This is a genomic window from Sphaerotilus sp. FB-3 (assembly GCF_023706025.1).
GTDB lineage: Bacteria > Pseudomonadota > Gammaproteobacteria > Burkholderiales > Burkholderiaceae_C > Sphaerotilus > Sphaerotilus sulfidivorans.
Genome location: NZ_BQWE01000007.1, coordinates 55,141 through 152,698, shown reverse-complemented (window position 1 = coordinate 152,698; position 97,558 = coordinate 55,141). Strand labels below are relative to the sequence as shown.

Sequence of the window (97,558 nt, the reverse complement as noted above, 5' to 3'; positions counted from 1 at the left end):
TACTGTATATAAAAACAGTCAACCATGCCACAGGAAACTCGACCACCAAGCCAATGGCTCGCTGCGCGAGCCTGCGCTCTGCCTCCCCGCCCTGAAGGACGGGGCTTCTCGCGCTTTCTGGTGATGAACCCGCAAGTTATCCACGATGAGGAATACCTTGTTTTGCGTGTCGTCGAGCAGGCCTTGCAGAAAATCGATGAAGCGCTCGGTATTGATGGCACCATCATGCAGACGAAACCGCACCAGACCTTGATTGGTCACGGCCGATATCAGCGTGATGCTGTCCCAACGCGCCGAGTGCAGCAACTGCGGTGTCTGCCCGCTCGGCGCGTAGCCTCGAATCCAAGCCGTGTCTTGGCGGATGGCCGTCTCGTCGGCCCAGTAGACCGTGCCACCCTGCGCCTTGGCTCGCCGAACGATCTCCGGATAGGTCTCGTTCGTCCACGTCTTCAGTGCGGTCTGGTCCTGCTCCCGAGCGCGCCGGGCCGGCCTTTGCGGCGTCATGCCCCAGCGCATCAGGTATTCACCAACGGTACGGATCGGCATGTCGGTATCAAACTTGGCACGGATGAGTTCCTGAACCGCACGCCGAGTCCACAGCGCATACGGCAAGCCATGGGTCGCCGGCCGATCTTGAATGATCCAGTGTCTCAGCAGCGCTTCGTCGTCACCGGACAGGGTGCGGTTTGCACCTTGCACGCGTCCTCGCCGAAGGGAAACCACATTCTCTTCACTGAACTCGTCACTGCCCAGGCGGTAACGCCTCGCCCAGACCATCATGGCACCAAGACTCACCCCCACGATCGAAGCAATTTCTGCCCAAGTTCGTCCATCCAGCCTCAAGCGGTGTGCTTGGGAACGGAGCAATTGCAGGCTTTCTTCGCCGAGGCGGCGGGCGTCAGGCTTTTTCATCAATAAATTATAATGTATTTTATTGCCTAGTTAATAAGCGGCCACATCAATCGCGAAGCGATTGATTGGTCCGCTTGAGCGAAATGTTAGGCCACTGATCGCCGATCCACAGCAGCCACATGTCTTGCGAGGTCGACTAGCAAGCCATCCCCCTGCTCGCATTGGGCGAGAAGATAGTTCCCTGACCAGTTGTCCCAGCCGGCAGCTAATGACACACCCTCCCAAACGAACGACGGCATTATGCCCTCGTCACAACCAATGACCGGCCGAGCCTCAGTGAACGGTGACCGCCGCGTAAAGCCTTGAGCAGTCAGCCACTCAACGGCGGCAAACCACTGTGGCGTGTCGTACGCCTCGAACGCGAGGAAGTTGCGGCCGTTGGCAGCTTTCAGAAGCAGCGGTGTTTCCATCAGTGGCCTAACGTTTGAATTCAGCCGACCAGCCAGCGAAGCTGGCGCGGGTCGGCTGCAATGAGAAGTTAGACATCGCCACGCCCTTTCGGTGGATTGAGTAGCCAATCCATAAGCACACGCTCCGGCGGCTTGTTATGGAAGCGAACGCACACCTCTCCACCGTCCGGATGGGGGCAAAACGAATATCCGTTCCGCATGAATTCCTCGACATCACGCTCGCTAACCCACACAGCATTCGGTTGCGGCGGGACAAAGCGTGAGTCGACGGTGGTCGCATTGATGGGAGGCCGCGAGATGTACTCAGGCTTCTCGACGTCTGAGTCCAGTCGATGCGAACGAAAAAACAGGGCTTTGATGCGTTGGTACATAGCGCTGTCTAACGTTGAAGTAACCGGCGCTGCGCGGTTTTATCGCGCAGCGTCCGAGTTGACTGCCGGGTTGGGCGGTAACGCTTCAATAGAGCGAAGGATTGCCCGCACGATTGCCTCCCTCTTGAAAAGATCATCCATTCTGTTTGGCGTATCAATATTCAGTGCGAAGAATACGGAGCCAGTCGGCCACTCAACCCATCCTACCCACCAACCCATACGGCCTTCCCAGCCCGTCTTTGCACGCAGTATCCAGTTGCGACCGGCTTCCACAATCATGAGATCCTTGACCAAGCGCTGATGTTCTACCCGAAAGGGCAGCTCGTTACGATAGAGCTTCCTGAGAAATGCAATTTGCTCCTGCGCCGAGATTGCAAGGCTGCCTTCTATCCAGTAATCGCCATTACTTGTCGAAGGATCGGCGTTGCCATAGTCGATTTTCTTCAAATAGCGCCGAGCTTTGTCATCACCAATTTCCTTTGCAAATAGCTCATACACCCAAACAGTAGAATTCCGCATTGCTGATCGCAAATCTTGGTCTTGATTGTGGCCTGCAAAGCCCCTGTTAACGCCGTCCCATCGAAAAATCTGGAACTCATCACGAACAGCGCCTGCATCAAGTGCAAAAAGTGTATGAGGTATCTTGAATGTCGATGCAGGCGAGTAGCGTTTCTTCGATCGCACAGGATCAAAAACCAACATGGCACGATCCGCTTGGCGTTCGTCTGCCACAACTATCGTGCCTTTGGCTTGAAATTCGCTGAAAAACTTCCTCCAGTCAGAACGTTCTAGCGTGCCTTCTTGCGCATGCGCGAAAGTGGCAAGAGAAAAAATGGAGAAAAGTATCGCGAAGATTCGGATTGCCATTAACTTTTCCTTAATGCCCAACGCTCGAGTTAAGCCGCGCCGCGAAGCGGCGTCGGCTTGAACGAATTGTTAGACATCATTTGCCGACTACCTTGGTGCTCTCGCCTTTCACGTAGTGAACAAATTCTTCCAACTGATCAGCGTGCAAGGCCAAGCGATCTTCTTCTTGTCCAAGATAAGCCTGTCTAGCTTCAAGCAAGACGGGCTGATACTGGGCCGGTAGGCGCTCCATTGCCCAGTCGGCAGCGACATCCTTCGGCGCGATTTTGCCGGTTACTGCGCTGTACCAAATACGAGACAACGTAAGCACTACATTTCGCTCATCGCCAGCCCAGTCGGGCTGCGAGTTCCATAGCTTCAAGGTTTCATTTAGTGCCTCGAATAGATCCTGTTCAGGGACCGGATCAAAGAGTTCCTCCGCCGCTGGACCTACCAAGGCAACGCTATGTTCTCTTGCTTTTGTCAGCAAGATAGCCAGATCAATGTCGATCGTGGCTGGCTCGAAGATACCCGCAAGAATGTCATTGCGCTGCCATTCTCCAAATTGCAGTTCTCGCTTAGCTGGATAACGCCACGGAATGATGTCGTCGTGCACGACAATGGTGACTTCTATAGCGCGGAGAGCCTCACTCTCGCCGGGGAAAGTCGAAACCTCCAGAAGGTCGTTGAGCAAAGCTCGCCGCGTTGTTTCATTAAGCCTTACAGTCACAGTAACCAGCAAATCAATATCGCTGTATGGCTTCAGGCCGCCATTCACTGCGGAGCCGTACAAATGCACGGCCAGCAACGTCGGCTCCAGATGGCGCTCAATGACACTAAGCACCTCTAACAGTTGTGTCGAAATTTCGGCGATCACTGCGTCCCTCATGATGTCTAACGCCCTAGTTAACCGGCGCCGGAGCACGAAGTGCGGAGGGTACCGCGGCAGGCCATGAGAATGCCGAAGGCATGGCCTGCCGTGGCGTCCGCGTTGAACGCCGAGTTAGGCTGGTGACAGGTGATTGTGCTGCTGATTTACTCATGGCTTTAGGGGACAGTTCGCCGAAGCGGGACCATGGTGGACTCGGAGAAGCCGTGCTTCGCATAAAAGCGCTGTGCTGATGTGTTCTCTCGATCTGTGAGAAGCGTGATTCGTCTGACCCCACTCAAGCGCGCAAAGTCAATTGCGTAATTGAGAAGCTCTGATCCGACGCCTGAGCCACGAGCGCTGGGTGATACCACCATGTCTTCGAGAAGAGCGACACGTTCACCTAGTGCCGTAGAAATGGTGAATAGTAGGTTGACCATTGCCAAAACGGTCCGGTCTTCCCTCGCAACCAGGATGGCGCCAAGATCTGGGTTGCCAATGATGGTTGATAGACCTTTGCATTGAGCTGCCGTGTCTGGCTTGAACTCAACTTCTTGAGTAAACAGCACATCTAGCAACTCACTAAGCGCTGGGACGTCTGATGCAGATGCGCGTTCGAAGATTGGCACGGTGTTTCTTCTTGTGGGCCTAACGCCTGAGTTAAGCCGCGGTGCGCAGTGGCAAGCGGCGTGCGAAGCTTAGCGTAGCACGCAAGCGCCGCCACGAAGCAACGTCGGCTTGAACGAATTGTTAGACGGGCGTCAACTATTTGTCCGTGCTCAGGATGAGTTGTGTAATAACTTGACCGACAGAGGCAACTAATTCGTCACGTTCTACGGCCGATAGTTTCGGGGCCGTTGTATACACCGCTACAGCGTAATCTCTCTCCTGGGCTTTAAAAAAACCAATGTCGTTCCGGCCCCCGTTGGCGCAAGTACCAGTTTTCTCTCCAACAACCCAATCTTTAGGAAAACCCGCTCGTAGTGTCGCGTCTCCCGTTTGGTTTCCGATCAGCCACCTCTCAATGGTGTGGGTCGAGGTGGACGTCAGTGCGCCGCCATAGAGGACTTTAGCCACAGTACGTGCCATAGCAATAGGCGTAGTTGTATCTCTGAGGTCGCCAGGTGTGTTGTCGCTCATCTCCGGCTCTTTCCGGTCTAGCCGACTCACAGAGTCGCCAATTTTACGAAAATACTGCGTCATTGCAGCAGGTCCGCCAATTTCTCTCAGTAAGAGGTTAGTAGCCCCATTGTCGCTAAGCTGCACCGCAGCTTGCGCTGCCTCGAGAACCGTCATGTGTCCCGATGCTAGAAACCGCTCCGTGGCAGGAGACCATTCGACGATCATGTCCGGCCCATATGAAAGTTTTCGATCCCCCCGCTCGGTGCCTGAGTCAATTCTTTCAAAGACCAGCGCGGCTAGCGGAAACTTGAACGTTGAGCACATTGCAAAACGCTGCGCCATTCGGTGGCCCGCGACGATCTCTCCTTGGGGATCGACGATCGCAACACCGATCTGAGCTGCTTTTTCGCGCTCTAGCTTCTCAAGATCGGTCTTGAAGGTTAATTTTTCCGACGCATATGCAGAGTGAGCGATCCCTGCCAGTAATAGTGCGTGAATGAAGCGCATGGTGATCCCTTGAGATGGAAATTATCTTTGTACGCCCGTCTAACGTAATTTAGACCTCACGGCCCTGCTGTCTAACGTGGTCGCCGCCATCTAACCTGGCGCCGGAACGGCACGCAATTTGTTGTCGGCATTGAAATTTTTCCGCAGCTTGACGCATAACCTCCCCCTAAATGGACCGTGAAACCCTGCACCGAGCACAGCCAGTCAGGCCGCCTGCACATGGCCGATCAGCATAGCCGCCAGCACGTTTTTCGTCTATCAAAGCACGCCGGCCCCCACCCGCATCCCGCTTCAGGGCGATTGGCCTCCGGCCGCCACCACGCCAGACTGCCCGCATGAACCACCCACCTCGCCGCAGCACGTCGACCGACCGCCCGCCGCTGCAGTCGAAGCGCCTGCTGGACCAGCTGCGCGAGCGCATCCGGTACCTGCACTACAGCCTGAAGACCGAGGAGGCCTACCTGTCCTGGAGCCGCGCCTACATCCGATTCCACGGCGTGCGCCACCCCAAGGACATGGGCGCCGCCGAGGTCGAGGCGTTCCTGACCCACCTGACCAACGTGCGGCGGGTCTCTGTCTCGACACACAAACAGGCGCTGTCGGCACTGCTGTTCCTCTATCGCGAGGTGATCGGCGTCGATTTGCCCTGGATGAACGAGATGGCGCGACCCACGGCCCCGCGCCGGATTCCTTCGGTGCTCACGATCGACGAGGTGGCCGCCGTGCTGCCGACCGGGCCGCGCAACAATCCGGCGTCGAAACACCGCTGGATGCGCTGCTGGGGCGGCCTGAGCCTGAATCACCGCCCCACCCCTTCCAGCGCCTCCCCCACATACCGCCGTACCTTCGGCGCCTCCGCCCCCAGGTGAAACGCCAGCCGCCGCCCGCGCAGCTGCACGTCGTCGGCCGTGAAGCGCTCCAGCCGGCGCAGGTGCTCGACCCAGGTCTCGTCGACGAAGTACTCGACATGGCGCCCGGGCTGCTCGGTATCGCGGAACAGGCCCCAGGACAGCGCGCCCTGGCGCAGCCGCGCCTGGCGGGTCAGGCGCATCACCTCGGCGAATTCGGCGGCGCGCGCCGGATCGATCAGGTACTCGACCGTGACCATGACCGGGCCCTCGTCCGGGCCGATGTCGGTGGCCGGATTGGGCGGCGAGGCGGGCAGCGCCGGGCGCAGGTCCGCCTCCTGGCCGGAGACGGTGAAGCGGCGCACCGCCAGCAGCACCAGCGGCCCGCAGAGCGCCGACACGATCAGCGCGGTCGGCACCGAGGTCCAGCCCGCCAGATGGCCCCAGGTCGCCGCCCCGGCGGCCGAGCCGCCCATCAGCGCCATCTGGTAGGTCGACATGCCGCGCGCGCGCACCCAGTTGGGCAGCGCGAGCTGCGCCGACATCGTCAGCGTGTTGGCGGTGGCGATCCAGGCCATGCCGGCCAGCGCCATGCCCAGCGCCGCCAGCCACAGCCAGGGCGCCAGCGCCACCACCAGCGTCATCACCGCCACGATCAGCGAGCCGATGCCGACGATGCGGTCGCGGCTGTGGCGCTCGCGAAGGCGCGGCAGCGCCAGCACCGCCGTCATCGCGCCGCTGCCCATGCAGGCCATCAGCAGCGTGAAGCCCCCGGCCCCGCCGCCGAGCCGGCGCGCCACCAGCGGCAGCATCGCGGTCAGCGCGGTGCTCAGGAAGAAGAACACGAACACCCGCAGCAGCACCGCGCGCATGCGCGGGTTCTGCGCCACATGCTGCACGCCCACCCGCATCGCGCCGACGAAGCGCTCGCCCGGCAGCGCGCTGATGCGCGGGCTGCTCTTCCAGCGCAGGATCTGCACGAAGGCCAGCAGCGACAGCACCGCATTGAGCACGAACACCGCCGCGCTGCCCGAGGCCGCCAGCACCGCACCGGCCACGATCGGACCGAGAATGCGCGAGAGATTCATCGCCATCGCCTGCAGCGCCAGCGCCCCCGACAGCGAGGCCGCCGGCACGATCTCCGGCACGATCGCCGCGAACACCGGCCAGCGCGCCGCCAGCCCGATGCCGTTGGCGAAGGTCAGCAGCAGCAGCAGATGCGGCGTGATGCCGTCGGCCAGCGCCAGCAGCGCCAGCAGCAGCGCCACCAGCGCCACCCACAGCTGGGTGGAGGCGAACCAGCGCCGCCGGTCGACGATGTCGGCCAGCGCCCCGCTGGGCAGGCCCAGCAGGAAGACCGGCAGCGTGGACGCCGCCGAGACCAGGGCCACCATCACCGCGCTGTCGGTGAGCTGCGTCATCAGCCAGGCGGCCGCGACATCGTTCATCCACATCGTCAGGTTGGCCGCCAGCCAGGCCAGCCAGAGCATCCGGAACACCGGCAGGCGCAGCGGCTGCAGCGCCTGCGGCAGGCGCTCGGGATCAAGCATCGTCTTCAAGGTCACAGGCATCGTCCGTCCATCCGACCCATCATCATGGAAATGAAAAAGGCCCCACCGGGGGGTGGGGCCTTGGCAGGAATGCGCTCAGGGCAGGACGCCGTGTCAGTCCGCGTCCTGGAAGGCTTCCTCGCGCTTGTTGCGGATCGAGGGCAGCATCACCACCACGATCATCAGCAGCGCCGCGATCAGCAGGCCGGCCGACAGCGGGCGGCTCATGAAGGTGGTCCAGTCGCCACGCGACAGCAGCAGCGCGCGGCGCAGGTTCTCTTCCATCATCGGGCCGAGGATGAAGCCCAGCAGCAGCGGCGCCGGCTCGCAGTTCAGCTTGTAGAAGATGTAGCCGATCAGGCCGAAGATCACCGCCATGTACACATCGAAGTTGTTGTTGTTCAGCGTGTACAGGCCGATGCAGCAGAAGGTCAGGATGGCCGGGAACAGGAAGCGGTAAGGCACGGTCAGCAGCTTGATCCAGATGCCGATCATCGGCAGGTTCAGGATCACCAGGATCAGGTTGCCGACCCACATCGAGGCGATCAGGCCCCAGAACAGCTCGGGGTTGCTGGTCATGACCTGCGGACCCGGCTGGATGCCCTTGATGGTCATCGCGCCCACCATCAGCGCCATCACCGCGTTGGGCGGAATGCCCAGCGTCAGCATCGGGATGAAGCTGGTCTGCGCGCCGGCGTTGTTGGCCGCCTCGGGGCCGGCCACGCCGCGGATGTTGCCCTGGCCGAAAGGCACTTCGCCCGGACGCATCTTCACCTTCTTCTCGATGGTGTAGGCCGCGAAGGACGACAGCAGCGCACCGCCACCCGGCAGCACACCCAGCAGCGAGCCCAGCGCGGTGCCGCGCAGCACCGCGGGGAAGGCGTCGCGCACGTCTTGCCGGGTCGGCATCAGGCCCTTGACCTCCTTGGTGAACACCTCGCGCTGCTCGGCCGGACGGCCCAGGTTGGAGATGATCTCGCCGAAGCCGAACACGCCCATCGCGATGGTCACGAAGCCGATGCCGTCGGTCAGCTCAGGAATGTCGAAGCTGAAGCGCGGCACGCCCGAGATCACGTCGGTGTTGATCTGGCCGATCAGCAGGCCCAGGATGATCATCGCGATCGCCTTGACCAGCGAGCCCGAGGCCAGCACCACCGCACCGATCAGGCCCAGCACCATCAGCGAGAAGTACTCGGCCGGGCCGAACTGGAAGGCCAGCTCGGTCAGCGGCGGCGCGAAGGCGGCGATCACCAGCGTGCCCACGCAGCCGGCGAAGAAGGAGCCCAGACCGGCCGCGGCCAGCGCCGGGCCGGCGCGACCCTTGCGCGCCATCTGGTAGCCATCGAGCGAGGTCACCACCGACGAGGCCTCGCCGGGCACGTTGATCAGGATCGCGGTGGTCGAGCCGCCGTACTGCGCACCGTAGTAGATGCCGGCGAGCATGATCAGCGCCGGCGTGGCGTCCAGCGCGTAGATCGACGGCAGCAGCATCGCGATCGTCGCCACCGGGCCGAGGCCGGGCAGCACGCCGATCAGCGTGCCCAGGATCGCGCCCATCAGCGCGTAGAACAGGTTCTGAAAGGTGACGGCCGTTTCCAGGCCGAGCGCCAGGTTGTTGATCAGGTCCATGCGAATCGCCTCCCGCGGGTCAGGCGCCGGCGCCGAAGATCGTCGGCAGCAGCGGGATGGTCAGGTTCAGGCCCTTCGAGAAGACGGCCCACGAAGCCACGGTCAGCACCGCGGCATTGATCAGCGCGCCCTTGATGGAGAACTCCTCGCTCGCAGTCGAGGAGATCAGCACCAGCAGCGGCAGCGTGATCAGCATGCCCAGGCGCGGCAGCAGGAAGCCGAAGAGCGCCACCGAGCCCAGAATGATGAACAGCGGCCGCCAGGCGAACGCGCCCACCGGATCGCCGTCGCCACCGGACTTGCCCAGCGCGCCGAACAGCACCATCGCGCCCAGGACGGCCATCAGCACCCCCAGTCCGAAGGGGAAATAGGCTGGCCCCGGACGGGCCGAACTGCCGAAGCTGTACTCGAGCGAACCGACCGCGAATGCGACCCCCACCCCGATGAACATCAGCCCCGACCAGAAATCCTTCTGGCTCTTGATTTGCACGTCATCTCCTCGAATGTCGGAAAACAGGATGCCGCGATTCTAGAAAGCGGCTGATGACGCGCAGCTGTGGGGACCACTTAGCAGGATGCTGGCAAATGATGCGGGAAAACCCTCGAATGGCAGAAACTGCGCCTGTTTCTGCCCGAATGCAGGTCGGGGCACGATCCGCCCCGACCCACTCGCTCACTGCACCACCAGATCGCGGATCCAGATGGCGCTGTTGAGCGAACGCAGACGCACCACGCTGAGACCCGCCGGCAGCGCGGCGCTCAGCACGCTGCTGGCCACCGGCTGCCCCGAGGTGCTCGCAGGCAGCGTCCAGGTGCCCGCGGTCTGGCCATTGATCAGCATCTCCACCTGCGCACCGGCCGACGCATCGTAGGTGCGCAGGGAAAACCGGTAGGTGCCGGCCGCAGCGGCGCGCACCGGAAGCAGGATCGACTCGGCAAAGGCGGCTCCCCGGGTGCCGGGCCCGAAGCGGATCGCCTGGCCGTCATAGCCCCAGGAGCCGCTCGCCCCGCCGTAGAGCTGACGGAAGAGCTGCGGATCCTGCAGCCACACCGTGCCCGGAACCGTCGCGCCCAGCGTCGCACCGTTCTTGCGTGTCAGCCGGATCGCGTCGATGGCCTGCAGCTTGACGGTATCGGTGTCCGACACCGTGCTGGTGGCCCCCGGCAGGCCGTTGACGAAGTCCCACGGGCCGGCACCGCTGTAGACGTAGTAGTTCAGCATCTGTCCCCCCTGCGCCTGGTAGACCTGATGGGCGGCATGCATGCGCTCCAGCATGCGCGGATCGGCGTTGTAGGCCGCAGACACCGATCCCGGCCAGCTCGCCGAGCCCAGCGGACTGCCGCCAGGAGCGGGCCCGCCCTCGTAGGCGACCGACTTCAGGCCATAGCCGCGCATCCAGGTCGCATCGATCGCCGTGCGCATGGCGAACTGCGGTCCGGGCAAGCCTTCGAAGAAGGCCGTCATCTGTGCCGGATCGGCGGGATCGGTCGGCTCGGCCGAGGACTCGTAGTAGGCCGCCCCGCCGCCGCCCCACCACAGCTCGCTGACCTTGCGAGGTGCCACCGAACTGACAATGCGCACCGTCTTGCCATTGACGGTGCGCATCATGCTGTAGTAGCCCTCGGCCCAGCGCAGCGCCTCGCTCATGTAGGCGTTGCCATCGGCCACCTGGGTGGCCAGGATCGGCCGGACCGTGCTCATCATCGCCGCATCGCCATAGATCTTGCGGAACGCCAGACTGACCTGCGAGGAGCGCCAGGCGATCCAGCGGCGGTGGGCCGTGTAGAGACCGTCCTGGGAGGTCGCGTCGACCGCACCATCATGGTTGATCGGGTGGGCGCGCGTCTTTCGTGCGGCATCGGCCAGCCCCAGCGACCAGCCGTAGCCGAAAAAGCCCGGGCTCCAGTTCCACAGCTCGTTGCCCAGCTCCACATAGACCTTCAGGCCTGTCCTGAGCGGCGGCCAGACCGGATTGGCGCGGGCCGAGGTGTACGGATTGACCCCGTCGGAGCCATAGCGCAGCAGCTGGGCCAGCCGGGTCAGGTAGGCATCGTCGGCGCGGGTCGGCACATTGATCCACAGATCGTTGCCGGTGGCATTGGCCAGCTGCACCAGCAGCTCCCAGGGCTGACCCTTGCCCGTGGCCACGGCGCCGATGTGCCGGGCGTTGGTCCGGCTGGCCCAGGTGATGTCGGCATTGCTGTTGGCCGCGACGAAGTCCATGCCACGAATGACATGGAACTTCTTCATCGCGGTCAGGAATTCGTTCGTGAACAGCACCGATCCATCGGTCGGATAGCCCGGACGCCAGAGCCGGACCTCGGTCACGCCGGTGTCGAGCGCCGAGCTGGCCGTGCGACGGGTGTTGTCGAAGGTGAGCCAGGCGTTGTCGCGGATCGCCACCGGGATCACCACATCGGCGGTGGTGGTGTTGGTCGACGCGGTGTAGACCGCGTTCTGGATGAAGGGACGCTGGTCCGAGCCGTCGGCCGGCACGCCGGCAACACTCAGCGAGGCCTGTCCCTTGAAGATCAGCTTGTAGACGCCCGGCCCCATGCGGGTCGAGGTGAAGATCATCAGCGCGTCGCGCGTCGGCGCGCCGTCGGCATCGACCGGTGCATCGCCCCACTGGGGCGTGCGGAACTGGCTCTCGCGCACCACGTCGGCGGTCGCGAAGGCGCCGCTGTAGTAGTTCAGGGCATTGATGCCGATGCCCAGATAGGGCCAGCTGCTGTCGACATCGACGCGGGAGGGAACCGCCACCGCAGCTCGCGCATCAGGCGTCGAGGCATCGATCGTGGCGACAGGCGGGCCGTCGCCGCCACCACAGGAAACAAGACCCAAGGCCAGCAGACAGGCCCCGGCACGGCGATGAAGTGAAGTTTGTGCACGCATGGTTTGCGTTTTTTCACTTTCGGCCTGCACCCGCCTGACTCAGCGCAAGACAAGGCCTTCCGACCCTGAAAATCTGCAAAGAACCGGGATTATTCGACGCCGGAGCAAGCGGCACTCACCTTGCGGCCGGGGCGGAGCGGACACCCTCCTCCCAGGCCGGCGTCGAGCGCAGCACCTCGTCCAGCGTGGTCTGGCCCTGCGCGACCAGGCGCAGGCCGGCGCGGCGCAGCGGCTGCAGGCCGCCGGCCAGCGCGGCCTGGCGCAGCCGTTTCAGGTCGGGTTCGGCCTGCAGATGCTCGCGCACCGCCGGATCGATCTCGAGCAGCTCGAACAGGCCGAGCCGGCCGCGGTAGCCGGTCTGTCGGCAGGCCGGGCAGCCGACCGGGCGCATCGGCTGCGGCACCTCGTCGGGCTCGAGCAGCGGCAGCCGGCCCAGCGCCTCCTGCAGGGTATGCAGCGTCAGCGTCTCGTCGGGTGCACGGCAGTCAGGACAGAGCCGGCGCACCAGGCGCTGCGCCAGCACGCCCGAGAGCGTCGCGCCGATCAGGTAGGCCGGCACGCCCAGGTCGAGCAGCCGGGTCACCGCGCTGGCGGCGTCATTGGTGTGCAGCGTCGAGAACACCAGGTGGCCGGTCAGCGCCGCCTGCACCGCCATCTCGGCGGTGGCCAGGTCGCGGATCTCGCCGACCATGATGATGTCCGGGTCCTGGCGCATCAGCGTGCGCAGGCCGCTGGCGAAGTCGAGCTCGACCGCCGAGTGCACCTGCGTCTGGTTGAAGGCCGGCTCGATCATCTCGATCGGGTCCTCGATGGTGCAGATGTTGACCTCGTCGGTGGCCAGCGCGCGCAGCGTGGCGTAGAGCGTGGTGGTCTTGCCCGAACCGGTCGGGCCGGTGACCAGCACGATGCCATGCGGCTGCGCGACCAGGCGCTGCCAGCGCGCGGCGTCAGCCTCGCCGAAGCCCAGCGCCTCGACCGGCTGCACCGCGGTCTCCGGGTCGAAGATGCGCATCACCAGCTTCTCGCCGAAGGCGGTGGGCAGCGTCGACAGGCGCATCTCGATCTCGTCGCCGCGCGGGCTGCGGGTCTTGATGCGGCCGTCCTGGGGCCGGCGGCGCTCGATCACGTCCATGCGCGCGAGCAGCTTGATGCGCGCGGTCACCGCGGCCATGACGGTCTGCGGCAGCTGGTAGGCGGTGTGCAGCACGCCGTCGATGCGCAGCCGGATCAGGCACTGCTCGCGCCGGGGCTCGAGGTGGATGTCGCTGGCGCGCTGCTCGAAGGCGTAGGTCCACAGCCAGTCGACCACCTGCACGACGCCCTGGTCGTTGGCGTCGAGCTGGCGGTGCTTGCCCAGCTCGACCAGCTGCTCGAAGTTGACGCCGCCCAGACTGGCCTCGCCGGTCTTGCGCGCCGCCTTGACCGAGCGGGCGAGCTGGTAGAACTCGGCCGTGTAGCGCGCCAGCTCCAGCGGGCTGCAGACCACCCGGCGCACGGTGCGCCGGGTGTGGCGCGCGATCTCGTCGACCCAGTCGGTGACGAAGGGCTCGGCGGTGGCGATCACCACCTCCTTGGCGCCGACCTGCACCGGCAGCACCCGACGCCGCTCGGCATAGCCGGCCGACATCACCTCGGTGACCCGTGCGACATCGACCTTCAGCGGATCGATGCGCAGATAAGGCAGCCCGGCGCGCTGCGCCAGCCAGCGCGTCAGCGCCTCCAGGTCGAGCGCACGGCCGTCGCGGGCATCGACCAGGCTGGCCCCGGCCAGGCGCACCAGCGGATGCTGGGCGCTGTCGCCCGCGCCCAGGCGCTGCGCGAGCTGCACCGCATCGTCCGGGCGCACCCGGCCGTCCTCGACCAGCCAGCCCAGCGTCTGGCGCCAGCTCAGCGGCCCGCCGGGCTCGGTGGCGGCGGGCACCGCTCGACGCGCCGTCGCCGCCGGTGGCGGCACCCGCGCCGGGCCGCTCATTCGGACGGCTCCGCCACCGGCGCCGCAGCCCGGGCCTTGCGGGGAGCGCGCACCGGCGGCAGCGGCTGGATCAGCCCCAGCCAGCGCACCGCCTTCAGGCCGCAGCGCGCGGTGACGGCCTCGGCGCGCTCGCGCAGCACCGCCTCGTCGGGAAAGGTGCCGGCACGCAGCGCCAGCACGATGGTGTTGCCCTCCGGCGTGGGCGCGAGCATGCGCACCGTGCCGCCCGACGCAGCGAAGGCCGCCTCGATGCGGCGCGCGCTGCGCGAGAAGCCGGCATTGCGGCCGAACAGGTTGACCGTCATCACGCCGCCATCCGTCAGCACCTCGTGGCAGCCGCGGTAGAACGCGTCGTCGTCGAGCACCGGCGCGGCCGCCTCGTGGTCGTAGAGGTCGACGCTCAGCACGTCGGCGCTGCCGTGGTGGGCCGCGTCCTGCACCCAGGCGCCGGCGTCGGCGATCTGCACCGACAGGCGCTCGTCGTCGGCCGGCAGCCGGAACCACTGCCGGCACGCCGCCACCACCTGCGCGTTGAGTTCGACCGCGGTGGTGCGCAGCCCCAGCTCGCCGTGGCAGAAGCGCGTCAGCGCCGCCGCGCCCAGGCCGAGCTGCACCACGCGGGTGTCGTCGAGCGCGGCCAGGTCGCGCAGCAGCAGCCAGGCCATCATGCGCTGCACATAGTCGAGCTCGAGCGAGCGCGGCTTGCGCAGCCGCATCGCGCCCTGCACCCACGGCGTGTCGCCCAGGTGCAGATAGCGCACGCCATCGAACTCGGAAATCGTCGCGGAAGGCAGCTCGCCGTCGCGGCGGCGGGAACGGGAAGCGGAAGTCATGCCAGATCGTAGCGCGCGAATGTTTCCCGCCAGGCCGCGAGCTTGCGCTCGAAGGACCAGCCGGCATTCGCCGGGCTGGTCGAGGGCAGGCGGTGCACCGACAGCCCCAGCGCCTGCAGCCGGCGCATCGTGCGTGCCGACTCCGCGCCGTTGTGCGCCACCGCCTCCAGCCCCGGCGCGATGCGGCGCAGGCCGGCCAGGTCGTTGAGTTCGGCCGCCTCGATCGCGCTGTCCAGGCTGCCCTCGCGGCGCACCCGCGCATAGACATCCCACAGCCCCAGCCCGCGCTCGCGCAGCACCTCCAGCCGCTCGGGATACGGCAGGGCCCGCAGGTCAAGCCTCCAGAGCGCCGACAGGATCGGCCAGAACTGGTTGCGCGGATGGGCGTAGTACTGCCGCTGCGCCAGCGAGGCCACGCCGGGAAAGCTGCCCAGCACCATCAGCCGGGTGCGCGGCCCCACGACCGGCCCGAAGCCGGCCAGCGGCAGGGCCTCGGGCGCACCGGTGCCGCTCATGTCGCCGCTCCGATCAGCGCCGCCAGCCCCGGCAGCGCGGCGCAGGCATTGGCACGGGTGATCTCGGCCGTCTCCTCCAGGCTCCAGCCGCGCAGCGCCGCCAGCGTCCCGGCGATGCGCGGCAGCTCGGCGGGCTCGTTGCGGCTGCTCTCGCCGGCCGCGCGCTCGGCGGCGGTGCGGTAGAGCCAGTGCGGCGGAATGTCGGGCGCGTCCGTCTCGAGCACGATCGCCTCGGCCGGCAGCGTCGCGGCCAGGCGGCGGATCTGCAGCGCGCGCTCGAAGGTCATCGCGCCGCCGAAGCCCAGCTTCAGGCCCAGGTCGACGAAGGCGCGCGCCTGCTGCTCGCTGCCGTTGAACGCATGTGCGATGCCGCCGCGCACCGGATGGCGCCGCAGCAGCGCCAGCACCGCATCGGCCGAGCGGCGCACATGCAGGATGACCGGCAGGTCGTGGCGGCGCGCCAGCTTCAGCTGCTCGGCCAGGAAATGGCGCTGGCGCGCTGCGTCCAGGCCGGGCTCGAAGCCGTCGATGCCGATCTCGCCCACCGCCACCCGGCGGGGATCGTCGCGCGTGGCCGACAGCATCGCGTCCAGCCGCACCAGCGAGTCCTCGGGCTCGGCCGCGCCGGTCCACAGCGGATGCAGGCCCAGCGCGTAGGGCTGGCCGGTGCGCTCGGCCAGATGGCGCAGCGGCTCGAAATGCTCGGCGGTGACCGCCGGCAGCACCAGGCAGGAGACGCCCCTTGCGTGCGCACGCGCCAGCACCGCATCGCGGTCGGCGTCGAACTCGGGGGCGTCGAGGTGGCAGTGGGTGTCGATCCAGAGTGGCATCAGCCCGGCAGGGTCAGCGCATGTGGCGCGAGAGCTTCTCGCGGGCACGACGCATCGCGCCGCGCACCTGGCCTTCGTCGAGGCCGAGCGTCGAATGGTAGCGCCCCACCAGCACGGCCAGTGCCACCGGCTGCTCCGGCTGCGGCAGATCGGTAATGCGCAGCACCCCGTTGGCGAAGCTGCCAGTCAGCCGCGACCAGGCCTCGAGGCTTTCGGGCATGCGCACCACCGCATCCTCGCTCAGCGGCCGTACCAGATGACGCAACGGCTCGGCCAGCCCCCACAGGCGCATGAAGGCGATCGCCATCGCCTGCAGATCGACCCCGAGTACCGACTGGGCCGCCAGTTCCGGCGTGATCGGCTTGTCGGTGCCCTTGCTCGAGATGACCAGCCGCTGGATCTGCGCCACCTCGTCGGGAAAATGGTAGAGGCCCAGGATCTGGCCGAAGTTCTGGAAGATGCCGGCCAGCGCCGCGCCCTCCGCGTCCGTGCCGCCGGGCGCGACCTCGGCCGCCAGATAGCCGGCCAGATGGGCACGGTCGATCGCCTGGGCCAGCTGGGCCGCATGATGCGGCTTGGCGGTGCCCGGCCAGGCCTGCTGGCCATTGCTGACCCGGCGCAGCCCGTCGGTGCCCAGCAGAGCCATGGCCCGCTTGACGCTGGTGACCGCAGCGCCCTCCTCGCCGGCGGCCGCCATCTCGCTGGCATTGGCGGCGCGCAGCATCGACAGCGTCAGCGCCAGGTCCTGGCGCAGCACCTCCACCATCTCGTCGAGCCGGCCCTTGTCCATGCCGGCGATATGGGCCACCCGCTCGCGCAGGCCTTCGGTGGCCGGCAGGTGGCCGTTGCGGCGCAGCTGGGCCTGCAGCATCGCATCGAAGCCGCCGTCCTCCGGGTATTCGGTGTAGTGCCAGCCACTGAGCGCACGGTGAAAGCTGCGCGCATGAATGAAGCGCCGCTGCGGATTGGTCTCGACCGCCCGGTCCAGCATCAGCCGCAGCGAATCGGCGATCGGCATCGGCAGCTCCTGAGGCAGGCTCAGCTTGCTGGTGGGCCAGCGATCCAGCAGCGCGGGCATGTCGGCCTCGCCATGCGGCGGTGTGCCCTGGATCCAGTGCTGGATCAGCAGGCATGCCCCCGCGATCTCGCGCCCGAGCAGCCCGCCGCCCAGACCACCGGCGCTCGGAATACCCTGCGACCGCGCCCCGGCAATCGCGACGCCCAGACCCAGGCCCCACAGCGAGACCTTGTCATGCGTGTCGAAGGCCAGGGTGTGCAGACCGAGATCGCCATGCGGAATGCTCGCCTCGTGCGCATAGGCCAGACCTTCAAGCAGCTCGCAGCCATTGCGGACCAGCGAGCGCAGCGCGGGCGGCGCAAAAGTGTCCTCGATGCGCGCAGGCAGATGCTCCGGATCGCACAGCGTGGCCACATAGGGAAACCGGTCGACGCAGCCGACCTCATGGGCTGGCAGCAGTCGCGGATGCTTGAGCTGCGAGGCCTTGCGGGCCTCCTCGACGCAGCGCTCGCGCACCACCTGCGAGTTGACCGGCTGACGCGCGGCCAGCAGCCGCACCGGCTGATCGGTGCGGGTGTCGCGAGCCAGCCACGCGATCGTCAGCGAGCTGCTGCCGATCAGGCGGATCAGGGTGTAGGGGCCGAAGCTGCGCACGGCGGTGGCAGGTGCGGCGGCAGGCACGGCGGCGGAGACGTCCTGGTTCATGTCGGTGTTCTTTTCCTGATTCCTGATCGATGCCTCGGCGGAACAGGCCGGATTCACGCCCCCGGGCATCGGGAATGGCGCGCGAACCACGGCGCCGGAGCGGACTCCGGCAGGCCTGCCACGGGTATCGGCTGGTTCATGCCAAAATCACAGCCGTCTTTTCCCCTGTCACCTCCTGTCATCTGCGACGGAATCTTCATGAGCAGCGATCTCATCAAACACATCTCTGACGCCACCTTCGAAGCCGAGGTGCTCCAGTCCGACAAGCCGGTGCTGGTGGACTACTGGGCCGAGTGGTGCGGCCCCTGCAAGGCGATCGCTCCGGTGCTCGACGCGGTGGCGGCCGAATTCAAAGGCCAGCTCGTCGTCGCCAAGATGAACGTCGACGAGAACCGCGACGTGCCGGCGCGTTTCGGCATCCGCGGCATCCCGACGCTGATGATCTTCAAGGGCGGCGACCTGGCCGCCACCAAGGTCGGCGCGCTGAACAAGGCGCAGTTGACCGATTTCATCAAGTCCAACCTATAATTCGTCTCACCTGCAGCGGCGCCCGCCGCTGCAGCCATGACGAATGCCACTGCGCGCCGGTTGTTCCAGCCGGATTTGCAGCTCCTGACGCAGATGCTGGAGCGCGCAGCGTCGGCTCCCTCCTCCCGCATTTTCCTGATTCCACCGGTGCAGAGCTGCCACGCGCAGCGCAGCAGCGAGAACCAGCAGGCTTGCGAGACAGGGAGTCCGACCCCTTCGGCCTGTCCGGCTGGCACCGGCAAGGCCTGATTTCAGGGCCCGACCCTATGCACCTTTCCGAACTCAAGGCTCAACACATCTCGGCGCTCGTCCGGATGGCGGAGACGCTCGAGATCGAGAACGCCAGCCGCCTGCGCAAGCAGGAGCTGATGTTCGCGATCATGAAGAAGCGCGCCAAGCAGGGCGAGCAGATCTTCGGCGACGGCGTGCTCGAAGTGCTGCCCGACGGCTTCGGCTTCCTGCGCTCGCCCGACACCAGCTTCCTGGCGTCGACCGACGACATCTACCTGTCGCCCAGCCAGATCCGCCGCTTCAACCTCCACACCGGCGACATGATCGAGGGCGAGGTGCGCGTGCCGAAGGACGGCGAGCGCTACTTCGCGCTGGTCAAGGTCGACCGCGTCAACAACCTGACGCCGGAGGAATCGAAGAACAAGATCATGTTCGAGAACCTGACTCCGCTGTTCCCCAAGGAACAGTTCAGGCTCGAGCGTGACATCCGCGGCGAGGAGAACATCACCAGCCGCATCATCGACCTGATCGCGCCGATCGGCAAAGGCCAGCGCGCGCTGCTGGTCGCGCCGCCGAAGAGCGGCAAGACGGTGATGATGCAGCACCTGGCCCACGCGCTGGTGGCCAACAACCCGGACGTGCACCTGATCGTGCTGCTGGTCGACGAGCGCCCCGAGGAAGTGACCGAGATGCAGCGCACCGTGCGCGGCGAGGTCATCAGCTCGACCTTCGACGAGCCGGCCGCCCGCCACGTCCAGGTCGCCGAGATGGTGATCGAGCGCGCCAAGCGCCTGGTCGAGCTGCGCAAGGACGTGATCATCCTGCTGGACTCGATCACCCGCCTGGCGCGCGCCTACAACAACGTGCTGCCCTCCTCGGGCAAGGTGCTGACCGGCGGCGTCGACGCGGGCGCGCTGCAGCGCCCGAAGCGCTTCTTCGGCGCAGCGCGCAATGTCGAGGAAGGCGGTTCGCTCACCATCATCGGCACCGCGCTGGTCGACACCGGCAGCCGCATGGACGAAGTGATCTACGAGGAATTCAAGGGCACCGGCAACTGCGAGATCCACCTGGACCGCCGCATGGCCGAGAAGCGCGTCTACCCGTCGATCCTGCTGAACAAGTCGGGCACGCGGCGCGAGGAGCTGCTGCTGAAGCCCGAGATCCTGCAGAAGACCTGGATCCTGCGCAAGCTGCTCTACCCGATGGACGAGATCGAGGCGATGGAATTCATCCTCAACAAGATGAAGGCCACGAAGAGCAACCTCGACTTCTTCGACATGATGCGCCGCGGCGGCTGAAGCCCCCGCACTGATGCGCACCCTTCCCGTGCAGGGCCTGCACGGGCTATAATCGAGGTTTTTCCGCTGTCGGAAAGTGCTGCTACGCATGGTGCGGGCGGTGGCTCCCGGCACCACAGCGAGCATCCCCATGAAAGACGGCATCCACCCGAACTACCGCGACGTCTGCTTCGTCGACCTGTCCAACGGCTTCCAGTTCGTGACGCGTTCCTGCGCTCCGACCAAGGAAAAGATCACGCTGGAAGACGGCCGCGAGCTGCCGCTGTTCAAGCTGGAAACCACCAGCGAGACGCACCCGTTCTACACCGGCCAGCAAAAGAGCGTCGACAACCTGGGCGGTCGCGTCGAGAAGTTCCGCAACAAGTTCAAGGTCGGCATCAAGCGCTGATCGATCGATCTCCGGGCCACCGGAATCGATGCGCACCCATCCACCGAGGGTGCGCGCCACGAAGGCAGCCCGACATGGCTGCCTTTTTTGTTGCCTGACGCGCCCGTCGCCGTGACCGATACCCGCCCCACCCCTGCCCTGGTCTCGCAGCGCGCCGTCGAGCGGCTGCCCCGGCTGGCGCTGCTGCTGTTCTGCGCAGCCTATCTGCTGCCGGGCATCTTCGGCCGCGACCCCTGGAAGAATGCCGACATCGCCGCCTACGGCTACATGACCAGCCTGCTGCGTGGCGAGTCGAGCTGGCTGCAGCCCTCGATCGCCGGGCTGGTGGCCGAAGGCGGCGTGCTGCCCTACTGGCTCGGTGCAGCCTCGATGGCGCTGCTGACCCCGCTGGGCCTGGACCCGGCGCTGGCCGCGCGCCTGCCCTTCGCGCTGCTGCTGGCCGCGACGATGGCGCTGGTCTGGTATGCCACGCTGCATCTGGCCCGGACCGAGGCCGCGCAGCCGCTGGCCTTCGCCTTCGGCGGCGAGGCGGACCCGGTCGACTATGCCCGCGCGATTGCCGATGGTGCGCTGCTGGCCCTGATCGCCTCGCTCGGCCTGCTGCAGCTCGGCCATGAGACCACGCCGGAGCTGGTGCAGCTGGCGGCCACCGCACTGCTGCTCTACGGCCTGGCGGTCAGCCCTTACAAGACCTGGCACGGCCGGATGGCGGTGCTGCTGGCCCCCACCCTGCTGGCGGCCAGCGGCGCGGCCACCACCGGTCTGCTGCTGGCCCTGGCCGGCATGCTGATCAGTCAACGCTCCAGCTATGCCGATGCCCGCCGCCAGGTGCCCTGGCTGCTGACTGGCGCCCTGCTGGCCGGCATTGTCGCGACGCTGCTGCAGGCCTGGGCCTGGCGGCTGGCGCCTCTGCGCGATCCGGCCAGCCTGGCTCGGCTGCTGATCTGGTTCACCTGGCCGGTCTGGCCGCTGGCGGGATGGACGCTGTGGCACTGGCGCCGCCATCTGCTCAAGCGCCATCTGTCGGTGCCGCTGGCGGTGCTGCTGATCGCGCTGGCAGCGAGCATCGGCATGGGCGGCTCGGACCGTGCGCTGATGCTGGCGCTGCCGGCGCTGGCGATCATGGCCGCCTTCGCACTGCCCACGCTCAGGCGCAGCGTCGGCGCGGCGATCGACTGGTTCTCGGTCTTCTTCTTCAGCGCCTGCGCGCTGACGGTGTGGGTGCTCTACCTGTCGATGCATGCCGGCATTCCGGCGCGGCCGGCGGGCAACATCATGAAGCTGGCTCCCGGCTTCGAGCCGGTGTTCCAGCCTCTCGCGCTGCTGGCGGCGGTGACGGGCACGCTGGCCTGGCTGGCCCTGGTGCGCTGGCGCACCGGGCGCCACCGCCAGGCGCTGTGGAAGACCCTGGTGCTGCCGGCCGGCGGCGTGGCGCTGAGCTGGCTGCTGACGATGACGCTGCTGCTGCCGGTGCTCGACTACGCACGCAGCTACCGGCCGATGGTGCGCCAGATCGCGCAGCAGGTGCCGGCGGGCGCCTGCCTGGTCGCGCCCGAGTTCAGTCGCGGCCAGCTGGCCGCGCTGGAGGTGCACGGCCGCTGGACGCTGACCCGCGACCCGCGCCGCACCGATTGCCGCTGGCTGGTGCTGGCCCAGGGCGAGCGCATCGGCACCGAGCCGCAGCGCCAGCGCAGCCCGGTGCTGGCCGGCTGGCAGCTGCAGACCCGGGTGCGCCGCCCGACCGACCGCGACGAAGTGATCCTGATCTACCGGCGCAGTTCCTGAGCCTGCGCGGCCTCGGCCACCGCCCGGTGCACCCGGACCCGGGAGGCCGGGAACAGGATGCGGAAGGTCGATCCCTGGCCGATCTGGCTGTCGATCGTCAGCTCGGCACCATGGCGCTGCACCACATGCTTGACGATCGACAGGCCCAGGCCGGTGCCGCCGGTCTCGCGCGAGCGGCTGCCGTCGATCCGGTAGAAGCGCTCGGTCAGTCGCGGCAGATGGTCGCGCGCGATGCCGATGCCGCTGTCCTTCACCTCGAACACCGCACCGCCGCCCGGACGAAGCTGCCAGCCGATCGAGATCCGGCCCTCGTCGGGCGTATAGCGCACCGCATTGCTGGCCAGATTGGTCATCGCCGACAGCAGCTCGCTGAGATTGCCGGCCAGCTCCACGCCGGCCAGATCGGCGTCGCCGGTCCCGGGCAGGCGGATCAGGTGCCGACCGCGCGACAGCCCCTGCGTCTCGACGCCGATCTGCTCGATCAGGTCGGCCACCGGATGCCAGTCGTCGGGCGCAGGCTGCGGGCTGCCCTCCAGGCGCGCCAGCGTCAGCAGATCGGTCACCAGGGTCTGCATGCGCCGGGTCTGCTGGGTCATCAGCTGCAGCATGCGCTCGCGGTCATCCGGTCCGAGCGGCAGCGTGGCCATCGTCTCGACGAAGCCGGCCAGCACCGTCAGCGGCGTGCGGATCTCGTGCGAGACATTGGCGACGAAGTCGCGCCGCATCGCCTCGTTGCGCTGGCGCTCGGTCACATCCTGCGTCAGCACCAGCCGCTGGCCGACGCTGCCGTAGCGGCGCACCAGCACCGAGAGCAGAAGCTGCGCCGGCTGGCTGCCCGCCATCAGCAGCGGCTCGGTGCTGCCCGACTGCAGCGCCGCGACAAAGGCCGGCGTGCGCACCAGGTTGGTGATGCGCTGGCCGATGTCGCGCTCGGGGTCCAGCCCGAGATGGACCGCCGCCACCTGGCTGAGCCAGACGATCTGCTCGTCGGCATCAAGCAGCAGCACGCCGTTGGGCGAGGCCTCGATCGCGCTGAGGAACTCCTCGCGCCGACGCCGCTCGAGCTGCATGCGCTGGTCGCGCTGCAGCAGCGCGCGCTCGGTCCGGTAGGCCAGCTCGCCCCAGAGTTCGCCGTCGCGCGGAGCCTCGGCCTCCATGTTGCCGCGCATCCAGCGCATCAGCCGCCCGGCACGGCGGGCATCGCGCCAGCCGGCCCAGGCCGCACCCAGCAGCGCGCCGGCCCAGGTGCCCAGCACCGGCGCACCCAGCTTCAGCCCGATCACGCCGCCGACCAGCGCCAGCAGGCTCAGGCTCAGCAGCAGCGACAGCAGGCGCTTGAGCGCCAGACTCATGATGTGGAACCTTCCTGTCCTGTCGTCTCGCGCGCGGTCCGGCTCAGCCGGCGGCGGGACGATCCTTCAGCAAGCGATAGCCAGCGCCCCGCACCGTCTCGATCATCCGCCCGGCATCGACCGGCATCAGCGACTCGCGCAGCCGCTTGATGTGGACATCGACGGTGCGCTCCTCGATGAAGACATGGTCGCCCCAGACCCGGTCGAGCAGCTGCGAGCGGCTGTGGACCCGCTCCGGATGGCTCATCAGGTGCTGGATCAGCCGGAACTCGGTCGGACCGAGCTTGACCGGCCGGCCATCGACCTCGAGCCGATGCGCCGCCTGGTCGAGCCGCAGCGGCCCCACCTGCAGCTGACCCTCGGCCAGTGCCGCCGGCGCGCGCCGGCGCAGCACCGCGCGGATGCGCGCCATCAGCTCACCCGGGGAGAAGGGCTTGACCAGATAGTCGTCCGCGCCGGCATCGAGCCCGGCGATCATGTCGGCCTCGTCGCCGCGTGCGGTGAGCATCAGGATCGGCAGCTCGCGGGTGCGTGCCGCCGCGCGCCAGTGGCGTGCCAGCTCCACGCCGGAGCCACCGGGCAGCATCCAGTCGAGCACCACCAGATCGGGCAGCACCGCATCGACCGCCGCACGTGCCTGCGCCACCGTGCCGGCCTGCATCACCTCATGGCCGGCATGGCGCAGATGGATCGCGATCAGCTCGGCGATCGCCGGCTCGTCCTCGACGATCAGCGTACGGGTCACGTCACTTGACCATGTCGGCGACCGCATCGGGCGGGTTGTGCCGCACGTCGGTGCCCTTGACGATGTAGATGATCTGCTCGGCCAGGTTCTTGGCGTGATCGCCGACCCGCTCGATCGCCTTGGCGACGAAGACCAGATCGATCGCCGCCGAGATGGTGCGCGGGTCTTCCATCATGTAGGTGATGAGCTTGCGCATCAGGCCGTCGAACTCGCGGTCGATCTCGTTGTCCTGGCGGATCACCTCGAGCGCCTGGTTGGTGTCCAGACGCGCGAAGGCATCCAGCGACTTGCGCAGCAGGTTGGTCGCCAGGCTGGCCTCGTGCGAGACATCGCCCACCGGGAAACGCAGCCGGCTCGACACCCCGGTGCTCACCAGCCCCTGCACGGTGCGGGCGATGCGCGCGGCCTCGTCGCCGACGCGCTCGAGATTGCCGATGGTCTTGGAGATCGCGATCAGCAGGCGCAGATCGCGTGCGGTCGGCTGGCGACGCGCGATGATCGACGACAGATCACGGTCGATCTCCATCTCCATCTGGTTGACCCGCTCCTCGATGCGGATCACCTGGGTGGCGATGTCGGTGCTGAACAGCGTCAGCGCCTGGACCGCCTGGGCCACCTGGGCCTCGACCAGGCCGCCCATCTCGAGCACGCGGGTGGAGATGCCGCTGAGCTCGGCGTCGAACTGGCTGGAGAGATGCTTGTCCATCAAGAGACTCCTGTGATCAGCCGAAGCGACCGGTGATGTAGTCCTCGGTCTCCTTCTTCTTCGGCTTCATGAAGATGTCGGAGGTGGGGCCGAACTCGATCAGGTCGCCCAGGTACATGTAGGCGGTGTAGTCCGAGCTGCGCGCGGCCTGCTGCATGTTGTGCGTCACGATCAGCACGGTGTAGTCGGACTTCAGCTCGTCGATCAGCTCCTCGATCTTGCCGGTCGAGATCGGATCGAGCGCCGAGCACGGCTCGTCGAGCAGCAGCACTTCCGGCTTGATCGCGATGCCGCGTGCGATGCACAGGCGCTGCTGCTGACCGCCCGACAGGCCCGAGCCGCTCTGGTCGAGCTTGTCCTTGACCTCGGTCCAGAGCGCGGCCTTCTTCAGCGCCCATTCCACGCGCTCGTCCATCTCGACGCGCGAGAGGTTCTCGAACAGGCGCACGCCGAAGGCGATGTTGTCGTAGATCGACATCGGGAAGGGCGTCGGCTTCTGGAACACCATGCCGACGCGGGCACGGATCAGCGAGACGTCTTCCTTGCTGGTCAGGATGTCCTGGCCGTCGAGCAGGATCTGGCCTTCGGCGCGCTGCTCGGGGTAGAGCTCGAACATGCGGTTGAAGGTGCGCAGCAGCGTCGACTTGCCGCAGCCCGAGGGCCCGATGAAGGCGGTCACCTTCTTCTCGGGCAGATCCATGTTGATGTTCTTCAGCGCGTGAAAGGCGCCGTAGTAGAAGTTCAGGTTGCGCACCGACAGCTTGACCTTCTCGGTCGTCGGCAGATTGACTTGGGTATCCATGATGGGTGACTCAGTGCTCAGTGCTTGTTGCGCAGGAAGGTGCGGGCGATGATGTTGAGCGCCAGGACACCGATGGTGATCAGGAAGACACCGGCCCAGGCCAGCTTCTGCCAGTTCTCGTACGGGCTCATCGCGAACTTGAAGATGGTCACCGGCAGGCTGGCCATCGGCTCGTTCAGGTTGGTGGTCCAGAACTGGTTCGACAGCGCGGTGAACAGCAGCGGCGCGGTCTCGCCGGAAATGCGCGCGATCGCCAGCAGCACGCCGGTGATGACGCCGGCGCGGGCCGACTTCAGCGTGATCGACAGGATCACCTTCCACTTCGGCGTGCCCAGCGCGTAGGCGGCCTCGCGCATCGCGTTCGGGATCAGGCTGAGCATGTTCTCGGTGGTGCGGATCACCACCGGAATGACGATCAGCGCCAGCGCCAGCACGCCAGCGAAGCCCGAGAAGGACTTGAAGCGGTCGACCCAGACGGCATAGATGAACAGGCCGATCACGATCGAGGGCGCCGACAGCAGGATGTCGTTGATGAAGCGGGTCACGCTGCCCAGCCAGCCGCTGCGGCCGTACTCGGCCAGGTAGACGCCGGCCATCACGCCGACCGGCGTGCCGATCAGCGTGGCCAGCGTCACCATCAGCAGCGAGCCCATGATCGCGTTGGCCAGGCCGCCGATCTCTTCCTGGGGCGGCGGCGTCATCTCGGTGAAGGTCATCAGCGACAGGCCGCCGAGACCGAGGCGGATGGTCTCGAACAGGATCCAGACCAGCCAGACCAGGCCGAAGGCCATCGCCGCCAGCGACAGCAGCAGCGCGACATTGTTGACCCACTTGCGGCGGCGATGCATCGCCGCGCGCGAGGCATGCAGCGCGGAGGTGGCTGCAGCGCTCGGGGAGGTGTTCATGGAGGAGGTGTTCATGTCAGCGGCCCTCGTTCTTCTTCAGCTGCGCCAGCAGCACCTTCGAGAACGACAGCACCACGAAGGTGATGAAGAACAGCACCAGGCCCAGATAGATCAGCGAGGCCTGATGCAGGCCCTCGTTGGCCTCGGCGAACTCGTTGGCCAGCGCCGAGGTGATGCTGTTGGCCGCCTCGAACAGCGACAGCGAGTTGAGCTGGTTCATGTTGCCGATCACGAAGGTGACCGCCATCGTCTCGCCCAGCGCACGGCCCAGGCCGAGCATGATGCCGCCGACCACGCCGGTCTTGGTGTAGGGCAGCACCACCTTCCAGACCACCTCCCAGGTGGTCGAGCCCAGGCCGTAGGCAGACTCCTTCAGCATCGGCGGGGTGACCTCGAAGACATCCCGCATCACCGAGGCGATGAAGGGAATGATCATGATCGCCAGGATGATGCCGGCCGACAGCAGGCCGATGCCCACCGGCGGGCCCGAGAACAGCTCGCCCAGCACCGGCACGCCCTGGAACAGCGACTGCAGCGGCATCTGCACATGTTCGGACAGCAGCGGGCCGAAGACCATCAGGCCCCACATGCCGTAGACGATCGACGGCACGGCCGCCAGCAGCTCGACGGCGATGCCCAGCGGGCGCTTCAGCCAGGCCGGCGACAGCTCGGTCAGGAACAGCGCGATGCCGAAGCTCACCGGCACCGCGATCAGCAGCGCGATGATCGAGGTCATCAGCGTGCCGTAGATCATCACCAGGCCGCCGTACTGGTCCTGGACCGGATCCCATTCGCTGCGCCACAGGAAGGACAGGCCGTATTCGCGGATCGCCGGCATCGCGCCATCGATCAGCGACACGATGATGCCGATCAGCAATGCCAGCGTCAGCAGCGCGCTGGCACGCGCCAGCAGCGCGAACAGGGTGTCAGCCCAGGGCTTGCGCGCACTGCGGGGCTGGCCGGATCCGGAAGTCTTGATCATGTTCTTGGCTGCAGTCGGTGAACTGTCAGCCGGCAGTGTAGCGGCCATGGCCACTCCTTCTGGGGGGTTCTTCATGGCAAAGGCGAGTCGGCAGCGCAGGGGGCGCACCGGCTCGCCTTCGGTTGGAACGGATCCGATCAGGTCAGATCCAGTCCGTTCGAGTCACGTCAGATCACTTGTAGGAGATCGCCTTGCCGGAGCCGTCCTTGACTTCGGCCCACTGCTTGCGCACCAGATCCTTGACCGCGGTCGGCAGCGCCACGTACTCGAGGTCGGCGGCCATCTTGTCGCCGTTGGCATAGGCCCAGTCGAAGAACTTCAGCGAACCGGTCGCCGAGGCCGGCTTGTCCTGGGTCTTGTGCATCAGGATGAAGGTGGCGCCCGTCAGCGGCCAGGCATCCTTGCCCGGCTGCTCGGTCAGCACCTGATAGAAGGACTTGCTCCACTCAGCACCAGCCGCGGCAGCCTTGAAGTTGGCGTCGTCAGGGGCCACGAAGTTGCCGTCCCTGTTCTTCATCAGGACATGCGACATCTTGTTCTGCTTGGCATAGGCGTACTCGACATAGCCGATCGAGTTGGGCAGGCGCATCACGAAGGCCGACACGCCTTCGTTGCCCTTGCCGCCAGCGCCGGTCGGCCAGTTGACCGCGGTGCCCTCGCCTGCCTTGGCCTTCCATTCGGCGTTCACCTTCGACAGGTAGTTGGTGAACAGGAAGGTGGTGCCCGAGCCGTCGGCACGGCGCACGACCGAGATGGCCGCATCAGGCAGCGGCACGCCCGAGTTCAGCGCCACCAGCGCCGGATCGTTCCACTTGGTGATCTTGCCCAGGTAGATGTCGCCCAGCAGCTGGCCGGTCAGCCTGATCTGGCCCGGCTGGATGCCCTTGATGTTGACCACCGGCACCACGCCACCGATCACGGTGGGGAACTGCATCAGGCCGTCGGCTGCCAGCTCTTCATCCTTCAGCGGCATGTCGGAGGCGCCGAAGTCGACCGTCTTCGACTTGATCTGCTTGAGACCCGCACCCGAGCCGACCGACTGGTAGTTCACCTTGGCGCCAGTGGCCTTGTTGTAGGCATCGGCCCACTTCGCGTAGACCGGAGCCGGAAAGGTCGCGCCTGCACCGGTCACATCCTGGGCCGAAGCCATGGAGGCGGCAGCCAGCAGGGTGAAGGAAAGGAGACCGCGACCGAAAGCGCTGGAATTCATGACGTGTCCTTGGTGACTTGTTGCAAAACCGGCGCCAGGGCCGTGACAGGCTGCATGCTAGGGTCGGTTTGTGACACTTCCGTGACCCCTCCAGCCGCTCGGCATTGTCATGAGATGGTCACTGGTCGTCGAGACACTTCTGCGGTTTGCAGCGATCCACAGCGATCAGATCTCGAGGAGCAACCCCATGCAACAACCCAAGCGCCTTTTCCTGGGCAGCGTCGGCGCCATCGCCTGCGCCCTGCTGATGTCGGGCTGCGCCAGCCTGAATCCGGCCCCGACGCTGGCCGACACCCTGGCCGCCCGGCCGGAGCTGTCGACGCTGAACCGCCTGGTGACTCAGGCCGGCCTGCAGGACACCCTGCGCGGCGAGGCGGCGCTGACGGTGCTGGCCCCGAACGACGAGGCCTTCAAGGCGGTGCCCAAGGCCACGCTGGACGCCCTGGCAGCCGACCCGGCCCGGCTCAAGGCCGTGCTCGGCCACCATGTGGTCGCCGGTCGGGTGACCGCACGCGAGATGCCGGCCAAGGTGCGCACCAGCACCGGCACCGAGATCGCCACCTCGCGCGCCGGCGACTTCGTGACGCTGGAAGAAGCGATGATCGTTCAGGCCGACCTGCCGGCCCGCAACGGCACCGTGCATGTCATCGACCGCGTGCTGATGCCGCCGGTCAAGAAGTAAGCCGGCGCAGAGCAAGGCAAAGCCAAGGGGGCGGATCCTTGCGGATCCGCCCCCTTGCTGCTTTTCCAGTCTTTCGGCTTTGCGGATCAGTCGCGCAGCGTCGCGGCCAGGCGCTCGGCGCTGGAGTGCGCGACCTGGGCATCGCGCGCCTCGACCATCACCCGCACCAGCGGCTCGGTGCCGGAGGCACGGATCAGGATGCGGCCGCTGTCACCCAGCTCGGCGGCGATCACCGTCTGCATCTCGGCCAGCGCGCGGTTGGCCTTCCAGTCCTGGCCGGGCTGCAGGCGCACATTGATCAGCGTCTGCGGGAACAGCTCGACGCCCTCGAGCATGTCGGCCAGCGACCTGCGGCTGCGCTGCAGCGCCTGCAGCACCTGCAGCGCGCTGACGATGCCGTCGCCGGTGGTGTGGCGGTCCAGCGCCAGCAGATGCCCCGAGCCCTCGCCGCCGAGCTGCCAGCCGCGGCGCGAAAGCTCCTCGAGAATGTAGCGGTCGCCGACCTTGGCACGGATGAACTCGAGGCCCTGGCCGCGGATCGCCAGCTCGACCGCCATGTTGGTCATCAGCGTGCCGACCACGCCCGGCACCGACTCGCCCTGCGCCAGCCGGTCAGCCACCATCACATACAGCAACTCGTCGCCGTTGTAGATGCGGCCGTCGCGATCGACCATCTGCAGCCGGTCGGCATCGCCGTCGAGCGCGATGCCGTAGTCGGCGCTGTGCGCGCGCACCGCCGCCAGCAGCGTGCGCGGATGGGTCGCGCCGACACCCTCGTTGATGTTGTAGCCGTCGGGCTCGCAGCCGATGCGCACCACCTCGGCACCGAGTTCATGGAACACGTCCGGCGCGATCTGGTAGGCCGCGCCATGCGCGCCGTCGACGACGATCTTCAGGCCCTTGAGCGACAGCTCGTTGGAGAAGGTCGACTTGCAGAACTCGATGTAGCGCCCGGAGGCATCCTGCAGCCGGCGCGCACGCCCCAGCGCCACCGAGTCGACCCAGACCGGCTCGCGCTCGAGCTCGGCCTCGACCTGGATCTCCCAGGCATCGGGCAGCTTCTCGCCCCTGGCGGAGAAGAACTTGATGCCGTTGTCGCCGAAGGGGTTGTGCGAGGCGCTGATCACCACGCCCAGATCCAGCCGCAGCGCGCGGGTCAGGTAGGCCACGCCCGGCGTGGGCAGCGGCCCGGTCAGCATCACGTCGACGCCGGCCGAGTTCAGCCCGGCCTCCAGCGAGGACTCCAGCATGTAGCCGGACACGCGGGTGTCCTTGCCGATCAGCACCACCGGGCGCTCGCCGTCGGGGCGGCCGGCGCGCAGCACGCGCCCCACCGCATTGCCCAGACGCAGCGCGAAGTCCGGCGTGATCGGATAGGTGCCGACGGTGCCGCGAATGCCGTCGGTGCCGAAATACTGTCTGCTCATCTCGTTTCAGTCCTGGGGTCGAGTGCCTCTCCTGCCGCTGGCAAGGAAATGCCCTCGAGAAACATTTCATTACACAAGCGGGTCACCGATTGTCGCCGCAGGCGGATGAAGCCCGCGCGACTCTTTCCTTAACTAACAGCCTTTGCATGCGGTGGGCATGGGATGGATCAGGTTTCGGCACGCGGCAGCAGATCTGCAGCCTGCCAGACCTTCAGCGCATCGGCCGTCTCGGCCACATCGTGCACACGCACGATGCGCGCGCCGCAGTGGGCGGCAGCCAATGCCGCCGCCACGCTGGCCGCCAGGCGCTCGCCCACCGGTCGTCCGCCGGTGACCGCACCGAGCGAGGACTTGCGCGACCAGCCCGCCAGCACCGGCAGGCCCAGCGCCAGCAGCGCCTGCTGGCCGCGGATCAGCGCGAAGTTGTCCTCGACCCGCTTGCCGAAGCCGATGCCCGGATCGAGCACGATGCGCTCGCGCGCCACGCCGCGTGCCTCCAGCTCGGCCACCCGGCCGGCCAGATGCGCGACCACCTCGGCGACGACATCGTCATGGTGCGGAGCCAGCTGCATCGTGCGCGGCTCGCCCGTCATGTGCATCAGGCACAGGCCGCAGGACGGATGGGCCGCAACCGCATCGACCGCACCAGGGGCGCGCAGCGCGGCGACATCGTTGACGATGTCCACGCCCAGATCGAGCGCACGGCGCATCACCTCCGGCTTGCAGGTGTCGACCGACACCGCCACGCCCAGGCCGAGTGCATGGCGCAGCACCGGCTCGATGCGCCGCCATTCCTCGTCGACCGGCACCGGCTCAGCCCCGGGCCGGGTCGACTCGCCGCCGATGTCGAGAATGTCCGCGCCCTGCCCGATCAGCGTCTCGCAATGCCGCAGCGAGGCCGCCGGATCGCGCCCGCCATCGGAGAAGGAATCCGGCGTGGCATTGACGATGCCCATGATGCGCACCCGATCGAGGGCAAGCACATGGCGGGTGGTGCGCCAGACCGGCGCGCCCTCAGGTCGGAACAGCGGCATGGACATGGTCGGAACAGATCAGATCAGGTCGGAACAGGTCGGCGGAAACGAAAAAAGGCCGGCGGATGCCGGCCTCTTGCAGATGACTCCGGCGCACCGGAATCAGGCTGGTCAGTCGGTCTCGCCGACGACAGCCACGGTCACGTCGACCACGACATCGTGGTGCAGCGCGATCGCGACGGTCTGCTCGCCGACGACCTTCAGCGGGCCGTTGGGCAGACGCACCTGCGCCTTGACGATCTCGACGCCTTGCGACTTCAGCGCTTCGGCGATGTCGGCGTTGGTCACCGAACCGAACAGACGGCCGTCGACGCCAGCCTTCTGGCTGATGGTGACGGTCTTGCCGGCCAGCTTCTCGCCCTGGGCCTGAGCGGCGGCCAGCTTTTCAGCCTGGGCCTTTTCCAGTTCGGCGCGGCGGACTTCGAATTCCTTGATGGCCTTCTCGGTGGCACGGCGTGCGGCACCGGTCGGGATCAGGAAATTGCGGGCATAGCCGTCCTTGACCTTGACGACATCACCCAGCACGCCCAGATTGGCGACCTTTTCGAGCAGGATCACTTGCATCGCGTTTCTCCTCTCAGACCTTGTGCTGGTCGCTGTACGGCAGCAGCGCCAGGAAACGGGCGCGCTTGATCGAGGTGGTCAGCTGACGCTGGTAGATCGCGCGGGTGCCGGTCAGGCGGGCCGGCGTGATCTTGCCGTTCTCGCCGACGAAGTCGCGCAGGATGTCGAGATCCTTGTAGTCGATCGACTCGACACCGGCGACGGTGAAACGGCAGAAACGCTTGCGCTTGAACAGCAGCGACTGCTGGTTGCGCTTGACCTTGCGGCCCTTGGAAAACTTGCTGCGCGGCGGGGGCATGAGGACCTCCTGATTACGGTGCGGATGTGTGAGGAACGGATTGGAACGAACTGATATGGAACATGACGCCACGACCACTGCGCTGCTTGCCGAGAAAGCCCTGGAACAGGGCCTCCTGGCCGACCTGCAGCTGCTGCAGTCGCCCGGCCGTCTCGCCGATGGCGGTCGCATGGATCTCCAGAGCGACCTGCCGAGGCATTCCGGCATGCTCGACCTGCGAGGCATGCGCCAGGCGGACATCGAGCGCCGGCAGACCGGCCGGGGTGTGGCGCAGCGCGGCGCGCTCGACGACGGTGGCCTGAAGAACAAGCTGGTTCATCGCGGTCGGTCGCGGGGTCGCGTGCGGCGTCAGGAACCGGATATCAGGCGCTCGCCTCCTGCTGGGACTTGCGCGCTTCTTCCTTCTCGACGCGCTTCATCATCGACGACGGGCCGGTCTCGGCCTTGTCGCGACGCACCGTCAGGTGACGCAGCACGGCATCGTTGAAGCGGAAGCCGGTCTCGATCTCAGCCAGGGTTTCCTTGCTGCACTCGATGTTCAGGCACAGGTAGTGCGCCTTGGCCAGCTTGTTGATCAGGTAGGCGAGCTGGAAGCGACCCCAGTCCTCGACACGGTGGACCTGGCCGCCCGAAGCGGTCACCAGGGCCTTGTAGCGTTCCAGCATGGCCGGAACCTGCTCGCTCTGGTCCGGGTGGACCAGCAGGACGATTTCGTAGTGACGCATTGCAACTCCTTGGGGATTCCTGTTGCGGAAGCCGCCCCGCAGCGTCTGTCACGGGTGCAGCAAGGGAAGAAAAGCCTGCGAGTATAGCGCGAATCAGCCCTTGCCGGAAAGAGGATCGCGCAGACGCGCCACCACCGCCAGCTGCTCCGGCCCGGGCCGGGCGGTCAGCAGGCTGACCAGCACCAGCACCAGCGCGCCCGCGGGCACGCCGAAGACGCCCGCAGCCACCGGATCGATGCCCCACCAGCGGCAGTCGGCCAGCGGCCAGGTGATGCCGAACATGCGGCGCAGCACCTCATGGTTGGTCACCATGTAGAAGACGCACACCAGCAGCCCGGTCAGCATGCCCAGCACCGCGCCGGTGCGGTTGGCTCGCTGCCAGAAGATGCCCAGCACCAGCGCCGGGAAGAAGGCCGCCGCCGCCAGCGAGAAGGCCGCCGAGACGAACTGCAGGATGTCGGCGAAGCGCATCGAGGCCAGGAAGGCCGCCATCAGCGCCACCACCAGCACCAGGAACTTCGACAGCATCACCCGGCGCATCGCCGGTGCGCGCGGGTTGACGAAGCGGAAGTAGAAGTCATGCGACAGCGCATTGGAAATGGTCAGCAGCAGGCCGTCGGCGGTCGACAGCGCCGCGGCCAGACCGCCGGCGGCCACCAGATAGGTCACCACCAGCGGCAGCCCGCCGATCTCGGGCGCCGCCAGCACGATCACGTCGCCGCCCAGGTGCAGCTCGGCGAGCTGCAGCAGGCCGTCGCCGTTGATGTCCTCGACCGAGACCAGCGAGGGGTCGAGCTTGGCCCAGCGCCGGATCCAGCCCGGCAGCTGGTCGAAAGGCAGGCCGACCAGATTGGTGAAGACCTCGTACTTGACCATCACCGCCAGGGCCGGCGCGGCCAGGTACAGCAGCGCGATGAAGAACAGCGACCAGCCGACCGAGCGGCGCGCCTCGCTGACCGAGGGCGTGGTGTAGTAGCGCGTGAGCACATGCGGCATCGCCGCGGTGCCCAGCATCAGGCACAGCACCAGGGCCAGGAAGTTGCGCCGGCCCTCCTCGTAGTCGCGCCGCTGCTGGGCATCGCCTCGCGGGTCTCCGGCCACCAGCGGCTGGGCCTGGGGCGGCAGCCCGCCCAGCGGCCGGGCGCGCTGCAGCGCCTCCTCGTACTCGCGCTGATAGACCTGGCGAGCCTCCTCCTCGGTCTGCGGCCGGGTCAGCAGGCGACGCTCGACCTGCTGGATGCGAGAGGGCGCGGCGTCGGCCGCCTGCAGCGCCCGGGCCTGCGCCGTCAGCGTCTCGACATCGTCGGCCATGGCCTGGCGCACATCGTCGAGCTTGTGGCGGGCATCGGCCGCACGCACCTCGAGCTGGCGGATCACCGCCAGCTCGGCCGGATCGTCCTTGAGCATCTGCTCGCGCAGCGAGACATGCTCGAGCTGCTGGCCATAGGAGAACAGCGGGAAGGGACTGCCGGTCTGGTTCAGCGACAGCCAGACCACCGGCGTCAGGTAGGCGATGATCAGCACGATGTACTGCGCCACCTGGGTCCAGGTGACCGCACGCATGCCGCCCAGGAAGGAGCACACCAGCACCCCGCCCAGCCCGACGAAGATGCCGATCTCGAAGCTGAAGCCGGTCAGGTGCGAGGTGATCAGCCCGACGCCGTAGATCTGCACCACCACATAGACGAAGGACACCAGCGTCACCGCGATCACCCCGACCAGCCGAGGCCAGGTGCCGCCATAGCGCGCCCCCAGGAACTCGGGAATGGTGAAGCAGCCGAGCCGACGCAGATAGGGCGCCAGCAGCAGCGCGACCAGGCAGTAGCCCCCGGTCCAGCCCAGGATGTAGGCCAGACCGGCAAAGCCCTGCAGATAGAGCACGCCGGCGGTGCCGATGAAGGAGGCGGCCGACATCCAGTCGGCCGCGGTGGCCATGCCGTTGTAGACCGCCGGCACCCGACGGCCGGCGACGTAGTACTCGGCCTCGTCGGTGGTGCGCGACATCAGGCCGATGGCCGCATAGACCGCGACGGTGGCGATCAGGAAGGTGCCGCCGATCCAGCTGCGCGGCCAGCCCGCATGCTCGAGCGCCGCCAGCAGGCCGACGAACACCAGCACGCACAGGGTGTAGAAGGCATAGCGCCGGTTGAGCGTGCGGGTGAAGACCCGCGTTTCCTCGGAGGTCGACAGATCCGGCCCCGTCATGACACGCGGGCGCCGGACTCGGCCTCCGCGCAGCGCCGCTCGAGGCGGTCCATCACCCAGCCATGGCCGACGATGATCAGCAGATAGACGGCGATCGCACCCTGGGTCGCCCACCAGTAGCCCGCCGGCATGCGCCCGACCCGCCAGGCGTCAAGCGCCGACGACCACCACGACACCGCCAGGGTGACACCGAACCACAGCACCAGCCCCAGCACGGTCCAGAGACGCACCCGTCGCCAGTACACCCTTGCTCTCATGGCCGATTCGCCCACCTTCTCGCCTTGCATGCTTGTCACCTCGGCGTGAATTGTGCGCGCATGCATCCCCCGGTACCACGGGACTGACACCAAGAGGCCGACAGGGCCCGCCCTGCCGGACGAGCCCTCGATGAGGTCGGATCAGTGCCGGATCAGCACCCGATCAGCGCTTGGCCAGACGCTGCCAGGTGTCGACCACCGTGTCGGGGTTCAGCGAGATCGACACGATGCCTTCCTGGGCCAGCCAGTCGGCGAAGTCGGGGTGGTCGCTGGGGCCCTGGCCGCAGATGCCGATGTACTTGCCGCGGGCGCGGCAGGCGGCGATGGCGCGCGCGATCAGCGCCTTGACCGCCGGATCGCGCTCGTCGAAGTCGGCCGCCAGCAGCTCCAGGCCGGAGTCGCGGTCCAGACCCAGCGTCAGCTGCGTCAGGTCGTTCGAGCCGATCGACATGCCGTCGAAGAACTCCAGGTAGTGCTCGGCCAGGATGGCGTTGCTCGGGATCTCGCACATCATGATCAGGCGCAGCTCGTTCTGGCCGCGCTTGAGGCCCTGCTCGGCCAGCATGTCGACGACGCGCTCAGCCTGCTTCAGGGTGCGCACGAAGGGCACCATGATCTCGACGTTGGTCAGGCCCATGTCGTTGCGCACGCGCTTGAGCGCCTCGCACTCCATCGCGAAGGCCTCGCCGAACTCCTTGCTGACATAGCGCGCCGCGCCGCGGAAGCCCAGCATCGGGTTCTCTTCCTCCGGCTCGTAGCGGCTGCCGCCGATCAGCTTGCGGTACTCGTTGGACTTGAAGTCCGACAGGCGCACGATCACCGGCTTGGGCCAGAAGGCCGCGGCGATGGTGGCGATGCCCTCGGTCAGCTTGTCGACATAGAAGGCACGCGGGCTGGCGTGGCCGCGCGCCACCGACTCGACCGCCTTCTTCAGGTCGGAATCGATGTTCGGATAGTCGAGGATCGCCTTCGGGTGCACGCCGATGTTGTTGTTGATGATGAACTCGAGTCGGGCCAGGCCGACGCCGGAGTTCGGCATCTGGCAGAAGTCGAAGGCCAGCTGCGGGTTGCCGACGTTCATCATGATCTTGACCGGCGAGTACGGCAGCTCGCCGCGCTGCACCTCGCTGACCTCCATCTCGAGCAGGCCGTCGTAGATGTAGCCGGTGTCGCCTTCCGAGCAGGCGACCGTGACCAGCTGGCCGTCCTTCAGCAGCTCGGTGGCGTCGCCGCAGCCGACCACCGCCGGGATGCCCAGCTCGCGGGCGATGATCGCCGCATGGCAGGTGCGCCCGCCGCGGTTGGTGACGATGGCGCTGGCGCGCTTCATCACCGGCTCCCAGTTCGGGTCGGTCATGTCGGTGACCAGCACGTCGCCGGGCTGCACCCGCTCCATCTCGGAGATCGAGTGGACCAGGCGGACCGGGCCGGTGCCGATCTTCTGGCCGATCGCGCGGCCTTCGGCCAGCACGATGCGGTCAGCGCCCTTGAGCTTGTAGCGGTGCTCCACCTTGCCGGCGGCCTGGCTCTTCACCGTCTCGGGACGGGCCTGCAGGATGTAGAGCTGGCCGTCGACGCCGTCCTTGCCCCACTCGATGTCCATCGGGCGGCCGTAGTGCTGCTCGATGATCAGTGCGTAGCGGCCCAGCTGCGTGACCTCCTCGTCGGTCAGCGAGTAGCGGTTGCGCAGCTCAGGCGGCGTGTCGGTGGTCTTGACCAGCTTCTTCGTGGCAGCCTTTTCCTCCGGCGTGGCGAACTCCATGCGGATCAGCTTGGAGCCGAGGTTGCGGCGGATGACCGCGGACTTGCCGCGCTGCAGCGCCGGCTTGTGGACATAGAACTCGTCCGGGTTGACCGCGCCCTGCACCACCGTCTCGCCCAGGCCATAGCTGGAGGTGATGAAGACCACGTCCTGGAAGCCCGACTCGGTGTCCATCGTGAACATCACGCCGGCCGCGCCCAGGTCCGAGCGCACCATGCGCTGGATGCCGGCCGACAGCGCCACATCCGCGTGCGCGAAGCCCTTGTGCACGCGGTAGGAGATCGCCCGGTCGTTGTAGAGCGACGCGAACACTTCCTTGATCTTGTGCAGCACGTCCTCGATGCCGACGACGTTCAGGAAGGATTCCTGCTGGCCGGCGAAGGAGGCATCGGGCAGATCCTCGGCGGTGGCCGACGAGCGCACCGCGAAGGACGCCTCCGGGCTGCCCTCGGTCAGGCGAGCGAACTCGGCACGGATCGCCGCCTCGAGGTCGGCCGGGAACGGCGCGCTCTCGACCCAGCCACGGATCTCGGCACCGGCCTCGGCCAGCGCGCGCACATCGTCGGTGTTCAGGTTGTCGAGGCGGGCATTGATCTTGCCGGTCAGGTCGCTGGCCTTCAGGAACTCGCGGAAGGCGTGAGCGGTCGTGGCGAAGCCGCCGGGCACGCGAACGCCCGAGGCCGCCAGCTGGCTGATCATTTCACCGAGGGAGGAATTCTTGCCGCCGACCGTGTCGACGTCGGTCATCCGCAGCTGCTCGAACGGGACGACCAGGGCGGTTTCCAGATGGGTTGAAGACATGACAAAGCTCCATGATGTAGAAAAACCGGAGCTTCCGGGCCGGACCGGTCCCCGCGGCGCAGAAGGCAGCCAGGGCAGACGGGAACGGTGGCGGCGCGGCCAGTCACCCGACGCGCTTGTCGTCGTTCTGGGTGGGCGTGGGCGGGGCGGCGCGGCATCGGCAGTGGAAGCGAATTGCCGGCCATTCTAGGGTCATCCCGGCCTATCATGTACCCGACATGTACCCTTAAGCATCAATACGCATCTGCTCATGCCCAACCGCACAGTCTTCTTCGTTTCCGACGGCACCGGCATCACCGCCGAGACCTTCGGCAAGTCGATCCTCGCCCAGTTCGCGACCAAGCCACGCCATGTCCGGCGCCCCTTCATCGACACCGAGGACAAGGCCGAGCAGGTGGTGCGGGAGATCAACATGACGGCTGCGCAGGAAGGCGTGCGCCCGATCGTGTTCATCACGCTGGCCAACGAGCTGGTGCGCGAGCGGCTGACCGCGGATGCCAACGCGCTGGTGCTCGACATGTTCCGCACCTTCGTCGAGCCGATCGAGGCCGAGCTGGGCATGAAGAGCAACCACCGCGTCGGGCGCTTCTCCGATGTCGCCAAGAGTCAGGAGTACCACGACCGCATCGAGGCGATCAACTTCTCGCTGGCGCATGACGACGGCCAGTCGGCGCGCAATCTGGCCGAGTCCGACGTGATCCTGGTGGGCGTGAGCCGCTGCGGCAAGACGCCGACCTCGCTCTATCTGGCGATGCAGCACGGCATCAAGGCCGCCAACTGCCCGCTGATTCCCGAGGACTTCGAGCGCGGCAAGCTGCCCACGATGCTGCTGCCGCACCGCCACAAGTGCTTCGGCCTGACGATCGACGCCGACCGGCTCAGCCAGATCCGCAACGAGCGCCGCCCGGGCAGCAAGTACGCCGCGCTGGAGAACTGCCGCTACGAGATCAACGAGGCCGAGGCGATGATGAAGCGCGAGGGCATCGCCTGGCTGTCGTCGACCCACAAGTCGATCGAGGAGATCGCCACCACCATCCTGCGCGATCTGCGCCCGGACCGGCTGATCTACTGAAGCTCAGCGGCGCGACTGGCGGGCCGACTCGTACAGGCAGATCGCGGTGGCTGCGGCCACGTTGAGCGACTCCTCGCCGCCAGGCTGCGGGATCGTCACCGTCAGCGCGCAGCGCGCCATCAGCTCCGGGCCCACGCCCTGCCCTTCGTGGCCGAAGACCCAGGCACAGGGGGCGGGCAATGCCAGCTGGTCGATCGCGGCCGCGGCATGCGAGCTGGTGGCCACCAGCGGCACCGCCAGCGCGTCCAGATCGTCAGGCGCCAGCGCCTCGACCAGATGCAGCGCGAAGTGCGCGCCCATGCCGGCGCGCAGCACCTTCGGCGACCACAGCGCCGCGCTGCCCTTCATCGCCAGCACCTGGCGCACGCCCAGCGCCGCAGCGCTGCGCAGGATGGTGCCGACATTGCCGGGATCCTGCAGCCGGTCGAGCACCACGGTGGCCACGCCGGGCAGCGGCTGCTGGCCGCTTGAGGGCAGGTCGATCAGGAAGCCGATCGGCGCGGGCGACTCCAGCGAGCTGATCTCGGGCAGCAGCGCGTCGTCGATCACGACGATCTCGGCGGCCTGCAGCGCCAGCTCGCGCGGCCCCGGCTGCAGCCAGGCCGAGGCGCCGACCACCGCCAGCGCCGCCCGTCCGCCCCGCGCCAGGAAGGCACGCGCCAGATGATCGCCCTCGAGCCAGACCTGGCCGAGGCGCCGGGAGGCGGCCGGCTCGGTGGCCAGCCGGTGCAGCGTCTTGACCAGCGCATGCGCGCGCGAGCTGATGTGGCGGGGTTCTCTCATCGGGGGCTTCGGCAGGCGTGTTCGAGCTCGGCGCGGCGCACCGGGGCATAGGAGCGGCGATGCTGCTCGCAGGGCCCGAGGCGCCTGAGCGCGTCGAGATGGGCGGCGGTCGGATAGCCCTTGTGGACATCGAAGCCGTAGCCCGGGTGGAGGGTGTGCAGCTCGGCGCAGAGCCGGTCGCGGTGGACCTTGGCCAGGATGGAGGCCGCCGAGATGGCGGCGACCTTGGCATCGCCCTTGACGATGGCCTCGGCCGGGATGCGCAGCGTCGGAATGCGGTTGCCGTCGACCAGCACCCTGGCCGGGCGCAGGCGCAGGCCCTCGACCGCGCGGCGCATCGCCAGCATCGTCGCGTGCAGGATGTTGAGCCGGTCGATCTCCTCGACGCTGGCCTCGGCGATGCAGCAGGCCAGCGCCTTGGCGCGGATCTCGTCGAAGAGCCGCTCGCGCCGGCGTGCGGTCAGCGCCTTGGAGTCGCCCAGGCCGTCGATCGGCTGCAGCTCGTCCAGGATGACCGCCGCGGCCACCACCGGCCCGGCCAGCGGGCCGCGCCCGGCCTCGTCCACGCCGGCCATCAGGCCGGGACGATCGAAGACGAAGGCGAACTGCGCAGGCTCGGGCACAGCCGCCTCGCCATCAGCGGCCGAGGACCTGCGCGACCGCATCGCTGGCCCGGCGCGCCGTGTCCTGGCGCAGCAGATGATGGAGTTCGGCGAAGCGCTGGCCGACGCCCTCGCAGCGCGAGGGGCGGTCCAGCCACTGCTGCGCCGCCTGCGCGACCGCCTCGGGCGTGCAGGAGTCCTGCAGCAGCTCCGGCACGACGAAGCCGCGCAGCAGGATGTTGGGCAGGCCGACCCAGGGCTGGTAGGCCATGCCCTGCATGCGGATCCACGACAGCCAGTGCATGCTGTAGGTGATGACCATCGGCCGCTTGAACAGCGCCGCCTCCAGCGTGGCGGTGCCGCTGGCGATCAGCGTCAGGTCGCAGGCGGCCAGCGCCTCGTGCGAGCGGCCGTCGAGCACCTGCAGGTCGAACTGGCCGGCGAACTTCGCCACCATCGGATCGAGCAGGTCGCGCACCCCGCGCATGGCCGGCAGCACGAAGCGCAGGTCGGGGTTCTGCTTGGCCAGCCGCGCCGCCGCACCCAGCAGGGCCGGGGCGATGTGGCGCACCTCGCCGCGCCGGCTGCCCGGCAGCAGCGCGATCACGCGCGCATCCAGCGGCAGGCCCAGCGCGGTGCGGGCCGCCTCGCGCGGCACCTCCAGCGGGATCGCGTCGGCCAGCGGATGGCCGACATAGCTCGCGGCGATGCCGGCGCGCTGGTAGATCTCCGGCTCGAAGGGGAACAGGCACAGCACATGGTCGACCGCCTCGCGGATCTTGTGGATCCGCCCGCCCCGCCAGGCCCAGATCGACGGGCTGACGAAGTGGATGGTCCTGGTGCCGGCCTTCTTCAGCCGGGCCTCCAGGCCGAGGTTGAAGTCGGGCGCGTCGACCCCGATGAAGGCGTCGGGGCGCTCCTTCAGCAGCCGGTCGCCCAGTTCGGCGCGCAGCGCGAACAGCCGGCGCAGCCGCAGCAGCAGCTCCAGGCTGTAGCCGTGCACCGCCAGCAGGTCGTAGTTCCACCAGGCGTCGAAGCCCTGGGTCTGCATCTGCGGGCCGCCCAGCCCGAAGGACTGCAGCGCCGGCCAGCGCTGCTTCAGCCCGCCCAGCAGCAGCTGGGCGAGCAGGTCGCCGGAGGGCTCGCCGGCCACCATGCCCAGGCGCGGATCGCTCATCGTCATCGTCAGCCTGTCGACCCGTCAGCGCACGATGCCCCGGCCGGCCGAGGCCAGGAAGTCGAGCATCATCGCGATGTCGGCCTCGGCCTCGGGATGCTCGGCGCGCAGCGTCTCGATCTCGGCGCGGGCGGCCTCCAGCGTCAGGCCCTTGCGGTAGAGCGCGCGGTACATCTGCTTGACGGCCAGGATGCGCTCCGGGCCGAAGCCGCGGCGCTTGAGGCCTTCCTGGTTGAAGCCGTGCGCCTCGCAGGGGTTGCCCGCCACCATCACGAAGGGCGGCACGTCCTGCGCGATGCGCGAGGCGAATCCCGCCATCGCGTGCGCGCCGACCCGGCTGAACTGGTGCACGCCGGTGAGTCCCCCGAGGATCGCCCAATCGCCCACCCGCACATGCCCGGCCAGCGTGGTGACATTGGCCATGATGGTGTGGCTGCCGATGCGGCAGTCGTGCGCCACATGCACATAGGCCATGATCCAGTTGTCGTCGCCGATGCAGGTGACGCCCTCGTCCTGGACGGTGCCGGTCGAGACGGTGCAGAACTCGCGGAAGGTGTTGCCGTCGCCGATCTCCAGCCGCGTGGGCTCGCCGGCGTACTTCTTGTCCTGCGGGTCCGAGCCCAGCGAGCAGAACTGCCAGATGCGGTTGTCGCGACCGATCGTGGTGTGGCCCTCGATCACGCAGTGCGGGCCGATGGTGGTGCCCGCGCCGATCTCGACATGCGGACCGACGATCGTGTAGGGGCCGACGACGACCGACTCATGCAGCCGGGCCGCCGGATCGACCACCGCGGTGGAATGGATCTGCGTCATGAACGAAGCGACCGGGGACTTCAGCCGACGCGGCGCATCGTGCACATCAGCTCGGCCTCGGCGGCGAGCATGCCGTCGACGGTGGCGCGGGCGCTGTACTTGTAGATGCCGGCACGCACCCGGTCGACCGTCGACTCGAGGATGAGCTGGTCGCCCGGCTCGACCGGACGCTTGAAGCGCGCACCGTCGATGCCGGCGAAGTAGACCACCATGTCGTCGGTCAGCTGCTCGCCCATCGAGGTGAAGGACAGCAGCGCCGAGGTCTGCGCCAGCGCCTCCAGGATCAGCACGCCCGGGAAGACCGGCCGGCGCGGGAAGTGGCCGGTGAAGATCGGCTCGTTGAAGGTGATGTTCTTGACCGCGCGGATGCTCTTGTGCAGCTCGATGTCGAGCACCCGGTCCACCAGCAGGATCGGGTAGCGGTGCGGCAGCTTCTTCATGATCTGATGGATGTCCATCGTGATCGGGGTGCGCTGCGGCGTGGCGGAGGTCTCGTCGGACGGGTTCGTCGTGCTCATGATGTCTTGCTTTGCTTCTCGAGGGCGCGGATGCGGTCGCGCAGGGTGTGCAGCTGCCTCAGCGTGGCGGCATTGCGCTCCCAGGAGGCGTTGTCGTCGATCGGGAAGATCCCGCTGTAGTGGCCGGGCTTGCGCAGGCTGTGCGTGACCACGCTGGTGGCCGAGACGGTCACGCCGTCGGCGATCTCCAGATGGCCCAGGATGTTGGCGCCGCCGCCGATCGCGCAGCCGCGCCCGATGCGGGTGCTGCCGGCGACACCGGTGCAGCCCGCCATCGCGGTGTGCTCGCCGATGCGCACGTTGTGGCCGATCTGGATCAGGTTGTCGAGCTTGACGCCCGCGCCGATGAGGGTGTCGTCGAGCGCACCGCGGTCGATGCAGGTGTTGGCGCCGATCTCGACATCGTCGCCGATGACGACGCCGCCGAGCTGCTCGATCTTCTCCCAGCGGCCCTGGTCCGGCGCGAAGCCGAAGCCGTCGGCGCCCAGCACCACGCCGCTGTGCAGCAGGCAGCGCGCACCGATGCGGGTGCCGGGCATCAGCGTGACCCGCGGCGCCAGCCGGGTGCGCTCGCCCACCCGCACGCCGGCGCCGACGAAGCCCAGCGGCCCGATCACCGCCCCATCGCCGATGACCGCACCGGACTCGATCACCGCCTGCGCGCCGACCGAGACGCCCTCGCCCAGCACCACATCCGGCGCGACCACCGCGCTCGGGTGAATGCCGGCCGGCGCGACCGGACGGGTGCGCGCGGCCCACCACTGGGTGAGCCGTGCGAAATGCAGGTAAGGGTCGGGCACGACCAGCGCGACGCAGCCCGGGCGCACCGCGTCGCGCGCCGCGGCGGACACGATGACGCAGCCGGCGTCGGTGTCCGCCAGCTGGGCGCGATAGCGCGGATTGGCGAGAAAGCTGATCGTGCCGGCGTCGGCGCCCTGCAGCGGACCGATGCGGCGGATCAGCCGCTCGCCCGGTTCGGGCACCGAGGCATCGGCGACGAGTTCTCCCCCGAGCCCGGCCTGCAGCTCGTGCAGGCGCACGGAGAAGTCGGGCGTCACTTGGCCGGCGCGGCGTTCAGGGCCTTGATCACCTTGTCGGTGATGTCCACGCGCGGACCGGCGAAGACCACCGGATCCTGCAGGATCAGGTCGTACTTCTCGCTGTCGAAGATCTGCTTGATGACCTTGTTGGCGCGGTCGACCACCGCGGCCAGCTCTTCGTTCTTGCGCTGGTTCAGGTCTTCCTGGAACTCGCGGCGCTTGCGCTGCAGGTCGCGCTCCTGCTCGACCAGATCGCGCTGGCGGCGTGCACGCTCGGCCTCGGCCAGCGTGACCTGATCCTTCTCGAACTTGTCGGCGGCGGCCTTCAGCCGCGCGGCGGCATCGTTGAGCTCCTTCTCGCGGCGGCCGAACTCGGTCTCCAGCTTGGCCTGCGCGGCCTTGGCCGGCGCGGCGTCGCGCAGCATGCGGTCGCTGTTGACATAGCCGATCTTGAGCTCCTGAGCGACCGCACCGGCCGGCGCCGCAAGCAGGGCCACCGCGGCAGCCGCAGCGGCTGCGGCGGCGGACAGGCGGGCGATCATCGGGCGGAAGTGTGAATTCATCATCAGAATGCGGTACCGATCTGGAACTGGAAGCGCTGGATTCTATCCTGCGGAAACTTCCGCACCGGCTGGCCCCAGCTGAGCTTGAGCGGGCCGACCGGCGAGATCCACGACAGGCCGAGGCCGGCCGACGCGCGGAACGAGGCCAGCGTCGGCGTCTCGTCCTCGCCCCAGACATTGCCGGCGTCGAAGTAGCCGAAGATCCGCAGCGTGCGATCGTTGCCGACGCCGGGGAAGGGAAAATACAGCTCGCCGTTGAGGTTGACGCGCTGGGTGCCGCCCAGATAGGCGCCGGTCACGTCGACCGGGCCGAGCGAGTTCTGGTCGAAGGCGCGCACCGTGCCCAGGCCGCCGCCGTAGAAGCTCTTGAACACCGGATAGTCGCGCCCGCCCAGGCCCTTGGCATAGCCAAGCTCGGCGTTCAGGCCCAGCGTCAGCTTCTTGCTCAGCGGGAAGTACTGCTGGATCTGGTAGTTGTTGCGCAGGTAGCGGGTGTCGCCGAAGGCGGCCCACTCGATGTTGACCCGCTGGTAGCGGCCCTCGTTGGGCACCAGCGCGCTGTCGCGGCCGTCGCGCTGCCAGCCCAGCGTCAGCGGATAGGAGGTGCTGGAGCGGCCGTAGGTGGCGCGATAGCGGTAGAAGGCCTCCGGCAGCGCGGTGGCCGAGCGCATCGTGGTGCGCTCCGCGCCGATGCCGAAGAACACCGTGTCGTAGTCGGAGAACGGCACGCCGAAGCGCACCGAGGCGCCCGGCGTCACCAGCTCGTAGGACTCGCCCTGGCTGTTGACCGGCTTGTTGGTGCGGTAGTAGACGTCGAGCGAGCGCGAGATGCCGTCGCGGGTGAAGTAGGGATCGACGCTGGACAGCACCAGGGTGCGCGAGGACTTGCTGGTGTTGAGCTCCACGCCCAGATAGTTGCCCGAGCCGAAGACATTGTCCTGCTTGATCGAGCCGCTCAGCGACAGCTTGTCGGCGCTGGAGAAGTTCGCGCCGACCATCAGGCTGCCAGTGGGCTTTTCCTTGACGTTGATCGTCAGGTCGACCTGGTCGGCGGTGCCGGGCACCTCCTGCGTCTCGATGTCGACCTCGCTGAAGTAGCCCAGGCGGTCGACCCGGTCGCGCGAGAGCTTGATGCGCTGGCCGTCATACCAGGCGGACTCGAACTGGCGGAACTCGCGCCGGATGACCTCGTCGCGGGTCTTGGTGTTGCCCGAGACGTTGATGCGGCGCACATAGACGCGCCGGCCCGGATCGGCATTGAGCTGGACCTCGACCCGACCGGTGTCGCGATCGATGCGCGGCACCAGCTCGACCCGCGCGAAGGCATGGCCGAACAGGCCGAAGCGGTCCGAGAAGGCCTTCTGGGTGGCGGCGACCTCCTCGGCCTTGTAGGGCTCGCCCGGCCGGATCGACACCAGCGAGCGGAACTCCTCGTCCTTGCCCAGATAGTCGCCCGAGAGCTTGACCCCGGTGACGATGTAGCGCCGGCCCTCGCGGATGTTGATGGTGATCGAGATGTCCTGCTTGTCCGGCGAGATCGCGACCTGGGTCGAGTCGACGTTGAACTCGAGGTAGCCGCGGTTCAGGTACCAGGCGCGCAGGGTCTCCAGGTCGGCATTGAGCTTGGCCCGCGAGTAGCGGTCGCTCTTGGTGTACCAGGTCATCATGCCGCCGGTGGTCAGGTCGAGCTGACCGAGCAGCGTGCTCTCGGAGAAGGCCTCGTTGCCGGTGATGCGGATCTCGCGGATGCGCGCCACGCCGCCCTCGGACACCGCGAAGGTCACGTTGACCCGGTTGCGGTCGACCGGGGTGATGGTGGTGACCACCTCGGCGCCGTAGAGGCTGCGGGTCAGGTACTGGCGCTTGAGCTCCTGCTCGGCGCGGTCGGCCAGCGCCTTGTCGAAGGGCTGGCCCTCGCCGACGCCGATGTCCTTGAGCGCCTTGATCAGCGTGTCGCGATCGAACTCGCTGGTGCCGGTGAAGTCGACCTTGCCGATGACCGAGCGCTCCTCGACGACGACGACCGCGACCTGGCCCTCGATCTCGATGCGCACGTCCTTGAACAGGCCGGTGGCGAACAGCGCACGCAGGGCGGCCGCGCCCTTCTCGTCGCTGTAGGTGTCGCCGACGCGGAAAGGCAGCGACGCGAACACCGTGCCCGCCTCGGTGCGCTGCAGGCCCTCGACGCGGATGTCCTTCAGCGTGAAGGGCGTCACCGCCAGGGCCGGCAGCGAGGCTGCGGCCACCATCAGCGCGACGGCGCAGGCTCGGGGAGAGGAAACGGGGAGGAAGGCGGGTACGCGCATGCGGTCAGTGCAGGCCCAGGTAGCGGGCCACGTCGTTGTACAGGGCGAGCGACATCATCAGCAGGATCACCATCAGGCCCCCGCGCTGCAGCCGCGCGATCCACACCTCGGGGATCGGGCGGCCGATGGCACCCTCGATCAGATAATACAGGAGGTGCCCGCCGTCGAGCATGGGCAGCGGCAGCAGGTTCAGGACCCCGAGACTGACGCTGACCACCGCCAGGAAGCCCAGGTAATAGGCCAGCCCCAGCTCGGCCGACTGGCCGGCATAGTCGGCGATCGTCAGCGGACCGCTCAGGTTCTTCAGCGAGGCGTCGCCGGTGATCATGCGACCGAACATGGTCAGCGACATCGTCGCCATGTCCCAGGTGCGCTCGACGCCGCGCAGCAGGCCGTCGACCAGGTCGAGCCGCACCAGGTCGGTCTGCGGCCGGGCACCGACCACCGCCTCGATGCGGCCGAAGGACTGGCCGCGCTCCTCGGCCCGGGCCGGCTGCACCGTCAGCTCGAGGCGTCGGCCATCGCGCTCGACCCACCACTGCTGGGGCGCGGGCTCGCCGCGGCTGCCGGATTCGCGGATCAGCGCACGCAGCGCGGCCGCATCGACGATCTCCTGCGCATCGACGCGCAGCACCCGGTCGCCCGGCCTCAGCCCGGCCCGCTCGGCCGGGCCGGCAGGCACCAGCTCGCCGATGACCGGCTCGGAATAGGCCGCACCGATGCCGATGCGCCGGGCCAGCGCGGCATCGGCCTCGCCGGCCTCCAGTCCGGCCAGCGGCAGCAGGCGCTCATGACGGCCGCTGCCGTCGGCGCGGGTCAGCTCCAGACGCAGGTCGCGGCCGTCGAGCGCGGCTCGGGTGGCCTGCCAGCGCAGGTCGATCAGCGAATCCACCTCCTGCCACTCGCCGCTGCCTTCGACGGACCAGCGCCGGGCCCAGTCGCCGGCCTGCAGTCCGGCCTGCGCGGCCACGCTGCCGGAGGGCGGCGTACCCAGCACCGCGCGCGGCTCCTGGGTGCCGATCCACGACGAGGCCGCATACAGCAGCACCGCCAGCACCAGATTGGCCAGCGGTCCGGCCGCGACGATGGCGGCGCGCTGGCGCAGCGACTTGCGGTTGAAGGCGCGGTCGAGCTCATGCGGCGCCACCGGCCCTTCCCGCTCGTCGAGCATGCGCACATAGCCGCCCAGCGGCAGCCAGCTCAGCGCCCACTCGGTCTCGCCGATGCGACGCGTCCAGATCGTCTTGCCGAAGCCGATCGAGAAGCGCAGGACCTTCACGCCGCACGCACGCGCCACCCGGTAGTGGCCCCATTCATGGACGACGATCAGCACGCCGAGCGTGACGAGAAAGGCGATCAGGGTGTTCATGCGAGTTCAGACGCCCAGACGGGCGACGAGTTCAGTCGCATGGCGGCGGGCCTGCGCATCCAGCGCGAGCAGACCTTCGAGCGAACCGGCCGCTCCGGCGGGAATCGACAGCGACTCCAGCGTGCCGGCATTGACCGCAGGGATGCGGTCGAAGCGCAGCCGCCCGGCCAGGAAGGCCTCGACCGCGATCTCGTTGGCGGCATTGAGCACCGCGGTGCTGCCGGGCGCGGCCTCCAGCGCCGCCCAGGCCAGCTGCAGGCCGGGGAATCGCGCCGCGTCAGCCTCCTCGAAGGTCAGCGCCTTCAGCGCCAGGAAGTCGAGCAGCTCGGCACCGGACTCGATGCGCTCCGGCCAGGACAGGCCGTAGGCGATCGGGACACGCATGTCGGGCGTGCCCAGCTGCGCCAGCACCGAGCGGTCGCGACAGACCACCATCGAGTGGATGATGCTCTGCGGGTGGATCACCACCCTCACCTGCCGCGGCTGGAGGTCGAAGAGCCAGCGCGCCTCGATCACCTCGAGCGCCTTGTTCATCATCGTGGCCGAGTCGACCGAGATCTTGCGGCCCATGACCCAGTTCGGATGCGCGCAGGCCTGCTCGGGCGTGACCTCGCGCAGGCTCGCCGGATCGCGCTGGCGGAACGGACCGCCCGAGGCGGTCAGCACGATGTGGTCGATGCGCTGGCCCCAGGTGCTGCGGTCCTCGGGCAGGCACTGGAAGATCGCCGAATGCTCGCTGTCGATCGGCAGCAGCGTGGCGCCGCCCGCGCGCACCGCGTCCATGAAGAGCTGGCCGCCGACGACCAGCGCCTCCTTGTTGGCCAGCAGCAGCCGCTTGCCCGCCTGCGCCGCCGCCAGACACGGCGGCAGGCCGGCCGCGCCGACGATGGCCGCCATCACGCTGTCGACCTCCGGGTGCGCCGCCACCTGCTCGAGCGCGGCCGCGCCGGTCAGCACCTCGGTGGACAGACCCTCGGCGCGCAGGCGCTCGGAGAGCGCGCGGCCCAGCTCGGCCGTGGGCATCACCGCGAAGCGCGGGCGCCAGCGCGCGCACTGCGCCGCCAGCTCGTCGACACGGCTGTGCGCGCTCAGCGCGAAGACCTCGTAGCGGTCGGGATGACGGGCCAGCACGTCGAGCGTGTTCGTGCCGATCGAGCCGGTCGAGCCGAGCACGGTGACGCGGTGGCGCGGTGCGCCCGCCGGAGCAGCCGGAGCGTTCAGGGATGCGGTCATGCGGAGATCAGGGCAAGCGCCAGCGGACACACCGGCAGCAGGGCATCGATGCGGTCGAGCACGCCGCCGTGGCCAGGCAGCAGCGCACTGCTGTCCTTGGCGCCGGCACTGCGCTTGACCAGGGATTCGAACAGGTCGCCGACCACGCTCAGCGCGGCCAGGAACAGGCAGGAGACGATCAGGCCCAGCGGGCCGCCACGCTGCAGCAGCAGCGTGTACAGGCTCGGCCCGTCGGCCAGACCCTGACGGTCGAAGGCGATCCAGGCCAGCGCCAGCGCCAGCACGCCGGCCATGCCGCCCCAGACGCCCTCCCAGCTCTTGCCGGGACTGATGGCGGGCGCAAGCTTGCGCCGGCCGAAGGCGCGGCCGCTGAAATAGGCGGCGATGTCGGCCATCCAGACCAGGCAGAAGACCGACAGCAGGAAGTTCAGGCCACGCGCGCGCCCCTCGGCGATCGCCAGCCAGGCCAGCCACAGCAGCAGCACGCCACCGGCCAGGCGCAGCAGCGACGGCGCCTGCGGCCAGGCGGCGACCCCCCGGCGCAGCACCCAGGCGCCGCCCAGCACCCAGAGCAGCAGCGCCAGCTGCCAGAGCACGCCGGGACTGTGGCCGATCCAGCCGATCTGCCACATCGCGGCCGAACCGGCCGCCACCACCACACCACCGGCCAGCGCCGGGACGCCGGGCGCGCCGTTGAGACGGAACCACTCCCAGCCGGCCGCGGCGATCATCACCAGGGTCAGCAGCGCGAAGGGCCATGGAGCCTGCGCAAACAGCGCCGGGAGAAGCACCAGCAGCATGAGGACTGCGGTGATGATGCGCTGCTTGAGCATGCGGAAAGCGACAGTGTCGGAGGGTCGGGACTGGCGCCAGGACTCAGGCGTCGGGGGCCAGCGTGATCTTCTCGCCGGAGGCGGAGATGTCGGTCTTCACCCCGCCGTAGCGGCGATCGCGCGAGGCGAAGGCCGCGATGGCGCGGTCGATCTCGCGCTCGTCGAAGTCCGGCCAGAGGCAGTCGGTGAAATGGAACTCCGAGTAGGCGATCTGCCAGAGCAGGAAGTTCGAGATGCGCACCTCGCCGCCGGTGCGGATGAACAGGTCCGGATCGGGCGCATAGGCCATCGCCATGTGGCGCGACAGCAGCGCCTCGTCGACCTGATCGGCCTGCACGCCGGAGGCCACCGCCTGGCGCACCGCCTGCACGATGTCCCAGCGGCCGCCGTAGTTGAAGGCCACCGACAGCGTGATGCGGGTGTTGGCCTCGGTGCTGCGCTCGGCATGCTCCCAGGCCGCGCGCACCTTCTCCGACACCGCGGCCCGGTCGCCGATGATGCGGATGCGCACCCCCAGGTCGGACAGCCGCGTCAGGTAGGTCGCCACCGCGGTCAACACCAGGTTCATCAGGCCGGAGACCTCCTCGTCGGGGCGCTTCCAGTTCTCCGACGAGAAGGCAAAGACCGTCAGGTACTCGACGCCGCGGTCGGCACAGGCGTTGATCGCGCGGATCAGCGAGTCGACCCCGTACTTGTGGCCGACGATGCGCGGCATGAAGCGCTTGTTGGCCCAGCGGCCGTTGCCATCCATGACGATGGCGATGTGCCGCGGCACGGCCGGCTTCGCGGACTTCGGGGCTGCAGCCATCGCGTCAGACCGCCATGACCTCGGCTTCCTTGGCCTGGACCAGCTTGTCGATCTCGGCGATCGTGCGGTCGGTCAGCTTCTGGATGTCGTCGTTGGAGCGGCGCTCGTCGTCTTCGGAGATCAGCTTGTCCTTCAGCAGCTTCTTGGCCTGGTCGTTGGCATCGCGGCGCAGATTGCGCACCGCCACGCGGGCGTCTTCGCCGGCGTTGCGCACCACCTTGGTCAGCTCCTTGCGGCGCTCCTCGGTCAGCGCGGGCAGCGGCACGCGGATCAGGTCGCCCAGCGAGGACGGGTTCAGGCCCAGATCGGACTCGCGGATCGCCTTCTCGATCTTGGCGCCCATGCCCTTTTCCCAGGGCTGCACGCTGATGGTGCGCGCGTCGATCAGCGAGACGTTGGCGACCTGGCTGATCGGCAGCATCGAGCCGTAGTACTCGACCTGCACCTGGTCCAGGATGCCCGGGTGGGCGCGGCCGGTGCGGATCTTCTGCAGTTCGTTCTTGAAGGCCTCGATGGACTTGGCCATCTTGGCATCGGCGTTCTTCTTGATGTCGGCAATGCTCATCGTTTTGCTCCTGAGACTCTGGACGGCGGACCCGGATGGCGGCCCAGGATCAGACGTGGACCAGGGTGCCCTCGTCCTCGCCCAGCACCACCCGCTTCAGGGCGCCCGGCTTGAAGATCGAGAAGACCTTGATCGGCAGCTTCTGGTCGCGGCACAGCGCGAACGCGGTCGCGTCCAGCACGGCCAGGTTGCGGCCGATCGCCTCGTCGAAGGTCAGGGTCGCGTAGCGGGTCGCCGTCGGATCCTTCTTCGGATCGGCGGTGTAGACGCCGTCGACCTTGGTCGCCTTCAGCATGATCTGCGCGCCGATCTCGGCGCCGCGCAGCGCGGCGGCCGTGTCGGTGGTGAAGAAGGGGTTGCCGGTGCCGCCGGCGAAGACGACCACCTTGCCTTCTTCGAGGTATTGCAGCGCCTTCGGGCGCACATAGGGCTCGACCACCTGGTCGATGCTCAGCGCCGACATGACGCGCGCGGTCATGCCTTCCTGGCGCATCGTGTCGGCCAGCGCGAGCGAGTTCATCACGGTGGCGAGCATGCCCATGTAGTCGGCGGTGGCGCGGTCCATGCCCACCGCACCGCCGGCCACGCCGCGGAAGATGTTTCCGCCGCCGATCACCACCGCCACCTCGCATCCGAGCGCCGTCACTTCCTGCACCTCGCGCACCATGCGCACGATGGTCGCGCGATTGATGCCATAGGCGTCATCGCCCATCAGGGCCTCGCCGGAGAGCTTCAGAAGGATGCGTTTGTATGCGGGCATGCAGTGACCTCGATATAAGCGGAAAAAACGATCTCGCGAGTTTAGGCCAGCCGAGACGCGGGACGCCATCGCACCACGCGCCTCGACCGGAGTCAGGCCGGAATCAGGCCGACTTGCTGGCAGCGGCGACCTGCGCGGCCACTTCGGCGGCGAAGTCGTCCTGCTTCTTCTCGATGCCTTCGCCGACGACGAACATTGTGAAGCCGGCCAGCGAGGTGCCGGCGCTCTTCAGGTAGGCACCCACGGTCTGCTTGCCGTCGGCAGCCTTCACGAAGACCTGGTCCAGCAGCGAGACTTCCTTCAGGAACTTCTGCACCGAGCCTTCGACCATCTTGGCGACGATCTCGGCCGGCTTGCCCGACTCGGCGGCCTTCTCGGCAGCGATCTTGCGCTCCTTCTCGACCAGCTCGGCCGAGACTTCGGCCGACGACAGCGCCGCCGGCTTCATCGCGGCGATGTGCATCGCGGCGTCCTTGGCGGCGACGGCGTCACCGGTGTACTCGACGATCACGCCGATGCGCACGCCGTGCAGGTAGTGGGCCAGCGCGCCGCCGCCCTCGTAGCGCTTGAAGCGGCGGATCGACATGTTCTCGCCGATCTTGCCGATCAGACCCTTGCGCACGTCCTCGACCGTCGGGCCGAAGTCTTCCATCGCCAGCGGCAGGGCCGACAGCGCGGCCACGTCGGCCGGGTTGTGCTCGGCCACCAGGTTGGCGCACGACTGCACGAAGGACAGGAAGATCTCGTTCTTCGAGACGAAGTCGGTCTCGCAGTTGACTTCCACCATCGCGCCGGTCGAGCCGTTGACGGCCGCGGCGATGACGCCTTCGGCGGTCACGCGCGAGGCGGCCTTGCCGGCCTTGTTGCCCAGCTTGACGCGCAGGATCTCTTCCGCGCGGACGATGTCGCCGTCGGCTTCGGTCAGGGCCTTCTTGCACTCCATCATCGGCGCGTCGGTCTTCGCGCGCAGATCGGCAACCATCTTGGCGGTAATCGCAGCCATTGAAACTCTCCTAAACCTGAAACTTGAACCTGAAAAAAAGGGGCTGAATCAGCCCCTTGCAAGCCGAGTCGCGGGGACTCAGGCGGCGTCGCTGACCTCGACGAATTCGTCGGCGCCGGCGACGGCCTCGACGACTTCGTTGACGGCGTTGTTCTTGCCTTCCAGGACGGCGTCAGCCATCACGCGGGCATACAGCGCCACGGCCTTGGCCGAGTCGTCGTTGCCGGGGATGACATAGTCGATGCCGTCCGGGTTGTGGTTGGTGTCGACCACGCCGATGACCGGGATGCCCAGCTTCTTGGCTTCGGCGATGGCGATCTTGTGGAAGCCCACGTCGATCACGAACAGCGCGTCAGGCAGAGCAGCCATGTCCTGGATGCCACCGATGTCCTTTTCCAGCTTGGCCAGCTCGCGCTGGAACAGCAGGCCTTCCTTCTTGTTCATCGACTCCAGGCCGGCCTCGACCTGGGCCTGCATGTCCTTGAGCTTCTTCAGCGAACCCTTGACGGTCTTGAAGTTGGTCAGCATGCCGCCCAGCCAGCGCTGGTCGACGAAGGGCATGCCGGCGCGGGCAGCTTCCTCGGCGACGATCTCGCGCGCCTGGCGCTTGGTGCCGACGAACAGGATGGTGCCGCGCTTGGCCGCCAGCTGGCGAGCGAACTTGGTGGCTTCCTCGAAGAGCGGAACCGTCTTCTCGAGGTTGATGATGTGGATCTTGTTGCGATGGCCGAAGATGTACGGAGCCATCTTCGGGTTCCAGAAACGGGTCTGGTGGCCGAAGTGGACGCCTGCTTCGAGCATGTCGCGCATCGTGAAGGACATGAGATCACTCCTGAAAGGTTGGATCTAGAATCCGACTCGGATCGCAGGCGAGAGACGCACCGCACGGGCGCAGCTCGCTGCAACACCTTCAGCCAGTCGGATCCGGGATTGATTCATCCGTCCCGAACACCGGGGTCGGCTCCCGGCGCACCACGCGTCGGGAAGACGCCGCGACTCGACGCGGCACCGGACAAACCCCGAGAGTATAGCAAGCCTTGCACACCCCCGACCTGCACACGCTGCGCAAGCAGCTCGACGAAGGCAGCACCGATGCCCTGACGCTGCTCGACCAGGCCCTGGCCGCGGCCCGCTCGCCGCGCTGCGCACACGCCTTCGTCTCGATCGACGAACAGGGCGCCCGCACCGCGGCCGCGGCGCCCGCAGGCGCACTCGCCGGGTTGCCGGTCAGCGTCAAGGACCTCTACGACATCGCCGGCCAGGTGACGAGCGCCGGATCGGTCGTGCTGGCGGACCAGCCTCCGGCCCCGGTGGACGCTCCGGCCGTCGCCCGGCTGCGCGCGGCCGGCGCCGCGCTGATCGGCCGCACGCAGATGACCGAGTTCGCCTTCTCCGGCGTCGGCATCAACCCGCACCACGGCACGCCGGCCAACGTGGCGATGGCCGTGCTCGATCCGGCCGCGCCGGCCGGCGTGCCCGGCGGCTCGAGCTCGGGCGGCGCGGTCTCGGTGGCCGCAGGCGCGGCGGTGGCGGCGCTGGGCAGCGACACCGGCGGCTCGATCCGCATCCCGGCGGCGCTGCACGGCCTGGTCGGCTTCAAGAACACCCAGGCACTGACACCCGCCGCGGGCAGCATCCCGCTGGCGCCCAGCCTCGACACCGTCTGCGCGATCACCCGCAGCGTGCGCGACGCGGTGCTGCTGCACGAGATCCTCGCCGCCCGCATCGTGCGCCTGGACGCGGTGCCGCTGGCCGCGCGACGGCTCGCGGTGGTGCGCACGCTGATGCTCGACGCGCTGGAGACGCCGGTCGCCGCGGCCTTCGAGCGTGCGCTGCAGACGATCGCGCAGGCCGGCGCGCAGATCGAGTTCATCGACCTGCCGCTGCTCGACGAGCTGCCGCGCCTGACCCAGGACGGCGGCCTGCCCGCCGCCGAGAGCTGGGCCTGGCACCGCGAGCTGCTGGCGCGCAACGGCGCGCGCTACGACCCGCGGGTGGCCGCGCGCATCCGCCGCGGCGCGGCGATCACGCCCGAGGCGCTGGCCGCGCTGCACGCCGCGCGCGCCGACTGGATCGGCCGCATGTCGGCCGCGCTGGCCGGCTTCGACGCGGTGCTGTCGCCGACGGTGCCGATGACCCCGCCGCCGCTGGCCCCGCTGCTGGCTGACGATGCCGCCTTCTTCGAGGTCAACGCGCGGCTGCTGCGCAACCCCTCGGTGGTCAACCTGCTCGACGGCTGCGCGATCAGCCTGCCCTGCCACGCGCCGGGCACCGCGCCCGTGGGCCTGATGGCCTGGAGCCTGGGCGGACGCGACGACCGGCTGCTGTCGCTGGCGCTGCAGCTCGAGGCCGCGCTGAAGCCTGCCCGGGAGAGCGCACGATGAGCGCCGCGACGCCCGAGGCAGCCGAAGCGACCGAAGCGGTCGACGTCATCCTCGACACCAATGTCGTGCTCGACTGGCTGGTCTTCCAGCACGCCAGCGGGCTGGCGATCGGCGAGGCGGTCGAGGCCGGGCGGCTGCGCTGGATCGTCAGCCCGGCGATGCAGGAGGAGCTGACCGACGTGCTCGGCCGGCTGCTGCACCTGCCCACGCTGATGCGCTGGGCCGAGCGGCACGCGCCGGCCAGCCGCGAGGTCGCTCGGCTGGCGCAGCCGGTCAGCGCGCCGGGCCCGCTGCCCCACCCGCAGCGCCTGCGCTGCACCGATCCCGACGACCAGTGCTTCATCGACCTGGCGGTGTCGCGGCGCACGCGCTGGCTGATCACCCGCGACCATGCGCTGCGACGGCTGGCCCGACGCGCGCGCGCCTTCGGCGTCGCGGTGGTCACGCCGGAAGGCTGGGCCGCCACGCAAGCCAGCAGCGCTCCTTGGCCCCATCCGCATCCCCTGCCATGACTGCATCGACCGCCCGCGCTCTGCCCGTCCTGCCTGCGGACCACCGGCCGGTGCGGCTGCGCGAATGGCTGGATCGCCAGCCCGGCCCTTGGCCGCTGCATGACGCGGCCGCCTCGCGCACGCTGGATGCGCTGGCGGCCGAGGCGCTGCCGGCGCACGCGCTGATGCAGCGCGCCGGCCGGGCGGTGGCGCGGCTGGCGATGGCGCTGGCGCCGCACGCGCACCGCATCCATGTGCTGGCCGGCCACGGCAACAACGGCGGCGACGGCTTCGAGGCAGCGCTGCATCTGCACCGCGCCGGCCGCGAGGTGCGGCTGCATGTGATCGGCCGCGACAGCGACGACGGACGCGCCCAGGCCTGGCCGCCGGATGCCGCCGCCTCGCGCCGGCAGGCCGAGCTCGGCGGCGTGGCCATCGTCGCCGGGCTGGCGCCGCAGGCGCTCGACGGCGCCGACCTGGTGATCGACGCGCTGCTCGGCCGCGGCCTGGCGCGCCCGGCCAGCGGTCCGGTGGCCGACGCGATCCGGCTGTGCAACGGCTCGGGCGTGCCGGTGCTGGCGGTCGACCTGCCCTCGGGCCTGCCTGGCGACACCGGTGCGCTCGAGGTCGGCGCTGCCTGCGTGCAGGCGCGCTGGACGCTGGCGCTGCTGTCGCTGGCACCGGGCCTGCTGACCGCACACGGCCGCGACCAGGCCGGCGAGATCTGGTGGGACGACCTCGGCGTGCAGCTCGCGCACCCGGACTTTCCTGCTCCGGCAGCCTGGCTGCAAGGCGCGACCGGGCTGCAGGCGCTGTGGCCGGCACGGCGTCATGCGCAGCACAAGGGCAGCTTCGGCGACGTGCGCATTCTCGGCGGCGCCGGCTCGATGGGCGGCGCCGCGCTGCTGGCCGGGCGCGCGGCGCTGGGGGCCGGCGCCGGTCGTGTCTGGGTCGACCTGCTCGACGAGCACGCGCCGCGCCTGGACCCGGTGCATCCGGAACTGATGTTCGCGCCGACCCCGGCGGACGAGCGCCTGGCCTCAAGCACCGTGGTGGCCGGCTGCGGCGGCGGCGAGGCGGTGGCCGCGCGACTGGCGCCGCTGCTGGCGCAGGCCGGGCGGCTGCTGCTCGATGCCGACGCGCTCAACGCGCTGGCGGCTGATCCGCGACTGATGCAGGCGCTGCGCCAGCGCGGCGCCCAGGGCCGACCGACGCTGCTGACGCCGCATCCGCTGGAGGCCGCGCGCCTGCTCGGCTGCAGCACCGCCGAGGTGCAGGCCGACCGGCTGCGCGCGGTGCACGAGCTGGCCGACCGCAGCGGCGCGGTGGTGGTACTGAAGGGCTCGGGCACGCTGATCGGCCGGCCTGAACCACATCACGCGCCCTGGATCAACGCCAGCGGCCATGCCGCGCTGGCCACGCCCGGCAGCGGCGATGTGCTGGCCGGCTGGATCGCCGGCCTGTGGAGCCAGATCGCCGGAGAGCGCGTGACAGGCGACTCATCCGCATGGGATGCAGCCGAGCTGGCAGCCCGCCGCGGCGTCTGGCTGCATGGCCGCCGCGCCGAGCGCCTGGCACCAGACGGCCAGGCGCTGGTGGCCAGCCGCATCGTGCCTGACGGGTGGGACGGCTGAAGCCGTCGTCGCCCGCCTCGGCCTGAATCAGCGCCGGCGCTTGGCCGCGCTGTTCTTGGTGGCGGTCTTGCCTGCGGACTTGGCCGTGCGCTTGGCGGCCTTGCGCGAAGGCCGCGCGCTGTTGGTGCGGTCACGCTCGCGTGATGCGGCGCGGCGCACCGCACGATCGGCCTCGGTCACCGACTGCAGCTCGTCCTGCGCCCGGGCCGGTGCGCGCTCGCGCCCGCCCTTGCCGGCCGGTGCGGCCGGCGGCAGCGCCGGCGCCAGCGGATCGCGCACCAGGCGGAAGTCGATGCGCCGCCCGTCCAGATCGACCCGGCTGACCTGCACCCGGATGCGCACGCCCACCGCATAGCGCACGCCGGTGCGCTCGCCGCGCAGTTCCTGGCGGACTTCGTCGTAGCGGAAATACTCGCCGCCCAGCTCGGTGATGTGCACCAGGCCCTCGACATAGAGCTCGTCGAGCTGCACGAACAGGCCGAAGCTGGTCGCCGCGCTGACGGTGCCGGAATACTCCTCGCCGAGGCGGTCGCGCATGAACTTGCACTTCAGCCAGGCCTCGACATCGCGCGAGGCCTCGTCGGCGCGGCGCTCGTTGGCGCTGCAGTGTGCGCCAGCCGCCTCCCAGACCTCCAGATCGCGCGGCGCGATGCCCTCCATCCGGGGCATCGGCTTGGCGGAGGCGCCACCGGGACGCCGGCGCAGCGGCTGCGCCGCCCCGGGAATCGAGGACTTCACCACCAGCGCGTACTTGCGCTTGCCCAGGATGGCCTTGATCACCCGGTGCACCAGCAGGTCCGGATAGCGCCGGATCGGGCTGGTGAAGTGGGTGTAGGCGTCATAGGCCAGACCGAAGTGGCCGCTGTTGATCGGCGTGTAGATCGCCTGCTGCATCGAGCGCAGCAGCATCGCGTGGATCTGCGCCGCATCCGGCCGGTCGCGGGTCTGCTGCGCCAGCGCCTGCAGCTCGGCCGGCTTGGGCTCGTCGCTGACCGACAGGTTGAGGCCCAGGCTGCGCAGATAGGCCTGCAGCGCCACCCGCTTCTCGGGCGTCGGCCCCTCGTGGACGCGGTACAGCGACGGATGCTTGCCCGCCTGGATGAAGTCGGCGGCGCAGACATTGGCCGCCAGCATCGCCTCCTCGATCAGCCGATGCGCCTCGGTGCGCACCCGCGGCACGATCTTCTCGATGCGGCCGTTGTCGTCGCAGACGATCTGCGTCTCGGTGGTCTCGAAGTCGATCGCGCCGCGCGTGCCGCGCTGCCTGAGCAGCACGCGGTAGACCTCGTGCAGGTGCAGCAGATGCGGCACCAGATCGGCGCGGCGCTGCGCCTCCGGACCACGGGTATTCGACAGCACCGCAGCCACCTCGGTGTAGGTCAGCCGCGCATGCGAGCAGATCACCGCCGGATAGAACTGGTAGGCAGCGACCTCGCCGGTGACATCGACCAGCATGTCGCAGACCATCGAGAGCCGGTTCTGCTCGGGATTGAGCGAGCACAGGCCGTTGGAGAGCTTCTCCGGCAGCATCGGAATGACGCGGCGCGGGAAGTAGACCGAGGTCGCGCGCTCATAGGCATCGTCATCGAGCGGGTCGCCCGGCTTGACATAGTGGCTGACGTCGGCGATGGCCACCACCAGCCGCCAGCCCTTGCGCCGCCCGACCTTGGCCGGCTCGCAGTAGACCGCATCGTCGAAGTCGCGCGCGTCCTCGCCGTCGATCGTCACCAGCGGCACGTCGGTCAGGTTGATGCGCTGCTTCATGTCGACCGCACGCACCCGGTCGGGCAGCTTGCCGGTCTGCGCCAGCGTCTCGGGCGAAAAACGGTGCGGTACCTCGTACTTGCGCACCGCGATCTCGATCTCCATGCCGGGATCGTCGATGTCGCCCAGCACCTCGGTGATGCGCCCGACCGGCTGGGAGTGCAGCGAGGGCGGCTCGGTCAGCTCGACCGCGACCACCTGGCCGGCCTCGGCCTTCGCGGTGGCGTTCTTCGGGATCAGGATGTCCTGACCATAGCGCTTGTCCTCCGGCGCGACGATCCAGACGCCGTTCTCCAGCAGCAGCCGGCCGATGATCGGCGCGCGCCGCCGCTCCAGGATCTCCAGCACCCGCCCTTCCGGGCGGCCCTTGCGGTCGTAGCGCACGATGCGCACCCGGACCCGATCGCGATGCAGCACCGCCCTCATTTCCTGCGGTGCCAGATAGATGTCGGCTTCGCCGCCCTCCACCACCACGAAGCCGTGACCGTCACGGTGACCCTGCACCGTGCCTTCCACTTCACTCATCAGCGTGCTGTTCAACGAAATTCCTTCTCAAACACTTGCGGATCGAATTTTTCTCATGCTACACTGGCGTTCTTCGCTGATCGAAACAAAATTTCGAAGCAGCGCAAAAGCCCAGGTGGCGGAATTGGTAGACGCACTAGTTTCAGGTACTAGCGGGTAACTCCGTGGAGGTTCGAGTCCTCTCCTGGGCACCACCAACGAATCCAGCATACGCCAGATTCGGCAACTTGCACAGACCTTTGAAATCCCGGTCTGTGTTCGTATTCAGGATTTCAAGGCCCAGGTGGCGGAATTGGTAGACGCACTAGTTTCAGGTACTAGCGGGTAACTCCGTGGAGGTTCGAGTCCTCTCCTGGGCACCATCTTGCGATGATCTTCGAGATCCGGATCATCGTTCGTAGTCAAGGATTTCAAGGCCCAGGTGGCGGAATTGGTAGACGCACTAGTTTCAGGTACTAGCGGGTAACTCCGTGGAGGTTCGAGTCCTCTCCTGGGCACCAGACAGACGAAAAAGCCGGCTTCACGCCGGCTTTTTCCATTGGCGCGCATGTCACAAGAATCGCTGCCGACACCATGAAAAAGGCCCGCTCACCTCTCGGTGAGCGGGCCTTTGCATTCGCATTCGGCCGGAGAATCAGGCCATCAGACGCTGGTCTTGCGCAGCAGGCCGTCCGGGCGCAGCGAATCGTATTCCTCGAAGGGCTGATGAATCCACGGACTGGTGGGCAGCATCTCGACGAAATAGTCCGGCGTGTAGCAGGACACGCCCTTGACCCACAGCACCGCCGAGCGCAGTTCACGGATCGAGGGCATGCCGCGCAGGCGCTCGACCACTGCCTGAAGCGTCACGCCGGAGTCGGCCAGATCATCGACCAGCAGGACACGCCCCGCCAGCTCGCCCTTGGGCATGGTGATGTACTTGGCCATGTCCAGACGACCCTGGATCGTGCCGGCCTCGGCGCGATAGGAACTGGTGGCCATGATGGCCAGCGGCTTGTCGAACACGCGCGACATCACGTCGCCCGGGCGCAGGCCGCCGCGGGCCAGACACAGGATCTGGTCGAACTCCCAGCCGGACTCGTGGACCTGGATGGCCAGTCGTTCGATCAGCTGGTGATACTCGTCCCAGGAAACATAGAGGTGCTTGCCGTCATCAGTCAGCATGGGAACTCCTTGATCAACCCTTGTACGGGTGGCGCAGCAGGATGGTGTGGTCACGGTCAGGCCCGGTCGAAACCATGTCGATCGGCGCACCGATGAATTCCTGAACCCGTTCGAGATAACGGCGAGCATTCAAGGGCAAGGCATCCCACGAAGTCACGCCGAACGTGGTTTCCGTCCAGCCGGGGAAGGTCTCGTAGACCGGAACGCAGTTGACGATCTCGTCGGCATCCAGCGGCAGGATGTCGACCTTCTCGCCGTGCAGCTCGTAGCCGGTGCACATGCGGATCTCCGACAGGCCGTCGAGCACGTCGAGCTTGGTCAGGCACAGGCCGGAGATGCCGTTGATCAGGATCGAGCGCTTCAGCGCGGCCGCATCCAGCCAGCCGCAGCGGCGAGCCCGGCCGGTGACGGTGCCACGCTCCTGACCGACGGTCGACAGGTGGTGGCCGACGGTGCCGGGCGTGTCCCAGTCCAGCTCGGTCGGGAACGGGCCCGAACCGACACGGGTGGTGTAGGCCTTGGTGATGCCCAGGATGTAGTTCAGCATGCCCGGACCGACGCCCGAGCCCGCGGCGGCGTTGCCGGCAACGCAGTTGCTCGAGGTGACATACGGATAGGTGCCGTGGTCGACGTCGAGCAGCGTGCCCTGCGCGCCCTCGAACAGGATCGAGCCGCCGGCGCGATTGGCCTGGTCGATCAGCACGCCCACATCGGCCATCATCGGCTTGAGCTGCTCGGCCAGCTTCATCGCGTGGTCGAAGATCGGCTGGAACTCGAGCGCCTCGCTCTTCAGGTAGCCGGTCAGCGCGAAGTTGTGCAGGTCGAGCAGGTCGCGCAGCTTCTTGGCGAAGCGGTGCGGGTGCTTCAGGTCCTGCACGCGCAGCGCGCGGCGGGCGACCTTGTCCTCGTAGGCCGGGCCGATGCCCTTGCCGGTGGTGCCGATCTTGCCGGCACCCGAGTTCTCGCGCAGCGCCTCGCGCGCCTTGTCGACCGCGACATGGAAAGGCAGGATCAGCGGGCAGGACTCGCTGATGAACAGGCGCGAGCGCACATCCAGGCCCGCGGCCTCCAGGCGCTCGATCTCGGACAGCAGATGGGTCGGATCGACCACGACGCCGTTGCCGATGAAGCACGGCACACCCTCGCGCATGATGCCCGACGGGATGATCTGCAGCGCGGTCTTCTTGCCGTTGATCACCAGCGTGTGGCCGGCGTTGTGGCCGCCCTGGAAGCGAACGACGCCGGCGGCATGGTCGGTCAGCCAGTCGACGACCTTGCCCTTGCCTTCGTCACCCCATTGCGTGCCGACGACGACGACATTGCGACCGCGCGTTCCGGCGGACGCAGCACTGCGTGTATCCATCTCAAGTATCCGTTCGAAAGGAAAGAGGGTCAGGCGGGAAGCACGGCGACGCTCAGCGCGCCCGGACCACCCATTGTCCGAGCACATCGACCAGCTCGCGGTCGCACTCGAATTCATCGGCCTCATGCTCGTGGCCGGGAAGAAGACAGACCACCGACTCGCCGCTGTCGCGCAGTCGGCGGATCGCGGCGCGCAGCGCAGGATCCTCGCCCCAGGGCGCCAGGATCGCCGCGCGGCGGCCGTCGACATGGCCGTGACCGACCACCGTCTTCAGATCCAGGCTGAAGCCGACGGCAGGACGGCTGCGACCGAAGATCGCGCCGACATCGTCATAGCGGCCGCCGCGCACCAGCGCGCCGGCGCTGCCGGCGGCGTAGACGGCGAAGCGGCTGCCGCTGTAGTAGTCGTAGCCGGCCAGATCGGCCAGATCGAAGCCGACGCTCAGTTCCGGATAGGCACGACGCAGATGGCTGGCCAGCCACTGCAGGTCGTCTAGCGCGGCCGTCACCTGCGGCAGCGCCGGCAGGCGCTCGCGCGCCAGCGCCAGCACCTCGTCACCACCGTAGAGCGCCGGCAGCAGCCGCAGCGCGTCGCGCACCTGCGGCGGCAGCGCCGCGGTCAGCGCGTCGACGGCGGCCTGATCCTTCGCGGCCAGCGCCGCCTCCAGCGCTTCCGCGTCGATCGCCTTGGGCGGCAGACCGTCGAGCAGGCCGGTGAGCAGGCGCGCATCGGCCAGGTCCATCACCAGCCCCGGCACGCCAGCGCGCTGCAGGCACTCGATCGCCAGCTCCTGCACCTCCAGGTCAGCCTCGAGACCGGCATGGCCGTAGATCTCGGCACCGAACTGCAGCGGCTCGCGGGTGCTGCCCGGCGCGGCCGGCAGCGTGTGCAGAACCGGACCGCAGTAGCACAGACGGGTCAGGCCGGCGCGGTTGAGCAGATGCGCGTCGATCCGGGCGACCTGCGGCGTGGTGTCGGCCCGCACGCCCAGCGTGCGGCCGCTGAGCTGGTCGACCAGCTTGAAGGTGCGCAGATCGAGCGCCCGGCCGGTGCCGCTGAGCAGCGACTCCAGATGCTCGAGCATCGGCGGCATGACCAGCTCGCAGCCATGCGCACGCGCCGCGTCCAGCAGGATGCGACGCAGTTCCTCGATGCGCCGCGCCTCGTGGGGCAGGACGTCGGCAATGTGCTCGGGCAGCAGCCAAGCAGAAGACATAGCGGTGGGGGAAGGACTAAAAACGTGATTCTACCGGCCTGCGCGCGGCAGCACGAGATCGCCGACCCGCCCGCGGGTCGGTGTCGGCATGATGACAACGGCTCAGCCGGCCAGGAAAGCCAGCATCAGCAGTCCGCAGACGATGCTGATCAGGCCCACGAAGCGGATCTGGCCGTCCTGCATCTTCAGCAGTTCCTCGAAGACGCGGCGCCATTGCACCGGGCTGGCGAAGGGCAGCAGCCCCTCGACGATCAGCACCAGCGCCAGCGCGGTCAGCAGCGACTCGCCCACGCGTGCGTCACTTCGCGCTGCCGGAGCCGCCGCGCATCACGCGGAAGAAGTCGCTCGAGGGATCGACCACCATCACGTCCGTCTTGTTGCGGAAGCTCGCGCGGTAGGCCTCGAGGCTGCGATAGAAGTTCGCGAACTGCGGATCACGGCCGAAGGACTCGGCATAGATCGACGAGGCCTCGGCATCGCCCAGGCCCTTGACCTTCTGCGCCTCGCGGTAGGCCTCGGCCAGGATGACCTCGCGCTGGCGGTCGGCATCGGCGCGGATCTTCTCGCCATCGGCCGCACCTTGCGAGCGCAGCTCGTTGGCCACCCGCTTGCGCTCGGACTCCATGCGGCGATAGACCGACTCGGTCACCGTGGAGGCGAAGTCGACCCGCTTGATGCGCACGTCGACCACCTCGATGCCGAAGTTCTTCGCGTCGTCCTGCAGCCGCTTCATCACGCCCTGCATCACCTTGTCGCGCTCGCTCGAGAGCATCGTGCCCACGGTGCGCTTGGTGACTTCCTCGTTGAGCGCCGCCTGCACGATCGGGCTCAGCCGCACCTCGGCATTGCGCAGATCGACGCCGGTGTTGCGGATGAACTGGCGTGCATCGGTGACGCGCCACTTGATCAGCCAGTCGATCACCAGGCTCTGCTTCTCGGCGGTGAAGATCGGGCGGGTCTCGGGGCTGTCGAGGGTCTGGGTACGACGGTCGATGAACTTGACGTTCTGCAGCGGCGGGGGCAGCTTGAACTTGAGCCCCGGCTCGGTGATCACTTCCTTGATCTCGCCGAGCGCATAGACGACCGCGTAGTTGCGCTGGTCGACCACGAACAGCGTCGACGATCCCACCATCAGCGCCAGCATCGCGCCGACACCCATCAGTCCGATTCGATTCATGTTCTTGCCTGTTCCTGGGGCCTGTGCCTGCGAATCGACTCAGCGACTGTCACGATCGCGACCGCGCTGGCCATCACGGGAACGGATGTCCCCTCCCGCCGCGCCTGCGGACGGCTCCGTCTGCGCCGCAGAAGCCGGCGCCTGAGGAGCCGGCACCGGCGCGTTGGCCGCCGACTGCTGCATCAGCCGATCGAGCGGCAGATAGAGCAGATTGCTGCCACTGCGCGAGTCGACCATGACCTTGCTGACATTGGAGTAGACCTGCGACATCGTGTCGATGTAGAGCCGGTCGCGGGTGACCGCGGGGGCCTTCTGGTATTCGGCCAGCACGCTGCGGAAGCGCTCGCTGTCACCGATGGCCTGGGCCACCACCCGTGCGCGGTAGGCCTCGGACTCCTCCATCAGGCGTGCGGCGGTGCCACGCGCCTTCGGAATGATGTCGTTGGCATAGGCCTGGCCTTCGTTCTTCAGACGCTCGCGATCGGCGCCGGCCTTGACCGCATCGTCGAAGGCGGCCTGGACCTGCTCGGGCGCCTGCACGCTCTGCACATTGACGTTCGTCACCAGGATGCCCGCCTTGAGCCGGTCGAGCTGGGACTGGATCGACTTGACCAGATCGACCGCGATCGCGTCGCGCTGCTCGTAGAGCACCGAGTTCATCGTGCTGCGGCCGACGATCTCGCGCACCGCGCTCTCGGCGGCATGCACCACCGCTTCCTCGACATTGCGGTTCTCGAACAGGAAATCCTTGGCCTGCTTCAGCCGCCACTGCACGGTGAAGCGGATGTCGACGATGTTCTCGTCCTGCGTCAGCATCGAGGAGTCGCGCAGGCCGGTGGTCTGCACCACCGCATTGCGGCCGATCTCGGTCGAGCGGGTCTGGGTGACGCTGACCGTCTCGTGCGACTGGAACGGTCCGGGCAGCCGATACTGGATGCCTGCCTCGACGGTCCGGCTGAACTTGCCGAAGGTCAGGATGACCGCCTGCTCGCCTTCCTGCACGATGAAGAAGCCACTGCCCAGCCAGAGCACCGCCGCCACGCCGGCGATCAGGCCGCCGCCGATGCCGACCGCCCGCCCCTCCGAGGGGTCAGGCTGACCGGAAGGCGTCGGCGAGCCCGGGCCGCCCTTGCCACCGAAAAGACCGCCGAGCTTCTGGTTGAAGTCGCGCCACAGCTCGTCGAGATCGGGCGGACCGTCATTGCGTCCGGAGTTGTTCAGGACGGTGACGCCTGCCGGGCCATGCCCCCGGCGTGTCAGCTGCCTGACGGCACCGGCCACCAGATGAAGGGCTGCACCAGCCACATCGGCCAGGCGGGACGAGACGATGCGCTCACCCATCGGTTTCGTGTTGTTCATGTCCGGAATTACAACATGGCTCACGCCGCATCCGGCGCGGGTTGAAAATGATCCTCCGGGTCGGAGCGCCAATCCGGGGCAATGGTTCCGTCGCGATCGAAACGGGGATCATGTTCGGCGGGCGGGCTCGGCTCGTCCGCCTCGAGAACGATCGCAGCCAGACGCTCGCGCAGCTGCGCGAGCCCCTCGCCGCTGCGGGCGCTGACATGCAGCCGCTCGATGCTGCGGCCCGGCTCGATCTCGAACCGGTCGACCATCACGCGCGGCCGCGCATCGTCCTCGAGCGCGTCGAGCTTGTTGAACACCAGCATCTGGCGGATGCCCGCGGCATCGATCTCCTGCAGCACCCGCATCACCTCCTCGATCTGCTCGAGGCGGTTCGGGCTGGCGGCATCGACCACATGCAGCAGCAGGTCGGCATCGGCCGCTTCCTGCAGCGTGGCCTGGAAGGCCTCGACCAGACCGTGCGGCAGATCGCGGATGAAGCCGACGGTGTCCGACAGCGAGACGCTGCAGCCGGCGTCCTCGAGGTAGAGCTGGCGCACGGTGGTATCGAGCGTGGCGAAGAGCTGATCGGCCGCATAGCTGCGCGCCTTGACCATCGCGTTGAACAGCGTGCTCTTGCCGGCATTGGTGTAGCCGACCAGCGAGATGCGGAAGGTGCCGCGGCGCTCGCGGGCACGGCGCTGGGTGCCGCGCTGGCGCTTGACCTTGGCCAGGCGCTCCTTGACCGACTTGATGCGGGTGTCGATCATGCGCCGGTCGAGTTCGATCTGCGTCTCGCCGGGGCCGCCGCGCAGGCCGTGGCCGCCCTTCTGCCGCTCCAGGTGCGACCAGCGGCGCACCAGCCGGGTGGCCAGATACTGCAGCTTGGCCAGTTCGACCTGCAGCTTGCCTTCATGGCTGCGCGCACGCGCGGCGAAGATGTCCAGGATCAGCCCGGTGCGGTCGAGAACCTCGACGCCGAGCACGCGTTCGAGATTGCGCTGCTGCGCGGGCCCCAGGGCCTGGTCGAAGATCACGCACTGCGCGCGGTGCTCGAGCACCGTCAGGCGGATCTCCTCGGCCTTGCCGGAGCCGACGAACAGGGCTGGATCCGGCGACTTGCGGCGGGCAATGATGCGGGCGACCGGGAGGTCGCCCGCGGATTCGGCCAGCAGGGCCAGCTCGTCCAGGGAAGGATCGAAGGAAGACCCGGGGCCGAGATCCACCCCGACCAGAACAGCGCGTGGAGGCGCGAGAGAAGCCGTTTCAGTCAAGATGGACGAGAAAGTGCCTTGAGGGCGATTGCTGGGGAATCAGGGGTCAGTGCGGCTCGGGAGACTCTGCCGCGTGGAAGTTCACCGGACGGCCCGGCACGACGGTGGAGATCGCGTGCTTGTAGACCATCTGGGTCACGGTATTGCGCAGCAGCACCACATACTGGTCGAAGGACTCGATGTGGCCCTGCAGCTTGATGCCGTTGACCAGATAGATCGAGACCGGAACATGCTCCTTGCGCAGGAGGTTCAGGAAGGGGTCTTGTAGCAGTTGCCCTTTGTTGCTCACGATATGCTCCGTGTTGGAAAAGTGGAGTCGAAGTGCCGCACGTTATCACACGCGCGGTATCGGGGTCCCGGGATTCAGGAATCCTTTTCCGTGAAGGGATTGCGCGAGGCGCGCAACTCGATGCGCAACGGAGTGCCGACGAGCTTGAAATGCTCGCGGAACCGGCTCTCCAGATAGCGCTTGTACACGTCGGTGACATGCTCCACGGCATTGCCGTGAATCACGATCACCGGCGGGTTCTGCCCACCCTGGTGGGCATAACGCAGTTTCGGGCGGAAGGATCCGGCCCGCTTGGGCTGCTGGAAGGCCACCGCCTCCTGCAGCAGCCGGGTCAGCACCGGCGTGGGCATCTTGCAGCGCGCCGAGGCCCAGGAGGCCTCGATCGCCTGCCACAGCGGGCCCAGGCCCTGGCGGCGCCGCGCCGAGATGTTGAGCAGCGGCGCGAACTTCAGGAAGGACAGCCGCGTCTCGATCGAGCGCTGCAGCATCTGGCGCTGATACTCGTCGACCGCATCCCACTTGTTGATCGCGATGACCACCGCACGGCCCGAATCGAGAATGTAGCCGGCGATGTGCGCATCCTGGTCGGACACACCCTCGGTGGCATCGATCAGCAGCAGCACGACATTGGCGTCGGCAATCGCCTGCAGCGTCTTGACCACCGAGAACTTCTCGATCGACTCGAACACCCGGCCCTTGCGGCGCAGGCCGGCGGTGTCGATCAGCTCGTAGCGCTGGCCATCGCGCTCGAAGGGCACATGGATCGCGTCGCGGGTGGTGCCGGCCTGGTCGAAGGCGACCAGCCGCTCCTCGCCCAGCCAGGTGTTGATCAGCGTCGACTTGCCGACATTGGGGCGGCCGCACACCGCCAGCCGCACCGGGCGGTCGGCGTCGTCGACCTCGGCCTCTTCCTCGTCCTCTTCGGGCACCAGGCCCTCGAGCGCCATGTCGATCAGGCTGCGCACGCCCTGGCCGTGGGCCGAGGAGACGGCAATCGGCTCGCCGATGCCCAGCTCGAAGAACTCGGCCAGCTGCGGGCCGTCCTTCATGCCCTCGGCCTTGTTGGCCGCCAGCAGCACGCGCTTGCCGGTCGAGCGCAGGTAGCGCGCGATGTCATGGTCCTGCGCCGACAGGCCCGCACGCACGTCGACGACGAAGATGACCGCATCCGCCTCGGCCACCGCCTGGCAGGTCTGCTTGGCCATCTCGTGGTAGATGCCCTCGGAGCTGTCGGGCTCGAAGCCGCCGGTGTCGATGACGATGAACTCGTAGGTGCCGACACGACCGTCGCCATAGTGGCGGTCGCGGGTCAGGCCGGCATAGTCCGCGACGATGGCGTCACGGCTGCGCGTCAGGCGGTTGAAGAGCGTGGACTTGCCGACGTTGGGACGTCCGACGAGGGCAATCACGGGTTTCATGGCTCAGATCCGATCTGCGACGCCGCCAGGAAACGGGGCCGTCGCGTTGTTGTTGCAGGAGAGACAGCGGCAGACCGCGACCCGCGAGGGGCCGCGGCGCCGCTCATTCGGGACGGAAGGCGAAGACGTTGCCGGCGCGGGTCACCGCCAGCACCGTCAGGCCGGAACGCACCAGCGGCGCGACGATCGCGCTGCCGTCGGTGGGCAGGCGCAGCAGGGTCTCGCCGCGGTCGCGCGACAGCAGATGCAGCCAGCCCTCGGCGTCGCCGAAGACGACGGTCGAGCCCAGGCTCAGCGGCGCGCTCAGGCCGCGGTGGCGCAGACGGTCGCTGCTCCAGGCGACATCGCCGCTGCTGCGCCGCCAGGCGGTGATGCGGTCGCTGGCATCCGAGCCGAAGACGAACTCGGCATCCATCGCCACACCCTGGTGCCCGCCCTGCTGGCGGGTCCACAGCACCGAGCCACGCTCCGCGTTGACGCAGCCGACCGCCGACTGGAAGGCACGCACGCACACTGTCTCGCCCAGGCGGGCGGGCGGCGCGACCAGATCGGCCAGGCGCTCGACCTCGTTGGTGCCGCGCGGCGCGGCGATCGTCATCTGGCCACGCAGCGCACCGCTGATCGGGTCGATCGCGGTCAGGCGCGGCCCGACGCCGGCCAGCAGCGTGTTGCGGTAGGCCAGCAGCACGCCGGGCTGCTGCAGCGACAGCGCCTCGCCGGAGCGCGGCGTCGACCACAGCAGGCGGCCGTCGAAGGCATCGAAGGCCCACAGGCTGCGGTCGATCGCCTGGACGAAGACCCGCTCGCCGGCCACCAGCGGCGCGGTGACGACCCGCGAGTTCAGCCGGGTGCGCCAGACGACACGCTCGCTGTCGGACACCACCAGCTCGTTGTCCTGGGTGACCACCGCCGCATGGCGGCCGTCGCTGCCCACGCCGGCCGACAGCGGCGCGCCGATCTCGAGCCGGCTGCGGACCTCGCCGGTGCCGATGTCGAGACTGGTCAGCTGACCGCGGGCGCTGGCCAGCAGGAAACGGTCGCCCAGCACCGCGACCGACAGGCCGGCCACCGGCGTGCCCAGGCTCTGACGCCAGACCTGACGGCCGGCAATCTTCGCCTGCAGCGGCTCCAGCGGCGTGGGCGTCGGCTTCGGGCTGGAGCTGCAGGCCGCCAGCAGCGCCGCCAGGGCACTCAGGCCGAGCGCGAGGGCACGGCGGGCGATCACTTGGACGCTCCGTCAGCCGGTGCGGCCGGTGCAGCGTCGGGCGCGGCACCGAGCGCGCCGAGCTTGGCCTCGACCAGGCGGCGGTAGTCTGCGCCCGCCTCCAGGCCCTTCCAGGCCTGCTGGTAGGCGGCCACCGCCTCGGCGCGCTGGCCCTTGGCCAGCAGGATGTCGCCGCGGCGATCGGCCGCCAGCGCGGCAAAGCTCTCGGGCAGGCCCTCGAGCAGGCGCAGCGCCTCGTCAGGCTGCCTGGCCTCGATCTTCAGCGCCGCCAGGCGCAGCTTCGCGATCGCGCGGTACTCGTCTTCTCCGGCGTCGGCCGCGACCCACTCCAGCGTGGCGCGGGCCGCATCGGCCTGGCCCTTGTCGGCCTGCACCCGGGCCGTCAGCAGGCCGCCCTGTCCGGCGAAGGCGGTCGAGCCATAGCGCGACTTCAGATCGGCGAAGACCTTGGCGGCGCGGTCGGCATCACCGGCCTGCACCGCGCGCTCGAGCTCGTCATAGACGCCGCCGGCCTTGGAGGCCTGATCGCGCTGCCACCACTGCCAGCCGTTCCAGCCGGCATAGGCGGTCAGCACCACCAGCAGGATGCTCAGGATCAGGTTGCCGAACCTGTTCCAGAACGCCTTGAGCTGGTCGAGCTGTTCCTGTTCTTCGAGATCGAGATGCGAGGCCATGCGCTGCAATCGTTGTTGGAATGAGGACGGAAGGAAGACGAAGGCAATTATGCGGCCAGCGTCGCGGCCCAGCCGGCGACATCGGCCAGCGGGCGCAGCACCTGCTCGCCGCCGCCGCGCAGCGGCTTGACCGCCACCATGCCCTCGGCCAGCTCGTTGCCGCCGAAGACCAGCGCGAAGCGCGCGCCGCTGGCGTCGGCCTTCTTGAACTGCGACTTCATGCTGCCGGGGCCGTCCTTGCCGCCGGCGTGCAGCACCACCTTCAGCCCTTGCGCGCGAAGCGCCTCGGCCGTCACGGTGGCCACCGCCAGCGCGGAGGCGTCCGGGATGACCGCATAGGCGTCGGGCACCTGCACCGGCACCTGCACGCCGCTGTCCTCCAGCAGCGCCAGCACCCGCTCGATGCCCAGACCCCAGCCGACCGCCGGCGCCGGCTTGCCGCCGATCTGCTCGATCAGGCCGTCGTAGCGCCCGCCGCCGCAGACCGTGCCCTGCGCGCCGAGCCGGTCGGTGACCCACTCGAACACGGTCAGGTTGTAGTAGTCCATGCCGCGCACCAGGCGCGGGTTGATGCGGTAGGGCTGCTTGACCGCATCCAGCACCGCACGCACCGCGTCGAAGTGCGCCAGCGACGCCTCGCCGAGGAAGTCCATCAGCTTCGGCGCGGCCTCGACCACCGCCTGCATCGCCGGGTTCTTGGTGTCGAGCAGGCGCAGCGGGTTGCTGTGCAGGCGGCGCTTCGCCTCCTCGTCGAGCACCTCGAGATTGGCCTCGAAGTGCGCGATCAGCGCGGCGCGGTGCGCCTTGCGCTCCTCGGGCTGGCCCAGGCTGTTGATCTCCAGGCGCACGTCGGTCAGCCCCAGGTCACGCCAGAGGCTGCGCGCCATCAGGATGACCTCGGCGTCCACGTCCGGCCCGGCGAAGCCCAGCGCCTCGACGCCGACCTGGTGGAACTGGCGGTAGCGGCCTTTCTGCGGCCGCTCGTGGCGGAACATCGGGCCGATGTAGAACAGGCGCTTCGGGCCGTCGTAGAGCAGGTTGTGCTGCACCACCGCGCGCACCACGCCGGCGGTGCCCTCCGGGCGCAGCGTCAGCGCGTCGCCATTGAGCTTGTCCTCGAAGGAATACATCTCCTTCTCGACGATGTCGGTGACCTCGCCCAGGCCGCGCACGAACAGCGGCGTGGGCTCGACGATCGGGGTGCGCACGCTGAAGTAGCCGTAGCGGCGCATCAGCGCGCGCACGCTGTCCTCGAACCATTCCCACCGCGCCGAGTCCGGCGGCAGCAGGTCGTTCATGCCTTTGACGGCCTGGAGTTTTTCGCTCATCAGAGAAGGAAGACGTGAAGGGAGAGCCGAGAGAGCCGCTCTCAGGCGGCCTTGTTCGCGCCGCCGAAGCGACGCTCGATGTACTGCTGCACCAGCGCCTGGAATTCGGTGGCGATGCCCTCGCCGCGCAGTGTCAGCGCCTTCTCGCCGTCGATGAAGACCGGCGCGGCCGGCGCCTCGCCGGTGCCGGGCAGGCTGATGCCGATGTCGGCATGCTTGCTCTCGCCAGGGCCGTTGACGATGCAGCCCATCACCGCGACCTTCAGGTTCTCGACGCCGGGGTACCGGGCGCGCCAGACCGGCATCGACGCACGCAGGTAGTCGTCGATCTGCTTGGCCAGCTCCTGGAAGGTGGTGCTGGTGGTGCGACCGCAGCCCGGGCAGGCGGTGACGCTCGGCACGAAGGTGCGCAGGCCCAGCGCCTGCAGGATTTCGGTGGCGACCACCACCTCCTGCGTGCGCGCCTCGCCCGGCTGCGGCGTGAGCGACACGCGGATGGTGTCGCCGATGCCCTGCTGCAGCAGCACGCTCAGAGCCGCGGCAGACGCCACCGTGCCCTTGGTACCCATGCCGGCCTCGGTCAGGCCCAGATGCAGCGGGTGATCGCAGCGCCTGGCCAGTTCCTGGTAGACCGCGATCAGGTCCTGCACGCCCGAGACCTTGCAGCTGATCAGCACCTGCGCCGGGTCCATGCCCAGCTCGACCGCGTGGCCGGCCGAGTCCAGCGCCGACTGGATCAGCGCCTCGTACATCACCTGGCGCGCTTCCCAGGGCCGGGCGCGCTGCTGGTTCTCGTCCATCAGGCGCGCGAGCAGCTCCTGGTCGAGGCTGCCCCAGTTGACGCCGATGCGCACCGGCTTGTCGTGCTTCAAGGCCGCCTCGATCATCATGCCGAACTGGCGATCGCGCTTGTCACCCTTGCCGACATTGCCCGGGTTGATGCGGTACTTGGACAGCGCCTCGGCGCAGGCCGGATGCTGGCTCAGCAGCGTGTGGCCGTTGTAGTGGAAGTCACCCACCAGCGGCACGTCGACCTGCATGCGGTCGAGCTGCTCGCGGATGTGCGGCACGGCCGCCGCGGCTTCGGGCGTGTTGACGGTGATGCGCACCATCTCGGAGCCGGCCAGCGCCAGCTCCTTGACCTGGATGGCGGTGCCGATCACGTCGACGGTGTCGGTGTTGGTCATCGACTGCACGCGCACCGGCGCGCTGCCGCCGACGGTGACCACACGCGAGCCCCAGACCACGCGGGCCTGGAGACTGCGGCGCGGCAGGGCCTCGCCGAGAGGAATCGGGGCGGAATCGGGACGGGTGTTCATCGTCATCGCTGCAATGGAGGGCGGAAGCTCACTTGAGCATCACTTGAGCACCACGGTGGCGGAGGTGTCGCGGGTATAGGGCTTGAGGTCGACCGGCTCGCCACGCAGCGAGAGCTCGAGCGCGCTGGCCACGCCGACGCGCACCCGCATCGGCATCGCGCCATCCAGGCCGACCGTCTCGCCCGGCTGCAGCGTACGCGACAGCAGCACCGCATTGCCGGCATCACGCACCTCGATCCAGGAGGCGGCGCGGGTCTTGAGCACCACCGTGCCAGCCGGCGCAGCAGCTGCGGGCACCGGGGCCGACGCGGACGGCGCAGCCGGCGGGGCCGAGGCGGCCACTGGCACGGGCATCACCGGCACGGCAGAGGCGGCCGGCGGCACGGGCGTCGTCACCTGCTCGGCAGGGACGCCATGAACGGTCTCGACGACCACCGTGCTCGAGGCCGCGGCCTCGCTGCCGGCGGCGACCTCGGCCGCCGGCTCGCTGCGGCTCGACAGGCCCAGCGAGGGCAGCAGCGTCGACAGCGGCGGCAGCAGCCACAGCAGCAGCGCCAGCGCCAGCAGCGCCAGCGCGACGCCGTGCACCGGCCGGAAGCCCTCGAAGCCACCTCGGCCGCCACTGCCGCCGAAATGCGCCCCGCTGCCCTCGCGGTAGGGGGTCTGCAAGCCGCGGCTGACATGCTCGAGCCGCTGCGGCGGCACGACGGCCTGCGGCAGCAGCGCCAGCACCTCCTGCACATCGACCCCGACCTGACGGGCATAGGACTGGGCCAGACTGCGGGTGAAGGCAGCGCCCGGCAGCTCCTCGAAGCGGTCCGCCTCCAGCGCCTGCAGCTTGCGCACCGGCACCTTCAGCAGCTGCGCCAGGGCATCAAGCTCGAGGCCACGCCGTTCACGGCCTGCCTGGAGAAGGCGGCCCGCCGATCCGGTCGGCTGCGCACCGGCCGCCGGCGTTGTCACATCACTCATCAAATCGTCCTTGATCGAATGCCGCCGCCTCGCGCGATGTCGGAAAGCGAGTGCGCAGCTGACCCCCCAATTCTTCCACGGACGCGGGCAGATTCCGGCGCTGCTGGATGCGGATGGCCAGCCACAGCGTTTCCGGACGCACCAGCTCAGGCGTCTGGTTCAGGCGCTGCACATGGTAGAAGGCGCGCTCGAGCTCGCCGCGACGCATCATCACTTCCGCCAGATTGAAGCTGGTGGCCGGATTGCCCGGCTCGAGATCGAAGCTGCGCTGCAGGATGATCTGGGCGGTCTGCAGCTCGCCGGCGCGGGCCTCGCACAGGCCGGCCACCAGCAGCGTGCGCGCCTGGCCGCGGTACTGCGGCACCGCCATCGCCGCCTCGAACTGGCGTCGGGCCTCGTCGAAGCGACGGCGCTGGCACAGGAACCAGCCGTGGTTGTGCAGGGTGTCGGCGTCGTCGGGCTTCAGGCGCAGCGCCTCGCGCAGGCTGGCCTCGGCCAGCTCGTATTCGCTCATCGCCGCGTAGATCATGCCGCGCAGGCTCAGCGCCGGCACATGCTGCGGGTCGACCGCCAGCGCCCGCTTGACCTCGTCGAGCGCGGTGGCGTGCTGGCCCTGGCCGAAATAGGCCGCCGCCAGCTCGGTGCGGATGCGCACCCGGCGCATCGGCTCGGTCTCGTCGGAGGCGGTGACCAGGTCCCGCCGCGCCGCCTGCGCGATCTGCGGCGCGTTGCCGGTCTCGGTGCCCATCGGCACCGGGGTGGCCGGGCCGGCGACGCAGCCGCCCAGCAGGCCGGACGCACCGACAGCCGCCAGCAGCAGCGTCAGGGCCAGCGGTCGCAGGCAGATCGGGGTCTTCGGCATCAGGACGCTCCCAGAAAGCATGGTGGGCGGAGGTGGCGAAGCGGCCGCGCCGGGGAAGACCCCTGGCCGGGCTTCAGGCCGGACGGACCGGGCGGATCACCTGCACCGGCGCGCGGGTCATGCGCTCGGCCGCGCGGGTGCGGTCCTGCACCTCGCCGGCGAGCTGGCCGCAGGCGGCGTCGATGTCGTCGCCGCGCGTCTTGCGCACCGTGGTGACGATGCCGCCCTCGATCAGGATCTTCGCGAAGGCCTGCACCCGCTCGCTGGACGAGCGCTTCAGGCCCGAGGCCGGGAACGGGTTGAACGGGATCAGGTTGAACTTGCAGGGCACGCGGCCAGCCGGGCCCTTCGGGCCGACCAACGCCAGCAGCGCCCGCGCCTGCTCGTCGCCGTCGTTGACGCCGTCGAGCATGCAGTATTCGAAGGTGATGAAGTCGCGCGGCGCGCGCTCCAGATAGCCCTTGCAGGCGGCGAGCAGCTCAGCGAGCGGGTACTTGCGGTTCAGCGGCACCAGCGGGTCGCGCAGGGCATCGTCGGGCGCATGCAGCGACACCGCCAGCGCCACCGGCAGGTCCTCGCGCAGGCGCTCCATGAAGGGCACGACACCGGAGGTCGACACCGTCACCCGCCGGCGCGACAGGCCGTAGCCGTGGTCGTCGAGCATCACGCGCAGCGCGGGAACGAGCGCGCCATAGTTCTGCAGCGGCTCGCCCATGCCCATCATCACGACATTGGTGATGACACGGTCGCCGGCGGGCGTCTTCAGTCGAGCGCGCAGGCTGTGCTCGGCATGCCAGAGCTGGGCGAGGATCTCGCCGGTGGAGAGGTTGCGGGAGAAGCCCTGGTGCCCCGTCGAGCAGAAGCGGCAACCCACCGCGCAGCCGGCCTGCGAGGACACGCACAGCGTGCCCCGGTCGTCCTCGGGAATGAAGACGCTCTCGACCGCATTGCCGGCGCCGACGTCGAACAGCCACTTGACCGTGCCGTCGGCGGAAACATGTTCGGAGATGACCGGCAGCGGACGGATCGTCGCGCAGCCGGCGAGCTTGGCGCGCAGCGACTTGGCCAGATCGCTCATCTGGTCGAAGTCGCGCGCGCCGCGCTGATGGATCCAGCGGAACAGCTGGACGGCGCGGAAACGCTTCTCGCCCAGACGCTCGCAGTACGCGGAAAGCGCCTCGAGATCGAAGTCGAGAAGATTGGTCGTCGCGTCCGTCATGGCTGATGCGTGCTGGAAAGGGCGGATCCGGAAGGGATCAGCCGCGGTTGTACACGTTCATGCCGGGGAAGAAGAACGCCACTTCGACGGCAGCGGTTTCCGGAGCGTCCGAGCCGTGCACGGCGTTGGCGTCGATCGAGTCGGCGAAGTCGGCGCGGATGGTGCCCGGAGCGGCCTTCTTCGGGTCGGTGGCGCCCATCAGCTCGCGGTTCTTCAGGATCGCGCCTTCGCCTTCCAGGACCTGGATCATGACCGGGCCGGAGATCATGAAGCTGACCAGATCGTTGAAGAACGGGCGGGCGGCGTGGACAGCGTAGAACTGCTCGGCTTCGGCGCGCGACAGGTGGACCAGCTTGGCCGCGGCGATCTTCAGGCCGGCGCCTTCGAAGCGCGAGTAGATCTGGCCGATGACGTTCTTGGCGACGGCGTCGGGCTTGATGATGGACAGGGTGCGTTCGATGGCCATGTTCTGACTCCTTGAATGGGATGGAGATGGACGGTTGAAGAGGACTGCGGACCCGGCGGCGGATCACGCCGCGCGAGGCCGGCATGCCGGGAAAAACCCGGCATTCTAGCCTCGCCGCGTGTCGCCGGCAGGTCAGCCGGGTCGGCGACCCGGGCGGGACTCAGCGGCGACGGCCGCCGCGACCCTTGTTGCCACCCGGACGGGCGAAATAGGCGTCGGCGCCGATGTAGCCCACCGAGGTCTGCATCGGATCGGGCTGACGCTGGCCGCCGCCCTGGCCCTGGCCCTTGCGGTTGCCGCCCTGGCCGCCGTTGCCCGGACCCGGCTCCTCGGTCGGACGACCGAAGCCGGCCGAGATGCGCTTGGAGCCGGAGGCGAAGCGGCGGTCGAAGGTCTGCTCGAGCGGGTTGGGAATGTGCATCGGCGGCTCGTCGTAGCCGTCGAGATCGCGGTCCTGCTCGGGCGCACGATCGCGCCCCGACGCGCCGCGCGGCGCGCCACCCTCGCCGCGCGGCGGGCGCTGCTTCTTGCCCTGCGGGCCCTGGGCCATGGCGCCCTGACCGCCCTGGCGACGGTCCTGACGATCAGGACGGTCCTGGCGTTCGGCACGTTCGCCGCGATCAGCGCGCTCGGCACGCGGCTCGGCCTGCGCACCGCGCGGACCCCGGTCGCCGCCATGCTGGCTGCCCTTGCCACGCGGGGGCTGATCGCCCCGGCCGCCGCGCTCTGCGCGATCGGCACGATCGGCACCACGCTCGCCATCGCGGCCGCGACCCCGCCGGCCATCGCCGCCCGCACGCAGGCCGTCCATGCCGGCCAGTGCACGAATGGTGCGCAGGTCGTATTCGCCGATCTCGACCCAGACGCCGCGCTTGAGGCCACGCGGCAGCACCACGGTGCCGTAGCGGATGCGGATCAGGCGGCTGACCGTCAGGCCGACCGCGTCGAAGAGCTTGCGCACCTCGCGGTTGCGGCCTTCCGTGATGACAACACGGTACCAGCGGTTGAGACCCTCGCCACCGCCGTCCTCGATCGAGCGGAACGCGGCCTTCTGGCCGTCGATGTCCACGCCCTCGAGCAGCCTGGCGCGCTGCTCGGTCTCGAGCGTGCCCAGCACGCGCACCGCGTACTCGCGCTCGACGCCGAAGCGCGGGTGCATCAGCTGGTTGGCCAGGTCGCCGGAGTTGGTGAACAGCAGCAGGCCTTCGGTGTTGATGTCGAGGCGGCCCACCGACAGCCACTTGCCGCTCTGCAGGCGCGGCAGGTGACGGAAGACGGTCGGGCGACCCTCCGGATCATGGTGGGTCACCACCTCGCCGACCTGCTTGTGATAGGCCAGCACGCGCGCCGGCGCCGGCGCGATGCGCACCTTGATCGGGCGGCCGGCGATGCGGATCTGGTCGCCCTGCTCGATGCGCATGCCGATGTGGGCCGGCTCGCCGTTGACCGAGACCTGGCCGTCCTGGATCAGCTGCTCCATCTCGCGGCGCGAGCCGATGCCGGCCTGGGCCAGCACCTTGTGCAGCTTCGGCGCCATCGGATCCGGGCTCAGCACGCGCTTGCCCAGATCGGCCTGCTCGTCGGCGGCCGGCTCGGCGCTGGCGTCGTAGTCGCCGGAAATGACCTCGGCGAACAGGTCGTCGGTGTCGAGTTCGCCGGTGTCAGGGGCCACGACGATCTCCTCGATGGCTTCGCCATCCTCGTTGGTGCTCACGGCGTCGGCGCCGCTCGTCTCGCTGTCACGCTCGCCGCGACGGCCGCGGCGGCGATTGCGGCCGCGGCGGCCACCGCCCTCGCCTGCCTCGCCCGCTTCATCCTCGGCGGCCGGCTCGGCGCTGGCGAGCACCGGCTCCGGGCTGGCGACCGGCGCGGCAGCTTCCACGACGGCAGGCGCCGGTGCAGGCGCAGCCGGTGCGACCTGCGCAAGCTGCGCGATCGGCTCGGCGGACGGCGCGGCCGAAGCCTCGGGCAGCGCCTCGGCGGCCACCGCGGTCTTGCGCGGGGCGCGGCGCTTCTTCGGCGCCTCCTCGGCCACAGCGGCCTCCTGCTGCGGCTCGACCGCCTCGGCGGCGGCCTTGCGCGAGGTGCGGCGCTTCTTCGGCGCCTCCTCGACGGCGGGCGCGGGGGTGTCGGCCGCCGCCACGTCGGCGACCTGCGCCTCGGCGGCAGCCTTGCGCGGAGCGCGGCGCTTCTTCGGAGCCTCGGCGGCGGCCGACGGCTCGACCGGCTCGGCGGCAGTGTTTTCCTGGTTCTCGTTCATGGTGGCCTCAGGCCTCGGAAGAAAGGGTGGCGACCGGCGCCCCGCTGTCGGGATTCGCGGTCAGGGTGTCGACGAGCCTGTCCGGCAGGTTCGCCTCCAGCGAGGGCAGCTGATCGAGGGACTTCAGCCCCAGATCATCAAGGAACGACTTCGTCGTCGCGTACAGCGCCGGGCGTCCCGGGCCCTCGCGATGACCGATCACATCGATCCAGCCGCGTTCCTCGAGCTGGCGGATGATCTGCGTGCCCACGGTCACGCCGCGGATCTCCTCGATGTCGCCCCGGGTGACCGGCTGCCGGTAGGCAATGATCGCCAGCGTCTCCAGCACCGCACGCGAGTAGCGCGGCGGCCGCTCGGGCTGCATGCGCTCCAGGTACCGATGCATCTCGGGCCGGCTCTGGTAGCGCCAGCCGCCGGCCACGCAGACCAGCTCGATGCCGCGGCCATCGCAGTCGCGCGCCAGCTCGTCGAGCAGCATGCGCACCGTGTCGGCGCCGAGCTGTCCGTCGAACAGGCTGCGCAGCTCCCGCACCGGCAGGGGCTGCTGCGCGCAGATGAGCGCGGTCTCGAGGACGCGTCGGGCATCCCGGGTATTCATCGATCGGTGGTGTCGAAAACCTTGGCGGCCGTACCTGAAACACCGGCACGGCGGGCAGTTCACTTCGGGTCGGGGGAGCCGGGCCCGGAGGCGGGCGGCGGCATCATCGGGAGATCGCTGGGGAGGTGCGAGCCCGTGCTGGAACGCATTCTAGCGCGAGCGGCACGAGATCGTCACATGCATCACTGCATCAGCGCGGCACGACCCGACTCCAGGCCGGCTGCAGATCCGGCGCCAGCGTGGAATCGAACACCATCTCGGCCCCGCTGACCGGGTGGACCAGACCGAGCTGCACCGCATGCAGCGCCTGGCGCGTCAGGCCCAGCTCGGGCCGGCCGCCATAGACCGTGTCGCCGACCAGCGGCAGGCCGCGGCTGGCCAGATGCACCCGGATCTGGTGGGTGCGGCCGGTGTGAAGCCGACAGCGCACCGCACCGTAGCGGCGGCCGTCGACCACCGTGCCGGCCAGCGGCATGACATCGGTGCGCGCCGGCTTGCCGCCGGCCACCACCGCCATCTTCACCCGCGAGACCGGATCCCGGCCGATCGGCGCCTCGACGCTGAAGGGCGCCTCGGGCGGCAGGCCGTGCACCAGCGCGACATACTCGCGGTGCACCTCGCGCGCGGCGATCGCGCGCACCAGCTCGGTCTGCGCCCGCAGCGTGCGCGCCACCACCATCAGCCCGGAGGTGTCCTTGTCCAGCCGGTGCACGATGCCCGCACGCGCCAGCTGCGCCGAGGCCGGATGGCGCGCCAGCAGCGCATTGAGCAAGGTGCCCGACCAGTTGCCGGCGGCCGGGTGCACCACCATGCCGGCCGGCTTGTCGACCACCAGGATGTGCTCGTCCTCGTGCAGCACCGACAGCGCGATCGGCTCGGGTCGGAAGGCGCTGCTCTGCGCGGTCGGCCGCAGCTCGACCTCGATGCGCTGGCCGGCGGCGACCTTGCGCGAGGCGCTCTCCAGCACCCGGCCGGCGCTGCGCACCAGCCCCTGCGCGATCAGGCCCTGCAGATGGCTGCGCGAGAACTCCGACGCGACCCCCGCCAGCCACCTGTCGAGCCGCAGCCCGTGCGCCTCCTGCGCGACCTCCAGCACGCGGGTCTCGAAGCTGTCGATCTCGCCGGCATCCTCGCCGGCGACGCCGGCCATCACGGCCTCGTCCGGGCCATCGGCCCCGTTCATATAATTCACGTCCTGAATCCATTGTCCGGCCGGCCCGAGAGGAAACGGCCACGCCATCATGCCCCTGCATCGCCCGACCCCGGCCCTGCGCCCCGCCCTGGCCGCCTTCGCGACCGTGACGGCCCTGCTGCTCGGCGGCTGCGCCTCGGGTCCGAAGGACCTCGACGACGGCAAGAGCATCTCCAAATTGTACGAAGAGGCCAGAGAGGAAGCCGCCGCCGGCTCCTTCGACCGTGCGGTCCAGCTCTACGAGCGCCTCGAAGGCCGTGCCGCCGGCACGCTGCTGTCGCAGCAGGCCCAGCTCGAGCAGGCCCATCTGCTGTACAAGCAGCAGGAAAAGGCCCGCGCGCTGGCGGTGGTCGAGCGCTTCATGAAGCTGCACCCGACCAGCCCGGCGGTCGACTATGCCTACTACCTGCAGGGCCTGATCAACTTCAACGACGACCTCGGCCTGTTCGGCGGCGTCGCCAAGCAGGACCTGTCCGAGCGCGACCAGCAGGCCTCGCGCGACGCCTACCAGAGCTTCAAGACCCTGGTCGACCGCTTCCCGGAGTCGAAGTACGCGCCCGACGCCCGCACGCGGATGAAGTACATCATCAACTCGCTGGCCTCGCACGAGGTCCATGTGGCGCGCTACTACTACATGCGCGGCGCCTACCTGGCCGCCGCCAACCGCGCGCAGCAGGCGCTTCAGGACTTCCGCGGCGTGCCGGCCGCCGAGGAGGCGCTGTTCCTGATGGCCGCCAGCTACGACAAGCTCGGCATGAACGACCTGCGCGACGACGCCCGGCGCGTGCTGAAGACCAACTTCCCGCGCAGCGCCTGGCTCGAGCGCAGCTACGAGGACAAGCCGCGCGGTCTGCTGCGGTTCTGGTGAGCCGCCACCGCCCTCCCCGGGCTCAGACCGGCTCCGGGGGCGGCGAGGCCGGCACCGAAGGCGCGCCCAGCTGCGCCAGCCAGGCAAGCGCCTCGGCCTCGTCGGCCACCGGCCGCATCGGCGGCAGCGCCGCCAGCAGCCGCCGGCCGTAGCCCATCTGCACCAGCCGGGTGTCGCAGATCACCAGCAGGCCACGATCGCTCTCGCTGCGGATCAGCCGCCCGGCGCCCTGCTTCAGCGCGATCGCGGTTTCCGGCACGAAAAGATCGTTGAAGGCGCTGCCGCCCTCGGCCTCGATCGCGCGGCTGCGCGCCTCGGCCAGCGGGTCGCCCGGCGGCGGGAACGGCAGCTTGTCGATGACGACGCACTGCAGCGCGTCGCCCGGCACGTCGATGCCCTCCCAGAAGCTGTGCGAGCCCACCAGCACCGCACGCGGCCGCTCGAGAAAGCGCGCCAGCAGCGCACGCTTCGGACCCTCGCCCTGGATCAGCACCTCGATGCCGCAAGGCTGCAGCAGCGCCCGCAGGCGCTCGCCGATGCGCTGCAGCGCCCGCAGCGTCGTCGTCAGCACGAAGGTGCGCCCGCCCAGCGCACGCGCGCAGCGTCCGGCCAGCGCCGCCACCTCGTCAGGATGCGCCGGTTCGGCCGGCCGCGGAAACGGCCGCGGCACCAGCAGCCGTGCCCGCCCGGCATAGTCGAAGGGGCTGACCACCTGCAGCGTGCGTGCCTCGTCCAGCCCGGCGCGGCGGGTGAACCAGGCCAGGCTCGGCTCGTCGCCCAGCGTGGCCGAGGTGAAGATCCAGGCCCTGCGGCCGGATTCGACCTGCGCGCGCAGCGTCTCGCGCACATCCAGCGGCGACTCGGTCAGACGGGCCTGGTGCGCTCCGGCATCGATCCAGCGCACCCGCCCCGGCTCGGCCTCTGCGCCGAAGGCCTCGGCCCGCGACAGCAGCGAACGGGCGCGCTCGAGCAGGCGCTGCAGGTCGGGCCCGGCCGCCTCGACCGCCTCCAGGTGTTCGGCCGCCTCGGTCGCAACCCGCGCGACCCGCTCCAGCGCCTCGTCGAAGGGTGCCTGGCCGGCGCGCTCCTCCCAGCGCAGCCGCACGCTGGCGCGGCCCGGCCCGGCGCAGGCCAGCCGCAGCTCGCGCGCGGCCAGCTCGCAGCGCGCCGCCAGCTCCTGCCACGGTCCGAAGCCGCGCGCCTGCGTCAGCCCGGCCGCCAGCAGGTCGCGCCCGAAGTCCATCAGCTGCGCGCTCGCCAGCGTGCGCCCGAGGAACTGCACGCCCGCCTCGTTGAGCTGATGCGCCTCGTCGAACACCACCGCATCGACGCTGGGCAGCAGCTCGGCCATGCCGGTGTCGCGCAGCGTCAGGTCGGCGAAGAACAGATGATGGTTGACGACGACGATGTCGGCCTGCATCGCCTCGCGCCGCGCCTGAACCACATGGCACTGCCGCCAGGACGGACAGTCGGCGCCCAGGCAGTTGTCGCGCGTCGAGCTGACCAGCGGGATGACCGCCGAGCGCTCGTCCAGCCCCTCGACCTCGGCCAGATCGCCGCTGCGCGTGCCCTGCGCCCAGGTCTCGATGCGGGCGAGCTGGCGCAGCGCGAACACATCGAGCGGCTCGGGCGCCTGGCGCGCCAGCGTCAGGCGGTGCAGGCAGAGGTAGGACGCACGCCCCTTGAGCAGCGCCACCTGCACCGGCAGGCCGAACAGGCGCGCCAGCCGCGGCAGATCGCGCAGGAAGAGCTGGTCCTGCAGACCCTTGGTCGCGGTGCTGACCATCGCGCGCAGGCCCGACAGCAGCAGTGGCACCAGGTAGGCGTAGGTCTTGCCGACGCCGGTGCCGGCCTCGGCCACCAGCACATCGCGCGAGTCCAGCGCCTGCGCCACCGCATCGGCCAGACGGGTCTGGCCCGGACGCGGCCGAAAGCGTGGATCCAGCCGGGCCAGATCGCCGTCCTCGGCAAAGGCTCGCGCGACCTCGGCGCGCAGCGCGAAGGCATCGTCGGGAAAGGATTCGTTCATGCCGTCGCTCAGGCGGGCTCGGGGGGATCGAGCATGCGCTCGAGGCGCGCGATCATGTCGCGCAGGGCCAGCCGGCGCTTCTTCAGCCGGCGCAGCATCAGCTCGTCGATCGGCACCCGATGCACGATCCCGTCGATCAGGCTGTCGAGATCGGCATGTTCGATGCGCAATTCGATCAGCCGGCGCTGCGGAGAGTGCAGGTTATCGTCCATCCGCGTGCATCATCAACAGGGAAAATTGCGAGAAACGATTATAGTTTTCGGCATGACTCCCGACTCCCCTGGCTATCGGCTCGCAGCGGCGACAGGCATCGACCGCGGCGACCGGCTCTATCAACAGGATCAGGTGGAGATATTCTCCCACCCCCGCGTGGCAGGCTGCCTGCTGGCGGTGCTGGCCGACGGCATGGGCGGCAAGAGCGGCGGCCGCAAGGCGGCCGACCAGGTGCTGCTGATCGCGCGCCAGCTCTTCGAGCGCTTCGTGCCCAGCCGCGAGCCGGCCGCCGATCTGCTGCGGCGCATCGTGCTCGAATCGCACCAGATGATCCGCCTGACCGCGATCACCTCCGAGCAGGAGCCGCACAGCACGATCGCCGCCGCGCTGATCCTGCCCGACCGGCAGTGCCACATCATTCATGCCGGCGACTCGCGGGTCTATGTGTTCCGGGCCTCGAACATGATGTCGCGCACCTTCGACCACTCGCTGGTGCAGCGCCTGGTCGAGGAAGGCGAGATCACCGAGGACGAGGCCAACGACCATCCGCACTCGCACCTGCTGACCGGCTGCCTCGGCGCCGACGAGGATCCGCCGATCACGCTGGCCCGCCATGACCAGCTCGAGATCGGCGACTCGATCCTGGTCTGCAGCGACGGGCTGTGGCACTACTTCACCTCGCGCGAGCTGGGCACCATCGTGCACGCGCTCAAGCCCCGCGATGCCAGCAAGATGCTGATCAGCAAGGCGCGCCAGCGCGCGCGCGGCGGCGGCGACAACCTGTCGCTGGCACTTCTGCGCCTCGACCCGATCGATTGAGACTCAGGTCAGCGACGTGTCGACGTCGCGCCGCTCCAGCGCCAGGAATTCCTGCGACTGCATCTCGTTCAGACGCGAGACGGTGCGCGGGAACTCGTGCGACAGCGGCCCCTCGGTGTAGAGCTGCTCGGCGGGCACCTCGGCCGACATGATCAGCTTGACGCGCCGGTCGTAGAGCACGTCCACCAGCCAGGTGAAGCGCCGCGCCTCCGAGGCCAGCTTCGGCGGCATCATCGGCACGTCCGACAGCAGCAGCGTGTGGAACTGGCTGGCCAGCTCCAGATAGTCGTTCTGCGAGCGCGGACCGCCGCAGAGCTGCCTGAAATCGAACCAGACCACGCCGCCGGCCTTGCGCCGCGCACGGATCTCGCGGTTCTCGATGCGCAGCACCGGATCCTCGTCCTTCACCTCGGCCAGCCCGTCGAAGGCCTTCGTCATCTCGGCATCGGCCTGCGCGCCCAGCGGCGTGTGGTAGAGCTGCACATGCTGCAGCGTGCGGCGGCGGTAGTCGGTGCCGTTGTCGACGTTGATGACCTCGAGCTTGGCCTTCAGCAGCTCGATGGCGGGCAGGATGCGGTCGCGGTGCAGGCCGTTCGGGTACAGCTCGTCGGGGTGGAAGTTCGATGTGGTGATGATCGAGACCCGGTTGGCATACATCGCGTCGAGCAGCCGGTGCAGGATCATCGCGTCGGTGACGTCGGCGACATGGAACTCGTCGAAGCAGATCAGCCGGAAGCGCCGCGCGATGCGCCGGCCCAGCTCGTCGAGCGGGTTCGGGATGCCCTTGAGCTCCTGCAGCTCGCGGTGCACCTCGCGCATGAACTCGTGGAAGTGCAGCCGGGTCTTGCGCTGCAGCGGCACCGCCTGGAAGAAGCTGTCCATCAGGAAGCTCTTGCCCCGCCCCACCCCGCCGTACATGTAGACGCCACGCGGCAGCGCCGGGCGCACCAGCATCTTCGTGATCGCGTTGCTGCGCCGGGCCTTGTAGGCGATCCACTCGTCCTGGCAGCGCTGCAGCGCCGCCACGGCGCGCAGCTGGGCCGGATCGGCCTGGTAGCCGCGCTCGGCGAGGGTCTGGTGATAGATCTCGGTGACGGTGCTCATGGGTTCGGGGGCGTCGACAAGGACAAAGGGGCGGCCTGCGCCGCCCCTCAGGGTCTCACGGCCTGCCGAGGCCGCGAGCGGATGCTCAGAAGTTCAGCGTGCGCTTGTCCACGGCCAGCGCGGCTTCCTTGGTGGCTTCCGACAGCGACGGGTGCGCGTGGCAGATGCGCGCGATGTCCTCGGCCGAGGCCTTGAACTCCATCGCGACCACGGCTTCGGAGATCAGCTCCGAGGCAAACGGGCCGACGATGTGCACGCCCAGGATCTCGTCGGTCTTGGCGTCGGCCAGGAACTTGACGAAGCCGGTGGTGTCGCCCAGCGCGCGCGCACGGCCGTTGGCCATGAACGGGAACTGGCCGGCCTTGTAGGCCACGCCGTCGGCCTTGAGCTGCTGCTCGGTGCGGCCGACCCAGGCGATTTCCGGGCTGGTGTAGATCACCCACGGAATGGTCGCGAAGTTGACATGGCCGTGCTGGCCGGCGATGCGCTCGGCCACCGCCACGCCTTCTTCCTCGGCCTTGTGCGCCAGCATGGGTCCGCGCACCACATCGCCGACCGCCCAGACGCCGGGCAGGTTGGTCCTGCACTCGTCGTCGACGACGATCGCGCCGCGCTCGTCGAGCTTCAGGCCGACGGCTTCCGGGTTCAGGCCGATGGTGTTGGCGACGCGGCCGATCGAGACGATCAGCTTGTCGACCGCCAGCGTCTGCTCTTCGCCCTTGGCGTTGGCATAGCTGATGACCACGCCTTCGCCCGAGGCGTCGACCTTGGAGATCTTGGCGCTGAACTCGAACTTCAGGCCCTGCTTCTGGAAGGCCTTCAGCGCTTCCTTGGCCACGCCTTCGTCAGCGGCGGCCAGGAAGGACGGCATGGCTTCGAGAATGGTGACCTCGGAGCCCAGGCGGCGCCAGACCGAGCCCATCTCCAGGCCGATCACGCCCGAGCCGATCACGCCCAGCCTGGCGGGAACGGCACCGATGCGCAGCGCGCCGTCGTTGGAGAGGATCTTCTCCTCGTCGAACGGGGCACCCGGCAGCGCACGCGCGTTCGAGCCGGTGGCGACGATGACGTTCTTGGCCACCAGCGTCTCGCTGGCGGCGCCGGCGACGTTCACCTCGTAGCCGCCCTCGACCGCCTTGGCGAACGAGCCGCGGCCGTGGAAGAAGCTGACCTTGTTCTTCTTGAACAGGTAGAGGATGCCGTCGTTGTTCTGCTTCACGACGGTGTTCTTGCGGCCCACCATCTTCGCGACATCCATCTTCAGGTTGTCGAGGGTGATGCCGTGGTCGCCGAAGTGGTGCGCGGCCTGCTCGAAGTGCTCGCTGGACTGCAGCAGCGCCTTCGACGGGATGCAGCCGACGTTGGTGCAGGTGCCGCCCGGGGCCGGGCCGCCCTTGTCGTTCTTCCACTCGTCGATGCAGGCGACCTGGAAGCCGAGTTGCGCCGCACGGATGGCAGCGATGTAGCCACCGGGGCCGCCGCCGATCACGACGACATCAAATTGCTTGGACATGGGAAATTCCTGAGGATCTTGGCAAAACGCCCCCGAAGGGGCGCTCGTGACTCACACGGGGTCGATCAGATGTCGAACAGCAGGCGGGCCGGATCTTCCAGCGCTTCCTTCATCGTCACCAGACCCAGCACGGCTTCGCGGCCGTCGATGATGCGGTGGTCATACGACATCGCCAGATAGTTGATCGGACGCACCACGACCTGGCCGTTCTCGACCACCGCGCGGTCCTTGGTGGCGTGCACGCCCAGGATGGCCGACTGCGGCGGGTTGATGATCGGGGTCGACAGCATCGAGCCGAAGGTGCCGCCGTTGGAGATCGAGAAGGTGCCGCCCGACAGGTCTTCCAGACCCAGCTTGCCGTCCTTGGCCTTCTTGCCGAACTCGGCGATCTTCTTCTCGATGTCGGCGAAGGACATCTGGTCGGCGTTGCGGATGATCGGCACCACCAGGCCGCGCGGCGAGCCCACCGCGATGCCGATGTCGAAGTAGCCGTGGTAGACGATGTCGTTGCCGTCGACCGAGGCGTTCAGGACCGGGTACTTCTTCAGCGCCGCGACCGCCGCCTTGACGAAGAAGGACATGAAGCCCAGCTTGATGCCGTGCTCCTTCTCGAACTTGTCCTGGAACTTCTTGCGCATGTCCATGACCGGCGCCATGTTGACCTCGTTGAAGGTCGTCAGGATGGCGTTGGTCGACTGCGACTGGATCAGGCGCTCGGCGATGCGGGCGCGCAGGCGGCTCATCGGCACGCGCTGTTCCGGGCGGTCGCCCAGGTTCTGCGCGGTCGGTGCAGCCACGGCCGGCAGCGGCCTGGCCACCGCAGCGGGCACCGGTGCGGCGACCGGGGCCGGCACGGCCGCCGGCTTGGCGCCACCGGCGACGGCGGCCAGCACATCGCCCTTGGTGACGCGGCCGTCCTTGCCGGAGCCGGCGACATCGCCGACGGCCAGGCCGTTGTCGGCCAGCAGCTTGGCGGCGGCCGGCATCGCGACATCGCCCTTCGAGCCGCCGGTGGCGGTCGGCACGGCGGCGGCCACCGGGGCGGCCGACGGCACAGCAGCCACCTGCAGGGGGCTCACACCGGCCTGGCCTTCGGTGTCGACCTTGGCGATGAGCTGGTCGCTGACGACCGTGCCGCCGTCAGGCACGACGATTTGGGCCAGCACGCCGGCGGCCGGCGCCGGCACTTCCAGCACGACCTTGTCGGTCTCGATCTCGATCAGGATCTCGTCGATGGCGACAGCCTCGCCGGGCTTCTTCTTCCACGTCAGCAGGGTTGCCTCGGCAACCGATTCGGAGAGCTGGGGAACCTTGACTTCTACGATGGCCATGATGGGTGGGGAATTCTGTTGAAGATCGTTTCAACGCCCGCGACCTGTCCCGGGCGCCTGCCCTGCAGGCAGGCGCCGGACACGCGAAGCGTCCGGGACAGGGATCACTTGGTCAGCACAAAGCCCTTGAGCTTGGCGAAGGCCTGGTCGAGCAGCGCCTTCTGCTGATCTTGGTGCAGGTGCGCATAGCCGACCGCCGGCGAGGCCGAGGCGGGACGGCCGGCGTAGCCGAGCTTCTGGCCTTCCTGCATGTTCTCGTGGATGTAGTGCTGCACGAAGAACCAGGCACCCTGGTTCTGCGGCTCGTCCTGACACCACACGATGTCGGTGGCGTTCGGATACTTCTTCAGCTCGTTGCCGAAGGCGCGGTGCGGGAAGGGATAGAGCTGCTCGACGCGGACGATCGCCACATCGTTGGCCTTCTTCTCGTCGCGCTTCTTGACCAGGTCGTAGTAGACCTTGCCCGAGCAGACGATGACGCGCTTGACCTTCTCGGCCACCAGGTCGGCCTTCTGCTCGCCCAGCACGGTGCGGAAGTCGCCCTTGGTGAAGTCGGCGAGCGGCGAGGTCGCATCCTTGTTGCGCAGCAGCGACTTCGGCGTGAAGATGATCAGCGGCTTGCGCAGGTTGCGCACCATCTGGCGGCGCAGCACATGGAAGATCTGGCTGGCCGAGGTCGGCTGCACGATCTGCATGTTGGTGTCGGCGGCCAGCTGCATGAAGCGCTCCAGGCGGGCCGAGCTGTGCTCGGGGCCCTGGCCTTCGTAGCCATGCGGCAGCATCAGCACCAGACCGTTGACACGGCCCCACTTCACTTCGCCCGAGGCGATGAACTGGTCGATCACCACCTGCGCGCCGTTGGCGAAGTCGCCGAACTGGGCTTCCCAGATGGTCAGCGTGTTCGGCTCGGCCGAGGCGTAGCCGTACTCGAAGCCCAGCACCGCCTCTTCGGACAGGATCGAGTCGATCACGGTGAAGGTGGCCTGGCCGTCGGCGACATGCTGCAGCGGAATGTAGGTGCCTTCGTCCCACTTCTCGCGCTTCTGGTCATGGACCACGGCGTGACGGTGGGTGAAGGTGCCGCGACCGCAGTCCTCGCCCGACAGGCGCACCGGGTAGCCGGCGGCGACCAGCGAGGCAAACGCCATGTGCTCGCCCATGCCCCAGTCGACGTTGATCTCGCCACGGCCCATCGCGGCGCGGTCGTCGTAGACCTTCTTGACCAGCGGGTGCATGTTGACCGAGGCCGGAATGCTGGTCAGGCGCTCGGCCAGGCGCTTCCACTCGGTCAGCGGCAGCGCGGTGTCGGCCGCGTCGGTCCACTTCTTGCCCAGGAAGGGCGACCAGTCGACCGCGTACTTGCTCTTGTAGTTCGACAGCACCGGGTCGACGGTGTGACGGCCGGCATCCATCGCGGCGCGATAGGCCTTGACCATGTCATCACCCAGCGTCGCGCCCAGGCCTTGCGCAGCCAGCTTGTCGGCGTAGAGCTTGCGGGTGCCGGGGTGCGCGCCGATCTTCTTGTACATCAGCGGCTGGGTCAGCGACGGCGTGTCCTGCTCGTTGTGGCCCAGCTTGCGGAAGCAGACGATGTCGATGACGATGTCCTTGCGGAAGGTCATCCGGTATTCCAGCGCCAGCTGGGTGGCCAGCACCACCGCCTCCGGATCGTCGCCGTTCACATGCAGCACCGGCGCCTCGATCATCTTGACGATGTCGGTGCAGTACAGCGTCGAGCGCAGGTCGCGCGGGTCGCTGGTGGTGAAGCCGATCTGGTTGTTGATGATCAGGTGGACCGTGCCGCCGGTGGAATAGCCGCGGGTGGCGGCCAGCATCAGCGTTTCCTGGTTGACGCCCTGGCCACCGAAGGCCGAGTCGCCGTGCACCAGCACCGGCAGCACCTGCGCACCGGCGGTGTCGCCGCGGCGGTCCTGGCGGGCACGCACCGAGCCCTCGACCACCGGGTTGACGATTTCCAGGTGAGACGGGTTGAAGGCCAGCGACAGGTGGACCGGACCGCCAGCGGTCGAGATGTCCGAGCTGAAGCCCTGGTGATACTTGACGTCACCGGCCGGCAGGTCTTCCGGCGCGGTGTGGTCGAATTCGGCGAACAGGTCCTTGGGCATCTTGCCCAGGGTGTTGACCAGCACGTTCAGACGGCCACGGTGGGCCATGCCGATGACGATTTCCTGGACGCCCTTCTCGCCGGCCTTCTGCACCAGCTCGTCCATCGCCGCGATGAAGCTCTCGCCGCCTTCGAGCGAGAAGCGCTTCTGGCCGACGTACTTGGTGTGCAGGAAGCGCTCCAGGCCCTCGGCCGCGGTCAGACGCTCCAAGATGGCCTTCTTCTTCTCTGCGGAGAACGACGGCTTGCTGCGGATCGACTCCAGACGCTCCTGCCACCACCGCTTCTCGGTCGGCTCGGTGATGTGCATGATCTCCGCGCCGATCGTGCTGCAGTAGGTCTCGCGCAGCGCCTGCACGATCTCGCGCAGCGTCATGCTGTCGGCCTTCGTGAAGTACGTGTTCGTGGCCGAGAAGGTGATGTCCATGTCGGACTCGGTCAGGTCGTAGAACGCCGTCTCGAGTTCGGGAATCTTCGGGCGCTCGGTGCGCTTGAGCGGATCGAGGTCGGCCCAGCGCGAGCCCAGCGAGCGGTAGGCGGCGATCAGGGACTGGACATGGACCTGCTTGCGGGCGACCGCCAGATCGGCCTCGCTGGCCTTGTGCGCAAAGGCGTTGGCCTTGGCGCGCTGCGCGAAGGACTCGATCACCGGCGCATGAGCGACGTCGCGGCTGTCGGAGCCGTCGACCGCAGGCACGTGCTGCAGCGCGTCGAAATAGTCGCGCCAGTTGTCAGGCACGGAGCCCGGATTGTCGAGGTACGCCTCGTACATTTCTTCGACGTAGGGGGCATTGCCGCCGAAGAGGTACGAGTTCGACCTGTATTGCTGCATCATATTTTCGCTCACCTTGCGCCCCGGTACCCGGAGCTCCGATGGGTTGGACAACCTTCCGCGACACGGCTAGACCGGTTGGCGGATCGCGACCCGCCTTAGCTGTTGCCAGAGAAGGGGACGGGAAGGACCTACAGAGTCAGGGCGCCAATGTAGCACCGGGCACGCATCGCGAACCCAGGGTTTTCTTTGTTGCGGCGCCATGACTGTGGTCAAAAAGATGCACTCCTGTCACGGGGATGGACAGGCCTGCACCCGGCTGGAGCAAGGCGGCATGGCTGCACGACATGCGGGTTGTCATGTTCTTGTCTCCTGCGATCTTCTTTTTTGGGGTGACGGGACGGCGATCAGGGGCGCATCCGGGCATAGGGCGCCGCCAGCGGATCGCCGACGAACACGCCCTGGCGTGGCCAGGCCACGCTTTTCCAGTACGCCTCGATCGCGGAGCTGCCCTGCAGGTAGTGCAGCAGCAGCATCTGCGGATGCGGGAACTTCTGCGGATGATTGCAGGGTTCGCTGACAGTTCCATAACTGGCGGTGGCTCCGGCATCGATCCAGTCGAGCACGGTGCTCTGCCCGGCGCTGCGATCGAGCACGCCGCCGAAGGAGGTCAGATGATCGGCCAGCGCGCCGGGCAGCCATTCGAGGCTCTCGGCGCCCTGGAAGCGCGCGATGCCGGTCTGCACCAGCAGCACGTCCGGGCTGCCGGGCGCAGGCAGCACGCCCTCCTCCACCTTCACTTCGATGCCGAGCGAGCGCAGCGGTCCGGCAGGCGGAAACAGCGATGCACGCACATTGCGCGCCGCATCGGTGGTGACCATGTAATGCACGTTCGGCACCACGCCGCCGCGCAGGGCCAGCCGCCCGACAGAAGCATGGCCGCGGTCGATCAGGCGCCGCGCCTGCGCCACCGACGAGGCTGCCAGCAGCATCGACGGCCTCAGCCCGTGGTCACGCCAGGGCAGGCTGCTGCGCGAGTTGAAATAGGGCGAGAGCGACTGCTTCGCACAGGTCGCCGTACAGAGCCGGGCATCGCGCCCGAGGGTCAGGGCGGCGGTGATGGACTGGCACTCGAGCGCAAAGGGCCGCACCCAGGCCAGGGCCAGAGCCTGGATGCGATCGCCGAAGAAGTCGCCGATGCTGGCGCGCAGCCGCTCGAAGTCCGCGACCGACAGCTGCGAGGCGACCGGCAGCTCGACCCGCAGCACCTGATCGTCACCCAGCCGGTGAACCTGGCGGTAATGCTCCCCGACCTCGACCGAATAAGGATCGGCGACATTGATCACCAGGCCGATCTGGGAAGGCATGATGCGGCCGTTCACCCGAGGCGCCGGCAGCCAGCGCCGCTGAGGCGCAGCGGTCGCGGAAGACGCCGCATCCGACGCGCTGCGTGACTGTGGTGCGGTGCTTGCTTGTTCTGCCGCAGCCTCGCTGGCGACCGCACCGGCAAGGCATGACATCAGCAGGACCGCCGCGGCGCCAGCCCGGGCCAGCGACAGACCGATTTCCCGAACCTGCCGGTGAACGCGCGTTTGCATCGCCAGATGTCTTTTCGCCATGTAAAAATACGCAGGAAAACCGGGAATACCGAATCGACGCGACATGACAAAAAAGGATAGTGCACTTCAGACCCCAGCCATCCAGGTGATGGAGCGCATGTTCATGCTGCTCGACGTTCTCGCCGAGCACCAGGATCCGGTGCCGCTGAAGCAGATCAGCGAGCAGACCGGGCTTCACCCTTCGACCGCACACCGCATCCTGAACGATCTGGCCATCGGACGCTTCGTCGACCGGCCGGAGGCGGGCAGCTATCGGCTCGGAATGCGACTTCTTGAACTCGGAAATCTGGTCAAGGCCCGCCTCGATGTGCGTGACGCGGCGCTGGTGCCGATGCGCGAGCTGCACAAGCTGACCCATCAGCCGGTGAACCTGTCGGTGCGCCAGGGCGACGAGATCGTCTACATCGAGCGCGCCTACTCGGAGCGCTCGGGCATGCAGGTGGTGCGAGCCATCGGCGGACGCGCGCCCCTGCATCTGACCTCGGTCGGCAAGCTGTTCCTGGCGCATGACGATCCGCAGCGGGTACGCAGCTATGCCTCGCGCACCGGGCTGGCGGGACACACCCGCAACAGCATCACCGACCTGTCGACCCTCGAGCGCGAACTGGCGCGAGTGCGCCAGACCGAAATGGCCCGCGACAACGAGGAACTGGAGCTGGGCGTGCGCTGCATGGCCGCCGCGATCCATGACGACCAGGGTCGGCTGATAGCCGGCCTGTCGATCTCGGCGCCGGCCGACCGGCTCGAGGAGACCTGGGCGGAGCGCCTGCGCGAGACGGCGGGATCCATCTCGGCCGCGCTCGGCCATCGCAGCGATCGCTGAAGATCAGGACAGGGAAGCCTTGTCGCGGGTGCCGGACAGGGGCTGCCCAGGCGAACGCACCGATGCACCCGACTCGAGCCAGCGACGCACCCGTTCGGCATCACCCAGCCGCGACTGCTTGCCGGCGGAATCCAGGAAGACCATGATCAGCTTGCGCCCGGCCATCTGCGCCTGCATCACCAGGCAGCGCCCGGCCTCGACGATGTAGCCGGTCTTCTGAAGGCCGATGTCCCAGCCCGGATTGCGGACCAAGCCGTTGGTGTTGCTGTAGTGCAGCGTCCGGGGGCCGATGTCGACCTCGTGCGCCGGCGAAGTCGAGAACTCGCGCAGCAGCGGATGCTGATAGGCCGCCTTGACCAGCCGGGCCAGATCGGCGGCGCTGGACTGATTGCTGCTGGACAGGCCGGTCGGCTCGACGAAGCGGGTGCTGTTCATGCCCAGGACCGCCGCCTTGCGGTTCATCGCGGCCGCGAAGGCCGGCAGCCCGCCCGGATAGTTGCGCCCCAGCGCATTGGCCGCCCGGTTCTCGGACGACATCAGGGCCAGATGCAGCAGTTCGCCGCGGGTCAGCACCGTGCCGGGCGACAGCCGCGAGCGGCTGCCCTTCTCGGTGTCGATGTCCTCATGGGTGATGACCAGCGCCTCGTCGAGCGGCTGGCGCGCCTCGGTCACGATCAGCGCGGTCATCAGCTTGGTCAGCGAGGCGATCGGCAGGACCGCCTGGTGATTCTTGCTGAACAGCACCTCGGAAGTGTCCTGGTCGACCACCAGCGCAACGCTGGACTTCAGATCGAGCGGATCGGCGGTCTCATGCAGGCCGCTGGCCTGCCCGTAGGACAGGCGCGGCGCCACGGCCACCGCGGTGGCGGCGGCACCAGCCACCGCGCCGCGGCGCAAGGCCGCGCGAGACACGCCCTTGCGGGTCTGACGCTTCTGATCAAGCCCTCTGGCCGGCGCAACGGCCTTCTTCGCACTCTTGACACGCTGCGAAGCCTCGACCGGCTTGCCGTCCTTGCGGCGAGCGGCCTGGGCGGGGTCAGCCGCCAGGCCCGACAGCAGCATGGCCACCCCCACCAGCAGCGCCGAGCACTGCGACGAAACGATTCTTTTCTTCAATGCAAAACAAGTCACGACGGGCCTCTGGAATACAGCAGACAGGGAACCTGAAATCAGTCTAGGCGAAGCATGTACCGCGCCACAAGGGCGCGATGCGCCGATGATTTTCAGTTGAAGCCCCCTGTTTGCACGATCCCTGCGTCAGCCCTGGGCGGCCACCCGCTCGGCCTTGCTGTGGAGCTTGTTCAGCGCCGACAGGTAAGCCTTGGCAGAGGCCACGACGATGTCGGGATCGGCGCCGACACCATTGACGACGCGGCCGCCATGTTGAAGCCGAATCGTGACCTCGCCCTGCGATTCGGTGCTGCCAGACGTGATAGCGTTCACGGAATACAGCAGCATTTCAGCGCCCGTCTCCAGCTTCGACTCGATCGCCTTCAGCGTCGCGTCGACCGGGCCGTTGCCCTGCGCCACCGCACGGTGCTCGACCTGGCCGGCGGCGAAGGTCACCCGCGCGCCCGGACGCTCGCCGGTCTCGGAGTGCTGCGACAGCGACAGCAGGCGGTAGTGCTCGATCTCGGCGCTGACGCTCTCGTCGCCGACCAGCGCGATGATGTCCTCGTCGAAGATCTCGCTCTTGCGGTCGGCCAGATCCTTGAACTTGACGAAGGCGGCGTTGAGCTCGGACTCGGACTCGAGCTCGACGCCGAGATCCTGCAGGCGCTGCTTGAAGGCGTTGCGGCCCGAGAGCTTGCCCAGCACGATCTTGTTGGCGCTCCAGCCCACGTCCTCGGCGCGCATGATCTCGTAGGTGTCGCGCGCCTTGAGCACGCCGTCCTGGTGAATGCCCGAGGCGTGCGCGAAGGCGTTGGCGCCCACCACCGCCTTGTTCGGCTGCACCACGAAGCCGGTGGTCTGCGCCACCATGCGCGAGGCCGGCACGATCTGCGAGGTGTCGATGCCCAGGTCGAGGTTGAAGTAGTCGCGGCGGGTCTTGACCGCCATCACCACCTCCTCGAGCGAGCAGTTGCCCGCGCGCTCGCCCAGGCCGTTGATGGTGCATTCCACCTGGCGCGCACCGCCGATCTTCACGCCGGCCAGCGAGTTGGCCACCGCCATGCCCAGGTCGTTGTGGCAGTGCACCGACCAGATCGCCTTGTCGGA

The 97,558-nt window shown here is 68.3% G+C and carries 90 protein-coding genes, 3 tRNA genes and 1 pseudogene (1 of these 94 cut by a window edge); 18 read left to right on the top strand and 76 right to left on the bottom strand.

Features of this window, described 5'->3' with window-relative positions:
• Positions 1-18: 18 nt before the first annotated feature.
• The 5 genes from NFT33_RS03655 to NFT33_RS03635 all read right to left on the bottom strand — a co-directional run bounded on the left by NFT33_RS03655 (position 19) and on the right by NFT33_RS03635 (position 5,036).
• The gene (locus NFT33_RS03655; RefSeq protein ID WP_251673211.1) at positions 19-912 is read right to left on the bottom strand and encodes an IS630 family transposase; all 894 of its coding nucleotides are present in this window, start codon (positions 910-912) and stop codon (positions 19-21) included.
• Between the two features lie 820 nt (positions 913-1,732).
• Complete coding sequence (locus tag NFT33_RS03650) at positions 1,733-2,560, bottom strand: oxacillin-hydrolyzing class D beta-lactamase OXA-2 (RefSeq protein ID WP_001007673.1); 828 nt, start codon at positions 2,558-2,560, stop codon at positions 1,733-1,735.
• A gap of 76 nt (positions 2,561-2,636) precedes the next feature.
• Complete coding sequence (locus tag NFT33_RS03645; RefSeq protein ID WP_018716282.1) at positions 2,637-3,428, bottom strand: AadA family aminoglycoside 3''-O-nucleotidyltransferase; 792 nt, start codon at positions 3,426-3,428, stop codon at positions 2,637-2,639.
• A gap of 158 nt (positions 3,429-3,586) precedes the next feature.
• Entirely contained in the window at positions 3,587-4,036 is a 450-nt protein-coding gene (locus tag NFT33_RS03640; RefSeq protein WP_251673209.1) for a GNAT family N-acetyltransferase, read from the bottom strand.
• Between the two features lie 136 nt (positions 4,037-4,172).
• Entirely contained in the window at positions 4,173-5,036 is an 864-nt protein-coding gene (locus NFT33_RS03635; RefSeq protein ID WP_012658785.1) for a carbapenem-hydrolyzing class A beta-lactamase GES-5, read from the bottom strand.
• A gap of 335 nt (positions 5,037-5,371) precedes the next feature.
• On the opposite strand from NFT33_RS03635, the gene NFT33_RS03630 reads away from it, so the two are divergent.
• A complete protein-coding gene (locus tag NFT33_RS03630) occupies positions 5,372-5,905 on the top strand; it encodes a phage integrase N-terminal SAM-like domain-containing protein (RefSeq protein ID WP_446829114.1) in 534 nt (177 codons plus the stop codon).
• Here the strand turns inward: NFT33_RS03630 and NFT33_RS03625 are convergent.
• The 9 genes from NFT33_RS03625 to NFT33_RS03585 form a co-directional block, all read right to left on the bottom strand.
• Entirely contained in the window at positions 5,836-7,434 is a 1,599-nt protein-coding gene (locus tag NFT33_RS03625) for an MFS transporter (RefSeq protein WP_251673221.1), read from the bottom strand. The two genes, NFT33_RS03630 and NFT33_RS03625, sit on opposite strands and share 70 nt — an antisense overlap.
• 114 nt (positions 7,435-7,548) lie before the next feature.
• Positions 7,549-9,063, bottom strand: a complete 1,515-nt coding sequence (locus NFT33_RS03620; protein WP_251673207.1) for a tripartite tricarboxylate transporter permease — start codon at positions 9,061-9,063, stop codon at positions 7,549-7,551.
• A 19-nt stretch (positions 9,064-9,082) separates the two neighbouring features.
• A complete protein-coding gene (locus tag NFT33_RS03615; RefSeq protein ID WP_220785369.1) occupies positions 9,083-9,553 on the bottom strand; it encodes a tripartite tricarboxylate transporter TctB family protein in 471 nt (156 codons plus the stop codon).
• Positions 9,554-9,736: 183 nt separating this feature from the next.
• The gene (locus NFT33_RS03610; RefSeq protein WP_251673205.1) at positions 9,737-11,827 is read right to left on the bottom strand and encodes a carbohydrate-binding protein; all 2,091 of its coding nucleotides are present in this window, start codon (positions 11,825-11,827) and stop codon (positions 9,737-9,739) included.
• A 247-nt stretch (positions 11,828-12,074) separates the two neighbouring features.
• The gene (locus tag NFT33_RS03605) at positions 12,075-13,931 is read right to left on the bottom strand and encodes a GspE/PulE family protein (protein ID WP_251673203.1); all 1,857 of its coding nucleotides are present in this window, start codon (positions 13,929-13,931) and stop codon (positions 12,075-12,077) included.
• Positions 13,928-14,764 carry a spermine/spermidine synthase domain-containing protein gene (locus NFT33_RS03600; protein ID WP_251673201.1) on the bottom strand — a complete coding sequence of 279 codons (837 nt, stop codon included), beginning with the start codon at positions 14,762-14,764 and terminating at the stop codon, positions 13,928-13,930. Before NFT33_RS03600 ends, NFT33_RS03605 begins: the two co-directional genes overlap by 4 nt.
• Entirely contained in the window at positions 14,761-15,279 is a 519-nt protein-coding gene (locus tag NFT33_RS03595; protein ID WP_251673199.1) for a DNA-deoxyinosine glycosylase, read from the bottom strand. The genes NFT33_RS03600 and NFT33_RS03595 overlap by 4 nt, the downstream gene beginning before the upstream one ends.
• Positions 15,276-16,109 carry a TatD family hydrolase gene (locus NFT33_RS03590; RefSeq protein WP_251673197.1) on the bottom strand — a complete coding sequence of 278 codons (834 nt, stop codon included), beginning with the start codon at positions 16,107-16,109 and terminating at the stop codon, positions 15,276-15,278. Before NFT33_RS03590 ends, NFT33_RS03595 begins: the two co-directional genes overlap by 4 nt.
• Before the next feature lie 13 nt (positions 16,110-16,122).
• Positions 16,123-17,832, bottom strand: a complete 1,710-nt coding sequence (locus tag NFT33_RS03585; protein ID WP_251673196.1) for an HDOD domain-containing protein — start codon at positions 17,830-17,832, stop codon at positions 16,123-16,125.
• Between the two features lie 198 nt (positions 17,833-18,030).
• On the opposite strand from NFT33_RS03585, the gene trxA reads away from it, so the two are divergent.
• The 5 genes from trxA to NFT33_RS03560 all read left to right on the top strand — a co-directional run bounded on the left by trxA (position 18,031) and on the right by NFT33_RS03560 (position 22,062).
• Positions 18,031-18,360, top strand: a complete 330-nt coding sequence (gene trxA / locus NFT33_RS03580) for a thioredoxin TrxA (protein WP_251673194.1) — start codon at positions 18,031-18,033, stop codon at positions 18,358-18,360.
• A 36-nt stretch (positions 18,361-18,396) separates the two neighbouring features.
• Positions 18,397-18,609: a hypothetical protein gene (locus NFT33_RS03575; RefSeq protein WP_220785360.1), complete on the top strand. Its 213-nt coding sequence runs from the start codon at positions 18,397-18,399 to the stop codon at positions 18,607-18,609.
• A 17-nt stretch (positions 18,610-18,626) separates the two neighbouring features.
• Complete coding sequence (rho, locus tag NFT33_RS03570; protein WP_037477702.1) at positions 18,627-19,889, top strand: transcription termination factor Rho; 1,263 nt, start codon at positions 18,627-18,629, stop codon at positions 19,887-19,889.
• Between the two features lie 130 nt (positions 19,890-20,019).
• Complete coding sequence (locus tag NFT33_RS03565) at positions 20,020-20,277, top strand: type B 50S ribosomal protein L31 (protein WP_149503281.1); 258 nt, start codon at positions 20,020-20,022, stop codon at positions 20,275-20,277.
• 111 nt (positions 20,278-20,388) lie between these two features.
• On the top strand, positions 20,389-22,062 hold the full coding sequence (locus NFT33_RS03560; protein ID WP_251673192.1) for a hypothetical protein: 1,674 nt from the start codon (positions 20,389-20,391) through the stop codon (positions 22,060-22,062).
• Here NFT33_RS03560 and phoR read toward each other — a convergent pair.
• From phoR to pstS, 7 genes are all read right to left on the bottom strand, one after another.
• Positions 22,044-23,414 carry a phosphate regulon sensor histidine kinase PhoR gene (gene phoR, locus NFT33_RS03555; protein ID WP_251673189.1) on the bottom strand — a complete coding sequence of 457 codons (1,371 nt, stop codon included), beginning with the start codon at positions 23,412-23,414 and terminating at the stop codon, positions 22,044-22,046. The two genes, NFT33_RS03560 and phoR, sit on opposite strands and share 19 nt — an antisense overlap.
• 43 nt (positions 23,415-23,457) lie before the next feature.
• Entirely contained in the window at positions 23,458-24,159 is a 702-nt protein-coding gene (gene phoB / locus NFT33_RS03550; protein ID WP_220785355.1) for a phosphate regulon transcriptional regulator PhoB, read from the bottom strand.
• A 1-nt stretch (position 24,160) separates the two neighbouring features.
• Positions 24,161-24,868 (bottom strand): phosphate signaling complex protein PhoU, encoded by a 708-nt coding sequence (gene phoU, locus NFT33_RS03545; protein ID WP_149503277.1) that lies wholly within the window; start codon positions 24,866-24,868, stop codon positions 24,161-24,163.
• Between the two features lie 13 nt (positions 24,869-24,881).
• Positions 24,882-25,667, bottom strand: coding sequence for a phosphate ABC transporter ATP-binding protein PstB (pstB, locus tag NFT33_RS03540; protein WP_037477710.1), 786 nt, complete (start codon positions 25,665-25,667; stop codon positions 24,882-24,884).
• A gap of 17 nt (positions 25,668-25,684) precedes the next feature.
• Positions 25,685-26,587: a phosphate ABC transporter permease PstA gene (gene pstA, locus NFT33_RS03535; protein WP_376744120.1), complete on the bottom strand. Its 903-nt coding sequence runs from the start codon at positions 26,585-26,587 to the stop codon at positions 25,685-25,687.
• A gap of 1 nt (position 26,588) precedes the next feature.
• Positions 26,589-27,554 carry a phosphate ABC transporter permease PstC gene (gene pstC, locus NFT33_RS03530; RefSeq protein ID WP_149503276.1) on the bottom strand — a complete coding sequence of 322 codons (966 nt, stop codon included), beginning with the start codon at positions 27,552-27,554 and terminating at the stop codon, positions 26,589-26,591.
• Between the two features lie 172 nt (positions 27,555-27,726).
• Positions 27,727-28,764 carry a phosphate ABC transporter substrate-binding protein PstS gene (gene pstS / locus NFT33_RS03525; protein WP_376744119.1) on the bottom strand — a complete coding sequence of 346 codons (1,038 nt, stop codon included), beginning with the start codon at positions 28,762-28,764 and terminating at the stop codon, positions 27,727-27,729.
• A 187-nt stretch (positions 28,765-28,951) separates the two neighbouring features.
• Here pstS and NFT33_RS03520 point away from each other — a divergent pair, with 187 nt between their 5' ends.
• The gene (locus NFT33_RS03520) at positions 28,952-29,446 is read left to right on the top strand and encodes a fasciclin domain-containing protein (protein WP_149503274.1); all 495 of its coding nucleotides are present in this window, start codon (positions 28,952-28,954) and stop codon (positions 29,444-29,446) included.
• Positions 29,447-29,532: 86 nt separating this feature from the next.
• Here the strand turns inward: NFT33_RS03520 and glmM are convergent, their stop codons facing one another.
• From glmM to ppsA, 9 genes are all read right to left on the bottom strand, one after another.
• Positions 29,533-30,873, bottom strand: coding sequence for a phosphoglucosamine mutase (gene glmM, locus NFT33_RS03515; protein WP_251673185.1), 1,341 nt, complete (start codon positions 30,871-30,873; stop codon positions 29,533-29,535).
• A 167-nt stretch (positions 30,874-31,040) separates the two neighbouring features.
• Complete coding sequence (gene folP, locus NFT33_RS03510; protein ID WP_244954461.1) at positions 31,041-31,913, bottom strand: dihydropteroate synthase; 873 nt, start codon at positions 31,911-31,913, stop codon at positions 31,041-31,043.
• A 105-nt stretch (positions 31,914-32,018) separates the two neighbouring features.
• Entirely contained in the window at positions 32,019-32,471 is a 453-nt protein-coding gene (gene rplI / locus NFT33_RS03505; RefSeq protein WP_220785345.1) for a 50S ribosomal protein L9, read from the bottom strand.
• A 13-nt stretch (positions 32,472-32,484) separates the two neighbouring features.
• Positions 32,485-32,769: a 30S ribosomal protein S18 gene (rpsR, locus tag NFT33_RS03500; protein WP_037477724.1), complete on the bottom strand. Its 285-nt coding sequence runs from the start codon at positions 32,767-32,769 to the stop codon at positions 32,485-32,487.
• Positions 32,770-32,782: 13 nt separating this feature from the next.
• A complete protein-coding gene (gene priB / locus NFT33_RS03495; protein WP_037477726.1) occupies positions 32,783-33,088 on the bottom strand; it encodes a primosomal replication protein N in 306 nt (101 codons plus the stop codon).
• Positions 33,089-33,131: 43 nt separating this feature from the next.
• On the bottom strand, positions 33,132-33,494 hold the full coding sequence (rpsF, locus tag NFT33_RS03490) for a 30S ribosomal protein S6 (protein ID WP_037477728.1): 363 nt from the start codon (positions 33,492-33,494) through the stop codon (positions 33,132-33,134).
• 93 nt (positions 33,495-33,587) lie between these two features.
• A complete protein-coding gene (locus NFT33_RS03485) occupies positions 33,588-35,699 on the bottom strand; it encodes a sodium:solute symporter family protein (RefSeq protein WP_251673182.1) in 2,112 nt (703 codons plus the stop codon).
• Entirely contained in the window at positions 35,696-35,956 is a 261-nt protein-coding gene (locus NFT33_RS03480; protein ID WP_251673180.1) for a DUF4212 domain-containing protein, read from the bottom strand. Before NFT33_RS03480 ends, NFT33_RS03485 begins: the two co-directional genes overlap by 4 nt.
• A 163-nt stretch (positions 35,957-36,119) precedes the next feature.
• Complete coding sequence (gene ppsA, locus NFT33_RS03475) at positions 36,120-38,519, bottom strand: phosphoenolpyruvate synthase (RefSeq protein ID WP_220785339.1); 2,400 nt, start codon at positions 38,517-38,519, stop codon at positions 36,120-36,122.
• Between the two features lie 250 nt (positions 38,520-38,769).
• On the opposite strand from ppsA, the gene ppsR reads away from it, so the two are divergent.
• On the top strand, positions 38,770-39,591 hold the full coding sequence (gene ppsR / locus NFT33_RS03470; protein ID WP_149503268.1) for a posphoenolpyruvate synthetase regulatory kinase/phosphorylase PpsR: 822 nt from the start codon (positions 38,770-38,772) through the stop codon (positions 39,589-39,591).
• 3 nt (positions 39,592-39,594) lie between these two features.
• Here the strand turns inward: ppsR and NFT33_RS03465 are convergent, their stop codons facing one another.
• From NFT33_RS03465 to rpsB, 16 genes are all read right to left on the bottom strand, one after another.
• Positions 39,595-40,374 (bottom strand): TrmH family RNA methyltransferase, encoded by a 780-nt coding sequence (locus tag NFT33_RS03465; protein WP_149503267.1) that lies wholly within the window; start codon positions 40,372-40,374, stop codon positions 39,595-39,597.
• Positions 40,371-41,039 (bottom strand): ribonuclease HII, encoded by a 669-nt coding sequence (gene rnhB, locus NFT33_RS03460; protein WP_376744118.1) that lies wholly within the window; start codon positions 41,037-41,039, stop codon positions 40,371-40,373. Before rnhB ends, NFT33_RS03465 begins: the two co-directional genes overlap by 4 nt.
• On the bottom strand, positions 41,011-42,159 hold the full coding sequence (gene lpxB / locus NFT33_RS03455; RefSeq protein WP_251673178.1) for a lipid-A-disaccharide synthase: 1,149 nt from the start codon (positions 42,157-42,159) through the stop codon (positions 41,011-41,013). Before lpxB ends, rnhB begins: the two co-directional genes overlap by 29 nt.
• Before the next feature lie 18 nt (positions 42,160-42,177).
• Positions 42,178-42,966, bottom strand: coding sequence for an acyl-ACP--UDP-N-acetylglucosamine O-acyltransferase (lpxA, locus tag NFT33_RS03450; RefSeq protein ID WP_251673176.1), 789 nt, complete (start codon positions 42,964-42,966; stop codon positions 42,178-42,180).
• Positions 42,967-42,986: 20 nt separating this feature from the next.
• Complete coding sequence (gene fabZ, locus NFT33_RS03445) at positions 42,987-43,424, bottom strand: 3-hydroxyacyl-ACP dehydratase FabZ (protein ID WP_149505196.1); 438 nt, start codon at positions 43,422-43,424, stop codon at positions 42,987-42,989.
• 56 nt (positions 43,425-43,480) lie between these two features.
• Positions 43,481-44,542, bottom strand: a complete 1,062-nt coding sequence (gene lpxD, locus NFT33_RS03440; protein ID WP_251673174.1) for a UDP-3-O-(3-hydroxymyristoyl)glucosamine N-acyltransferase — start codon at positions 44,540-44,542, stop codon at positions 43,481-43,483.
• Positions 44,539-45,066 (bottom strand): OmpH/Skp family outer membrane protein, encoded by a 528-nt coding sequence (locus NFT33_RS03435; RefSeq protein WP_251673172.1) that lies wholly within the window; start codon positions 45,064-45,066, stop codon positions 44,539-44,541. Before NFT33_RS03435 ends, lpxD begins: the two co-directional genes overlap by 4 nt.
• Positions 45,067-45,089: 23 nt before the next feature.
• On the bottom strand, positions 45,090-47,393 hold the full coding sequence (bamA, locus tag NFT33_RS03430; RefSeq protein ID WP_251673169.1) for an outer membrane protein assembly factor BamA: 2,304 nt from the start codon (positions 47,391-47,393) through the stop codon (positions 45,090-45,092).
• Positions 47,394-47,397: 4 nt separating this feature from the next.
• Positions 47,398-48,762 (bottom strand): RIP metalloprotease RseP, encoded by a 1,365-nt coding sequence (gene rseP / locus NFT33_RS03425; protein ID WP_251673167.1) that lies wholly within the window; start codon positions 48,760-48,762, stop codon positions 47,398-47,400.
• Positions 48,763-48,768: 6 nt separating this feature from the next.
• Complete coding sequence (gene ispC, locus NFT33_RS03420; protein ID WP_251673165.1) at positions 48,769-49,995, bottom strand: 1-deoxy-D-xylulose-5-phosphate reductoisomerase; 1,227 nt, start codon at positions 49,993-49,995, stop codon at positions 48,769-48,771.
• Positions 49,992-50,828, bottom strand: a complete 837-nt coding sequence (locus NFT33_RS03415) for a phosphatidate cytidylyltransferase (protein ID WP_251673163.1) — start codon at positions 50,826-50,828, stop codon at positions 49,992-49,994. Before NFT33_RS03415 ends, ispC begins: the two co-directional genes overlap by 4 nt.
• 43 nt (positions 50,829-50,871) lie before the next feature.
• Positions 50,872-51,636, bottom strand: coding sequence for a polyprenyl diphosphate synthase (uppS, locus tag NFT33_RS03410; RefSeq protein WP_220785321.1), 765 nt, complete (start codon positions 51,634-51,636; stop codon positions 50,872-50,874).
• A 4-nt stretch (positions 51,637-51,640) separates the two neighbouring features.
• Positions 51,641-52,201, bottom strand: coding sequence for a ribosome recycling factor (gene frr, locus NFT33_RS03405; protein ID WP_037477755.1), 561 nt, complete (start codon positions 52,199-52,201; stop codon positions 51,641-51,643).
• A gap of 49 nt (positions 52,202-52,250) precedes the next feature.
• A complete protein-coding gene (gene pyrH / locus NFT33_RS03400; protein WP_037477757.1) occupies positions 52,251-52,961 on the bottom strand; it encodes a UMP kinase in 711 nt (236 codons plus the stop codon).
• Positions 52,962-53,064: 103 nt separating this feature from the next.
• Positions 53,065-53,964: a translation elongation factor Ts gene (tsf, locus tag NFT33_RS03395; protein ID WP_149503256.1), complete on the bottom strand. Its 900-nt coding sequence runs from the start codon at positions 53,962-53,964 to the stop codon at positions 53,065-53,067.
• 78 nt (positions 53,965-54,042) lie between these two features.
• Positions 54,043-54,786: a 30S ribosomal protein S2 gene (gene rpsB, locus NFT33_RS03390; RefSeq protein WP_149503255.1), complete on the bottom strand. Its 744-nt coding sequence runs from the start codon at positions 54,784-54,786 to the stop codon at positions 54,043-54,045.
• 215 nt (positions 54,787-55,001) lie between these two features.
• Between rpsB and NFT33_RS03385 the strand changes: the two genes are divergently transcribed.
• From NFT33_RS03385 to NFT33_RS03375, 3 genes are read left to right on the top strand one after another with little or no spacing between them, the layout of a single operon-like run.
• Positions 55,002-56,348: an amidase gene (locus tag NFT33_RS03385; RefSeq protein WP_251673161.1), complete on the top strand. Its 1,347-nt coding sequence runs from the start codon at positions 55,002-55,004 to the stop codon at positions 56,346-56,348.
• Entirely contained in the window at positions 56,345-56,860 is a 516-nt protein-coding gene (locus NFT33_RS03380; RefSeq protein ID WP_251673159.1) for a PIN domain-containing protein, read from the top strand. Before NFT33_RS03385 ends, NFT33_RS03380 begins: the two co-directional genes overlap by 4 nt.
• Positions 56,857-58,473, top strand: coding sequence for an NAD(P)H-hydrate dehydratase (locus NFT33_RS03375; protein ID WP_251673157.1), 1,617 nt, complete (start codon positions 56,857-56,859; stop codon positions 58,471-58,473). Before NFT33_RS03380 ends, NFT33_RS03375 begins: the two co-directional genes overlap by 4 nt.
• Positions 58,474-58,500: 27 nt before the next feature.
• Here the strand turns inward: NFT33_RS03375 and rnr are convergent, their stop codons facing one another.
• On the bottom strand, positions 58,501-60,762 hold the full coding sequence (gene rnr, locus NFT33_RS03370; RefSeq protein ID WP_251673155.1) for a ribonuclease R: 2,262 nt from the start codon (positions 60,760-60,762) through the stop codon (positions 58,501-58,503).
• A 109-nt stretch (positions 60,763-60,871) separates the two neighbouring features.
• On the opposite strand from rnr, the gene NFT33_RS03365 reads away from it, so the two are divergent.
• The 3 genes from NFT33_RS03365 (at position 60,872) to NFT33_RS03355 (ending at position 61,262) form a co-directional block, all read left to right on the top strand.
• Positions 60,872-60,956 (top strand) — tRNA-Leu (locus NFT33_RS03365).
• 83 nt (positions 60,957-61,039) lie between these two features.
• Positions 61,040-61,124: transfer RNA gene (locus tag NFT33_RS03360), tRNA-Leu, on the top strand.
• 53 nt (positions 61,125-61,177) lie between these two features.
• A tRNA-Leu gene (locus NFT33_RS03355) sits at positions 61,178-61,262 on the top strand.
• Between the two features lie 142 nt (positions 61,263-61,404).
• Here NFT33_RS03355 and NFT33_RS03350 read toward each other — a convergent pair.
• From NFT33_RS03350 to NFT33_RS03255, 20 genes and pseudogenes are all read right to left on the bottom strand, one after another.
• Positions 61,405-61,926 (bottom strand): phosphoribosyltransferase, encoded by a 522-nt coding sequence (locus tag NFT33_RS03350; RefSeq protein WP_149503250.1) that lies wholly within the window; start codon positions 61,924-61,926, stop codon positions 61,405-61,407.
• Positions 61,927-61,939: 13 nt separating this feature from the next.
• Positions 61,940-63,289: an adenylosuccinate synthase gene (locus NFT33_RS03345; protein WP_251673153.1), complete on the bottom strand. Its 1,350-nt coding sequence runs from the start codon at positions 63,287-63,289 to the stop codon at positions 61,940-61,942.
• 52 nt (positions 63,290-63,341) lie between these two features.
• Positions 63,342-64,505: an ATP phosphoribosyltransferase regulatory subunit gene (locus NFT33_RS03340; RefSeq protein ID WP_220785310.1), complete on the bottom strand. Its 1,164-nt coding sequence runs from the start codon at positions 64,503-64,505 to the stop codon at positions 63,342-63,344.
• Positions 64,506-64,607: 102 nt separating this feature from the next.
• The gene (locus tag NFT33_RS03335) at positions 64,608-64,796 is read right to left on the bottom strand and encodes a DUF2065 domain-containing protein (RefSeq protein WP_037481384.1); all 189 of its coding nucleotides are present in this window, start codon (positions 64,794-64,796) and stop codon (positions 64,608-64,610) included.
• Between the two features lie 7 nt (positions 64,797-64,803).
• Positions 64,804-65,682 (bottom strand): protease modulator HflC, encoded by an 879-nt coding sequence (gene hflC, locus NFT33_RS03330; protein ID WP_220785308.1) that lies wholly within the window; start codon positions 65,680-65,682, stop codon positions 64,804-64,806.
• A 39-nt stretch (positions 65,683-65,721) separates the two neighbouring features.
• A complete protein-coding gene (hflK, locus tag NFT33_RS03325; protein ID WP_246607023.1) occupies positions 65,722-67,041 on the bottom strand; it encodes an FtsH protease activity modulator HflK in 1,320 nt (439 codons plus the stop codon).
• 20 nt (positions 67,042-67,061) lie between these two features.
• Complete coding sequence (gene hflX, locus NFT33_RS03320; RefSeq protein WP_251673151.1) at positions 67,062-68,300, bottom strand: GTPase HflX; 1,239 nt, start codon at positions 68,298-68,300, stop codon at positions 67,062-67,064.
• Positions 68,301-68,346: 46 nt separating this feature from the next.
• Positions 68,347-68,589 carry an RNA chaperone Hfq gene (gene hfq, locus NFT33_RS03315; protein WP_037481379.1) on the bottom strand — a complete coding sequence of 81 codons (243 nt, stop codon included), beginning with the start codon at positions 68,587-68,589 and terminating at the stop codon, positions 68,347-68,349.
• Between the two features lie 74 nt (positions 68,590-68,663).
• Entirely contained in the window at positions 68,664-70,007 is a 1,344-nt protein-coding gene (gene der, locus NFT33_RS03310; RefSeq protein WP_251673149.1) for a ribosome biogenesis GTPase Der, read from the bottom strand.
• A 103-nt stretch (positions 70,008-70,110) separates the two neighbouring features.
• Positions 70,111-71,232: an outer membrane protein assembly factor BamB gene (gene bamB / locus NFT33_RS03305; protein WP_244954458.1), complete on the bottom strand. Its 1,122-nt coding sequence runs from the start codon at positions 71,230-71,232 to the stop codon at positions 70,111-70,113.
• Positions 71,229-71,906, bottom strand: coding sequence for a YfgM family protein (locus NFT33_RS03300; RefSeq protein ID WP_149503244.1), 678 nt, complete (start codon positions 71,904-71,906; stop codon positions 71,229-71,231). Before NFT33_RS03300 ends, bamB begins: the two co-directional genes overlap by 4 nt.
• A gap of 47 nt (positions 71,907-71,953) precedes the next feature.
• Positions 71,954-73,234, bottom strand: a complete 1,281-nt coding sequence (gene hisS / locus NFT33_RS03295; RefSeq protein ID WP_251673147.1) for a histidine--tRNA ligase — start codon at positions 73,232-73,234, stop codon at positions 71,954-71,956.
• A gap of 41 nt (positions 73,235-73,275) precedes the next feature.
• Positions 73,276-74,559, bottom strand: a complete 1,284-nt coding sequence (ispG, locus tag NFT33_RS03290; protein ID WP_251673145.1) for a flavodoxin-dependent (E)-4-hydroxy-3-methylbut-2-enyl-diphosphate synthase — start codon at positions 74,557-74,559, stop codon at positions 73,276-73,278.
• 33 nt (positions 74,560-74,592) lie between these two features.
• Positions 74,593-75,525 carry a helix-turn-helix domain-containing protein gene (locus NFT33_RS03285; protein ID WP_251673143.1) on the bottom strand — a complete coding sequence of 311 codons (933 nt, stop codon included), beginning with the start codon at positions 75,523-75,525 and terminating at the stop codon, positions 74,593-74,595.
• On the bottom strand, positions 75,518-76,387 hold the full coding sequence (pilW, locus tag NFT33_RS03280; protein ID WP_244954457.1) for a type IV pilus biogenesis/stability protein PilW: 870 nt from the start codon (positions 76,385-76,387) through the stop codon (positions 75,518-75,520). Before pilW ends, NFT33_RS03285 begins: the two co-directional genes overlap by 8 nt.
• Before the next feature lie 73 nt (positions 76,388-76,460).
• Complete coding sequence (gene rlmN, locus NFT33_RS03275) at positions 76,461-77,606, bottom strand: dual-specificity RNA methyltransferase RlmN (protein WP_251673141.1); 1,146 nt, start codon at positions 77,604-77,606, stop codon at positions 76,461-76,463.
• Between the two features lie 37 nt (positions 77,607-77,643).
• Positions 77,644-78,072, bottom strand: coding sequence for a nucleoside-diphosphate kinase (gene ndk, locus NFT33_RS03270; protein ID WP_251673139.1), 429 nt, complete (start codon positions 78,070-78,072; stop codon positions 77,644-77,646).
• A 160-nt stretch (positions 78,073-78,232) separates the two neighbouring features.
• Positions 78,233-80,332, bottom strand: a complete 2,100-nt coding sequence (locus NFT33_RS03265) for a pseudouridine synthase (protein WP_251673137.1) — start codon at positions 80,330-80,332, stop codon at positions 78,233-78,235.
• A gap of 10 nt (positions 80,333-80,342) precedes the next feature.
• Positions 80,343-80,930 (bottom strand): annotated as a pseudogene (gene scpB, locus NFT33_RS03260) (SMC-Scp complex subunit ScpB); the annotation flags it as partial.
• 190 nt (positions 80,931-81,120) lie between these two features.
• On the bottom strand, positions 81,121-82,113 hold the full coding sequence (locus NFT33_RS03255) for an RluA family pseudouridine synthase (RefSeq protein ID WP_251673135.1): 993 nt from the start codon (positions 82,111-82,113) through the stop codon (positions 81,121-81,123).
• A gap of 58 nt (positions 82,114-82,171) precedes the next feature.
• Between NFT33_RS03255 and NFT33_RS03250 the strand changes: the two genes are divergently transcribed.
• Positions 82,172-82,990: an outer membrane protein assembly factor BamD gene (locus NFT33_RS03250; protein ID WP_149503235.1), complete on the top strand. Its 819-nt coding sequence runs from the start codon at positions 82,172-82,174 to the stop codon at positions 82,988-82,990.
• A gap of 22 nt (positions 82,991-83,012) precedes the next feature.
• Here the strand turns inward: NFT33_RS03250 and NFT33_RS03245 are convergent, their stop codons facing one another.
• Both NFT33_RS03245 and NFT33_RS03240 read right to left on the bottom strand, forming a co-directional pair.
• Entirely contained in the window at positions 83,013-85,019 is a 2,007-nt protein-coding gene (locus NFT33_RS03245) for a DNA repair helicase YoaA (RefSeq protein WP_251673133.1), read from the bottom strand.
• Between the two features lie 8 nt (positions 85,020-85,027).
• Positions 85,028-85,231: a YdcH family protein gene (locus NFT33_RS03240; RefSeq protein WP_149503233.1), complete on the bottom strand. Its 204-nt coding sequence runs from the start codon at positions 85,229-85,231 to the stop codon at positions 85,028-85,030.
• Positions 85,232-85,283: 52 nt separating this feature from the next.
• Between NFT33_RS03240 and NFT33_RS03235 the strand changes: the two genes are divergently transcribed.
• Entirely contained in the window at positions 85,284-86,051 is a 768-nt protein-coding gene (locus NFT33_RS03235) for a PP2C family protein-serine/threonine phosphatase (RefSeq protein WP_251673132.1), read from the top strand.
• Positions 86,052-86,054: 3 nt separating this feature from the next.
• Here the strand turns inward: NFT33_RS03235 and zapE are convergent, their stop codons facing one another.
• From zapE to NFT33_RS03210, 5 genes are all read right to left on the bottom strand, one after another.
• On the bottom strand, positions 86,055-87,155 hold the full coding sequence (gene zapE / locus NFT33_RS03230) for a cell division protein ZapE (protein WP_251673130.1): 1,101 nt from the start codon (positions 87,153-87,155) through the stop codon (positions 86,055-86,057).
• An 85-nt stretch (positions 87,156-87,240) separates the two neighbouring features.
• Positions 87,241-88,668, bottom strand: a complete 1,428-nt coding sequence (gene lpdA, locus NFT33_RS03225; protein WP_251673128.1) for a dihydrolipoyl dehydrogenase — start codon at positions 88,666-88,668, stop codon at positions 87,241-87,243.
• A gap of 65 nt (positions 88,669-88,733) precedes the next feature.
• Positions 88,734-89,999: a 2-oxoglutarate dehydrogenase complex dihydrolipoyllysine-residue succinyltransferase gene (gene odhB, locus NFT33_RS03220; protein ID WP_251673126.1), complete on the bottom strand. Its 1,266-nt coding sequence runs from the start codon at positions 89,997-89,999 to the stop codon at positions 88,734-88,736.
• A gap of 104 nt (positions 90,000-90,103) precedes the next feature.
• Positions 90,104-92,959 (bottom strand): 2-oxoglutarate dehydrogenase E1 component, encoded by a 2,856-nt coding sequence (locus NFT33_RS03215; protein WP_220785289.1) that lies wholly within the window; start codon positions 92,957-92,959, stop codon positions 90,104-90,106.
• Positions 92,960-93,303: 344 nt separating this feature from the next.
• Entirely contained in the window at positions 93,304-94,263 is a 960-nt protein-coding gene (locus tag NFT33_RS03210) for a TIGR03790 family protein (RefSeq protein WP_251673124.1), read from the bottom strand.
• Between the two features lie 295 nt (positions 94,264-94,558).
• On the opposite strand from NFT33_RS03210, the gene NFT33_RS03205 reads away from it, so the two are divergent.
• Entirely contained in the window at positions 94,559-95,338 is a 780-nt protein-coding gene (locus NFT33_RS03205; RefSeq protein WP_220785287.1) for an IclR family transcriptional regulator, read from the top strand.
• Positions 95,339-95,341: 3 nt separating this feature from the next.
• Here NFT33_RS03205 and pbpG read toward each other — a convergent pair whose 3' ends face one another.
• The gene (gene pbpG / locus NFT33_RS03200) at positions 95,342-96,400 is read right to left on the bottom strand and encodes a D-alanyl-D-alanine endopeptidase (RefSeq protein WP_251673217.1); all 1,059 of its coding nucleotides are present in this window, start codon (positions 96,398-96,400) and stop codon (positions 95,342-95,344) included.
• Between pbpG and NFT33_RS03195 the strand changes: the two genes are divergently transcribed.
• Positions 96,399-96,569, top strand: a complete 171-nt coding sequence (locus tag NFT33_RS03195) for a hypothetical protein (protein ID WP_156027837.1) — start codon at positions 96,399-96,401, stop codon at positions 96,567-96,569. The genes pbpG and NFT33_RS03195 overlap by 2 nt on opposite strands.
• A 26-nt stretch (positions 96,570-96,595) precedes the next feature.
• Here NFT33_RS03195 and NFT33_RS03190 read toward each other — a convergent pair whose 3' ends face one another.
• A protein-coding gene (locus NFT33_RS03190) for a 2-isopropylmalate synthase (RefSeq protein WP_149503225.1) crosses the window boundary here: on the bottom strand, positions 96,596-97,558 show its 3' portion. Its footprint extends 579 nt past the window's final position; 963 of the gene's 1,542 nt are visible here — the last part of the coding sequence; its start codon lies beyond the right edge, outside the window — the gene reads right to left on this strand; the stop codon is at positions 96,596-96,598.

Coding starts and splice junctions, on each gene's coding strand:
- NFT33_RS03655 (WP_251673211.1), bottom strand. CDS start 912: ATGAAAAAGCCTGACGCCCGCCGCCTCGGCGAAGAAAGCCTGCAATTG.
- NFT33_RS03650 (WP_001007673.1), bottom strand. CDS start 2,560: ATGGCAATCCGAATCTTCGCGATACTTTTCTCCATTTTTTCTCTTGCC.
- NFT33_RS03645 (WP_018716282.1), bottom strand. CDS start 3,428: ATGAGGGACGCAGTGATCGCCGAAATTTCGACACAACTGTTAGAGGTG.
- NFT33_RS03635 (WP_012658785.1), bottom strand. CDS start 5,036: ATGCGCTTCATTCACGCACTATTACTGGCAGGGATCGCTCACTCTGCA.
- NFT33_RS03630 (WP_446829114.1), top strand. CDS start 5,372: ATGAACCACCCACCTCGCCGCAGCACGTCGACCGACCGCCCGCCGCTG.
- NFT33_RS03625 (WP_251673221.1), bottom strand. CDS start 7,434: ATGCTTGATCCCGAGCGCCTGCCGCAGGCGCTGCAGCCGCTGCGCCTG.
- NFT33_RS03620 (WP_251673207.1), bottom strand. CDS start 9,063: ATGGACCTGATCAACAACCTGGCGCTCGGCCTGGAAACGGCCGTCACC.
- NFT33_RS03605 (WP_251673203.1), bottom strand. CDS start 13,931: ATGAGCGGCCCGGCGCGGGTGCCGCCACCGGCGGCGACGGCGCGTCGA.
- NFT33_RS03600 (WP_251673201.1), bottom strand. CDS start 14,764: ATGACTTCCGCTTCCCGTTCCCGCCGCCGCGACGGCGAGCTGCCTTCC.
- NFT33_RS03595 (WP_251673199.1), bottom strand. CDS start 15,279: ATGAGCGGCACCGGTGCGCCCGAGGCCCTGCCGCTGGCCGGCTTCGGG.
- NFT33_RS03590 (WP_251673197.1), bottom strand. CDS start 16,109: ATGCCACTCTGGATCGACACCCACTGCCACCTCGACGCCCCCGAGTTC.
- NFT33_RS03585 (WP_251673196.1), bottom strand. CDS start 17,832: ATGAACCAGGACGTCTCCGCCGCCGTGCCTGCCGCCGCACCTGCCACC.
- trxA (WP_251673194.1), top strand. CDS start 18,031: ATGAGCAGCGATCTCATCAAACACATCTCTGACGCCACCTTCGAAGCC.
- NFT33_RS03575 (WP_220785360.1), top strand. CDS start 18,397: ATGACGAATGCCACTGCGCGCCGGTTGTTCCAGCCGGATTTGCAGCTC.
- rho (WP_037477702.1), top strand. CDS start 18,627: ATGCACCTTTCCGAACTCAAGGCTCAACACATCTCGGCGCTCGTCCGG.
- NFT33_RS03565 (WP_149503281.1), top strand. CDS start 20,020: ATGAAAGACGGCATCCACCCGAACTACCGCGACGTCTGCTTCGTCGAC.
- phoR (WP_251673189.1), bottom strand. CDS start 23,414: ATGAGTCTGGCGCTCAAGCGCCTGCTGTCGCTGCTGCTGAGCCTGAGC.
- pstB (WP_037477710.1), bottom strand. CDS start 25,667: ATGGATACCCAAGTCAATCTGCCGACGACCGAGAAGGTCAAGCTGTCG.
- pstA (WP_376744120.1), bottom strand. CDS start 26,587: ATGAACACCTCCTCCATGAACACCTCCCCGAGCGCTGCAGCCACCTCC.
- pstC (WP_149503276.1), bottom strand. CDS start 27,554: ATGATCAAGACTTCCGGATCCGGCCAGCCCCGCAGTGCGCGCAAGCCC.
- pstS (WP_376744119.1), bottom strand. CDS start 28,764: ATGAATTCCAGCGCTTTCGGTCGCGGTCTCCTTTCCTTCACCCTGCTG.
- NFT33_RS03520 (WP_149503274.1), top strand. CDS start 28,952: ATGCAACAACCCAAGCGCCTTTTCCTGGGCAGCGTCGGCGCCATCGCC.
- glmM (WP_251673185.1), bottom strand. CDS start 30,873: ATGAGCAGACAGTATTTCGGCACCGACGGCATTCGCGGCACCGTCGGC.
- folP (WP_244954461.1), bottom strand. CDS start 31,913: ATGTCCATGCCGCTGTTCCGACCTGAGGGCGCGCCGGTCTGGCGCACC.
- rplI (WP_220785345.1), bottom strand. CDS start 32,471: ATGCAAGTGATCCTGCTCGAAAAGGTCGCCAATCTGGGCGTGCTGGGT.
- rpsR (WP_037477724.1), bottom strand. CDS start 32,769: ATGCCCCCGCCGCGCAGCAAGTTTTCCAAGGGCCGCAAGGTCAAGCGC.
- priB (WP_037477726.1), bottom strand. CDS start 33,088: ATGAACCAGCTTGTTCTTCAGGCCACCGTCGTCGAGCGCGCCGCGCTG.
- rpsF (WP_037477728.1), bottom strand. CDS start 33,494: ATGCGTCACTACGAAATCGTCCTGCTGGTCCACCCGGACCAGAGCGAG.
- NFT33_RS03485 (WP_251673182.1), bottom strand. CDS start 35,699: ATGACGGGGCCGGATCTGTCGACCTCCGAGGAAACGCGGGTCTTCACC.
- NFT33_RS03480 (WP_251673180.1), bottom strand. CDS start 35,956: ATGAGAGCAAGGGTGTACTGGCGACGGGTGCGTCTCTGGACCGTGCTG.
- ppsA (WP_220785339.1), bottom strand. CDS start 38,519: ATGTCTTCAACCCATCTGGAAACCGCCCTGGTCGTCCCGTTCGAGCAG.
- ppsR (WP_149503268.1), top strand. CDS start 38,770: ATGCCCAACCGCACAGTCTTCTTCGTTTCCGACGGCACCGGCATCACC.
- NFT33_RS03465 (WP_149503267.1), bottom strand. CDS start 40,374: ATGAGAGAACCCCGCCACATCAGCTCGCGCGCGCATGCGCTGGTCAAG.
- rnhB (WP_376744118.1), bottom strand. CDS start 41,039: ATGCGGTCGCGCAGGTCCTCGGCCGCTGATGGCGAGGCGGCTGTGCCC.
- lpxB (WP_251673178.1), bottom strand. CDS start 42,159: ATGACGATGAGCGATCCGCGCCTGGGCATGGTGGCCGGCGAGCCCTCC.
- lpxA (WP_251673176.1), bottom strand. CDS start 42,966: ATGACGCAGATCCATTCCACCGCGGTGGTCGATCCGGCGGCCCGGCTG.
- fabZ (WP_149505196.1), bottom strand. CDS start 43,424: ATGGACATCCATCAGATCATGAAGAAGCTGCCGCACCGCTACCCGATC.
- NFT33_RS03435 (WP_251673172.1), bottom strand. CDS start 45,066: ATGATCGCCCGCCTGTCCGCCGCCGCAGCCGCTGCGGCTGCCGCGGTG.
- bamA (WP_251673169.1), bottom strand. CDS start 47,393: ATGCGCGTACCCGCCTTCCTCCCCGTTTCCTCTCCCCGAGCCTGCGCC.
- rseP (WP_251673167.1), bottom strand. CDS start 48,762: ATGAACACCCTGATCGCCTTTCTCGTCACGCTCGGCGTGCTGATCGTC.
- ispC (WP_251673165.1), bottom strand. CDS start 49,995: ATGACCGCATCCCTGAACGCTCCGGCTGCTCCGGCGGGCGCACCGCGC.
- NFT33_RS03415 (WP_251673163.1), bottom strand. CDS start 50,828: ATGCTCAAGCAGCGCATCATCACCGCAGTCCTCATGCTGCTGGTGCTT.
- uppS (WP_220785321.1), bottom strand. CDS start 51,636: ATGGCTGCAGCCCCGAAGTCCGCGAAGCCGGCCGTGCCGCGGCACATC.
- frr (WP_037477755.1), bottom strand. CDS start 52,201: ATGAGCATTGCCGACATCAAGAAGAACGCCGATGCCAAGATGGCCAAG.
- pyrH (WP_037477757.1), bottom strand. CDS start 52,961: ATGCCCGCATACAAACGCATCCTTCTGAAGCTCTCCGGCGAGGCCCTG.
- tsf (WP_149503256.1), bottom strand. CDS start 53,964: ATGGCTGCGATTACCGCCAAGATGGTTGCCGATCTGCGCGCGAAGACC.
- rpsB (WP_149503255.1), bottom strand. CDS start 54,786: ATGTCCTTCACGATGCGCGACATGCTCGAAGCAGGCGTCCACTTCGGC.
- NFT33_RS03380 (WP_251673159.1), top strand. CDS start 56,345: ATGAGCGCCGCGACGCCCGAGGCAGCCGAAGCGACCGAAGCGGTCGAC.
- NFT33_RS03375 (WP_251673157.1), top strand. CDS start 56,857: ATGACTGCATCGACCGCCCGCGCTCTGCCCGTCCTGCCTGCGGACCAC.
- rnr (WP_251673155.1), bottom strand. CDS start 60,762: ATGAGTGAAGTGGAAGGCACGGTGCAGGGTCACCGTGACGGTCACGGC.
- NFT33_RS03350 (WP_149503250.1), bottom strand. CDS start 61,926: ATGCTGACTGATGACGGCAAGCACCTCTATGTTTCCTGGGACGAGTAT.
- NFT33_RS03345 (WP_251673153.1), bottom strand. CDS start 63,289: ATGGATACACGCAGTGCTGCGTCCGCCGGAACGCGCGGTCGCAATGTC.
- NFT33_RS03340 (WP_220785310.1), bottom strand. CDS start 64,505: ATGTCTTCTGCTTGGCTGCTGCCCGAGCACATTGCCGACGTCCTGCCC.
- hflC (WP_220785308.1), bottom strand. CDS start 65,682: ATGAATCGAATCGGACTGATGGGTGTCGGCGCGATGCTGGCGCTGATG.
- hflK (WP_246607023.1), bottom strand. CDS start 67,041: ATGAACAACACGAAACCGATGGGTGAGCGCATCGTCTCGTCCCGCCTG.
- der (WP_251673149.1), bottom strand. CDS start 70,007: ATGAAACCCGTGATTGCCCTCGTCGGACGTCCCAACGTCGGCAAGTCC.
- NFT33_RS03300 (WP_149503244.1), bottom strand. CDS start 71,906: ATGGCCTCGCATCTCGATCTCGAAGAACAGGAACAGCTCGACCAGCTC.
- hisS (WP_251673147.1), bottom strand. CDS start 73,234: ATGAGCGAAAAACTCCAGGCCGTCAAAGGCATGAACGACCTGCTGCCG.
- ispG (WP_251673145.1), bottom strand. CDS start 74,559: ATGACGATGAACACCCGTCCCGATTCCGCCCCGATTCCTCTCGGCGAG.
- NFT33_RS03285 (WP_251673143.1), bottom strand. CDS start 75,525: ATGAGTGATGTGACAACGCCGGCGGCCGGTGCGCAGCCGACCGGATCG.
- pilW (WP_244954457.1), bottom strand. CDS start 76,387: ATGCCGAAGACCCCGATCTGCCTGCGACCGCTGGCCCTGACGCTGCTG.
- rlmN (WP_251673141.1), bottom strand. CDS start 77,606: ATGACGGACGCGACGACCAATCTTCTCGACTTCGATCTCGAGGCGCTT.
- ndk (WP_251673139.1), bottom strand. CDS start 78,072: ATGGCCATCGAACGCACCCTGTCCATCATCAAGCCCGACGCCGTCGCC.
- NFT33_RS03265 (WP_251673137.1), bottom strand. CDS start 80,332: ATGAACGAGAACCAGGAAAACACTGCCGCCGAGCCGGTCGAGCCGTCG.
- NFT33_RS03255 (WP_251673135.1), bottom strand. CDS start 82,113: ATGAACGGGGCCGATGGCCCGGACGAGGCCGTGATGGCCGGCGTCGCC.
- NFT33_RS03250 (WP_149503235.1), top strand. CDS start 82,172: ATGCCCCTGCATCGCCCGACCCCGGCCCTGCGCCCCGCCCTGGCCGCC.
- NFT33_RS03245 (WP_251673133.1), bottom strand. CDS start 85,019: ATGAACGAATCCTTTCCCGACGATGCCTTCGCGCTGCGCGCCGAGGTC.
- NFT33_RS03240 (WP_149503233.1), bottom strand. CDS start 85,231: ATGGACGATAACCTGCACTCTCCGCAGCGCCGGCTGATCGAATTGCGC.
- NFT33_RS03235 (WP_251673132.1), top strand. CDS start 85,284: ATGACTCCCGACTCCCCTGGCTATCGGCTCGCAGCGGCGACAGGCATC.
- zapE (WP_251673130.1), bottom strand. CDS start 87,155: ATGAGCACCGTCACCGAGATCTATCACCAGACCCTCGCCGAGCGCGGC.
- lpdA (WP_251673128.1), bottom strand. CDS start 88,668: ATGTCCAAGCAATTTGATGTCGTCGTGATCGGCGGCGGCCCCGGTGGC.
- odhB (WP_251673126.1), bottom strand. CDS start 89,999: ATGGCCATCGTAGAAGTCAAGGTTCCCCAGCTCTCCGAATCGGTTGCC.
- NFT33_RS03215 (WP_220785289.1), bottom strand. CDS start 92,959: ATGATGCAGCAATACAGGTCGAACTCGTACCTCTTCGGCGGCAATGCC.
- NFT33_RS03210 (WP_251673124.1), bottom strand. CDS start 94,263: ATGCCTTCCCAGATCGGCCTGGTGATCAATGTCGCCGATCCTTATTCG.
- NFT33_RS03205 (WP_220785287.1), top strand. CDS start 94,559: ATGACAAAAAAGGATAGTGCACTTCAGACCCCAGCCATCCAGGTGATG.
- NFT33_RS03195 (WP_156027837.1), top strand. CDS start 96,399: ATGGCCACCCCCACCAGCAGCGCCGAGCACTGCGACGAAACGATTCTT.
- pbpG (WP_251673217.1), bottom strand. CDS start 96,400: ATGCTGCTGTCGGGCCTGGCGGCTGACCCCGCCCAGGCCGCTCGCCGC.